The sequence below is a fragment of the Prochlorococcus marinus str. MIT 9401 genome (genome assembly GCF_000760095.1).
GTDB lineage: Bacteria > Cyanobacteriota > Cyanobacteriia > PCC-6307 > Cyanobiaceae > Prochlorococcus_A > Prochlorococcus_A marinus_I.
Map to the genome: position 1 here is coordinate 1 of NZ_JNAR01000016.1, position 114,122 is coordinate 114,122.

134 protein-coding genes and 3 tRNA genes (1 of these 137 running past the window's edge) are annotated in these 114,122 nt (G+C 29.2%); 54 read left to right on the top strand and 83 right to left on the bottom strand.

All coding sequences use genetic code 11. The features are described 5' to 3' along the window. Positions 1 to 52 precede the first annotated feature (52 nt). The gene (locus tag EV01_RS03320) at positions 53 to 520 is read left to right on the top strand and encodes a hypothetical protein (RefSeq protein ID WP_032523303.1); all 468 of its coding nucleotides are present in this window, start codon (positions 53 to 55) and stop codon (positions 518 to 520) included. 135 nt (positions 521 to 655) lie between these two features. Here the strand turns inward: EV01_RS03320 and EV01_RS03315 are convergent, their stop codons facing one another. Then, entirely contained in the window at positions 656 to 1,135 is a 480-nt protein-coding gene (locus tag EV01_RS03315) for a glutathione peroxidase (protein ID WP_032517221.1), read from the bottom strand. 145 nt (positions 1,136 to 1,280) lie between these two features. Here EV01_RS03315 and EV01_RS03310 point away from each other — a divergent pair, with 145 nt between their 5' ends. The 3 genes from EV01_RS03310 (at position 1,281) to EV01_RS03300 (ending at position 3,003) form a co-directional block, all read left to right on the top strand. Next, the gene (locus EV01_RS03310) at positions 1,281 to 1,520 is read left to right on the top strand and encodes a hypothetical protein (RefSeq protein WP_032517220.1); all 240 of its coding nucleotides are present in this window, start codon (positions 1,281 to 1,283) and stop codon (positions 1,518 to 1,520) included. Between the two features lie 11 nt (positions 1,521 to 1,531). Beyond that, a complete protein-coding gene (gene purT / locus EV01_RS03305; protein ID WP_032517219.1) occupies positions 1,532 to 2,707 on the top strand; it encodes a formate-dependent phosphoribosylglycinamide formyltransferase in 1,176 nt (391 codons plus the stop codon). 95 nt (positions 2,708 to 2,802) lie between these two features. After that, a complete protein-coding gene (locus tag EV01_RS03300) occupies positions 2,803 to 3,003 on the top strand; it encodes a hypothetical protein (RefSeq protein WP_032517218.1) in 201 nt (66 codons plus the stop codon). 14 nt (positions 3,004 to 3,017) lie between these two features. On the opposite strand, the gene EV01_RS03295 is transcribed toward EV01_RS03300, so the two are convergent. From EV01_RS03295 to EV01_RS03260, 7 genes are all read right to left on the bottom strand, one after another. After that, complete coding sequence (locus EV01_RS03295; RefSeq protein ID WP_032517217.1) at positions 3,018 to 3,179, bottom strand: hypothetical protein; 162 nt, start codon at positions 3,177 to 3,179, stop codon at positions 3,018 to 3,020. A 399-nt stretch (positions 3,180 to 3,578) separates the two neighbouring features. Continuing rightward, a complete protein-coding gene (gene pepN, locus EV01_RS03285; protein ID WP_032517215.1) occupies positions 3,579 to 6,185 on the bottom strand; it encodes an aminopeptidase N in 2,607 nt (868 codons plus the stop codon). 48 nt (positions 6,186 to 6,233) lie between these two features. Next, entirely contained in the window at positions 6,234 to 6,515 is a 282-nt protein-coding gene (locus EV01_RS03280) for a hypothetical protein (RefSeq protein WP_241433398.1), read from the bottom strand. A 149-nt stretch (positions 6,516 to 6,664) separates the two neighbouring features. Then, the gene (locus EV01_RS03275; protein ID WP_032517213.1) at positions 6,665 to 7,381 is read right to left on the bottom strand and encodes an MBL fold metallo-hydrolase; all 717 of its coding nucleotides are present in this window, start codon (positions 7,379 to 7,381) and stop codon (positions 6,665 to 6,667) included. 66 nt (positions 7,382 to 7,447) lie between these two features. Beyond that, the gene (locus EV01_RS03270; RefSeq protein ID WP_032517211.1) at positions 7,448 to 7,750 is read right to left on the bottom strand and encodes a hypothetical protein; all 303 of its coding nucleotides are present in this window, start codon (positions 7,748 to 7,750) and stop codon (positions 7,448 to 7,450) included. Between the two features lie 45 nt (positions 7,751 to 7,795). Then, positions 7,796 to 7,981 carry a hypothetical protein gene (locus EV01_RS03265; protein WP_011818521.1) on the bottom strand — a complete coding sequence of 62 codons (186 nt, stop codon included), beginning with the start codon at positions 7,979 to 7,981 and terminating at the stop codon, positions 7,796 to 7,798. Between the two features lie 107 nt (positions 7,982 to 8,088). Continuing rightward, positions 8,089 to 8,469 (bottom strand): DCC1-like thiol-disulfide oxidoreductase family protein, encoded by a 381-nt coding sequence (locus EV01_RS03260; protein WP_032517210.1) that lies wholly within the window; start codon positions 8,467 to 8,469, stop codon positions 8,089 to 8,091. A gap of 202 nt (positions 8,470 to 8,671) precedes the next feature. Here EV01_RS03260 and EV01_RS09835 point away from each other — a divergent pair, with 202 nt between their 5' ends. Both EV01_RS09835 and EV01_RS0109040 read left to right on the top strand, forming a co-directional pair. Next, entirely contained in the window at positions 8,672 to 8,809 is a 138-nt protein-coding gene (locus EV01_RS09835; protein ID WP_193741386.1) for a hypothetical protein, read from the top strand. A 104-nt stretch (positions 8,810 to 8,913) separates the two neighbouring features. Next, positions 8,914 to 9,183: a hypothetical protein gene (locus tag EV01_RS0109040; protein ID WP_032517209.1), complete on the top strand. Its 270-nt coding sequence runs from the start codon at positions 8,914 to 8,916 to the stop codon at positions 9,181 to 9,183. Between the two features lie 422 nt (positions 9,184 to 9,605). On the opposite strand, the gene EV01_RS03255 is transcribed toward EV01_RS0109040, so the two are convergent. From EV01_RS03255 to EV01_RS03245, 3 genes are all read right to left on the bottom strand, one after another. Next, entirely contained in the window at positions 9,606 to 9,923 is a 318-nt protein-coding gene (locus tag EV01_RS03255) for a DUF3303 domain-containing protein (RefSeq protein ID WP_032517236.1), read from the bottom strand. A 92-nt stretch (positions 9,924 to 10,015) separates the two neighbouring features. Then, positions 10,016 to 10,165, bottom strand: a complete 150-nt coding sequence (locus EV01_RS09840; RefSeq protein WP_193741385.1) for a hypothetical protein — start codon at positions 10,163 to 10,165, stop codon at positions 10,016 to 10,018. A gap of 444 nt (positions 10,166 to 10,609) precedes the next feature. After that, positions 10,610 to 11,080, bottom strand: coding sequence for a GNAT family N-acetyltransferase (locus tag EV01_RS03245; RefSeq protein WP_032517206.1), 471 nt, complete (start codon positions 11,078 to 11,080; stop codon positions 10,610 to 10,612). A gap of 20 nt (positions 11,081 to 11,100) precedes the next feature. Between EV01_RS03245 and EV01_RS03240 the strand changes: the two genes are divergently transcribed. Beyond that, positions 11,101 to 11,781: a peptidase E gene (locus EV01_RS03240; protein ID WP_032517205.1), complete on the top strand. Its 681-nt coding sequence runs from the start codon at positions 11,101 to 11,103 to the stop codon at positions 11,779 to 11,781. Between the two features lie 28 nt (positions 11,782 to 11,809). On the opposite strand, the gene EV01_RS03235 is transcribed toward EV01_RS03240, so the two are convergent. Further along, positions 11,810 to 12,214 (bottom strand): hypothetical protein, encoded by a 405-nt coding sequence (locus EV01_RS03235; protein ID WP_032517204.1) that lies wholly within the window; start codon positions 12,212 to 12,214, stop codon positions 11,810 to 11,812. Between the two features lie 167 nt (positions 12,215 to 12,381). Between EV01_RS03235 and EV01_RS03230 the strand changes: the two genes are divergently transcribed. The 3 genes from EV01_RS03230 to EV01_RS03220 are packed head-to-tail and all read left to right on the top strand — an operon-like array spanning position 12,382 to position 14,628. Then, positions 12,382 to 12,615 carry a hypothetical protein gene (locus tag EV01_RS03230; protein WP_032517203.1) on the top strand — a complete coding sequence of 78 codons (234 nt, stop codon included), beginning with the start codon at positions 12,382 to 12,384 and terminating at the stop codon, positions 12,613 to 12,615. A gap of 32 nt (positions 12,616 to 12,647) precedes the next feature. After that, positions 12,648 to 13,451, top strand: coding sequence for a hypothetical protein (locus EV01_RS03225; protein ID WP_032517202.1), 804 nt, complete (start codon positions 12,648 to 12,650; stop codon positions 13,449 to 13,451). Between the two features lie 19 nt (positions 13,452 to 13,470). Continuing rightward, positions 13,471 to 14,628 (top strand): NAD(P)-binding protein, encoded by a 1,158-nt coding sequence (locus EV01_RS03220; RefSeq protein ID WP_032518501.1) that lies wholly within the window; start codon positions 13,471 to 13,473, stop codon positions 14,626 to 14,628. On the opposite strand, the gene EV01_RS03215 is transcribed toward EV01_RS03220, so the two are convergent. After that, a complete protein-coding gene (locus EV01_RS03215; protein WP_032517200.1) occupies positions 14,625 to 15,221 on the bottom strand; it encodes a uridine kinase family protein in 597 nt (198 codons plus the stop codon). The two genes, EV01_RS03220 and EV01_RS03215, sit on opposite strands and share 4 nt — an antisense overlap. Positions 15,222 to 15,492: 271 nt before the next feature. Between EV01_RS03215 and EV01_RS03210 the strand changes: the two genes are divergently transcribed. Beyond that, entirely contained in the window at positions 15,493 to 15,825 is a 333-nt protein-coding gene (locus EV01_RS03210; protein ID WP_032517199.1) for a helix-hairpin-helix domain-containing protein, read from the top strand. 63 nt (positions 15,826 to 15,888) lie between these two features. Here EV01_RS03210 and rpsU read toward each other — a convergent pair whose 3' ends face one another. The 6 genes from rpsU to EV01_RS03190 form a co-directional block, all read right to left on the bottom strand. Next, entirely contained in the window at positions 15,889 to 16,065 is a 177-nt protein-coding gene (rpsU, locus tag EV01_RS0109050; protein WP_002806486.1) for a 30S ribosomal protein S21, read from the bottom strand. A gap of 89 nt (positions 16,066 to 16,154) precedes the next feature. Further along, a complete protein-coding gene (locus EV01_RS03205; protein ID WP_032517198.1) occupies positions 16,155 to 16,613 on the bottom strand; it encodes a nucleoside 2-deoxyribosyltransferase in 459 nt (152 codons plus the stop codon). Continuing rightward, entirely contained in the window at positions 16,610 to 17,005 is a 396-nt protein-coding gene (locus EV01_RS03200) for a phosphoribosyltransferase (RefSeq protein ID WP_080725733.1), read from the bottom strand. Before EV01_RS03200 ends, EV01_RS03205 begins: the two co-directional genes overlap by 4 nt. 1 nt (position 17,006) lies before the next feature. Further along, complete coding sequence (locus tag EV01_RS0109055) at positions 17,007 to 17,192, bottom strand: hypothetical protein (protein WP_032517197.1); 186 nt, start codon at positions 17,190 to 17,192, stop codon at positions 17,007 to 17,009. Positions 17,193 to 17,266: 74 nt separating this feature from the next. Continuing rightward, positions 17,267 to 17,770, bottom strand: coding sequence for a hypothetical protein (locus tag EV01_RS03195; protein WP_032517232.1), 504 nt, complete (start codon positions 17,768 to 17,770; stop codon positions 17,267 to 17,269). A 220-nt stretch (positions 17,771 to 17,990) separates the two neighbouring features. Continuing rightward, positions 17,991 to 18,215, bottom strand: a complete 225-nt coding sequence (locus EV01_RS03190; protein WP_032517196.1) for a hypothetical protein — start codon at positions 18,213 to 18,215, stop codon at positions 17,991 to 17,993. A gap of 421 nt (positions 18,216 to 18,636) precedes the next feature. Here EV01_RS03190 and EV01_RS03180 point away from each other — a divergent pair, with 421 nt between their 5' ends. Next, positions 18,637 to 19,038: a hypothetical protein gene (locus EV01_RS03180; protein ID WP_032517194.1), complete on the top strand. Its 402-nt coding sequence runs from the start codon at positions 18,637 to 18,639 to the stop codon at positions 19,036 to 19,038. Between the two features lie 9 nt (positions 19,039 to 19,047). Further along, complete coding sequence (locus tag EV01_RS03175) at positions 19,048 to 19,239, top strand: hypothetical protein (RefSeq protein ID WP_032517193.1); 192 nt, start codon at positions 19,048 to 19,050, stop codon at positions 19,237 to 19,239. 91 nt (positions 19,240 to 19,330) lie between these two features. On the opposite strand, the gene EV01_RS0109060 is transcribed toward EV01_RS03175, so the two are convergent. Further along, the gene (locus EV01_RS0109060; RefSeq protein ID WP_032517192.1) at positions 19,331 to 19,672 is read right to left on the bottom strand and encodes an HNH endonuclease; all 342 of its coding nucleotides are present in this window, start codon (positions 19,670 to 19,672) and stop codon (positions 19,331 to 19,333) included. A gap of 105 nt (positions 19,673 to 19,777) precedes the next feature. Between EV01_RS0109060 and EV01_RS03170 the strand changes: the two genes are divergently transcribed. The 3 genes from EV01_RS03170 to EV01_RS0109065 all read left to right on the top strand — a co-directional run bounded on the left by EV01_RS03170 (position 19,778) and on the right by EV01_RS0109065 (position 21,549). Next, complete coding sequence (locus tag EV01_RS03170; protein WP_032518500.1) at positions 19,778 to 20,590, top strand: sulfite exporter TauE/SafE family protein; 813 nt, start codon at positions 19,778 to 19,780, stop codon at positions 20,588 to 20,590. A 468-nt stretch (positions 20,591 to 21,058) separates the two neighbouring features. Beyond that, complete coding sequence (locus tag EV01_RS03165; protein WP_032517191.1) at positions 21,059 to 21,286, top strand: hypothetical protein; 228 nt, start codon at positions 21,059 to 21,061, stop codon at positions 21,284 to 21,286. Then, the gene (locus tag EV01_RS0109065) at positions 21,286 to 21,549 is read left to right on the top strand and encodes a hypothetical protein (RefSeq protein WP_032517190.1); all 264 of its coding nucleotides are present in this window, start codon (positions 21,286 to 21,288) and stop codon (positions 21,547 to 21,549) included. Before EV01_RS03165 ends, EV01_RS0109065 begins: the two co-directional genes overlap by 1 nt. 3 nt (positions 21,550 to 21,552) lie before the next feature. Here the strand turns inward: EV01_RS0109065 and EV01_RS03160 are convergent, their stop codons facing one another. The 10 genes from EV01_RS03160 to EV01_RS03125 form a co-directional block, all read right to left on the bottom strand. Continuing rightward, entirely contained in the window at positions 21,553 to 22,347 is a 795-nt protein-coding gene (locus EV01_RS03160) for an ABC transporter permease (RefSeq protein ID WP_032517189.1), read from the bottom strand. Further along, the gene (locus EV01_RS03155) at positions 22,344 to 23,138 is read right to left on the bottom strand and encodes an ABC transporter permease (RefSeq protein ID WP_032517188.1); all 795 of its coding nucleotides are present in this window, start codon (positions 23,136 to 23,138) and stop codon (positions 22,344 to 22,346) included. The genes EV01_RS03160 and EV01_RS03155 overlap by 4 nt, the downstream gene beginning before the upstream one ends. Continuing rightward, positions 23,128 to 24,123 (bottom strand): ABC transporter ATP-binding protein, encoded by a 996-nt coding sequence (locus EV01_RS03150; protein WP_032517187.1) that lies wholly within the window; start codon positions 24,121 to 24,123, stop codon positions 23,128 to 23,130. Before EV01_RS03150 ends, EV01_RS03155 begins: the two co-directional genes overlap by 11 nt. 71 nt (positions 24,124 to 24,194) lie before the next feature. Then, positions 24,195 to 24,584 (bottom strand): cytochrome b6-f complex subunit PetP, encoded by a 390-nt coding sequence (gene petP / locus EV01_RS03145; RefSeq protein WP_032518499.1) that lies wholly within the window; start codon positions 24,582 to 24,584, stop codon positions 24,195 to 24,197. Between the two features lie 70 nt (positions 24,585 to 24,654). Next, positions 24,655 to 24,801, bottom strand: a complete 147-nt coding sequence (locus tag EV01_RS09845; RefSeq protein WP_193741384.1) for a hypothetical protein — start codon at positions 24,799 to 24,801, stop codon at positions 24,655 to 24,657. A 370-nt stretch (positions 24,802 to 25,171) separates the two neighbouring features. After that, positions 25,172 to 25,248: transfer RNA gene (locus EV01_RS0109070), tRNA-Met, on the bottom strand. A 45-nt stretch (positions 25,249 to 25,293) separates the two neighbouring features. Next, the gene (locus EV01_RS03140) at positions 25,294 to 26,259 is read right to left on the bottom strand and encodes an asparaginase (RefSeq protein WP_032517185.1); all 966 of its coding nucleotides are present in this window, start codon (positions 26,257 to 26,259) and stop codon (positions 25,294 to 25,296) included. Beyond that, positions 26,260 to 26,751 carry a CGLD27 family protein gene (locus EV01_RS03135; RefSeq protein WP_032517184.1) on the bottom strand — a complete coding sequence of 164 codons (492 nt, stop codon included), beginning with the start codon at positions 26,749 to 26,751 and terminating at the stop codon, positions 26,260 to 26,262. Between the two features lie 10 nt (positions 26,752 to 26,761). Next, a complete protein-coding gene (rsfS, locus tag EV01_RS03130) occupies positions 26,762 to 27,106 on the bottom strand; it encodes a ribosome silencing factor (RefSeq protein ID WP_032517183.1) in 345 nt (114 codons plus the stop codon). Continuing rightward, entirely contained in the window at positions 27,096 to 27,734 is a 639-nt protein-coding gene (locus tag EV01_RS03125) for a DUF3318 domain-containing protein (protein ID WP_032517182.1), read from the bottom strand. The genes rsfS and EV01_RS03125 overlap by 11 nt, the downstream gene beginning before the upstream one ends. A 108-nt stretch (positions 27,735 to 27,842) precedes the next feature. Here EV01_RS03125 and carB point away from each other — a divergent pair, with 108 nt between their 5' ends. Further along, positions 27,843 to 31,139 (top strand): carbamoyl-phosphate synthase large subunit, encoded by a 3,297-nt coding sequence (gene carB, locus EV01_RS03120; protein ID WP_032518498.1) that lies wholly within the window; start codon positions 27,843 to 27,845, stop codon positions 31,137 to 31,139. 4 nt (positions 31,140 to 31,143) lie between these two features. On the opposite strand, the gene EV01_RS03115 is transcribed toward carB, so the two are convergent. Continuing rightward, positions 31,144 to 31,362, bottom strand: a complete 219-nt coding sequence (locus EV01_RS03115; RefSeq protein WP_032517180.1) for a DUF6447 family protein — start codon at positions 31,360 to 31,362, stop codon at positions 31,144 to 31,146. Positions 31,363 to 31,392: 30 nt separating this feature from the next. After that, positions 31,393 to 33,039 carry an ABC transporter ATP-binding protein gene (locus EV01_RS03110; RefSeq protein WP_050496419.1) on the bottom strand — a complete coding sequence of 549 codons (1,647 nt, stop codon included), beginning with the start codon at positions 33,037 to 33,039 and terminating at the stop codon, positions 31,393 to 31,395. 117 nt (positions 33,040 to 33,156) lie between these two features. Here EV01_RS03110 and EV01_RS03105 point away from each other — a divergent pair, with 117 nt between their 5' ends. The 3 genes from EV01_RS03105 to folP are packed head-to-tail and all read left to right on the top strand — an operon-like array spanning position 33,157 to position 34,943. Then, the gene (locus tag EV01_RS03105; RefSeq protein ID WP_032517177.1) at positions 33,157 to 33,333 is read left to right on the top strand and encodes an RNA-binding S4 domain-containing protein; all 177 of its coding nucleotides are present in this window, start codon (positions 33,157 to 33,159) and stop codon (positions 33,331 to 33,333) included. Positions 33,334 to 33,385: 52 nt separating this feature from the next. Continuing rightward, positions 33,386 to 34,111, top strand: coding sequence for a triose-phosphate isomerase (gene tpiA / locus EV01_RS03100; RefSeq protein ID WP_032517175.1), 726 nt, complete (start codon positions 33,386 to 33,388; stop codon positions 34,109 to 34,111). Continuing rightward, a complete protein-coding gene (gene folP, locus EV01_RS03095; RefSeq protein ID WP_032517231.1) occupies positions 34,095 to 34,943 on the top strand; it encodes a dihydropteroate synthase in 849 nt (282 codons plus the stop codon). The genes tpiA and folP overlap by 17 nt, the downstream gene beginning before the upstream one ends. A 5-nt stretch (positions 34,944 to 34,948) precedes the next feature. On the opposite strand, the gene EV01_RS03090 is transcribed toward folP, so the two are convergent. Continuing rightward, positions 34,949 to 38,959 (bottom strand): magnesium chelatase subunit H, encoded by a 4,011-nt coding sequence (locus tag EV01_RS03090; protein ID WP_032517174.1) that lies wholly within the window; start codon positions 38,957 to 38,959, stop codon positions 34,949 to 34,951. 102 nt (positions 38,960 to 39,061) lie between these two features. Here EV01_RS03090 and dapB point away from each other — a divergent pair, with 102 nt between their 5' ends. The 6 genes from dapB (at position 39,062) to EV01_RS0109080 (ending at position 43,084) form a co-directional block, all read left to right on the top strand. Continuing rightward, entirely contained in the window at positions 39,062 to 39,910 is an 849-nt protein-coding gene (gene dapB, locus EV01_RS03085; protein WP_032517173.1) for a 4-hydroxy-tetrahydrodipicolinate reductase, read from the top strand. A gap of 1 nt (position 39,911) precedes the next feature. Further along, on the top strand, positions 39,912 to 40,553 hold the full coding sequence (locus EV01_RS03080) for a hypothetical protein (protein ID WP_032517172.1): 642 nt from the start codon (positions 39,912 to 39,914) through the stop codon (positions 40,551 to 40,553). Between the two features lie 19 nt (positions 40,554 to 40,572). Beyond that, on the top strand, positions 40,573 to 41,727 hold the full coding sequence (locus EV01_RS03075; RefSeq protein ID WP_032517171.1) for a 2-octaprenyl-6-methoxyphenol 4-monooxygenase: 1,155 nt from the start codon (positions 40,573 to 40,575) through the stop codon (positions 41,725 to 41,727). 5 nt (positions 41,728 to 41,732) lie between these two features. Then, positions 41,733 to 41,930, top strand: coding sequence for a DUF2949 domain-containing protein (locus EV01_RS03070; RefSeq protein ID WP_032517170.1), 198 nt, complete (start codon positions 41,733 to 41,735; stop codon positions 41,928 to 41,930). 81 nt (positions 41,931 to 42,011) lie between these two features. Then, entirely contained in the window at positions 42,012 to 42,494 is a 483-nt protein-coding gene (locus tag EV01_RS09390) for a DUF3038 domain-containing protein (RefSeq protein ID WP_072013460.1), read from the top strand. A gap of 2 nt (positions 42,495 to 42,496) precedes the next feature. Then, entirely contained in the window at positions 42,497 to 43,084 is a 588-nt protein-coding gene (locus EV01_RS0109080; protein ID WP_413680940.1) for a DUF4335 domain-containing protein, read from the top strand. Between the two features lie 462 nt (positions 43,085 to 43,546). Here the strand turns inward: EV01_RS0109080 and EV01_RS09850 are convergent, their stop codons facing one another. Continuing rightward, positions 43,547 to 43,708, bottom strand: coding sequence for a hypothetical protein (locus EV01_RS09850; protein WP_193741444.1), 162 nt, complete (start codon positions 43,706 to 43,708; stop codon positions 43,547 to 43,549). Between the two features lie 71 nt (positions 43,709 to 43,779). Further along, entirely contained in the window at positions 43,780 to 47,289 is a 3,510-nt protein-coding gene (gene mfd / locus EV01_RS03060; RefSeq protein ID WP_032517167.1) for a transcription-repair coupling factor, read from the bottom strand. Positions 47,290 to 47,362: 73 nt separating this feature from the next. On the opposite strand from mfd, the gene EV01_RS0109085 reads away from it, so the two are divergent. Beyond that, the gene (locus EV01_RS0109085) at positions 47,363 to 48,073 is read left to right on the top strand and encodes a TerC family protein (RefSeq protein WP_032517166.1); all 711 of its coding nucleotides are present in this window, start codon (positions 47,363 to 47,365) and stop codon (positions 48,071 to 48,073) included. Here the strand turns inward: EV01_RS0109085 and fmt are convergent. From fmt to EV01_RS0109095, 10 genes are all read right to left on the bottom strand, one after another. Continuing rightward, entirely contained in the window at positions 48,070 to 49,056 is a 987-nt protein-coding gene (fmt, locus tag EV01_RS0109090; RefSeq protein ID WP_032517165.1) for a methionyl-tRNA formyltransferase, read from the bottom strand. The genes EV01_RS0109085 and fmt overlap by 4 nt on opposite strands. Continuing rightward, positions 49,053 to 50,405, bottom strand: a complete 1,353-nt coding sequence (locus EV01_RS03055) for a TldD/PmbA family protein (protein ID WP_032517164.1) — start codon at positions 50,403 to 50,405, stop codon at positions 49,053 to 49,055. The genes fmt and EV01_RS03055 overlap by 4 nt, the downstream gene beginning before the upstream one ends. A gap of 3 nt (positions 50,406 to 50,408) precedes the next feature. After that, complete coding sequence (locus EV01_RS03050; RefSeq protein ID WP_032517163.1) at positions 50,409 to 51,833, bottom strand: TldD/PmbA family protein; 1,425 nt, start codon at positions 51,831 to 51,833, stop codon at positions 50,409 to 50,411. 31 nt (positions 51,834 to 51,864) lie between these two features. Beyond that, a complete protein-coding gene (gene acsF, locus EV01_RS03045) occupies positions 51,865 to 53,037 on the bottom strand; it encodes a magnesium-protoporphyrin IX monomethyl ester (oxidative) cyclase (RefSeq protein ID WP_032517162.1) in 1,173 nt (390 codons plus the stop codon). Positions 53,038 to 53,117: 80 nt separating this feature from the next. After that, complete coding sequence (locus EV01_RS03040; RefSeq protein WP_032517227.1) at positions 53,118 to 53,684, bottom strand: DUF2996 domain-containing protein; 567 nt, start codon at positions 53,682 to 53,684, stop codon at positions 53,118 to 53,120. Positions 53,685 to 53,743: 59 nt separating this feature from the next. Continuing rightward, on the bottom strand, positions 53,744 to 54,187 hold the full coding sequence (locus EV01_RS03035; RefSeq protein ID WP_032517161.1) for a hypothetical protein: 444 nt from the start codon (positions 54,185 to 54,187) through the stop codon (positions 53,744 to 53,746). A gap of 67 nt (positions 54,188 to 54,254) precedes the next feature. Continuing rightward, positions 54,255 to 56,477, bottom strand: coding sequence for an RNB domain-containing ribonuclease (locus EV01_RS03030; RefSeq protein WP_032517160.1), 2,223 nt, complete (start codon positions 56,475 to 56,477; stop codon positions 54,255 to 54,257). 72 nt (positions 56,478 to 56,549) lie between these two features. After that, entirely contained in the window at positions 56,550 to 56,861 is a 312-nt protein-coding gene (locus EV01_RS03025; protein WP_032517159.1) for a TMEM165/GDT1 family protein, read from the bottom strand. Then, positions 56,862 to 57,188: a TMEM165/GDT1 family protein gene (locus EV01_RS03020; protein WP_032517158.1), complete on the bottom strand. Its 327-nt coding sequence runs from the start codon at positions 57,186 to 57,188 to the stop codon at positions 56,862 to 56,864. Further along, positions 57,185 to 57,532 carry a YkgJ family cysteine cluster protein gene (locus EV01_RS0109095; protein ID WP_032517157.1) on the bottom strand — a complete coding sequence of 116 codons (348 nt, stop codon included), beginning with the start codon at positions 57,530 to 57,532 and terminating at the stop codon, positions 57,185 to 57,187. The genes EV01_RS03020 and EV01_RS0109095 overlap by 4 nt, the downstream gene beginning before the upstream one ends. A gap of 82 nt (positions 57,533 to 57,614) precedes the next feature. On the opposite strand from EV01_RS0109095, the gene psb30 reads away from it, so the two are divergent. From psb30 to EV01_RS03010, 3 genes are read left to right on the top strand one after another with little or no spacing between them, the layout of a single operon-like run. After that, positions 57,615 to 57,692, top strand: a complete 78-nt coding sequence (psb30, locus tag EV01_RS10080; protein ID WP_144010216.1) for a photosystem II reaction center protein Ycf12/Psb30 — start codon at positions 57,615 to 57,617, stop codon at positions 57,690 to 57,692. Positions 57,693 to 57,707: 15 nt separating this feature from the next. Continuing rightward, a complete protein-coding gene (locus EV01_RS03015; protein ID WP_032517156.1) occupies positions 57,708 to 58,469 on the top strand; it encodes an HAD-IA family hydrolase in 762 nt (253 codons plus the stop codon). Further along, complete coding sequence (locus tag EV01_RS03010; RefSeq protein ID WP_032517155.1) at positions 58,456 to 58,782, top strand: DUF565 domain-containing protein; 327 nt, start codon at positions 58,456 to 58,458, stop codon at positions 58,780 to 58,782. Before EV01_RS03015 ends, EV01_RS03010 begins: the two co-directional genes overlap by 14 nt. 3 nt (positions 58,783 to 58,785) lie before the next feature. On the opposite strand, the gene rpmF is transcribed toward EV01_RS03010, so the two are convergent. Then, positions 58,786 to 58,956 (bottom strand): 50S ribosomal protein L32, encoded by a 171-nt coding sequence (gene rpmF, locus EV01_RS03005; RefSeq protein WP_002805281.1) that lies wholly within the window; start codon positions 58,954 to 58,956, stop codon positions 58,786 to 58,788. A 131-nt stretch (positions 58,957 to 59,087) separates the two neighbouring features. On the opposite strand from rpmF, the gene ftsH reads away from it, so the two are divergent. Continuing rightward, complete coding sequence (gene ftsH, locus EV01_RS03000) at positions 59,088 to 60,842, top strand: ATP-dependent zinc metalloprotease FtsH (protein ID WP_032517154.1); 1,755 nt, start codon at positions 59,088 to 59,090, stop codon at positions 60,840 to 60,842. 805 nt (positions 60,843 to 61,647) lie between these two features. Here ftsH and EV01_RS02990 read toward each other — a convergent pair. From EV01_RS02990 to EV01_RS09855, 3 genes are all read right to left on the bottom strand, one after another. Next, positions 61,648 to 62,232: a peroxiredoxin gene (locus EV01_RS02990; RefSeq protein WP_032517152.1), complete on the bottom strand. Its 585-nt coding sequence runs from the start codon at positions 62,230 to 62,232 to the stop codon at positions 61,648 to 61,650. 466 nt (positions 62,233 to 62,698) lie between these two features. Continuing rightward, positions 62,699 to 62,920, bottom strand: a complete 222-nt coding sequence (locus EV01_RS02985) for a hypothetical protein (RefSeq protein WP_032517151.1) — start codon at positions 62,918 to 62,920, stop codon at positions 62,699 to 62,701. A gap of 63 nt (positions 62,921 to 62,983) precedes the next feature. Further along, entirely contained in the window at positions 62,984 to 63,154 is a 171-nt protein-coding gene (locus EV01_RS09855; protein WP_193741445.1) for a hypothetical protein, read from the bottom strand. 200 nt (positions 63,155 to 63,354) lie between these two features. Between EV01_RS09855 and EV01_RS09860 the strand changes: the two genes are divergently transcribed. After that, positions 63,355 to 63,531 carry a hypothetical protein gene (locus EV01_RS09860; RefSeq protein WP_193741446.1) on the top strand — a complete coding sequence of 59 codons (177 nt, stop codon included), beginning with the start codon at positions 63,355 to 63,357 and terminating at the stop codon, positions 63,529 to 63,531. Between the two features lie 110 nt (positions 63,532 to 63,641). Here EV01_RS09860 and EV01_RS09865 read toward each other — a convergent pair whose 3' ends face one another. Then, positions 63,642 to 63,815, bottom strand: a complete 174-nt coding sequence (locus EV01_RS09865; RefSeq protein ID WP_193741447.1) for a hypothetical protein — start codon at positions 63,813 to 63,815, stop codon at positions 63,642 to 63,644. A gap of 164 nt (positions 63,816 to 63,979) precedes the next feature. Between EV01_RS09865 and EV01_RS02980 the strand changes: the two genes are divergently transcribed. Beyond that, positions 63,980 to 64,159 (top strand): hypothetical protein, encoded by a 180-nt coding sequence (locus tag EV01_RS02980; RefSeq protein WP_032518580.1) that lies wholly within the window; start codon positions 63,980 to 63,982, stop codon positions 64,157 to 64,159. Here EV01_RS02980 and EV01_RS09870 read toward each other — a convergent pair. Next, positions 64,156 to 64,308, bottom strand: coding sequence for a hypothetical protein (locus EV01_RS09870; protein WP_193741448.1), 153 nt, complete (start codon positions 64,306 to 64,308; stop codon positions 64,156 to 64,158). The two genes, EV01_RS02980 and EV01_RS09870, sit on opposite strands and share 4 nt — an antisense overlap. 76 nt (positions 64,309 to 64,384) lie before the next feature. On the opposite strand from EV01_RS09870, the gene EV01_RS02975 reads away from it, so the two are divergent. Beyond that, complete coding sequence (locus EV01_RS02975) at positions 64,385 to 64,747, top strand: hypothetical protein (protein WP_032517148.1); 363 nt, start codon at positions 64,385 to 64,387, stop codon at positions 64,745 to 64,747. 335 nt (positions 64,748 to 65,082) lie between these two features. Beyond that, positions 65,083 to 65,214, top strand: a complete 132-nt coding sequence (locus EV01_RS10040) for a hypothetical protein (RefSeq protein WP_275040841.1) — start codon at positions 65,083 to 65,085, stop codon at positions 65,212 to 65,214. On the opposite strand, the gene EV01_RS02970 is transcribed toward EV01_RS10040, so the two are convergent. The 6 genes from EV01_RS02970 to EV01_RS0109100 form a co-directional block, all read right to left on the bottom strand. Beyond that, positions 65,211 to 65,462, bottom strand: a complete 252-nt coding sequence (locus tag EV01_RS02970; protein WP_032517226.1) for a DUF1651 domain-containing protein — start codon at positions 65,460 to 65,462, stop codon at positions 65,211 to 65,213. The genes EV01_RS10040 and EV01_RS02970 overlap by 4 nt on opposite strands. Before the next feature lie 10 nt (positions 65,463 to 65,472). Beyond that, positions 65,473 to 65,760: an ATP-dependent Clp protease adapter ClpS gene (gene clpS, locus EV01_RS02965; RefSeq protein ID WP_032517147.1), complete on the bottom strand. Its 288-nt coding sequence runs from the start codon at positions 65,758 to 65,760 to the stop codon at positions 65,473 to 65,475. Positions 65,761 to 65,829: 69 nt separating this feature from the next. Continuing rightward, positions 65,830 to 65,903, bottom strand: a tRNA-Met gene (locus EV01_RS02960). Between the two features lie 41 nt (positions 65,904 to 65,944). Beyond that, on the bottom strand, positions 65,945 to 66,415 hold the full coding sequence (locus EV01_RS02955) for a tRNA (cytidine(34)-2'-O)-methyltransferase (RefSeq protein ID WP_032517146.1): 471 nt from the start codon (positions 66,413 to 66,415) through the stop codon (positions 65,945 to 65,947). Between the two features lie 2 nt (positions 66,416 to 66,417). Continuing rightward, positions 66,418 to 66,978 (bottom strand): bifunctional adenosylcobinamide kinase/adenosylcobinamide-phosphate guanylyltransferase, encoded by a 561-nt coding sequence (locus EV01_RS02950; RefSeq protein WP_032517145.1) that lies wholly within the window; start codon positions 66,976 to 66,978, stop codon positions 66,418 to 66,420. A gap of 10 nt (positions 66,979 to 66,988) precedes the next feature. After that, positions 66,989 to 67,297 (bottom strand): hypothetical protein, encoded by a 309-nt coding sequence (locus tag EV01_RS0109100; RefSeq protein ID WP_032517144.1) that lies wholly within the window; start codon positions 67,295 to 67,297, stop codon positions 66,989 to 66,991. A 111-nt stretch (positions 67,298 to 67,408) separates the two neighbouring features. Between EV01_RS0109100 and EV01_RS02945 the strand changes: the two genes are divergently transcribed. Next, a complete protein-coding gene (locus EV01_RS02945) occupies positions 67,409 to 68,035 on the top strand; it encodes a cofactor assembly of complex C subunit B (protein WP_032517142.1) in 627 nt (208 codons plus the stop codon). Here EV01_RS02945 and lptC read toward each other — a convergent pair. The 5 genes from lptC to rpmG form a co-directional block, all read right to left on the bottom strand. Beyond that, positions 68,032 to 68,655, bottom strand: coding sequence for an LPS export ABC transporter periplasmic protein LptC (gene lptC / locus EV01_RS02940; RefSeq protein ID WP_241433420.1), 624 nt, complete (start codon positions 68,653 to 68,655; stop codon positions 68,032 to 68,034). The two genes, EV01_RS02945 and lptC, sit on opposite strands and share 4 nt — an antisense overlap. Then, a complete protein-coding gene (gene metG / locus EV01_RS02935; RefSeq protein WP_032517141.1) occupies positions 68,639 to 70,183 on the bottom strand; it encodes a methionine--tRNA ligase in 1,545 nt (514 codons plus the stop codon). Before metG ends, lptC begins: the two co-directional genes overlap by 17 nt. A 71-nt stretch (positions 70,184 to 70,254) precedes the next feature. Next, positions 70,255 to 71,439: a ribonuclease catalytic domain-containing protein gene (locus EV01_RS02930; protein WP_032517140.1), complete on the bottom strand. Its 1,185-nt coding sequence runs from the start codon at positions 71,437 to 71,439 to the stop codon at positions 70,255 to 70,257. A 45-nt stretch (positions 71,440 to 71,484) separates the two neighbouring features. After that, positions 71,485 to 71,706, bottom strand: coding sequence for a 30S ribosomal protein S18 (rpsR, locus tag EV01_RS02925; RefSeq protein WP_032517139.1), 222 nt, complete (start codon positions 71,704 to 71,706; stop codon positions 71,485 to 71,487). A gap of 17 nt (positions 71,707 to 71,723) precedes the next feature. Then, positions 71,724 to 71,918: a 50S ribosomal protein L33 gene (gene rpmG, locus EV01_RS02920; protein ID WP_002805540.1), complete on the bottom strand. Its 195-nt coding sequence runs from the start codon at positions 71,916 to 71,918 to the stop codon at positions 71,724 to 71,726. 101 nt (positions 71,919 to 72,019) lie between these two features. Between rpmG and pheT the strand changes: the two genes are divergently transcribed. Further along, positions 72,020 to 74,464, top strand: coding sequence for a phenylalanine--tRNA ligase subunit beta (gene pheT / locus EV01_RS02915; RefSeq protein WP_032517138.1), 2,445 nt, complete (start codon positions 72,020 to 72,022; stop codon positions 74,462 to 74,464). A gap of 106 nt (positions 74,465 to 74,570) precedes the next feature. Continuing rightward, a complete protein-coding gene (locus EV01_RS02910; protein WP_032517137.1) occupies positions 74,571 to 74,819 on the top strand; it encodes a hypothetical protein in 249 nt (82 codons plus the stop codon). A 417-nt stretch (positions 74,820 to 75,236) separates the two neighbouring features. Here EV01_RS02910 and EV01_RS02905 read toward each other — a convergent pair whose 3' ends face one another. Then, positions 75,237 to 76,253, bottom strand: coding sequence for a molecular chaperone DnaJ (locus tag EV01_RS02905; RefSeq protein WP_032517136.1), 1,017 nt, complete (start codon positions 76,251 to 76,253; stop codon positions 75,237 to 75,239). Between the two features lie 100 nt (positions 76,254 to 76,353). On the opposite strand from EV01_RS02905, the gene EV01_RS0109105 reads away from it, so the two are divergent. Next, positions 76,354 to 76,575, top strand: a complete 222-nt coding sequence (locus tag EV01_RS0109105) for a hypothetical protein (protein WP_241433421.1) — start codon at positions 76,354 to 76,356, stop codon at positions 76,573 to 76,575. 2 nt (positions 76,576 to 76,577) lie between these two features. Here EV01_RS0109105 and EV01_RS02900 read toward each other — a convergent pair whose 3' ends face one another. Continuing rightward, positions 76,578 to 77,408 carry a DUF4922 domain-containing protein gene (locus EV01_RS02900; protein WP_032518581.1) on the bottom strand — a complete coding sequence of 277 codons (831 nt, stop codon included), beginning with the start codon at positions 77,406 to 77,408 and terminating at the stop codon, positions 76,578 to 76,580. Between the two features lie 48 nt (positions 77,409 to 77,456). Continuing rightward, positions 77,457 to 77,840, bottom strand: a complete 384-nt coding sequence (locus EV01_RS02895; RefSeq protein ID WP_032517112.1) for a DUF2237 family protein — start codon at positions 77,838 to 77,840, stop codon at positions 77,457 to 77,459. Positions 77,841 to 77,939: 99 nt separating this feature from the next. On the opposite strand from EV01_RS02895, the gene EV01_RS02890 reads away from it, so the two are divergent. Further along, positions 77,940 to 78,158, top strand: coding sequence for a hypothetical protein (locus tag EV01_RS02890; protein ID WP_032517111.1), 219 nt, complete (start codon positions 77,940 to 77,942; stop codon positions 78,156 to 78,158). Between the two features lie 9 nt (positions 78,159 to 78,167). On the opposite strand, the gene metH is transcribed toward EV01_RS02890, so the two are convergent. Both metH and EV01_RS02880 read right to left on the bottom strand, forming a co-directional pair. Beyond that, positions 78,168 to 81,734, bottom strand: coding sequence for a methionine synthase (metH, locus tag EV01_RS02885; protein WP_032517110.1), 3,567 nt, complete (start codon positions 81,732 to 81,734; stop codon positions 78,168 to 78,170). Between the two features lie 18 nt (positions 81,735 to 81,752). Next, positions 81,753 to 82,667, bottom strand: a complete 915-nt coding sequence (locus tag EV01_RS02880) for a branched-chain amino acid transaminase (RefSeq protein WP_032517109.1) — start codon at positions 82,665 to 82,667, stop codon at positions 81,753 to 81,755. 72 nt (positions 82,668 to 82,739) lie between these two features. On the opposite strand from EV01_RS02880, the gene cobN reads away from it, so the two are divergent. Next, positions 82,740 to 86,477, top strand: coding sequence for a cobaltochelatase subunit CobN (cobN, locus tag EV01_RS02875; protein ID WP_032517108.1), 3,738 nt, complete (start codon positions 82,740 to 82,742; stop codon positions 86,475 to 86,477). 1 nt (position 86,478) lies between these two features. On the opposite strand, the gene EV01_RS02870 is transcribed toward cobN, so the two are convergent. The 4 genes from EV01_RS02870 to EV01_RS02860 all read right to left on the bottom strand — a co-directional run bounded on the left by EV01_RS02870 (position 86,479) and on the right by EV01_RS02860 (position 90,230). Further along, positions 86,479 to 87,126, bottom strand: coding sequence for a PHP domain-containing protein (locus EV01_RS02870; RefSeq protein WP_032517107.1), 648 nt, complete (start codon positions 87,124 to 87,126; stop codon positions 86,479 to 86,481). Then, positions 87,119 to 87,685, bottom strand: a complete 567-nt coding sequence (gene hemJ, locus EV01_RS0109110; RefSeq protein ID WP_032517106.1) for a protoporphyrinogen oxidase HemJ — start codon at positions 87,683 to 87,685, stop codon at positions 87,119 to 87,121. Before hemJ ends, EV01_RS02870 begins: the two co-directional genes overlap by 8 nt. Positions 87,686 to 87,773: 88 nt before the next feature. Then, positions 87,774 to 89,732, bottom strand: coding sequence for an excinuclease ABC subunit UvrC (uvrC, locus tag EV01_RS02865; RefSeq protein WP_032518582.1), 1,959 nt, complete (start codon positions 89,730 to 89,732; stop codon positions 87,774 to 87,776). Positions 89,733 to 89,741: 9 nt separating this feature from the next. Continuing rightward, a complete protein-coding gene (locus EV01_RS02860; RefSeq protein ID WP_032517104.1) occupies positions 89,742 to 90,230 on the bottom strand; it encodes a flavin reductase family protein in 489 nt (162 codons plus the stop codon). A 59-nt stretch (positions 90,231 to 90,289) separates the two neighbouring features. Between EV01_RS02860 and coaD the strand changes: the two genes are divergently transcribed. Continuing rightward, positions 90,290 to 90,763 (top strand): pantetheine-phosphate adenylyltransferase, encoded by a 474-nt coding sequence (gene coaD, locus EV01_RS02855; RefSeq protein ID WP_032517103.1) that lies wholly within the window; start codon positions 90,290 to 90,292, stop codon positions 90,761 to 90,763. Positions 90,764 to 90,771: 8 nt separating this feature from the next. On the opposite strand, the gene EV01_RS02850 is transcribed toward coaD, so the two are convergent. From EV01_RS02850 to dapF, 4 genes are read right to left on the bottom strand one after another with little or no spacing between them, the layout of a single operon-like run. After that, complete coding sequence (locus EV01_RS02850) at positions 90,772 to 91,992, bottom strand: D-alanyl-D-alanine carboxypeptidase (RefSeq protein WP_032517123.1); 1,221 nt, start codon at positions 91,990 to 91,992, stop codon at positions 90,772 to 90,774. Between the two features lie 7 nt (positions 91,993 to 91,999). After that, on the bottom strand, positions 92,000 to 92,626 hold the full coding sequence (locus EV01_RS02845; protein WP_032517102.1) for a DUF1995 family protein: 627 nt from the start codon (positions 92,624 to 92,626) through the stop codon (positions 92,000 to 92,002). Then, positions 92,626 to 93,798 carry a cysteine desulfurase family protein gene (locus tag EV01_RS02840; protein ID WP_032518583.1) on the bottom strand — a complete coding sequence of 391 codons (1,173 nt, stop codon included), beginning with the start codon at positions 93,796 to 93,798 and terminating at the stop codon, positions 92,626 to 92,628. The genes EV01_RS02845 and EV01_RS02840 overlap by 1 nt, the downstream gene beginning before the upstream one ends. Continuing rightward, positions 93,798 to 94,658 (bottom strand): diaminopimelate epimerase, encoded by an 861-nt coding sequence (gene dapF, locus EV01_RS02835; RefSeq protein WP_032517100.1) that lies wholly within the window; start codon positions 94,656 to 94,658, stop codon positions 93,798 to 93,800. Before dapF ends, EV01_RS02840 begins: the two co-directional genes overlap by 1 nt. 107 nt (positions 94,659 to 94,765) lie before the next feature. On the opposite strand from dapF, the gene leuS reads away from it, so the two are divergent. After that, the gene (gene leuS, locus EV01_RS02830) at positions 94,766 to 97,336 is read left to right on the top strand and encodes a leucine--tRNA ligase (RefSeq protein ID WP_032517099.1); all 2,571 of its coding nucleotides are present in this window, start codon (positions 94,766 to 94,768) and stop codon (positions 97,334 to 97,336) included. Here the strand turns inward: leuS and EV01_RS02825 are convergent. Continuing rightward, positions 97,333 to 98,916, bottom strand: a complete 1,584-nt coding sequence (locus EV01_RS02825) for a glucose-6-phosphate isomerase (protein WP_032518584.1) — start codon at positions 98,914 to 98,916, stop codon at positions 97,333 to 97,335. The genes leuS and EV01_RS02825 overlap by 4 nt on opposite strands. 182 nt (positions 98,917 to 99,098) lie before the next feature. Here EV01_RS02825 and purN point away from each other — a divergent pair, with 182 nt between their 5' ends. Beyond that, a complete protein-coding gene (purN, locus tag EV01_RS02820) occupies positions 99,099 to 99,755 on the top strand; it encodes a phosphoribosylglycinamide formyltransferase (protein WP_032517097.1) in 657 nt (218 codons plus the stop codon). On the opposite strand, the gene argC is transcribed toward purN, so the two are convergent. Beyond that, on the bottom strand, positions 99,739 to 100,794 hold the full coding sequence (argC, locus tag EV01_RS02815) for an N-acetyl-gamma-glutamyl-phosphate reductase (RefSeq protein WP_032517096.1): 1,056 nt from the start codon (positions 100,792 to 100,794) through the stop codon (positions 99,739 to 99,741). The genes purN and argC overlap by 17 nt on opposite strands. An 88-nt stretch (positions 100,795 to 100,882) precedes the next feature. Here argC and ribBA point away from each other — a divergent pair, with 88 nt between their 5' ends. Beyond that, positions 100,883 to 102,607: a bifunctional 3,4-dihydroxy-2-butanone-4-phosphate synthase/GTP cyclohydrolase II gene (ribBA, locus tag EV01_RS02810; RefSeq protein WP_032523304.1), complete on the top strand. Its 1,725-nt coding sequence runs from the start codon at positions 100,883 to 100,885 to the stop codon at positions 102,605 to 102,607. A gap of 4 nt (positions 102,608 to 102,611) precedes the next feature. Here the strand turns inward: ribBA and EV01_RS02805 are convergent, their stop codons facing one another. The 5 genes from EV01_RS02805 to EV01_RS02785 form a co-directional block, all read right to left on the bottom strand. Further along, on the bottom strand, positions 102,612 to 103,049 hold the full coding sequence (locus EV01_RS02805) for a peptidylprolyl isomerase (RefSeq protein ID WP_032517094.1): 438 nt from the start codon (positions 103,047 to 103,049) through the stop codon (positions 102,612 to 102,614). A gap of 37 nt (positions 103,050 to 103,086) precedes the next feature. Beyond that, on the bottom strand, positions 103,087 to 103,467 hold the full coding sequence (locus tag EV01_RS02800; protein WP_032517093.1) for a DUF3110 domain-containing protein: 381 nt from the start codon (positions 103,465 to 103,467) through the stop codon (positions 103,087 to 103,089). Between the two features lie 33 nt (positions 103,468 to 103,500). Continuing rightward, complete coding sequence (locus EV01_RS02795) at positions 103,501 to 104,457, bottom strand: DnaJ C-terminal domain-containing protein (RefSeq protein WP_032517092.1); 957 nt, start codon at positions 104,455 to 104,457, stop codon at positions 103,501 to 103,503. Continuing rightward, positions 104,408 to 106,405: a molecular chaperone DnaK gene (gene dnaK, locus EV01_RS02790; RefSeq protein WP_032517091.1), complete on the bottom strand. Its 1,998-nt coding sequence runs from the start codon at positions 106,403 to 106,405 to the stop codon at positions 104,408 to 104,410. Before dnaK ends, EV01_RS02795 begins: the two co-directional genes overlap by 50 nt. A gap of 212 nt (positions 106,406 to 106,617) precedes the next feature. After that, positions 106,618 to 106,704: transfer RNA gene (locus tag EV01_RS02785), tRNA-Ser, on the bottom strand. Between the two features lie 49 nt (positions 106,705 to 106,753). Here EV01_RS02785 and EV01_RS02780 point away from each other — a divergent pair. The 9 genes from EV01_RS02780 to psaK all read left to right on the top strand — a co-directional run bounded on the left by EV01_RS02780 (position 106,754) and on the right by psaK (position 112,948). After that, positions 106,754 to 107,128 carry a 2Fe-2S iron-sulfur cluster-binding protein gene (locus EV01_RS02780; RefSeq protein WP_025890783.1) on the top strand — a complete coding sequence of 125 codons (375 nt, stop codon included), beginning with the start codon at positions 106,754 to 106,756 and terminating at the stop codon, positions 107,126 to 107,128. Between the two features lie 5 nt (positions 107,129 to 107,133). After that, positions 107,134 to 107,982, top strand: coding sequence for an inositol monophosphatase family protein (locus tag EV01_RS02775; RefSeq protein WP_032517090.1), 849 nt, complete (start codon positions 107,134 to 107,136; stop codon positions 107,980 to 107,982). Between the two features lie 18 nt (positions 107,983 to 108,000). Beyond that, complete coding sequence (locus EV01_RS0109115) at positions 108,001 to 109,152, top strand: ATP phosphoribosyltransferase regulatory subunit (RefSeq protein WP_032517089.1); 1,152 nt, start codon at positions 108,001 to 108,003, stop codon at positions 109,150 to 109,152. 118 nt (positions 109,153 to 109,270) lie between these two features. Beyond that, positions 109,271 to 111,175, top strand: a complete 1,905-nt coding sequence (htpG, locus tag EV01_RS02770) for a molecular chaperone HtpG (protein ID WP_032523305.1) — start codon at positions 109,271 to 109,273, stop codon at positions 111,173 to 111,175. A gap of 36 nt (positions 111,176 to 111,211) precedes the next feature. Continuing rightward, the gene (rpmB, locus tag EV01_RS02765; RefSeq protein WP_011376452.1) at positions 111,212 to 111,448 is read left to right on the top strand and encodes a 50S ribosomal protein L28; all 237 of its coding nucleotides are present in this window, start codon (positions 111,212 to 111,214) and stop codon (positions 111,446 to 111,448) included. A gap of 5 nt (positions 111,449 to 111,453) precedes the next feature. Beyond that, on the top strand, positions 111,454 to 111,987 hold the full coding sequence (locus EV01_RS02760; RefSeq protein ID WP_032517087.1) for a peroxiredoxin: 534 nt from the start codon (positions 111,454 to 111,456) through the stop codon (positions 111,985 to 111,987). 3 nt (positions 111,988 to 111,990) lie between these two features. Then, on the top strand, positions 111,991 to 112,293 hold the full coding sequence (locus EV01_RS0109120) for a DUF2499 domain-containing protein (protein WP_032517086.1): 303 nt from the start codon (positions 111,991 to 111,993) through the stop codon (positions 112,291 to 112,293). After that, positions 112,286 to 112,621, top strand: coding sequence for a DUF3593 domain-containing protein (locus EV01_RS02755; RefSeq protein WP_032517085.1), 336 nt, complete (start codon positions 112,286 to 112,288; stop codon positions 112,619 to 112,621). Before EV01_RS0109120 ends, EV01_RS02755 begins: the two co-directional genes overlap by 8 nt. A 66-nt stretch (positions 112,622 to 112,687) precedes the next feature. Continuing rightward, entirely contained in the window at positions 112,688 to 112,948 is a 261-nt protein-coding gene (gene psaK / locus EV01_RS02750; RefSeq protein ID WP_032517084.1) for a photosystem I reaction center subunit PsaK, read from the top strand. Between the two features lie 34 nt (positions 112,949 to 112,982). Here psaK and dxs read toward each other — a convergent pair whose 3' ends face one another. Further along, positions 112,983 to 114,122, bottom strand: partial view of a 1-deoxy-D-xylulose-5-phosphate synthase gene (dxs, locus tag EV01_RS02745; protein WP_032523306.1) — the 3' portion only. Its footprint extends 750 nt past the window's final position; the window shows 1,140 of its 1,890 coding nt (coding positions 751–1,890); its start codon lies off the right edge, out of view; it ends in the stop codon at positions 112,983 to 112,985.

Below are 114,122 nucleotides of genomic sequence, written 5' to 3' on the forward strand. Positions count from 1 at the left end.
ATTAGATTAAATTTTTAGCATGTACTAAAATATAAATAGAATAAGATATTTTATGAAAATATTAGGTTTAAATTCACCTGAAATATTCATAATTTTAGTAGTTTTGCTTTCAATTTTAGGTCCAAAAAGAATTGAAAAAGGTTTCTCGTTATTCAAAAAACTATTAAAATTCCTTTTAGGTAAAAATGAAGATCAAAGCTTATCAAATTCAGAAGTAAAGGCAGAGGAAGCAGAAGAAACTGAAGTTAAAGAAGAAATAGTAGAGTCAGAAGTAAAGGCAGAGGAAGCAGAAGAAACTGAAGTTAAAGAAGAAATAGTAGAGTCAGAAGTAAAGGCAGAGGAAGCAGAAGAAACTGAAGTTAAAGAAGAAATAGTAGAGTCAGAAGTAAAGGCAGAGGAAGCAGAAGAAACTGAAGTTAAAGAAGAAATAGTAGAGCCAGAGGTAAATTCAATTAAACCTAAAAAAGGAGCTGTTAAAGATGAAATAATAGACGTAGAAGTTGATTCTGATATTCAGTAGGATATTAAATTAAATTATCTATTAATAGATAGGCTTGAATACTAAAATAGAATTTTTAGATTAATTTGGTTATTTTTTAATTAAATATAGAGAGTCTTTATTCTTAATATTTCAATTTGAATTACAAAAAGGTAGTTATGAATCTAAAGCTACTTCGATAGCTGCTATTAAGTTTTCGTCAAACGGTTTAACACCTGGCTTGAATCTTGCAATTACTTTACTATCTTTCCCTATCAGAAACTTCTCGAAATTCCATTCAACATCTCCTTCAGGTTCAACTTTGTTAAGGGTTGTGTATGGTTCTGTGGTGTTACCTTTTGCATGAACTTTTTCATAGATTTCAAATTTAACTCCATATTTTGTTGAGCAAAAATCTTTTATTTCTGAAAGCGAGTCGGGTTCTTGTTTTCCGAAATCATTACATGGGAATGCAAGTATTCTTAGGCCTTTTCTAGAATATAAATCATGTAGCTTTTGGAGATCCTCATACTGAGCAGTATTTCCGCAATAACTAGCTACATTAACAATTAAGATTACTTCCCCTGAATATTCACCTAGTTTTATGGGTGATCCGTCTGAGGAAACAACAGTAGTATTTTGTACGTCAACTTGCATGTCAAAAAAAAATCACCCTTTGAAGATAGCATTGTATAGGATTTATTGTGTTTAATTTATATGGTAGTTTTGGTTATTTCTTTTACAAGTTTTAATTTTTCATTTATTTAACCCTTTATAATTAATATTATTAATCAGTTTAAATTTGGACCCTTTAGACCCACTCACTGAAATTATTAATTCAGGTCAAGGTTTTTCACCTGCAATTGCTTTAGAAAGAATTATTTGGGCAATGATTGGAATCTTTTTTTTAGGAGCAATTTCAAGATCAATAACTAATAGCATGCGAAGTCAAAATTGGTTTGGTAGATATTTTTTATTTGGTTATTCTAAAGATAAAAAAATTACAGATAATACATCTTCATCTTCTGGTGATGACGAATAGGTTTTATATATATGAAAGAATCAATTTTTTCTAAAAAAAGAATTTTATTGCTTGGTAGTGGAGAGCTTGGAAAAGAATTAGTAATAGAATCCAAAAGATTAGGATTAGAAGTTATTGCAATTGATCGATATGAAAATGCACCTGCAATGCAAGTTGCTGATTATTCAAGAGCAATTGATATGGGAGATAAAAATATTTTAAAAAATGTCATAAAAGAATTTAAGCCTGACTATGTTGTCCCAGAAATAGAGGCACTTTCAATTGAAGCCCTAAAAGAACTTGAGGATGAAGGATTCAATATTGTTCCCAACGCCAGAACTGTAGAAATTACAATGAATAGAGATAAAATTAGAGACTTAGCTTCTAGAGATTTAAAAATTAAAACTGCAAAGTTTGATTATATTTTTGAATTTGATGATTTAGAAAAAAAAGCAGATGAAATTGGATTTCCACTTTTACTTAAGCCTTTAATGAGCTCTTCAGGAAAAGGGCAGAGTTTGGTTGAAACAAAAAATGATTTAAAAAATGCTTGGAAACAAGCACAAGCAAATTCAAGAGGAAAGGTTAAAGGTGTAATTATTGAAGAATTTATTAATTTTGATTTTGAGTTTACACTTCTAACTGTAAGAAAAGAGAATGGTGAAAATATTTTTTGTTTACCAATTGGACATCTTCAATCTAATGGAGACTATCAATGTAGCTGGCAACCTTTAGAGATCAAGGAGTCCTTAATTATTGAAGCTAAGAAAATGACAAGTAGAATATTAAATAACCTTAATGGAGCTGGATTATACGGGGTAGAGTTTTTCATAAGAGGAAGTGAAGTTATATTTTCAGAATTATCTCCAAGACCACACGACACTGGTATGGTTACATTAGTCAGTCAAAATATTAATGAATTTGAATTACATTTAAGGGCTTTTTTAAATTTACCAATACCGGATATAAATCTAATAGAACCCTCTGCAACCAGAGTTATACTTTCGAATCAAGAGTATCTAAATCCTATTTATGAGGGTCTCAATGAAGCATTAAAATTTCAAAAGACTAAAGTGCTAATATTTGGCAAACCAGTTTCCAGAAAAGGCAGAAGAATGGGTATTGTTCTCTCATCAAATTCTGACATTAATTTGGCTAGAAAAAATGCAGATGAAGCTGCTCGTAAAATAAGAGTCAGTACTAAATAAACAGTAAATAAAAATAACGAAAAAAAAATACTTATTTCCTTTGTTTTTGTTCTAGGTCTTTCTGAGTATTATTTGAGTATGTTCTTTATTTTACAATGATAGAAAATTATAAAGGTTGGGACATAACTTTAAATTGGGAAAATAAAGATTATCTAGGGAGGGAAACTACTAAAAGTAAATTTTTTAATCAAAATGAAAAATGGATTGGTATTCACTTAAATGGTGAAAAAATCTATGGTTCTTCTCTAAAAGAAATTAGGCATATTATTGATTATCCTAGTTTGCATTCAAAGTAGGTTAAAAGATTTTCTTAATTATCCTGATTATTTTCATTATCTTCAATTAATTCATTAGCAAGTTTTCTTAAATCTCCCTTGATCGAGACCCATGTAAAGGCGATTATAAAAATTGAAGAAGATATTGCAACGGTGATTGTTTCGAAAGGGGACATTCCAAGTGCAATAGCAAACATTTTAAACCAAAAACTAATTTTTTATTATATTAACTTTTTTTAAATAGTTAGAGTCAAATTTTTTTTTGCAATGATATTTAATTATTCAAAATTTAAAAAATAAAATCTAAATTACTTTTTTATTTATTGTTTCTAAATTCAATTTTATTCAGTAAGATTAAATTATGGAAAAAAAAAAGTGCCCCCAATGTAAAAATTTAATTTTAAAAACTTCCCCAACATGTTTATATTGTGGCAGACCTAATAAATTTATAACAAAGGAATACGTAAATAAAAAGTGGTATAAAGATAATAATAAAAGTGTATTTGATTATATTTTTATTAATAAGTATCTTGTATTTATTTTATTTTTAATATTTACAACTGTTATTGTTATTTTATTTAAATAACATCAATTAATCACTCTATTATTGCATCTAATACTTCTTTAGTATTTGTTGATAGTTTATTTTTTTTTATTTGTTTTATTGCCTCTACCATATTACTTTTGTAAGGGTCTAAATAATAATTGTATCTACTAAATACCTTTACAAAACGAGAAATTACGATGGGATTTAATTTATCAAAGTCAATTATTTTTTTTGCAATATATTTATAACCAGAACCATCAATCGCATGAAAAGTACTATTTCTAGTTACGAAAGTATTTAATATAGCCCTTAAAGTGTTTGGTGATTTTGAATCAAAAAACTTATTATCAAATAATTTTTCAATGTTGTTTGTTTTTTTATCAATTTCTATAGATGCATTGAATGAGAACCAACTATCCAAAACGACACTATTATTTTTCCATTTGTTGAAGAATATATTTGAAATAATTTTTCTTTCAGGACAATTAATTCTACTGAAAGAATTCAATGCAGCTTTTGCTAGCGTCATCGAATTACTATCTACATAATTAATTATTTTGCATTTAATTTCCTCATCATTACTGTGCAAGAGTAGTTTCCAAATAGTTTCGATTAGTTTTCTTTCATTTTTTCCTTCTGGCCAAACTTTATTAATATTTTTCTCTATTTCTTGGAGCTTAAAATATAATTCTTTCTTTAATTTGGTGCCGAATAAATGATTTAATTCGTCAACAGTTTTATATATCTTTAGAGGGTCTATATTTTCCATCTCTGATTCAATTTCAGCAAATGTCGGAATACTTAATAATTCTGATAAAAGAGACAAATTTATATCTTTATTTTTTATAAATGATAATAATGTGCTTATTAATTTATTTTCAACTTTGTGATCTGGCTTTTCATTTAATCTGCTTAAAATGATTTTTTTAAATAATTCTCTTACAGTATTAGATAGTGTAAAAAAATCTTTTTCATATTTTAAGATTAAAAATTTTTCATCCAAGGTAGTGTCAGATTCCCACTCAACTGGTGAAGAGAATTCGCGAAAATAAGTTACAAAAGGGATTTGGAGGTCAGATCTAACATTCCTAAAATTAAATTCCTGTTTTTTTGTTTTTAAAACAACTGTTTTTTCTATTGATTTATTGTCTCCGACAAATATAGAAAGATTTATAGGAATTATTAGAGGCAACTCATTAAATGGGTTCTTCTTTATTGGATTACTTTGAGAGGCTTGAATTATGAGTTTTTCGTCTTTTTGATCCCAGATTCTCTTAAATTTAACTTTTGGAGTGCCATTTTGCTTGTACCAGACTTTAAATTCTTCAGGATCGATTTCCTTATTATGCTCTAAAATTTTATCGACAAATTGGTCTATTGTTGCTGCCTTCCCATCATATGTTGTGATGTAATTACTAAATCCTTTAAAGAAATTTTCATCTTTTACAAGCTTTTTAAGCATTCTAATTATTTCTGATCCTTTTTCGTATATCGTGGTCGTGTAGAAATTGTCTATTTCTTGGTACCTCTCTGGCATTACAGGATGCGATGTTGGACCAGAATCCTCTCTAAATTGATATCTTCTAAGAAATTTTGAATCCTCAAGTCTTTTGATTTCATGATTATGAAGGTCTGCTGTGAATTCTTGATCTCTGAATACTGTTAAACCCTCTTTAAGAGATAATTGAAACCAATCCCTACAGGTCACTCTATTACCCGTCCAATTATGGAAGTATTCATGGGCGATCACACCCTCTATTCTCTCTAATTCCTCATCAGTTGTTGTTTCAGAATTAGCGAGAATTAGTTTTGAGTTGAAAATATTGAGACTTTTATTTTCCATTGCTCCCATATTAAAGTGCCTAATTGCAACTATATTGAACAATGATAAATCGTATTCAAGGTTATATTTATCTTCGTCCCATCTCATAGATTTCTTTAAAGAACTTATTGCATGTTGGACATATTTTTCATCGCCATACTCAACATAAATATTTATTTTTACTTTTTTATTCGATTTTGTTATGAAATTATCTTTTACACAATTAAGTTTACCCGCTACCAATGCAAATAGATATGAGGGTTTTGGATATGGGTCTTCCCAAATTATTTCATGTCGATTATTTGTAAGATCATTCTCTTTTACGATGTTACCATTTGAGAGTAAAACAGGATAATCATTCTTGTCGGCCTCAATTCTAACAGTGTATTTGCTTAGAATATCAGGCCTATCAGAGTGAAAACTTATTCTTCTAAATCCCTCTGCCTCACATTGCGTAGTAATAATTCCATTACTTTCATACATTCCTAAAAGGGATGTATTTTCCTTTGGTTTAATTATTCCTTTTATTTTTAATAAAAAATTATCTTTATTTATATTTTTAATTTTTAAGTTATTTTTTTGCTGTTTGTAGTTTTCCTCTTCTAGTAGTGAGTCATCTATAAAAATTTTTTTTATTAATATTTCCGAACCATCAAGAATTAGATTTCTGGTATTCTTATTTTTTTTTACCAATTTTAGTTTCGTTGTAACATCTACAGCATTTTTCTTAATTACGAAGTCCAAAAAGATTTCTGGAATTTCATAATCAAAAACTTCGTAATCTTTAAGTTTTACATATCTTGAAATACTTTTTTGGTTTATTGGAATGTTCATCTTTACAAAAAGTCAGAAGTTAAGAAATCTGGAATATTTATTTTGAAATTATAAGTTAGATCTTTTATCTTCTGATTGACAGAAATGTGCTTTAACTTTTCCTGAAGGAAGTAATTCGTATAAAGAAGGATTATTAATATCAGGCGACCCGTCCTTATTAAATTGGTATCTCCAGTCCCATTTTTTATCTGTAAAGGAAATATAATCTTTTCTTAGCGAATATGGAAGCATAAGCTTTTTTTTCTTCCAATTAATATTTATAAATGCTCCTGGCTTTAACTCCGAAATCTTTTCTACTATGGAAAAGTCACCATTAAAATTATTTCTCATCACAAGATTAAGCTTAGAATTTTCACAAACATAGCTAATATTTAAAGTTAATAAAAGTATTGAAGTAATAAAAAATGAATGAATTTTTTGAGCTCCTTTAAAGTAGATTTGCTTTCAAGCTAAATGACTTAATTAAAGATCTTTTTAGATCAAATCATAATAGATTGCATACTCTTTAGAGCGACAAGATTACAATTTAATTCCTCGTCATAATCTTGAACTGAAATAAAATTATTTAGAAAACCTGAATATTTCGCATCTCCGCCTATGGTGCTTGAAAGTATATATTTTGGATTGAATTTGTTAATCAATTTAGGGATTACATCAGCACCTTTTACAAAAGAACCTACTAAGGGTAATTCTAAATTTTTTGTAGGAGTAATAACGGCATCAAGACTTTGCTTGTTTAAATTTTCATCAAGATATCCATGGGGTTCTATATAAAACCCATTATCTTGATCGTCTTTAACAATATATCCGTTTTCTATTTGTGGAACTGGAGCACCAGCAGTGGCTTCAAAACTTAAATTTAAATGATTTGTCTTTTGAGTTGGCTTAAGCACTTTAATTGAACTAAAACCAATTTTTTTTAATGTTTCAAAAGCACTTTTAGGGCAAATTATAGGAATATCACTTCTGAACATTTCTAATGTTGGAACATGACAGTGGTCAGGTAATCCTTGGGTTAACAAGATAATATCAATTTTTTTATCTATTGAAATTTCTTCTTCTAATGATCCTTTAAAAAACCACTCACCTGGAGGAAATATTAAATCCCCTTTGAGCCAAGGATCAATGATTAAATTAGTTTTTTTAAATTTTATAAGCCAACCATTTGAACCAAGGTAGGTAGCTTCAAAAGTCATTATCAATTAATTGCTTTATTAGACTATAAGGTAATTTTTGCTTTATCGAGATATTACAAATTTAAATTAGTTCGCTTCATTTAAGATTTGAAATGACTTTCTTTTCAGATTAAATATTAAAACTTGTTTATCTTTATAATTAATCTCAAGGTTTTCTTTTTCTAGCATTTGTATTGGTATTAGAGCTAATCCACCTGTTCCTGAAAATATGATTGGCATGGTGCTATTTTTAGCCCCATACATTTTTTGTAAGTCAATTGCTTGAGAAACTATTTTTCTGGCCTTATCAAATCCGTAGTCTTCTATTAATTCAGGCCATAAAAAATTAACTAATTCATATTTCGAAAACTCAATTTGTACTGTTTTCATTAAAAATTAATAGATATATAGTGATTAATTAATTACGATATTTACTTAATTGCTATTTTTAAACCTATCCATTACTAGTTGCAACATATCCACTACATCACCATCAGTTAAATTTAAATCCTTCTTTAAATCATTGCAAGTTAAATTCATTTCAAGTGCCGCTTCAGCCATATGATTAACTTTTTGGTTATCACCGCCCAATGAAATAAAGGGATTGAAGTTTTCTATCATTTAATACTTGTTGTTACCACTTAGTTCTAGCTAAGAAATAATTAATTATCATTTATTGATACAGAAGCTTATAAATATGTTATTTAATATTTAGAAAGTTTTTATTTTTAAACTAGTGATGTTGATATACCTTTTGATATCAATGCGAATCTTCTGGCTCTGACTAGTAAAGGAAATATCAAATTTGTTCGTTTATTTGATTTAAACACTCTTGAAAGTAACAAAAGTAAACTACTTGAGGGATTATTTATCTGTTTGCAAATAGTATTGATTGCATCTGCCCCATGAAAGATATCTTCATCTTTCAGTAGAATAGCTCCTTTATCTAAGTCATAACCTCTATCAAGGAGGGATTTAATTAGAGTTAAATTTTTACGACCATCAATAATTTTAATATTATTTATCTTGCTTTTAATCTCAAGTAGCTCAGCAAAATGATTGCAGAATGGGCATTTCCCATCATAAATAAAGATATAGTTGGAAGTCATTAGAAAAAAACAGTTTTGATGGTCTTAATAAAGTGCGCCAACAAAATAATAATTCATCGATAATAGAATAAATAATTTAATTTTTGTGGATTTCTCATATAGGGGATAGTTAAACGATTCCAACAATTACGAAGAAATGTCTCAATATAGGTATATTTTTCATAAAAATCTGTATGCTAACTCGGAGATATTGTTTTAAATCATGTATTTATTAGCTTCTTTTGCTTTAGGTGGTTTCAATCCATGGGCAGCAGGCTTTGGAATTGGTTCTTTAGTCCTTTTTGGCCTTGTAGGTCTTGTAGCAGGTCCAAACCTAAAGAATTTTGACCCTGATGCATAAATCATCATATTTAATATTGATTTAAAAGACTCATTTGAGTCTTTTTTTATGCGGTTTTTTAAATTTATTTTTAGAATAAATTCAAATAAAATCTCGCCAAAGAAATGTTGTTAAATCCTTTTTATCCATTTGCTTTTTTGAAAATCTCTTCTCTTAAAGCCACTATTGTTTTTTTATCAATACTTTTAATCAAATCAAATTTGCTTAGGTTAAAAGGGGGCCTAATAGGTGGTCTTTTTGCCTTGATACTCATATCGGGGATTTTTGCCTCTAGTACCATAGCTATAGGATCTTTATTTTATGCCTATCGATTAAAGAAGAAATCTAATTCTGATGATAATCAAATACAGGATTTAGAAACTGTTAATGTTTAAGATGTTTTGTGAATCAAACTCAGTTTGATAACTTAAAATGGAGTTCCCGGTACAAAGTGTAAAACTAAAAATCCAAAACCGGCAGCAAAAACTATTGATACTGCGATTATTAAAAGGCCCGATGCCATCCCCCCTTCGTTAAACGCCATTTAGTTAGTTATTTTTAAATTAATAATAAAACATATTTGTTCCCAGGTAATAGTTCTAATTACTCATTTATCACCCAAATTTATTATTAATGGTGAATAAAAGTAAAAAAATGGAAGTTAATGAGATGATAAAACCAAATACTATTAATGGTTTAGATTTGACGTTTTCCTCCTTCTCAAGCTTATTTTTTGAAGAAGGAAAATTATTATCTTTTTTTTTATAAATAAGATTGGGAAAAGGTTTAATCACGATAAATTTTAGATTTAAGTTAGTTACCCTAAAGTTTTGAACAAATCTTTATGGTAATCAACAATATTTTGACAACTTATTACAGGTGTAAATTCCATATGAATTCCAAATTTGGCTCTCCATGGAGCAAAATGGTCGAAAATTTCTTTATCACTCTCTGCCTTACATAGACAAACTACTCTACCCTCCCCTGGAGCATGAACTCTAAATAACATCTCAAATTTATCTGTTTTATCTGATTTTGCAATTTCACCGTTTTCCCAAGCTTCTACAAATAGTTGATAAGCTTTCACTTGATTCTCAATATCTGGGAATTGGCAGTCAGCAAGAAATAATTGCATTGGAATAATCTTAAGATTTAACTCATTATCCCTCAAATACTTATTTATTAATGGGACTGTTTGAATTTGAAGATCAGAAAAATAATATTTTCCTAAATAAAATGAGAAGAGAGAGTCTCAAGGAATTTTCCAATATCTTTTTTATATAAACTATCTGTGATTTTTAAAGAGAATAATTCATAATCATTTATTTTTTTTTCTTTATCAAAATTAATATTTCCCTTTAATGAAATATTTTTCATGATTTTATTGTGCACTATTTAAAATTTAAACAAATATGAGTAAAAGACAAATTTATTTACATTATGTTTTTTATGAGAGAAATTTTTAAGGCTATTAGATAATAAATAATTTATTTAAGAGTTAATTAATTTTCCTAGGATATATAAGAAAGAATTAGTTAAAGAAAAAATTACAGTCAATAGAGATGCAATAACGGGTAATAAATTGAACCACAATTCCGAAGTTGTCATTTTTGAATGAATAGGCAGAAAATTAGTTCTTTTTTTAATTCTTATTTGTAACCAAAAAATAGATAGTGGATAAATAATTCTTGAGAAATTAATTATCAATGAAGGCAAAATACTTTGTTTTGAATAAAGTATAAATCCTGAAAAAAAATATAACGCCCAAATTAGAACCCTTTGAATCAGAATTAATCCCTTGCTTTTGCCAGACATTATAAATTAATTAATTTTTATAGTTTTAGCCATTTTATATCTTTCAAAATAAATGTTATTTATAATAACTATTTCTTTACGAAAAATTTTCCATTGATTTTTTAGGAATAATTCATAACTTATTAAGCTCGCTTCAGTATAAAGAGAATCTAAACCTTCTTTCTTTGCTTCATCTTCTAATTTATGAAGTAACTTAGATCCGTAACCTTTTCTTTGGAATTTACCTCTACAGTAAAATAGCGCAATTCTATCGTTGGGATATCTTGTAGCAAAAGCAATAATAATTCCTTGTTTACTTATAAGCCATCCTTTTCCTTTAATTATTGATTTTTCAAAATTTGGGTTGTTCCAAGCTTGGCTTGACCAGGCTCTCTTTTGTTCTTGACTATATATTTTTTCATCTAAGTATTGAATTGAATCAAAATAAACCTTCTTTAATTCCAGTTGATCTTTAATGGTAATTTGTCTTAAATTCATATACAAATCTTTTATTTAATATGCCTACTAAAAATATAGTCGCAATTGGGGGAGGAGGGTTTGGACGTTCATTAGGCTCTCTTGAAATTGAAAAATATATAGTTTCTTTAAGTAATAAAAAAAGACCTAAAATTTGCTTTATTCCAACGGCTTCTGGAGATAGTAGTTTGTACAAACTAAATTTTTATAGAGCATTTTCTAAACTTGATTGTATAACAAGCCATATTGATTTCTTCTCTAGAACAGAAAATTTAGAAGATAAAGTTTTGACACAAGACATTATTTATGTTGGCGGAGGAAATACAAAAAGTATGTTAGCTGTTTGGAAAGAATGGAATTTACATAAAATTTTGCGAAATGCTTATGAAAAAGGAATTATAATGAGTGGTGTAAGTGCTGGGGCTATTTGTTGGTTTGATAAAGGTATAACTGATTCTTATGCTAAAGAGTTAGCCATAATTGATTGTTTAGGCATAGTTGAAGGTATTGCCTGCCCTCATTTCGATGAAGAGAAAGATAGGGAACCTTACGTTTATGATGTTATTCAGAGGGAAATTATTGAATCTTGTATATGTATAGAGGGCAATTGTGCCTTACATATTAAAAATGATTTTGACTATTCCTCAATTGATTTTGGTGATGGTAGAAACTGCTTTAGAGTCACAAGTGAAAATAATCTTGTAAAGAAAGAAATTCTTTGAAAAGTAGATATTTTTATATACTTTAACTTTAGATCTCATCATTCTTAGAGATAGAAGTAAATTCAATACCTTTGTATTTCACGAAAGATGCAGTCCATACTTCTTTTGAGAGATTGCCTAGATATTTTAGAAACTGTTGTGTATCTCCATCTCTTATCCATTCAGATTTAATGAATGGAAGTTCTTTCTGCATTCTTTTAGGATGCATATGAACAAGGAGCAAGGCTTTTTCTTCAGAAGCCCTTTTTAAAGCACCTTCATCACTCCTTTGAAACACTCTCATTAGAAGATTTAAAATTACCTCTTCTCCAAGTTTCTTGAAATTTTCTGATTCCTCTAAATTATCTTTAATTTCTTTACCTCCAAGAGGCATTGCTCTAACTAGGTTTTGCTCTATTAAAGCTATTGCAATTAGATAATCTTGGCTAGCCATATTCTAAAATAATACTTTTTTGTTATTCTAACCTCTCGAGTTCGTGAAAATCTTTTATGGACTAAATATATGCGATAAGAAGAGAGGAAATAATTTATTAATTCTTTTCCAATACAATTGAACTATTGTTTTTTTATTTAATTAATAAAATTAAAAATTTATTTGTTATGAGGTTTTTTTTATTTTTATTTTTAGGGATTTTTGCAGGTCTTTATTTATCATGGCCCGGTTTTGTAATACCAGGAAATTGGAAATGTTTTAATCAAATTATTACAAAATCCGCAGAAGATAAAATTTCTTTAAAAGCTGTATTAGAGATTTCCCCCAGTTATTTTCTAAAGGCTAAGAATAAAAAGACGACTTCCAAAATAAGAATCGTAGCAGACGCGTGTTTTCGTTAATATGTTGAGTGATTAAATATGACTACTAAATAATGAACAATAATATAAGATTTGAATTATCATTTAAAAATTTTTCTCAGTTAGACAATAAACTTAATTTCTGCAAATTAAATAATATAAAAAATATCAATATTCCATGTAAAGGACTTATAAAGAAGGATTTGTTTAATTCAACTATTAAACATATATCTAAAGAATATAATGAATTTAATGTTACCTATCACTATAGTCTTTATCATCAATATTCAAAAAACAAAGAAAAATCGTACAAGGATTTTTTAGATTTTGTTAAAAGTTCTCAGACTAATAAAAACTATGAAATTCTCCTTGTATCAGGATCAAATAAGAAAAAAAACTTTGACTCAGTTGATGTATTAGCTTATTTAAAAAAAGAAAAAAATTTAAAAGTTAAATTGGGTATAGCTTACAATCCATATTTGAAAAAATACTATAATATTTCTTCAGAAAGAGAAAGGTTCGAAAGAAAAATTTCGACTGGATTAATAAATTCAATTTGGTTGCAATATGGTACAGATATTAAAGTTCTTCAGAGTGAGGTGACTTATCTTAAAAACTTAGCAAAAGAAGAAAAATTAAATTTATATGGAAGTTTATTTATTCCTTCTAAACAATTTATAGCACGGTTTAAATTTCGTCCTTGGAAAGAGGTGTATATCTCTAAAAAGTGCTTATATGCCTTGGAGAATTTTTTTGATTTCACAAACGATTTAGTTAGTTTTTATAAAAAAAATAATATTACACCTTTAATTGAGTCTGATTTTTCATCATCAGAGAAACTTGATTCTGTTTATGGTTTTTTAGAAAATGAAAGATAATTTTTGTCAATAGGTAATTATGAAAAGTGCTTTTACATATGACTTAGTAATAATAGGTGGAGGAATATCAGCGTGTGTCTTTGCCTCAAGGTATCTGAAAAATAATATTACAAAAAAAATTGCATTAATTGAAATTGGTCGCGGACTTGGAGGGAGATCAAGTACAAGAATAAGCAAAAGATTTAAAGGATGGAAACTAAACCACGGGGCTCCTAATTTTAATATATCTAACAGTAAAAATAATCTTCTATTAAAAAGTTATATTGATGAATTATTGGAAAATAAATTTATTAAAATTGACGACTCTGATACATTTTTTCTAAATAAAGATTTAAATTCAGAAACACAAAAAATATCTAAATTTTCTTGCGGAATTAATTATCTATCTTTAGATTCTATGAGTCAATTATCTCAAAAAATAATTAAGTCTAATAATTTAAAGGGAAAAATTGATTTTTACTTTGAAACTTTAATAGTTGATTTGAAGTTTGATGATAATGAATGGGTAATAACATCAAAAAATGGTGACACATTTAAATCTAATTATCTTATTTGTTCAACCAATTTGTTATTGCATAAAAGGTCATTAAAAATATTGGATACAAATCAAATTCCATTAAGAAAAGCTATTCCTATAAATAATGACAAAAAAATAGATTCACTATTAAATTTTTTAGAAGAACAATCATTTATTCCTAGGTTAACTTTCTTAATTTATACAAATGAAAATTATAGTTTTAAAGATTTTTATTCTAAAAAACAAAGGTATTTTTATTTAAGAAAAAATTTAGAAAATAAATATAAATTTGAACGAATTATTTTTCAACTGCAAGATAACAACAAATTAGGAATCGTAGTACATTCCAAAGATATAGATTTTATAAATTCTTATATAAATTCAAAAGATGAAGAAGTTTTTAAACAAAAAATAATTACAAATTTCAATAAACTGTTTGAAGAGAATTCTGTAATAAATAAATTATCTTTAGATGTAAAAATCTCTATTATGAAATGGAGAGCTTCACAGCCTTCTGGCATGGCTGTTCCATTATCCTTGCAATTTAGCAGGAAATATAGAATTGGATTTTGTGGAGATTGGTTTGCGGGAGATGGATTTGGTAGGATCGAAGGTTCAATTTTTAGTGCTTTAATGTTAGAGAAAAAAATAAATATTTAATTAAATATTTTTTTCAAAATTTCATCTGTGTCACTATTTTTTCTAATAATGAATTTATTTGTATTATTATTTATGCTATTTGGGTAGAATTTTTCGTAATAAATGTCCCAAGATGTTAAAAAATCATTTTTAGCTTGCTTTTTATCCTTCCCTCTTTCTTTTAAATCTCTTTGTAAAACTCTTTTCAAACACTCATTTTTTTTAGTTTTTATTTCTATAAAATAATAATTTTGATTATTTAATTTCTTCGAGATTTCTTTGGCAAAAATACCTTCAACAATTAAAAAACTAATATTATTTGTTTCGTTAAAGACATTTTGGATTGTTTTTTTTTCAAAATTATAATATCTATCATGCATTGAAATTCGATTCTGATAAACAAAATCAAAATCTTTTTTGAATAATTTGTAATTAAAACTTATCCTTTTATCAAAAAAACCCCTTACTAATTTTGATAGAAATTTACTTATTAGCCCTGTTTTATAGTAATTATCTGTACTTAAAACAAAACCATTTTTATTTTTTTTTATTATTTGATTTGATAATGTTGTTTTACCGCTTCCAGAAGGACCACTTATAAATATAAGCTTCATTTTTATAATCTGCTTTTTATTAAGCCTATAACTTTACTATTAATAAATAATCTTACTTTCTTGAAGTACATTTTTTCTTTTCTTTCATTTTTAGACTAATGTTAGATACCTTGCAATGGCTTGTAAGCTTGCATAAATATTAAATATGTGTCTTTATATAATTGTAAATAAATTATTTCTATTCAATCATCTATTTTTTTTATTATTTATTCCCCATTGGAATTCATAATATATTAAATTAAAGAAATAATTTTATTACTTATATATTGATATGATTTCTAAATTTCTAAGTAAGCTAAAATCAATTCTATTTAAAAGTGAAGTATCCCCCGAAACTCCTTTAAAGAAAGAAAAAAAAGCAACTAAATCAGCCAAAACTTCAAAAACAAAAACAAAAACAAAAACAAAAACAAAAACAGCTAATACTAAGAAAAATATTGAAACTTTAACATCACTTCCAGGCGTTGGAGCAAAAAGTGCAAAAGCTTTATATGAGGCAGGATTTAAAACAACAAAAGCTGTAATTGCTGCTGATGAAAAAGATCTTCTTGCTGTCTCAGGAGTTGGAGTGAACCTTGTCAAAAAGCTTAAAAAGCTTAAATAATTCCTTTCTAATATAAAAATTCAAAATTATATAAATTTGTTCTAACTTCAAAAGATTAGTTGATTATCTTCTTCTTGCTTTTCTCCTCTGTTGCAACTTTCTCTTGTATTTTTCAATGGGTGTTTCATGATGCCTAAGCCTTTTTAAATCTGCAAAAATTCCTGATTTAGAAACTTGTCTTTTAAATCTTCTAAGGGCTGATTCAATTCCCTCGTTCTCTCCAACTGTAACTTGTGTCAAAACTTTCTAAATAAAATATATTCTAGCACTTCGATAGAAAAATTTAAAACTTAAACTCAAGGATTGATGGTTTATTTAGTTTAATTGCATTATTCTTTTGTCCATTCAACAAATCTTTTTTTATTACTTTTTATATCTTGTAATGATTCAAAATAATATTTTTTCCAATTATCTTTTGGCAGTCCTAGAAAAAGCATAAGATTCAATGGGTATTGGCTGCTATCAGAACAATTTCTAAAATCATCTCTGAATAAAAAAATATCCTTTTTTAATGCAATTGCAATGCCTAATTCAATCATTACACCTTCATCAGGTGGAGTTCCATTAACAATCGCAAAAATGCAATCACATTTTTTTAAATCATTAAAATTACTTCTAGCCAGGTCATATGCCCAATTACCTCCATTTTGTAATATGTTTTTAGTTCTCTCAAATGGTTCGTAAACTTCTATATTTAAATCATTAAAAATATTAATAAATTCATCTAAGAGTTTTTTTGTTTGTTTTGAAAATCCATATGGATTTGCCAAATATAATTTCTTTTTCAACTTAAACCTCTTTTGTTGAAGTACTCGTTGCGATCAATCTCTAAATTTAAAGTGTTTTCCCAAGGGAAGACTATCCATTTGTTTTTATCAGATATAAATACACTATTCCACCATGTTGGTTTTATTTTACTGAATAATACAAAAAACATAGCGCCCTCGATATTTTTGAAGTTGTTTAATGTAATACCAGTTTCATAAACATCATCTACTATTAGTGAATTCTTCGTTGGTTCGTTAATCAAATTTATTTGTAATTTGTGGCTTAGTGCTACAGCAAGACATAACCCACCACGAGGAACTCCATATATGCCAGAAAATTCATAAAACTTACATTTATTAGCTATGTGTTCTACACTCTTATCAAATTCGCTCCAAGTAAAATAATTTATCATCTTAATTTTTATTTTTTTCAGTTGGAGTTGCGAAATTTGATGCGATTACACTTAAAAGTGCTACTACCTGCTCATTTGGGCAATTAGTATTTTTTTTTAAATTTTCACATTCTTTTATTATGTTGGCATAAGTATCCTCGACAATTCCGTTCATTTGTTCACTACTAAAAGAATATGGCTTATTCATATTTAAATATTAAATAATTTTATTTTTACCTAAATAACCTATTAAGTAAATATATTGACTAATCAAAATTATAATTATTTCCACATAGGGTCATTTATCTTTCCAATCATAAGTGAATTAGGTAAATAAGTATGCAAAGTTTCAACTTTTATAGCCCATTTTTTAGAGTTGCCTTTTAAACTATCACTCTCAATAAGATTTGTTAGAGAAATTCTTTTTCTAACTTTAAGAAGTCCCAGACAAGTTTCCCAGTCTTCTTTATTTTTATAAATATCTAACCAAAAATCAAAAATATTTTCCAAAATATCTAATGGAATATCAAATGAAACTCCTAATGAAGGTCTTTCAATTAAATATTTTTTATTTCTTAGTTCATTTACTAAATTATTTATGTTTAAGTTAATAGCGAAAAGAATATCTTTAGCTGGTTCAGTACCTATTATTTCTTTTCTATGGCAATCTAAAAGGTTTCTATCATCAAGAATATTTGTATCACAATCTTTGACTCCCACCATCCAAAACCCTTCTCCATTCTTAACTCCACTAGCAAGAAATAGATATTGGGTAGAAGTCTCCAAAATTTTAAATCTTTTCTTTATTTTTAACATTTTTTACTAGTTATGAAAATATTATTGCCATAAAATCAATAATTATTTCTCGCAAAAAATATTTATTTGATAAGGTATAGATTTATAATAATGTTCGAATTAAATGAGTTATCAGTGATGTTTTTGGACCCTACTGATTTGATAATCAACAATATAAATAGATTGCTTAGTAGAAATAAAATAATTAAGTTTATTTTTTCTTAGGAAATAATTTTCCTATTTTCTCTTTTTGCAAAATCTCCTTTTTTGTTCTTATTTTTTTATCTTCTAGTGACTCTTTATTAGTGCTTACAGCATAAATGATATAAAAAATCATAGCAGTAAATATTAATCCTAAAAAAAGGATCAATATACCTAATGGTTCATTAGGGCTAAAAATTTTGAGATCTAAAGCTTTATTTAGGGAAATTATCATCAATTAAGTAATTCCTTAAAGAACTTTTTTTAAAATCTAGTTGATTTCTTCGTAGCCAAAGAATGTAGTATTATCTGAATTTTTATACCCATTAGCTGCTTCCTGTGGATTTTGACTGTCAATTTTTCTTGCCTTAGCATGTATCATGTTAAACGGGAAAATAATAGCTCCTATGAAAAAATGAAGTAGTAAAAAGTCTGAAGGAAGTCCGTTTGTCCAGTCAGGGAAAAATAGTAATGTCATCAATGATTCGTACATATAAGTAGTCAGATAAACCTCTGACTATTATTACTGAACTTATTGCAATACTATTAATTTTTAATAAATTGAAATTTATTTTATGCTCAAAATTAATAGGTTTTAATTGAAAAGTTAACTAAAAAAAACTATTATATTATAAATAATTATTGATTTATAACTATTGCTAAAGTTTTTTTTGAGTTTAATTTTTTTTATAATTTATCTATCAAATCCAACAATAGGTTTGGCATTTGATACTTCAGACCCTAGCGTTAGTTTGCTCCAAAATAGGATCTCTAATAATTTCTCAAGAAAATATTGCAAAGCTATTCAAAATGGTTTTTCTAAAGATGAAGCAATGAAATCAGCCATAGTAAAAACAGAGAATATTATATCTTTTTCTTATAATCCACAAAAAAAATGGATTGAGAAAGATGACTTAGCAAATCAAATTTCATTGCAAGTTATAAATGATTGTGGATGGGCCTTTGGATTAATTGGAAATGAGGGAGTTGAATATTTCAAATCTTATTTTCTAGAAATGTACAAAAAAATAACACCTGACAAAAATTTTTCAAGATAGATAAAACTAATGAATAATATTTCAGATAAATTAGTAATGATCATAATATTAATTACTGTTCTTTTTGTATTCGCTTTAATTTTTTCAGTCAAATCTCCTGAGAGGAAGGTTATAGATTCGCCAATAATGTGGAAAGATGATTATTCTAATATTTCTATTTCTAATGCTCTTAAAATAAATCCTGAAGGTAAAATAATATAAATTAAATTGAATATTATTGCTAAAAAGAAGAATGTATTGAAAATTTATACAAAGTATTTTTAATCATTTAATCAACTAATAATTTTATTTCTCAATTTAAGTAGTTCAAAAGAACTGATGCTAGTTTTAAATCATCATTAATCCATGCTCGTATTGCCATAGCCCTTCTGGGATCATAAAAATTTTGCTTTCTGTACCAACTAAGAACTTCCGAATCTGATTTTTTACCATTACACGATAGGCAACATGGTACGCAATTATTTGTGCTGCTAATCCCCCCTTTTGACATTGGATGAAGGTGATCTAAGGATTCTGATGGACAACCGCAATAAATGCATTTATGTTTTGTTAAATTATGAAGTGACTCTCTCCAGTTTTTATTACTTATCTTGGGACATAGCTGATCAAGATAAATAGCATCTTGTCTATGCATAGTAGAGTTAATTTATTTTATGATAACAGTTTTTATTAAAGTATGATTGAAAAAGAAATGATGAGACTTGTATTAGTCATATGCTTATTAGAATATTAAAATTAAATGCTCCACTTATCAGCAATACTAGCAAAAAGCTTTGATTTATCTTTTTATAAAAATATTTTCATATTTTTTATATCATTTTTCTCTAATACCTTTTCAGCAGTTTCTGGAGGAGGGGCAGGTTTACTCCAATTGCCAGCTTTGATTTTATTTGGTGTTCCTTATCATCAGGCTTTGGCTAGTCATAAATTAGCAACAGTAGCATTAGGTTTAGGCGGCTCATTAAGAAATTACAAATACCTTAAAAATGATATTTATATTGCTTGGCAAATTTTAATTTTTGGATTGCCTGGAGTTGTCTTTGGAGCTTCAATCGTTGAATTTATATCAGAACAATATTTATATTTATTTTTAGGAATGATTTCTATATTACTAGCATTTTACTCATATTTTAAATCAGATTTAGGGTTGTCATCTGGGAATAATAAACTTAATTTAATTCATAAAATTAAATTTATAATTTACATTTTCCTTATAGGTTTTTTGAATGGTTCAATTTCTTCAGGAACTGGATTGCTAGTAACAATACTTTTAATAAAAACTTATAAAATTGATTTTCTTCGTGCTATTGGTCTGACATTCTTTACAGTTGGAATTTTTTGGAATTTTACAGGTGCAATATTTTTGAGCAAAATAGGGTCTGTCCCTCCCAATATATTAGTTTTATTAATATTTGGTTCTTTTACAGGTGGATACTTCGGAGCTTATTTATCAAGATTAAAAGGTAATGTATTGATTAAAAAAACTTTTACGATAGTATGTCTTTTGGTTGGTACGAGTTTATTGATTAAGGCAATAATGAGTTTTTTATAGATTAGTTGATTGTTAATATTAACAAGGTTGTTGTCAAAAAAAGACCAAAGACAGCTGTAACAGTTAATAAAGATAAATTCATTGCTATTTTATTTTTATCTTAAATTTCATTGAATTGCTCGTTGGTATTAAATATTACTGTTAGTTTAAACTTTATTTATAGAAGAAGAAAAAAAAAAGGCCTCACATTTGTGGGGCCGGGTGATGGGGAACCTTATTTTTAAACCAATTTCTAAAAAATTGCAACCCCCTACTTGTAGCGCACGGGGGCGTCTATTCGCACACTATAGGTAGTGCTTTATTAAAAAATAGTATATTTTCGTGTTGCAATCCTAAAATATTTTTTAAGCATTAAATATTATCAGTAAATTACCCGTTTCAAGATTTCATTTGTTTTTGGTAATTAAACTTGTTTAAAAATTTATGCATTGTATTATTCGTAAGAAGTTTGCTAAATAAAAAGCCTTAATGATTGAATTAACATTATTAACCCTCTTAAACTATGTAGGAGATAATTTTTGCAAGTATAGAGATTTAGGTCATGATAATTATAAATCTTTACTTCTTTCCTACAGTGATGCAAGCTATAAATTTGGACCATTAGAGGTTAAAGAAGTTATTGAGAAGTCAGAACAATTTAAAGTTACCGCTGTTGCTATTGCTGCAATTAAATGTCCTCAGCATATAGTTAAATAATGAAACTTGAATTAAAAACTGATAATGGTTCTTTAAACTCATTCTCACGTTTTTTTAAAGCTATTTCTATTCTCGCTCTAATAATAATCTTTTGTGATGTTGCAATCAAATTAGGAATTATTTCAAGGCATTATCAAATTCTTTACAACTGTAGAGTTTTATCTGTAACTAAATCTAAATCTAACCAAAAGAAATTATCTAAGATTATCAATATAAAAAGTAAGCAAAGAATTTCGGAATTTTGTAGGGTAGTCGTTAAATAATTTTTAGCTGGAAGCTGATGAATAGAATTTTAATGCAAATAACCAAAATTTTCTAGAAGTAAAAAGAAACACCATAGCAACTAAAAATTCAAGTAATATTTTCCATGAATGAGAGAGACCTAGGAAGATTTCAGAAGGTATTGTAGTTATAAATGCAATAGGAATAAACACACTAAAAAATATTCTTAGGGAAAATGAAAAAGAATTCAAAGGAAATCTTCCAATATAGAGGAAAGATCTTAATACTTCTGTGGCATTCCATGTCTTAACAAACCAAATGGTAGTTGTAGAAATAAAAAACCATAAGCTGTATAAAATACAAATTGAGCAGATTATTGTGATTGAAGATAAAGTTATAAAACTCAAATTCACATTAATTTGATTTATTTTTATGCAGTATGACAATAAGCAAAATCCAAGCATTATTTCTAATAACCCAGATGGGGTTATTTTTTTTAAAGAAATAAAAAATTGACTATCAATAGGTTTTAAAAGAACAAAATCCAAAGTACCTTCTCTTATGTGTTTAACTATTTCTGTAAGATTTGGATTGAACCATGTATTAGTTATTCCATTTAGAATAGTATAAATTCCTTGAATTATTAGTGCCTGTTTAAATTCCCAGCCTCCAATATTTTCATTGTTTTGAAAGAAAATAGATAATAAAAAAATACTACCTATTAAACTAAAAATTGCAGTAATTAAATCAATTAATAAATTTGTCTTGTATTCCAATTCAGAAGCAAATGAAGTATGTAAAAATTTTTTATAAACTTTAAGATATTTTCTTAGATTCATGACCCCATAGCAGTATATTTTTTCGTTCCTTCAGACCAGATTTTTTTAAATAATGGGAAAAGTAAAAAAATCCATAGAATTTGCATACTTAAGCCTCCACTAATATTTGTTTCATTACCTGATAGTAAGTTCGCTGGGAAATCAATTAGGTATGGAAAAGGAGTTAAATAAATCCAAGATTTAACATATTCTGGAAATGAAACTACCGGAGCTAAAAGACCAGAGAGAAATAAAGTTGGAATAAATAACAATCTTTCTATAGATGATGCTTTCTCAGTCCAAAAACATAGACATGCAACAATTGATTGAATTAAAAATTGTATTAGGAAAGATAAGAAAGTCGATATTATCGAGAAGAATAAAATACCCAAATTTGGAATCCATATACTTTCTGGATTTAATATAAAAAAGAAAAATGCGATTATTAGTGCGAAGGGAAATCTTGTTATTTGTTCAGCCAGATGTTGTGCAAAATATCTGAAAAATGGATTTATAGGTTGGATTAAATACGGAGATACTTTCCCCAAAAGAGAATCCTCTTCAAAGCTAAATACAACCCAAACTACAGAAAACTGTCTAACAAAAAAAGCACATAAAAAATACCTTGAAAGTAAAACATCACTTATGTTTATGGATTCATTTAAATTATTATTTGTCCAAATGTTTAACATGAAGAAAGGAATAATCCCTGATATCGCCCATAATGCAATTTCTACTCTATATTCCAACATGTTTGAATATTGGACTTTTAATAAGGTGAATAATTTACGGTTAATCAAATTAGATATCATAATCTTTTTTTATTAATACTCTCCCAATAATTTCATCTATAGGTGGTTCATTTATAAAAAGGTCTTCAATATCAAAATTATTTAGGATTGTTTTTAGTGAAGAGGTAATAGATTTATTTTCAACTTTTATAGTGATTTCATTCTTTATTTTATTTTTGACAGTAAAACCTGAATTTTCTAATTTAATTGCATCCTCTTCTGAGCGACAAACTATTAATATCTCTTTGACAGGGGATAGTTTTTTTAATAATAGTTCAAGTTTCCCATCATATGATATTGCCCCTTCATGAACACATATAACTCTTTTGCATAGCGATGTAATATCTTTCATATAATGACTAGTTAGGCATATGGTTGCATTAGTTTCCTTATTATATTTTTGAAGGAATTTTCTTAAATTTCTTTGTGCATTAATATCCAATCCAAGAGTAGGCTCGTCTAAAAATAGAATATTTGGTTCATGTATCAAAGCTGCTAGTAATTCTGACTTCATACGCTGACCTAATGAAAGTTTCCTAACAGGTATGAATAGCTCTTCATCAATTTCAAGCATTTCTGAAAGTTTCTTTATTCTCTTTTTAGCTTCGAACTTATCCAAGTCATAAATTGATGCATTTAAATAAAATGATTCAATTGGCGGAAGATCCCAAATTAGTTGTTGTTTTTGTCCCATTATTAAGGTGATATTCTTTAAGAAGTTTTCTTTTCTTCTAAAAGGTAAGTCGCCTGAAACCAGAATCGAACCTTCACTTGGATAAATTAAGCCACAAAGCATTTTTAAAATTGTTGTTTTCCCGGCTCCATTAGCACCTAGAAAACCTACTATTTCTCCTTCTTTAATTTCAAAACTTATATTTTTTATAACTTTTATACTCTTTGTTTGTCTCCTAATAAAATGTTTGATTGTTCCTTTTAATCCTGATTCTTTTGAAGAGATATCAAATGATTTAGATAAATTCCTTACATCTATAATGTTATGTGCCATTTTATTTTTAATTTCTGAAACTATAAAATTTAAGTAATTTTATTTTTTATTTTAGAAAAATTTTTAACGAATTAAAAAATATCTTTAAACGATACAATCAGCCACAGAAAAAAGTTTATAGGATTAATTAACTCGCTTACCTTATTTTTATTTTCATATTTTAATCCTCTAAAAATATCAAATATAAAATTGCTATTCTTTTTTTTATCAATAATTTTTTTAATTACATCACCATTTTTGTCGAGAAGGTCAATTTCATTTTCAAAAAACCAATGTTCTTTCCCAGTAGATAATTGCAATATAACTCCAATGCCTTTCCCGTCAGTTATTCTGAAATCACTAATCCTAGCCACTGAAGAAATATTTATAGAATCAACAATTTCTTTAGAAAGCCTATCCTTTGAAAGTTCTAAATTTATTTGAACAAAATCACCAATTTTGGCCTTGTCTAAAATTGACATTTTTAGGTTATTATACCTATGCTTATTAAAAATATGTGGTTAATAATAAATAATTGATCTATTTTTATAATTAAGATTTTTTAAATACAACTTCAAGGATTCTTTTTATTGAGATTGTTAATATTCTCAAGAAGACAAAAAACAAACCTAACCATCCTAAAATGACAGCTATTGATAGCAAGCTTGAACCTAGATCACCCTGTATAAAATTTTGCATGAATTTCTATACTAATAGACTTAACTATATATTAATAATTTAGTTAAACTGCAGGAAAGAGAAAAACATTTAGAAGTTTTTGAATTTATTTTTATGAAACTTTTTTTATAAAAATAATATATGAGGTAACATTTTAAAAAGATACTTAATTAAATAGTTTGGAGTTTTCTTTGATCTCTTACATTGGAATGTTACTTATCATTATTGGTCTAATAGTGAGATTTGATTTTAAATTTTCCATGCAAAAGGATCTCTAATAATTTTTATCAGATCTTTAGAATAATCTAGAATTATGATGACTCTTAATATCTATATTTGATAATGAAACTATTTGCAAATACAAAAAAAGCAGCATAAAGCTGCTTTTGAATGGTGGCGGGGGGGAGATTTGAACTTCCGACCTTCGGGTTATGAGCCCGACGAGCTACCAGACTGCTCTACCCCGCGTCATATACATAGCATACATCTGAAAGTGTTATTTTTTTTATTTTTTTAGGATTCTTGGAATTTTAATTGACCTTTTACTTCAATACTTACTCCTTCAGAAAAATCAAAGACCTTTTCTTGAATGTCTTGAATTCTTAAATCAGATATCCATTCCAACTGTTTTAGTAAGTGAAGACTAACAGCATGCTTAGCTCTTTTTGAACCATCTTCAACTTTTAAAGCCAGTCCTATCCCTTCATTTACTTTGCATATACACTGTATGCCCTCAGCTCCACCTTTACCTATAACTTGTCCATGAGATGCTTTGATTATTTCTGTATCAAAATTATTGTTATCACTAACCATTATTGGGTTAGTTGTCATGGCTCTACTGATTTGCTCTAATTCAGCATTTTCAGAACTGCTTAGAAGGGAATATAGTTTGGACATTTCTATTAATTTTAAATAAAGAGTTGGGGCCCCACAATCATCACGTTCTGCATTTATTTCAGATATGGGGATTTCAAGTAATTCAGCAACAATTCTGAAAATCTCGATTTGGAGTGGATGATCCCCTTTTAAGTAACTCTCTAATGGCCAATTCATTTTTTTACATGTAGCTAAAAAAGCAGCATGTTTGCCAGAACAATTATGTTCTAAAGGACTTGTCTTTGATTTGGGACATTTCAGATTATTGATGTCGATATCGTATTCCCATAAAATTTTGAAAGCTTCCCTCGAATGAATTCTTGATCCACTATGTGAACCACATGCTAAAGCAATTGATTTTGAATCATTATTAATTTTTGATGAGGCTCCACTGCTAACAAAAGGTATTGCTTGAAATGGTTTTAATGCTGACCTTATGAAAGTTTTATATTCTGGGTTTCCTGCGCACATTAAAACCCTACCCTTTTTATCGCTAATAACTGCATGAATTTTATGGATTGACTCAATGTTTGATCCTCTCATTAAGGTTGCTTGTAAAGGAGGATTATTTGATGTATAAAGGTTTTTGAAATTCGAAGTCATTTAGAAATTATATTGAAAAAGCAAAATCCCTGATAAAGCTAAGACTGAGATAATAGAAAAAATTTGAATTAAATTTTTTAAAATGGGCTTTACCTCAATTGAGGCTATAAGTGATTCTTTCTCTTTTAAAACTAATGGCTTTATCCATACTTGACCGTCATACCAACCGGATTCTTCGTACTCAACTCTTTCAGATGTCAATCTCTTAAATACATGATTCCAACCAAGATATAACCTTATAGAAATTAAGAGAGGTATTGATAAGCTGCTAAAAAGACTTAAAAGAACATATTTTAAAAGGGATGTTCTGAAATATATACTTCCTGAAGAAATTATAAGAAATATAATAAAAGCACCCAACCAAAATTTTAAAAGTGCAAGAATCAGAGATTTTTTTGTTTTTGGCCAAGAAAAAATGACAGATTTTGATAATTCAATGAACTCATTTGTAGGTTGTTGATCTCTTGGGACAGGGCACTTTGATTCTTTCATGTATCGATAATTATGGAAATGCGAGATTATCTCCATTACTCCAAAATGATTCAAGGTCATAAAATTTTCTAATTTCCGGTTGAAATATATTTATAATCAAATCACCATAATCAAGTAAAGCCCATTTCGCCTCGTTAACACCTTCTTTTCTTATTGGTTCAATTTTAGCTCTTTCTCTCAATTCTCCCTCAACAGAGTTAGTTATTGATCTAACTTGTACATCAGATAATCCTTCTGCAATTAATATCCATTCACTTAAGAACGAGACTTTGTCAATTTTTATAAGTTTTATATCTTTAGCTTTTTTTTCATCACAAGCCTTAGCTGCAATTAAAACCAAACTTTTATTGTCCATAAACATTTTCGCTTGAGACTGATTTCTCTGAACCTTCTTGCTGAGACAATTCTGATCTTGCTTTTTCTGCGCTTTTTCTTAAGGCATCTAATCTATCCTCAAAGAAACTTCTTTTTTTCTTTTTTCGAGTTTTCTCAATTAACTCCTTTAATGCTCCTCCAAGACTTTTATAAGCATTTGGGATACTGTATCCGAATCTACAAGCAAGATCTATGGCTCTTTCATCTGCAAGGATAGCATCTTGAAGTTTCTTTTCAGAATTGTTTTTTATGTATAGTCTATAACCTGCAAAACTTGATAAACCAAGAGCAAGTAATAGAAGTAGACCATCTTGCACCCATAGCTCTCCAATTGCCCCTCCGAGCCCAATAGCAAGAGCAGCCATTTCCCATCCATCTCTGGGAATTGCATCATTTTGAATTTTCCCTACTTCGTGCCAAAATAATAAATTTCTATGGTCAATTGCAAAATTATCCCATTCCTCTAAATCTATTTGGATCTCTACTTCATCACGACCAATTTCCTCAAGTGTTATTAAAGGTGGATCTATAGCAGCAGCAGCTTCAATAAATACCCAACTTTCATTCTCTGGAGGCAACAAACTTTTAAGTCGCTGAAGTTCGCTCATAAAAAATTATTTTCTTTCAATACTATAGAAACAAATGTTGCTTTTCAAGTAACTTGATTAACATCTGATGATTTATAAGTAGCATGAAATAAATGCAGGTTTTAAATTATGCCTCAAAGAGGTGATCTAAAAAAAATACTTATTCTTGGTTCGGGACCAATTGTTATAGGACAAGCTTGTGAATTTGATTACTCTGGTACTCAAGCTTGCAAAGCTTTAAGAAAAGCTGGTTATGAAATTATCTTGATAAATTCAAATCCCGCATCGATAATGACTGATCCTGATATTGCAAGCAAAACATATATTGAACCATTGACCCCTGAAATTGTTTCTCAAATTATTTTAAAAGAAAAGCCTGATGCAATTCTTCCAACAATGGGAGGGCAAACAGCTCTGAATCTTGCGGTTAAATTATCAGAATCAGATTTTTTAAAAAAAAATAATGTGGAATTAATTGGTGCTAATTTAAGGGCTATTAATAAAGCCGAAGATAGAAAGTTGTTTAAAGAATCGATGGAAAAAATAAATGTAAATGTATGCCCATCTGGAATAGCATCTGATCTTTTGGAAGCTAAAGAGGTATCAAAAAAGATTAATTCTTATCCTCTTATAATTAGGCCTGCATTTACTTTAGGTGGGGTAGGAGGTGGAATTGCTTATAACCTTGAAGAATTTGTTGAATTGTGCCATTCGGGTTTAGAAGAAAGTCCAAGTAATCAAATACTGATAGAAAAATCACTTATTGGATGGAAGGAGTTTGAATTGGAGGTTATGAGGGATACCGCAGATAACGTTGTGATAGTTTGCAGTATTGAAAATTTAGATCCAATGGGAGTACACACTGGTGATTCGATTACTGTAGCTCCAGCACAAACCTTGACAGATAAAGAGTATCAGAGACTGAGGGACTTATCATTAAAAATAATTAGAGAAGTAGGAGTTGAAACTGGAGGGAGTAATATTCAATTTGCTATAAATCCAACTAATGGAGAAGTAATTGTTATAGAAATGAATCCTCGGGTGAGTAGATCCTCTGCTTTGGCAAGTAAAGCGACTGGATTTCCCATAGCCAAGATTGCAGCTTTATTATCTGTTGGATATACACTTGATGAGATCATTAATGATATTACAAAAAAAACACCTGCATGTTTTGAGCCCTCAATTGATTATGTTGTTACCAAAGTCCCTAGGTTTGCCTTTGAAAAGTTTAAAGGCTCTTCAAAGACCTTAAGTACTGCAATGAAATCTGTAGGTGAGTCTATGGCTATAGGTAGATCTTTCGAAGAATCATTTCAGAAAGCATTAAGGTCTCTAGAAGTGGGTATTTGCGGATGGGAATGTGATTCACTAGATGAACCTAAGAACGAGAATGACTTGAAAAATAGTTTAAGAAATCCTACATCTGAGAGAATTCTCATTATTAAAAAAGCTATGCAGCTTGGGAAAACCAATTCTTATATTGAAGAAGTTACAAATATAGATTCATGGTTTATAGAAAAATTGCGGAATATCTTTAATTTTGAATGTGATTATTTGAAAGATAAAAATCTTGATGAGATAGATAGGGATTTGATGCTACATGCGAAACAATTAGGTTTTTCAGATCAACAGATAGCAAAGTTAACTAAATCTGAGTTTTTTGAAGTAAGAAGATACAGAAAAGATTTAAATATTATTCCAATTTATAAAAATGTTGATACTTGTTCAGCGGAGTTCTCATCTTCAACACCCTACCATTATTCAACTTACGAAGAGTCTTTTCTTAATTTAAATTCTCAAATTTTTGATAGCGAGATTTCTGAAAATAATAAATCACAAAAAATTATGATTCTTGGAGGAGGTCCAAACAGAATTGGGCAGGGAATAGAATTTGATTACTGTTGTTGTCATGCTTCATATCAAGCCTCTACAAGTGGTTATAAAACAATAATGGTTAATAGTAACCCTGAAACAGTATCAACAGATTACGATACTAGTGATATTTTATATTTTGAGCCCGTAACATTAGAAGACGTTCTAAACATAATAGAGGCTGAAAATCCTCATGGTTTGATTGTCCAATTCGGAGGACAAACTCCGCTGAAATTATCATTGCCTTTATTTGAATGGCTCAAATCTACGGATGGTATCAGAACTGGATCAAAGATTCTTGGGACTTCTCCAATCTCAATTGATTTAGCAGAAGATAGAGAAGAATTTGCAAAAATTCTTGAGGAATTAAATATTAGGCAACCTTCAAACGGGATTGCTCGTAATCAAAATGAGGCTCAGACCGTAGCAAAAAATATTGGATTCCCATTGGTTGTCAGACCTTCTTATGTTTTAGGAGGTAGGGCAATGGAAATTGTTAAAGATGAGAATGAATTATCGAGATACATCTCTGAGGCAGTTAAGGTATCCCCAGATCATCCAATTCTTCTTGATCAATATTTGAATAATGCCATTGAGATAGATGTTGACGCTTTATGTGATTCAGAAGGCTCGGTTGTAATTGCTGGTCTAATGGAACATGTAGAACCTGCAGGAATCCATTCTGGAGATTCAGCTTGTTGTTTACCGTCAATTTCTCTTTCAAGATCCACTCTAGATATTGTTAAGAGTTGGACTAAATTAATTGCAAAAAGATTAAATGTTGTTGGCTTAATAAATTTGCAATTTGCTGTAACTAATTTTGATAATGAAGAAAATAAATTATTTATTCTTGAGGCAAATCCAAGAGCTTCTAGAACAGTCCCCTTTGTTTCAAAGGCTATAGGTAAACCAGTAGCAAAATTAGCAACCCAGTTGATGCAAGGCTCTAAATTAGAAGATATTAATTTTACCAAAGAATTATCTCCAAAATATCAGGCAGTTAAGGAGGCAGTTTTGCCTTTTAAAAGATTTCCTGGATCTGACACACTTCTTGGTCCTGAAATGAAATCTACTGGAGAAGTGATGGGTCTAGCTAAAGATTTTGGAATTGCTTATGCAAAGTCAGAATTAGCTGCAGGAAATGGTGTCCCTTCTGAGGGTGTAGCTTTTTTATCTACTAATGATTCAGATAAAAAAAATCTTGAAGAAATTGCCAGAGAATTGATGATTTTAGGATTCGAATTAATTGCAACAAAAGGTACAGCGGCATATTTGGTAGATTTAGGCATTCAAGTTGAAGAGGTGTTTAAAGTACATGAAGGTAGACCAAATATAGAGGATCTAATCCGTTCAGGACTTGTTCAATTAATAATTAATACTCCAATAGGATCTCAGGCTCTTCATGACGATGCTTATTTAAGACGTGCTGCTTTAGAATATAATATTCCAACTTTTACAACCATTCCTGGAGCCAAGGCAGCCATTAAGGCGATAAAAGCTTTGCAATGTAATAGGATTAATACTTATTCTCTACAAGAAATACATAATTTTTAAAATATTACTCTAAGTTTTTTAGTTTTTCTCTAAGTTGATCTACTAAAGAGCTTCTACTAATTGAAAGTAATTTCAGGGTATCTTGGTACATTTTTAGTTGAGTTTCAGCTATTTGCAACCCTTTTATAGATTCTTTTATATCCTTAGAAAGTTCATTTATCATATACTTCTTCCCTTCAAAGGTTAAAACTGGATTACCAGAATCATTTGTGTTTTCGCTCATGAGTTTTACTTTTTAATCATTAAAATAGAATTAAAATTTTTTAATCAATTGTTTTTCACATAATTCTTTATAAATCCCTCCATTATTAAGTAAATCAATATGTTTCCCAACTTCTATAATTTCACCCTTATCGAAAACAACTATTTTATCAGCCTCTTGAGTAGTGGCTAGTCTATGAGCAATTACAATAACAGTTCTATTTTTCATGGCTCTATTAAGTCCTTCTTGCACTTCTGACTCTGATTCTGCATCTAATGCACTTGTAGCCTCATCTAAAAGAAGAATGGATGGGTTCCCTAGTATCGCGCGGGCAATTGCTATCCTCTGGATCTGACCACCTGAAAAATTTGACCCCCTTTCAGTTATCCAAGTTTCATAGTTATCAGGAAGCATTTGAATGAATTGGTGAGCATTAGCTTTTTTAGATGATTCAATAACTTCTTCTTTGGTATGATTTCTTCCCATTCTTATTACATCAATAATTTTTCCAGAAAATAAAAAAGGCTGTTGTTGAACCAGTGCAATATTTTTTCGTAAATCTTTTGTATTTATTAATTTTAGATTTTTATCATCAATAAAAATCTCTCCATCATTTGGATTTATAAATTTTAATATCAATGCCATCATTGTACTTTTACCAGCCCCTGAAGCTCCTACAAATGCTGTTACTTCACCTTTATTAATTTCTAAATTTATATTTGTAAGAACAGGGCTATCTTTTTTGTATTCAAAATTTACTTTCTTAAAACTTATTTTGCCTTCAATATTCGATATTCTTGTTAAAGATTGTCTATCTTCTTCTATGGGGCCTAGATTAATGTTATTTAACCTTTTGATTGATGCTTCTGCCTGTTTATAGTCATTAAAATTTGTGCTTACATGGCTTATGGGATCAATAAGCATTAATATTGCCGCAAAAAAACTACTAAATTCTTCACTTGTTAGAAGCCCTAAGTTAATTCTAGCGGCTCCTAAACCTAGTATTGCTAGTATGCCAAATGCTTCTACAAATCCTACAACTGGATGCTGAAATGCGAGTAATTTTAATGTTTTAAATTTTGCTTTTTTATTAGCATTTAGTCTTTTATAAAATCTATTTTCAATCCAGTTTTCGGCAGCAAAAGCTCTTATAGTTGTCATTCCATTTATGGATTCACCTATTAAAGCTGCTAGGTTACTTGTTGATTCTTGACTTTTTTCAGAAGCTAGTAAAACTCTTCTTCCAAAATTATTAACTGAAAGAATAATTAATGGTGCTAAAACAAAAGTTGATAATGTGAGTGACCAATCTAAATAGAACATATATGCTATAACTGCCAATAATTGTAAGGTACACGGAATAGTATCCTGAGCTGTTTTATAAATAACTTCGCTTACTCTGTCTGCATCTTCTGTAAGTCTATATGTGATATCTCCGGCTGAAATCTTTTCAAAAGAATTTAAATTTATTTTTTGAATTTTGCTAAATAAATTTCCCCTCATTACTTCACTTATTTCTAAAGATGGTTTTGCTATAAAAACATCTTGTCCAAATTGAGCTATTTTTTGAATTAAAAATACTAATAAGGATTTTAATATTATGCTGGAAACTTTTGAAAGATCACCAGATCCAATAGCTGGGATCAAGTTTCCAGCTAAAAATGCTAATAATGGCCAACACGCTACATAAATAAGCATGCATATAAAACCTTTTATAAATTTATTTGCGTATGGTCTGAATGGAGGTATTAATCTCAAGATATTCTATATTTTATTCATTATCCTACTTTATCAATATCTTGGGAATATAAAACAATGAAATTAGATCAATTCTTAAAATGGAAAAATTTGGTTTCTTCTGGTGGAGAAGCAAAAATTATTATTAAATCTGGTTCTGTTAAAGTTAATGGTGTTACGGAAACTAGGAGAGGAAGAAAATTAAATAAGGGAGATAAAGTTATATTTCTAAAAAATGAATTAATTTTTGAATAGTTGGCGTATTAAGCTCAATTTATATTAATATGATTTTCTTGGAGATAGTATTTTGAGAAAATCTGTTGTTGCTGGTAATTGGAAAATGCACATGAATTGTGCTGAAGCTAAGGCTTATTTAAAAGAGTTTATTCCGTTAATAAAAAATATAAAGGATGATCGTAAAGTTATTATTGCCCCACCTTTTACTGCTATTTCTACCTTTGCTAATCATTCTGATTTTGATTATTTAGGTATTTCTAGTCAAAATATTCATTGGGAAGAGGAAGGTGCCTTTACTGCTGAAATTTCTCCAAGAATGCTTCTTGAACATGGAGTCTCATATGCGATAGTTGGGCATAGTGAACCAAGAAAATACTTTAGTGAAAGTGATGAACAGATAAATAAAAGAGCTGTTTTTGCGCAATCAAGGGGACTTACTCCAATAGTCTGCGTTGGAGAAACATTAGAACAAAGAGAGAGAGGAGAAGCAGAGAGAGTTATCTCTAGACAAGTTGAACAAGGACTAGAAAATGCAGATCCATCAAATCTTATAGTTGCCTATGAACCAATTTGGGCAATTGGGACAGGTAAAACATGTCAAGCTGAAGATGCTAATAAAATATGTTCTTTGATTCGAAAATTAATAGGTTTTGATGATGTAATTATTCAATATGGAGGATCAGTTAAACCTAATAATATTGACGAAATAATGTCAATGAGTGATATAGATGGAGTCTTAGTTGGAGGGGCTTCATTAGATCCTCACAGTTTTGCAAGAATTGCAAACTATCAATAAGAAAAACCCATGGCCAAAAGGCTGGGGACAAAAAACATCAATTATGGGGGTTATTAATTTAACTCCTGATTCATTTAGTGATGGTGGAGATTTAAATTCTCCAAAAAAAGTTCTAGAACAAGTCAATAATTTTTTGCGTAATGGTGTTGATATTGTTGATCTTGGAGCTCAAAGTACAAGGCCCGGAGCTGAAGAGGTTGGATCTAATATTGAAATAAAAAGGTTGATTCCTTATTTGAAATTAATAAAAGATAAATATCCAGAGATCTTAATTTCTGTTGATACGTTTAATTCTGATGTTGCTCACGAAGCTCTTTTGAATGGCGCTGATTGGATAAATGATGTTACCGGGGGAAGAAGGGATAAGGAAATATTTAATGTTGCTTCAAAATTCAACTGTCCAATCGTCTTGACTCATAGTCGTGGAAATAGTCAAAATATGAATGATCTTTCTAAATATGTGAATATAGTAAGTGAAGTAAAATCTTCTCTTGAGAATTTAGTAAAAAATGCTTTAGAGGAAAATATATCTCTAAGAAATATAATTGTTGATCCTGGTATTGGTTTTTCAAAGGATTTAAATCAAAATCTGCAAATTTTAAAAAACTTGGATGTATTTAAAAATTTAAAATTACCAATCTTAATTGGTGCATCAAGAAAAAGATTTATAGGGGAAATTTTAAATGAAATAAATCCTAAAGAAAGAGATATAGGAACACTTGCAGTAACTTGTCTATGTTCACAATTACATATTGATATAGTGAGGGTTCACAATGTAAAAATGAATTATCAAATTCTTAAAGTTGCCGATAGAATTTATAGAAAATATTAAAGATATTATTCTTTTACACCTTCTATTTTATCCTCAACCTCTTGATAAAGTTCCTTCAACTGCTCAATATTTTCATCTGATGTTTCCCAATATCCTCTTCCATTAACTTCTAATAAAGTCCCTACTATTCTTCTAAAACTATTAGGATTTAGATCCATTAATCTTTTTCTCATCTCTTCATCATTTATAAATGTTTCATTAGTTTCTTCATAAACAAAATTATCTACTTGACCACTTGTCGCACTCCAACCAAGAGTGTAATTAAGTCTGTTAGAAAGCTCTCTAACTCCTTCATATCCAGATTTGAGCATACCTTCATACCACTTAGGATTTAATAGTTTTGTCCTTGAGTCTAATCTGATGGTTTCTCCAAGTGTTCTAACTTGAGCATTGGAAGTGGTTGTGTCTGCTATGTAGCTACTTGGTTCTTTTCCATCATCTCTTAGTGTCTTAATCAATTTTGTTGGATCTGAATCAAAATAATGACTTACATCTGTTAATGAAATCTCTGAGGAATCAAGGTTTTGAAATGTAACATCTGCTGTTTTCATTACTGACTCAAATACCTCTCTTTTTTGATTCATCTCACCTGGATTATCGGCATTAAAAGCATATGTTTTACGTGATAAATACATTTCTTGTAATTCATTTTCTTCTTCCCATGTTGAATTTTCTACGGCTAAATTAACATTTGAACTATAACTTCCACTCGCATTAGAGAATACTCTCGCTGAAGCTTCTCTAATAGAGGTGCCTTCTTTTTCTGCTTGTTCTAGTGAATGTTTCCTTACAAAATTAGATTCTAATGGTTCATCAGCTTCAGCAGCTAATTTGACTGCCTGATCAATTAATGCCATTTGATTGATAAATAAATCTCTAAATACTCCTGAACAATTAACAACTACATCTATTCTTGGCCTACCTAATTCTTCTAAAGGGATTAATTCTAGTTTGTTAATTCTTCCAACAGAATCTGGTTTTGGTTTTACTCCAACAAACCATAAGATTTGTGCTAATGATTCTCCGTAGGTTTTGATGTTATCAGTACCCCATAAAACACAAGCTATTGTTTCAGGCCAGGTACCTTGTTCTTCCTTTTGTCTTTCAATTAATTTGTCAACAACAGACTTGGCTGCAGCTACTGCTGCTGTAGTTGGTATTGATTGAGGATCAAGTGCATGGATATTTTTACCACTTGGCAAAACACCTGGATTTCTTATGGGATCTCCTCCTGGTCCAGGTAAAACATAATTTCCATCTAGTGCTTTAATGAGGCTATCCATTTCTTTGTCTGCGCAGACCTGTTCCAGACAGAAAAGTAAATAATCAAATAGTCTATTTAATTCCTTTTGATTAACTGCATTAAATCCATTTAATCTACAGACTCTTAACCAAGGGGTAGGTAGATTTATACCTAAAACTTTAAGTAAGTCGAAAAGTTTGGAAAGAAGTGATTTTTCTAAATAAACTCTGCCATCAACAATTTTTAAAGAGTTGACCATCGCAAAAATCGACTCTCTTGCCGTCTTTATGATTTTTTCATTTAACTCTACAAATTTAAGTTCACCTTTATTATTTCCATCATAAATTTCATCAATAGTTAGACTTATGGACTCTGCAAGTAATCCAGGAAGCGATCTTAATCCCTCTTGCTCTCTCTCTAAAGAGGCAATATTTACAAGTGTTGCTACAGCTTCTTCTGCTGTTGGAGCTTCTCCAATAGTATGAAGACCGCAAGGAAGCAATCTACTTTCAATTTCCATCAACTGTTTATAAACATTACCAACAAATAAATCTCTTTCATCTATTGAAAGCTCTTCTACGTCTTTTGAAGGGAGCTCTACATCTTTGTCAAGGTTACATTGTTTAGAAGTCTCAACTATTGCGTTAACAATTTGAATACCCCTACTATTTTCTCTTAATTGTTGATATGAACCAACGAGTTCACTTAGTTCTTTAAGTCCTTTGTAAAGTCCTGCATTTTCCGCTGGCGGAGTCAGATAGCTAATAGTTGAAGCGTACCCTCTTCTCTTTGCAATTGTTGCTTCAGATGGATTATTCGCTGCATAGTAATACAAATTAGGCAATGATCCAATGAGAGAATCCGGATAGCAAGTTTCACTCATACCCATCTGTTTCCCAGGCATAAATTCAAGTGAGCCGTGAGTTCCAAAATGAAGAACAGCGTCAGCCCCCCAGATTTTTTCTACATAAGTGTAGTAAGCAGCAAAACCATGATGAGGACTAGCACTTCTTGAATAGAGTAATCTCATAGGATCACCTTCGTAACCAAATGTAGGTTGAACTCCTATAAAAACATTTCCAAAATGTTTTCCGTAGATAAGAAGGTTTTGTCCGTCACTATTTAGGTTCCCAGGAGGTTTACCCCAATTTTCTTCAAGTCTTTGTGAATATGGTGTAAATTCTTCGTATTCTTTTACTGACATCTTATGAGCAATATTTAACTCTGGAGAGCCATCCATAGCTTCAGGGTTGTTAATTACTTTTTCCATTAATTCTTTTGAATTACTTGGAAGTTCATCTATTTGATATCCTTTCGATTTCATTTCAAGAAGTACTCTATAAATTGAACCAAAAACATTCAAATATGCTGCAGTACCAACATTTCCTTTGTCTGGTGGAAAACTAAATACTGTAATAGCTAATTTTTTGTCCTTTCTTTGCTTAACCCTTAAAGATGACCATTTTATTGCTCTTTCTGCTATTACATCAACTCTATCCTGAAGTGTATGAGCTTTGCCTGTAGCATCATCACGACCTGAGAGAATAATAGGTTCAATAGCACCATCAAGCTCTGGGATTGCAATTTGAAGTGCCACCTGAACTGGGTGTAAACCAAGATCACTATCTTCCCATTCTTGAGTAGTTTGGAAGACTAATGGAAGTGCAACCATATATGGTCTGTTTAGCCTTTTAAGAGCTTCAATAGCTCTAGGATGATCCTGTCTTGCTGGTCCACCAACCAGTGCAAATCCGGTTAAAGATACAACTCCGTCTACTATTGGCTGATCTTTATTTATTGAATCATAATAAAATTCATTAACTGGTTTAGAAAAATCAAGACCCCCACAGAAGATAGGAAGAACTCTCGCACCTCTATATTCCAATTCTTGAATTACGGCAACGTAATGAGCATCATCTCCTGTAACTATATGACTCCTTTGAAGAACTAAACCTATCGTTGGAGTTTTGTCATCCTTAGGATTTATATCTTTTCTATTATTCTCCCAATTTTGATATTCTTTAAGACTTTCAAACATGCAAGGTGCAAGAGGATGCCAAATACCTAAATCCGGGAATGTTTCAGGGTCTTGAATTTTGAATTCTTCTATTTGATCTTTTATATTCTCTGAAACTGCGTACTTTTCAGATATCATTAATAAGAAGTTTTTTAAGTTTTCTGTAGTTCCACCTAACCAGTACTGAAAACTTAAAATGAATGTCCTTGCATCTTGAGCTTTCTCTACCGGTAGATATTTAAGAATTGAAGGCAGTGTATTTAGTAACTTCAACATTGAATCTTGGAAGCTTGCTCCATCAGATTCTTTTTTCTTTTTTATTAAATCTCCAATAATGCTTTTAGATTGACCAAGTTGGGCCATACTAAATGAACCTAACTTATTCAATCTCATTACCTCTGGCATTGAGGGGAAAATAATTGAGGCTTTAAGCTTATCTTTATATGGAGAAACTGCATCAACAACTTTTTGAGCTAGATCTTCAATGAAAATTAGAGAAGCGATAAATATATCTGCATTAGCTATATCTTCTTTAAAATCTAAAAAATTACTTTCATTTCTAAGTTCTTCGATAAGATAGCCGCTAAGGTCTATACCTATTGGCCCATTCATCTTGTTTATTGAATTTGCAGCTTCCGTTAAGGAATTTTGGTATTGTGGCTCAAGGACAACATAAACTGCTTTTATTACAACTTTGTGTTTGTTATCCTCAACAGGAGATACTCTGCGGTTTGCTGAGCGGACCTGCGTAAACATTGATTTTCTTTAAGTATTTCTACCAGCCTACGAATGAAAAGACGTTATTGTGTGCAATATAAATAGCGTGTAACAACCTTTAAAAAAAAATTTTTTACAAAAATGATTGAAAATTCTCAAAAACCTATTCCAGTACTAGTATCCGGAGCTTTAGGCAGAATGGGTAGCGAAGTTGTGAATACAGTATTAAATTCTACAGATTGTGAACTTGTTGCAGCAATTGACATAAATGAAAAGAACAATGGCTCAAATATTTCTGAATTATTGAAGGTAAAAAATTGTGATGTTTTTGTTTCTACCGATTTTGAAGGAACTTTATGTTCTGTTAGTCAAAATTATAGAAATGAAAATATCAAACCAGTTCTGGTTGATTTTACTCATCCTGAGTCTGTATATGAAAATACCAGATCAGCTATTGCATACGGTATTTCACCTGTGGTAGGAACTACAGGACTTTCTTCTTCTCAAATAAAAGAATTGTCTGATTTTGCTCAGAAGGCATCTGTTGGTTGTGCAATAATTCCTAATTTTTCAGTAGGAATGGTTCTTCTTCAGCAGGCAGCATCTGTAGCCGCAAGGTTTTATGACAATATTGAATTAATTGAGATGCATCATAATCAAAAAGCTGATGCTCCTAGTGGGACTTGTATAAAAACTGCAGAAATGATTGAAGAATATCCAAAGAAATTTAATCAGAGTTTAGTGAATGAGTCTGAGTCATTGAAAGGTGTGCGTGGAGGGGTCAGAGATTCAGGTATCAATATACATTCTGTACGATTACCAGGATTACTAGCACATCAGTTAGTAATTATGGGATCTCCGGGTGAAACTTATACAATTAAGCATGACACTATTGATCGAAAGGCATATATGCCAGGTGTTTTACAGGCTATTAAAAAAATAGGTAATTATGAAACTTTGGTTTACGGACTTGAAAAATTGATTTTTTAAAATGCTTATTCCAATTAATTCAAATCAAATTTCAAAACTTATTCCTGCGGTGGGTACTGGAGGTCAATTTAAGTATACTTTGGGAAATCCAAGAAAAATTCTTCAAAGAGTAATAGTTTCTTCAATTGGTGGATTTATCTCATTAATCATTAGTTCGACAGGAGATCAAACAAATAATTTCTGGTTATTGCTTTGCGTCGCTTTCTTTTTGTATGTCATCTGGGGCCCAATTCTTGAATCAAGTAGAAAAAATTTGCAATTAAGAAAATATAAATTTTTTTCTATATTTGATGGTTATGTATCAGATATCTATAAAACAGAAAAGATAGAAAGTTCAAGGGAACAATCAAATAGGCAAGGTCGATTAGAAGTTATCGAAAATAAAAGGACTTGGCTAGTACTTGAATTAGAAGATGAAGATGGGTATTTGGAAAAAATAAGTTTTCCCATGGAAAATAAGCACAGTCAAATTAGAGTTGGTTCGAGTATTAGATGTTTATTAACATCTGATAATCGTAATTTTGACAGAGATTTTTATTTGTCCGATGCTTGGCTTCCTGAAATTAACTTATGGGTTGGTGAGTACCCTTATTTATTAAGACCAGCATTTGAAGAAATTTGTTATATTTATTTGAACGGATAGTTGATATTTATATTATCTGATGAAAAATAAATTCAATTTTAAAATTGTTGGATCTGGTCCCACAGGTTTATTGCTTTCAATTGCACTCTCAAAATTTGATTGCAATATTTTTTTAACTGATTTATTAACAAAAGATAGATTAATTGATAAAGATAAAACTTATGCAATTACTCACTCAACAAAAAAAATCTTATCTAAATTCAGACTTTGGGAAAAATTAGAACCATTTTTATTTGGCTTTGATACTCTTTCGATTTCAGATAGCGTAACTTCTTCTTTGACCAACTTATCAACTTCTGACTTAGATGATGATATAAGTTCTGCTGAAAATATTGGCTGGGTAGTAAAACATTCAGATCTTATGAACGTATTTTTTCAGGAAGTTGGTAATTATGAAAATATTTTTTTTATGACGCCACAGAGATTGTTAAGTAAAAATATATTATTTGATTATCAATTCCTTTCTACAGGAGCAAACTCAATTGATAAAAAATTGTTGAATTTTGTAGATATAAAAAAATCTTATAGCCAGTCTTGTTTAACTTTTAAAGTTTCTCTTAGAGGTCATTGTGAAAATCGTGCTTATGAAATTTTTAGGAAAGAGGGTCCACTTGCATTATTACCTTTAGAAAAAAACTTATATCAGGTAATTTGGACTTCCAGTACATTAAAGGCTATTGATAGGTTAAATTCTGATAAGAATTTTTTAATGGATAATTTATCAACTATCTTGCCTGATGAATTTAAGTTGGATGAAATAATTGGTGAATGTAATATTTTTCCTGTTACATTATCTTTGAATTTACCAGTTTTAAATTTTAAAAAATCAGTTTTTGTAGGAGATGCATTTCATACATTCCATCCTGTTGGTGGTCAGGGCCTAAATAGTTGTTGGAGAGACGTTAATACTATTTTTGATATTTTTAATGAAAATAATGCTATTACTAAAATGCAATTGTTTTTGTTTAAATTTAAATATGTATCAAGCAGAATTTTAGATATTATCGTCACTATTTTTATTACTGACTCATTGATATCAATTTTCGCTAATAAAAACCTTTTTTTATTTCCAATGAGGAAATTTTCATTTTTACTTTTAAATAATTTTCTTTTTATAAGAAAACTAGTCCTTAATCAAATGACTAAATCTCTAATTTACTCAAGTATTAAATAGAACTCATGAATAATTATGTATCAAGTGAAATGATAATTTATTTATTTAATGTAGTAGGTTTAGATGAGTCCTCTATTGAACTTGGTATAAAATTATCGATAAAAAATAACACTCCATTACCAATATTATTATGGAGTTATGGAATGCTAACTATTGAAGAACTGGATAGGTTATATTCATTTTTATTTCAAAAAATGGATTAATAATTCTGTTATAATAAGTACATATTTTAATAAAGAACAATTACAGTTTTCACAAGCGGAAATCAGGTATCAAGAAAATCTATAGAGAAACTTGATTTATTATTATTAATTTTAGAAACTATCGACTTAAATGGCATACAATCCTTTTATGCATTATCAAATAAACTTAATTTAAATAATGCAATACCAAATAAAGTTACTATTTGGAAATTAAGAAACAATAATCCATTGAGAAAATCTTTTGTTGGTAACAACATTAAACATAGCGAATTCGATGCCTTAACTAGAATTACAGTTGAAATGTCTAAATATTTATATCCCTACATTAGAGAGATACTGAAATCTAGAGAAGATTTTAAGGAGAATTCAGTTGTTTGGAATGATTTTAATGGGAGATTTATTGAGTTAATTAAAGAGAGATTTAATATGGATAGTATGAAAGTGAAAAAGCTTTTAAATCAAGCTGAAAATGATGAAATCATAATAAAATCCTTGCTTACTTTATCATTTTGCATTTCAAATCAGGGTTATCAAAAGTTAAAGAATTTTTTACATTATTTTTAAATATGATGCAAAATAAATTGTCATTCCATCAATCTTCTGTAAGTCTAGAAATAATCGGATTACCAGATTATTCTAATAATGAAAATAAAGATCAAATATCTATAATTTCTCAATGGAAATTAACCATAATTGATAAACCTCTTATTGAAGGTAAAGTTGAGCATTTGGGACCTATTATGAATGCTTTTTATATTTATTCTAATCTTTTAATAAAAAACGAAATACCTCTATTTGAGTCTAAATTAATTGATATAAAAGCTGACAATCTTCACATACATAATATTGTTCTCAAGAGCTCTAAACCAAATGTAAAGCCTTTAATTTTAAAGATTGGTAATTCATTGCTCTCAGATACCATAAATTGTTTTGATCAGTTAAATGAATCTCCAAAAGTAAGAATAAAAAAAACTGATATTCCTAATAACACTCCTCAAAAATTAGGATTTGGATCAAATAAAAAAGTTAAATTCTTAAATTTCTTTATGCCACCATTTATTGCAATTTGCTCTTTAATTCTTTTCTCTTCTTCTTTTATTTATTTTGCTAATCCTTTTGAAAAGATAGAAAAAAAAGAACTAATCAATCCATAAAAAGGAGTCATTAGCATCTTGGATACAAGCACGATACTATAGGTTTATTTCTTTTCAGAGTAATTTAAATTTATTCTTTGAACTTTGATGTATGGCAGATTTAAACATCCCAAATTTAAATATTAAATCTGAAAAATATATTTTTAAAAAAAAATTAAACTTAAGAAGAAAATCCAAAAGAAGGCTTTTTACTGAATCTTTCCTTTTGTTTAATTTGGGTGTTTTTTTAGTTTATATAAATTATTTAATTCCTAATAAAAATTTGCTGCTACAAAATTTACCTTCGACATTTAATAAGTCTTTTTTATTATTAATTGATCTCTTTTCATATCTATACGAGATATTTTTGGTGATTTTTATTTTTGCCTCTTACTTTACTGCAGTTATATTACTGTTTGGTTCTTTTTATAGGTTATTTAGAATCTCAAAGAGAAAGTCTAAAAAAATTATTTATAAATAGTTTCAAATAGGTTGCATTAGGCCTCCACTTCCTGAGTCAGAATCATCATCATCATTTTCTGTTTCTTCGCCAAATAATGCAAATATGCCTAATAAAATGGATGAAAGAATTATTGATAAGGGTAAAATCGAAGATTGGATTCCGACGTCTATGTATTCACCCATAAAATAAAAAATTTCTACAAACCTAACCGAAATCAAACTGTTTCGCGGATTTTAAATAATTATTTAATAATTTATACTCTTTTAATAAGTTCTTTATCGAAATTCTTTATTTCTCTTTCAAAAGATCCGAACCACAAAATTAGTTGATCAATTTGATTTTGAATTTCAGTTGCACCTAAACCCCTTATCGTGATGATTGATAATTGTTCGCCTTCATCAAAATTAAATTTATTTTGAACACTACTCGCCAAAGAATCTTTGAGAATTTTAAATGTAGAATTTTTTAATTTTGTCTCAATCACGATGTTTGGCTTTTTGAGCTTGATCTTATTAAAACCGCATTTTTTAGCTAGTAATTTTAGTCTCATTAACATAATTAAAGACTCAACAGGTTTGGGTAAGTTTCCATATCTATTCACCCAGTCTGTAGCTAATTCAGTTAATTCATCATTATTTGAACATTCAGTAGCAGATTTGTATGCCTCAAGCTTCTCTTCTCTGTTTAATATCCATGTTGCAGGTATAAATGCATTTATTGGTAGATCAATTTGAGTGTCGTTAACTTCAGGTATTTCTTGCCCACTGATTTCTGAAATAGCCTCATGGAGCATTTCAATATATAAATCATATCCAATAGCATTAACCTTTCCACTTTGTTCTTCTCCTAGTAAACTACCAACACCTCTTATTTCCATATCTTTCATTGCTAGTTGGTATCCACTTCCTAGTTCTGAAAAATCTTTTATAGCTTTCAATCTTTGTTTTGCAGCATCATTAATTTTATTTATATTTGGATAAAATAACCAAGCATGGGCTTGTACACCGCTTCTACCAACTCTTCCTCTAAGTTGATAAAGTTGTGAAAGGCCAAATTTGTGAGAATCTTCAATAATAATTGTATTTACTTTAGGAATGTCTAATCCACTTTCAATTATCGTTGTGCATATCATTAGATCTACTTCTCCATTATTAAAAGCAATCATTGCATTTTCAAGCTCTGTTTCGTTCATTTGCCCATGAGCAACAATAAATTTTAAGCTTGGAAACATATTTTTTAATTTGTTTACAGCTTGATCAATATCAGAAATTCTTGGAAGAACATAAAAAATTTGACCTCCCCTATCAAGTTCTTGATTAATGGCTGTTCTTATAACATCCATATCTATTTCAGATAAATATGTTTTTATTGATCTTCTTGATGGAGGAGGAGTATTTAGTAAGCTCATTTGTCTTAGTCCAGATAAGCTCATATAAAGAGTCCTTGGGATTGGAGTTGCCGATAGAGTTAAAACGTCTATGTTGGTCTTGATTTTTTTAATTTTCTCCTTTTGCCTTACTCCAAATCTTTGTTCTTCATCAATAACAAGTAATCCTAAGTTTTTAATATCTATTTCTTTTCCTAAAATTTGGTGCGTTGCTACAACTAAATCAATTTTATTATTTTTCAAGCCTGCATAGATTTCCTTTCTTTCATTAACGGTTTTGAATCTATTGAGTAATGATACTTTTATTGGGTAAGGAGAAAATCTATTGTTTATTGTTCTCCAATGTTGCTGAGCTAGTATTGTTGTTGGCGCTAATAATATTACCTGTTTTCCTGATGTTATAGCCTTAAAAATAGCCCTAACAGCTACTTCTGTTTTGCCAAATCCTACATCTCCACAAACTAGCCTGTCCATTGGCTTATCGCTTTCCATATCAGATTTTATTTCTTCTACAGCAGTAATTTGATCAGGAGTTGGTTGATAAGGGAATGATTCCTCTAATTCATTTTGCCAAGGACCATCTTCTGGGTAAATGTGCCCCTTTAATTTTTCTCTCTTTGCATAAAGTTTTAAAATATCGACAGCAACTTTTTTGATTTGTTTCTTATTTTTATCTTTTATTCTTTCCCATTCTGTCCCTCCTAATTTATTTATTTTTGGCTTTATTTTTCCGCTTGATCTATATCTGTTGATACTACCAAGTTGATCAGCGGCAACACTTATCTTCCCATCCTGATACTGAATGACTAAATAATCTCTTGAATCTCCAGTTATATTTATTTTTTCTATTTTTAAAAATTTTCCTATTCCATGATTTTTATGAACTATAAAATCACCGGGACTAATCTTATTTACATTTATATTTGAATTGACACTTCTTTTTTTTCTTCTTATGAATACATTATTAAAGAGAGATTGTTGTGAAAATAGTTCCTTATCTGTTATCAGGACAACTTTCCATATCGGAAGATAAAATCCCTCGATTTCATAATTGTTCTTATTTTTTAAAATTAAAGGAGTTGAATTATTAATTGACTTAGATGCTTCATCAATATCATTTGGATTGTTTAAGAAATTTGTATTACATTCGTGCTCAAAAAGTAAAGTCCTAGTTCTTAATGGTTGTGCTGATAATATCCATACTTTCTCATTATTTTTTGTGTTTTTATTTATATCATTGGATAATTTTCCTATATTTTTAGAGTATGAATTTAATCTTTTATCGTTTAACAAAAACCTATTATCAACATTGACTTTCGATTCAAATTCATAAAATTTTATTAAATTAAAATTTCCTATTGAATTTAATATTTCGTCAAACTTTAAATGCAAATTGTTTTTGGCCTCTAAATTAATGCCATTATTTTTAAGGTTCTCATTTAATTCATTAACAGAATTATCAAAATTACTTTCTGAATCTAGATACCAATTATTTGCAAATTTTTTACAATCTTCTAATTCATCAATTACAACAATTGTCTCCCTATTTATAAAATCTATTATATTTGAGGGTTTTTTTTCAATTATACCTAAATAACGATCAAGATTATTTTTATTTGTATCTTCTGAATTAAAAATACCTTCCTTAGATAAATTATTTAACTTATCTTTTATTAGCAAATCAAATCCAGCCTGTATTATTTCAATATTATTGATACTTTCTAATGTTTTCTGTGTCTGGGGATCATATTCTCTTATTTTCTCAATTACATTATCAAAAAATTCCAACCTTATAGGAAACTCATTATTGACAGGATAAATATCTATTATTTCCCCTCTCCTACTCCAGAATCCTTCTGTTGAAGTTACATTGTCCTTCGTATAACCAAGCAACGAAAGTTTATTTGCTAATTCTTGAATCTCGATTTGAAATCCTTTTTGCAAATATAACTTGTTTTCAATTAACAAGTTTTTATTTATTAGATGAGGTTGTAGTGATCTCTCTGTTGATATAACAATATTAAATTCATTTTTCTCTTTTTTTATTAATTTGGATAAAACAGTAAGCTGACTAAATTCAATCTCTTTGGATTTATTAATTGAAGCGTATGGTAGATGCTCTGTTGGAGGATAATATAAAACTTCTTTATCATCTATACTTTCAAAATAACCAATCCATTTGTATGCAATTTCTACATTAGGGCAAATTAATAATATATTTTTTTCTTCTTTTTTTGCCATGCTATCTATGATTATTGATTTTGCATATCTACTTGAACCAACAATATTTAGTTCATTATTTTTTGAAATTCTTTTTATTAATTCAGAAGTAATCTGTGAGTTTGAAATATAATCAACTAAAGTATTTAAACTCATTTATATTATCAATCTTGATTACAAATATCCGATACATTATATTAGATTTTATACTGATTGTGAATAATATTTGATGGATTCAGCCGCAATAAATTCTTTTATACCCACACTAGATCAGGTAGACAGTTGGTACGAAATCTTTACACTTTTACCAATATTAATTGCTCTAGAATTACTATTATCGGCAGATAATGCGGTCGCACTAGCTTCTCTTACTAAATCCCTAGACAGTACAGAATTAAGGTCAAGAGCCTTAAATATTGGTATAACAATATCTTTATTATTTAGAATTATTCTCATCATATTATCTAATGTTCTTCTAAAGTTTATTTTTATTAGAGTTTTTGCAGGTTTTTATTTAATATACTTATTCTTCTCTAATGTTTTTTTTAATTCAGATATAGAAAACGCTGAAAATGGGACAGATAATAATAAAAATAATTTTAGGTTCTTGCGGGTTGTAGCGCTTCTTTCAATTACTGATTTTGCATTTTCCATAGACAGTATCACTACTGCAGTGGCTATCAGCGATCAATATATTTTAATTATATTTGGAGCAGTGATTGGAGTATTAGCCTTAAGATTTACATCTGGGATTTTTCTAAAACTTCTGGATATATTTTCTAGATTAGAAACAGCTGGTTACGTAGCAATTTTAATAGTGGGGATTAAGCTTTTACTAAATACGTTAATTAAAGAATCTATTCTTCCAGACTATTATTTTTATATTTTGATTCTTTTTGCTTTCATTTGGGGATTCTCTAAAAAAGAATCTAAAACTTAATCTGAGAGATATTCACCTACTGATGGCTTTAACTGTTGTATCAATTGCTTTTTGCTAGAAATGTTTTTGCCTTCAAGCTTTGCTTCTAACAAAATAATTGGATCAGTTTTAGTTGAAATTATTATTCCTTCATTTTCTATTACAGCAAGAATAATACCTGGTCTTGAATTATTGCTCATTAAAAGGTATTTTTCATTTTTAATTTCATTACTAATCAAAACTTTGATTTTAAGTATTTTTAGGTTCTTACCTCTAAAAGTTGTATTTACTCGTGGATATAAGGCTTTTATTTTTTGAGAAATTTTAATTGCATCAATACCCCAATCAACTTTAAAGTCTGATTTTTCAATCATTCTTGCGTAAGTAATTTCTCTAACAAGAGTATCTTGTTTTGTTAATTGAAAATTAGTATTTTTTCTTATATTTTCTTCGATTAGTGATGTAGCATTTAAAAATAATTTTGCAGATAATATACTGAGTTTTTCCGATAGTGTATTTAAATTATCTTCATTATCAATTTTAATTTTTTCTTCTAATAATAAGTCGCCAGTATCTAGTCCCTCATTCATTTTCATAATTCCTACACCAGTAAATTCATCGCCTTTTAATAGTGACCATTGGATTGGAGCAGCGCCACGCCATCTTGGAAGTAATGATGCATGTGCGTTCCAACAACCAAATTTTGGGATTTCCAATATCTCTTTGGGTAAAATTTTCCCGTAAGCTATAACAATAAATAAATCGCAAGATAGTGATTTAAGTTCATTTATGAAATGTGTATTGTCCCTGATTTTTGCAGGAGTATAAATTTTTATGGATTCTTGCTCGGCAAAGCTTTTAACGGGAGAGGATATTAATTTATTTCCCCTAGATCTTTTCTTGTCCGGTTGGCTAACTACTGCAATTACCTCGTGCTTAGATTTAATAAAAATATTAAGGCTCGCAATTGAATATTCAGGTGTTCCCCAGAATACAATTCTCACGCGTCACCGGTTATTGATAATTCATCTACCCATATATGTGGAGAAATTCCACTTATTGTTACCTCTTGGCTTGATTCAATATTTACTATATTTTTCAAAAGATATTTAATATCCCCTGCTACAGTGGCAGATTCTATTGAGATTTTTTTACCGTTTTTATAGAGCCATCCATCAAATGGAAGAGAGAATGAACCTTGACTTGCTCTGACACCTGCATGGATTGCATTTAATTCTTCGATATAAACAAATTCTCCCTCATAGGTAGAGTGATCTAATGATGTTTTCAGATCTGAGTTTTCCTCTGATTTCTCAACTACAATCCAATCAGGAGATACTGAGACTTTTGATCCTAGTCCAGCGTGGCCTGTAGGGATTGTTTTAAATATTCTTGCAGTTGATTCTGAATGTATAAAATTTTCAATTCTCCCTTTGTTAATTAAACATAGTTTTTTGGTAGGAGTTCCCTCTCCATCAAATGGTGATGAAGAAATATTCTTTTCATGCAGACCATCATCATAAATATTAAGTGCTTTAGTAGAAAGCTTCTCTCCAATAGAATTTTTATTAGATAAGCTGACTCCATCTAAAATGCTTCTAGCATTGAACATTGAACTAAAGGCATTAATGATCGTTAAAAAAGACTGTGGGGAAAAACATATTAAATATTTATCAGTTTTAATGGATGAGTAATTTAAATGGGAAATTGTTTTATTACATGCGTCTTTAATACACGACTCTATATCTATATCTTCAACTCCATATCCAAGTTTTACAGAACCTGAACTACGAGGTTTCTTATTTTTCTCTTCTGCTCTTGCATATAAATAAAGTGCAGCTTGGCTTTTTGTATAACTCCGAAAGGCACCATCACTATTTGCATAAACTCTCTCATAAAAACTCTCAGAAAGACCATTATAAGGAACAGATTTTATGGATTCATGGCTTTTTAATAGTTTTACTTCTGCTTCTCTTAAGAGTGTAAGTAATTTTTTAATTCCAACAGGATTTCTTTTTTCTGCGTTATTAACTTCAATATGATCCTTGGCTAGTGGTGAGAATTCTGTTCTCTCATTCTTGTTGCCAAAATCAGATGCAATATTCGCTTGATTTAGTGCCTTTTTAATACCAGATTCACTGATATCACTTGTTGTTGTAATACCAACTAAATTAGATTCGTTCCAAACTCTTAAAGTTAAAATTTGCTTTTGTGATGCCTTAAGTTGTTTAGCCTCACCTTTATCTACTTGCACAGAATAATCATTAGAAAAGCTCGCGCCATAGTCCCACTTTTTAAGATTAAGGAAATCTGCAGCTTTTGAGATTTGAGTTGTAATTTCTCTTGAATTCATATTCTATCTCCCGCCAACAGTGATTGAATCAACCTTAATATGAGGTTGGCCAACAGTTACGTTGACACTTCCACTAATGGATCCACAGAATCCAGGAGCCAATTCGAGGTCATTTCCACACATTGATATTTTTGGCATAACTTCTTTAGCCTCACCAATCAAAGTTGCTCCCTTTACTGGATTAGTTAAATTTCCATTTTTAATAAGATATCCTTCTTCTACCGCAAAATTAAATTGTCCTGTAGCACCTACACTGCCGCCACCCATTGATTTGCAGTAAAGACCATCACTAATACTATTGATTAAATCCTCTTTCGAGTGCTTACCTTGAGCGATATAAGTATTTCTCATTCTTGAGGCTGCAGCAAAAGAATAATTTTGTCTTCTTCCACTTCCTGTTCTTTTATGGCCAGTTCTTAATTCACCAGCCCTGTCAGATATGAATTTTTTTAAAATTCCATTTTTTATAAGAACCGATTTTTCGGGTTCCATACCTTCATCATCTACTGATAATGAACCAAAGGATCCTTCTGATATCCCTTCATCTATTGCTGTTACAGATTCATGTGCAATCTTTTCATTCAATTTATTCTCAAATGGTGTTGTTCCTCTCTCTATTTGAGTAGTTTCAAGTAAATGACCGCAGGCTTCGTGGAAAATAACGCCACCAAATTTATTAGCTAATACAACAGGCATTTGACCCGCATCAACATAATCGGCATACAACATATTCATTGAACTTTCAAACACTTCATTAGCTGCTTGTTCGTGATCCCACAATCTAAATTCATTAGGCATTCCTGATGATCCAAATCTTCTGCTGCCACTAGATCTATATTGGGCATCACTTGCAATTACATTAAGTCCTACTGTTTGATGCAACCTGATATCAGAGGCATAGGTTCCGTCGCTGGAGGCTATAATTACCTCTTGCAGATTTCTTGAGTAACTGCCTTTTCTAGTTATTATTTTATTATTTTTTTTTAAAGACTTAGTGCTAAGCAATAGTTTTTCACTAATCTCATGAATCGATGGTACTTCAGATATCCATTTTTTCTTGGATAAACTATAGTCCCTGAATTTATCTAAACCGTTAAATACTTCTTTTCTTTTATAGTCTGTTATGTCTAACATCTCAATAGCTTGAGATACCGATCTCATCAAGCCATGCTTTGTTAAGTCATTTGTACTTACAAATCCGTCCTTTTTGCCTTTGAAGATTCTAATACCGGCACCCTTTCCAAATGATGGACTTACACTTGTGATGAAATCCTCTTCAGCTAGCACACTCGAATTATCAGTATTCTCAATAAATATTTCTACAAAATCGGCACCAAGCTCCATTCCATAGAAAATAATTTCTTCTAATAATTCTTTATTGCAACTACCAAAAACTAGTTCATTTGATTTGATTTGTGACGAAAGCATATGAGTTTATAAATCTTCTCTTTATAAAAGATTATCTAATCGAAGGTTGGAAATCTTTGCTATCAAGAGGTTTTAATAAGTATAGTCTTAATAACTGGTAACCGTTTGATAAATATTTAGGTAATTTTTTAAAAGTTTTAGATACTTTATTTCCATCGCTGTTTGCTATATCAGAAAGAACCTTATTATTCTCTACTATTTTATCTAATCTTCCATAAAAAGATTTATCATAAACGTCCATTACTACTGGGAAAACTCTAGCTGCAGTTTCATTTGTTTTATTAATAACAAACTGGTCGTAATCTCTGGCATCTAAACCTAAAGAACTGTAGAAATCTTTTTTAATTCCCAAATCTCTTGCATACATAGTTGCAAATACAGCTAATAGAAAGAACCTAGACCATAACTTGGATGTTAATGGGAGATTATTCAAAAAATATCTAAACCTGTGGAAGTAATCAAATAATGGGTGTGTAAAAGTAGAGCCGCCAATGGTAATTTTATGGCTTAACGATTTAACAGTACGTGGCTGTGCTTTCATTAATGCGTCAAAGAAATCTCCATGTCTATTTTCATCTTGACACCAATTTTCAAAGTAATTAAATAGTGGAAAAATTTTGCTATCAGGGTTCTTTTCGAGATGCCTATAAATTGCTATGTATCTCCAATAACCTATTTTTTCAGATAAATAAGTAGCGTAAAAAATACTTCTTGGTGGGAAATAAGTGTAATCTTTATTGGCTGTTAAAAAACCCAAATCTAACTGAAGTCCAAAGTCGCTCATTGATTTATTTAAAAAACCTGCATGTCTTGCTTCATCTCTGGCCATATGAGCAAAGCACTCAGCAAGTAGAGGGTTTTTGACTTTAATTCTTTTACTGAGTTCCTTATAAAGTAAAAAACCTGAAAATTCTGAAGTACAACTTCCTTCGAGAAAATCAACAAAAAGCTCTCTTGTCTCAGGATCTAATTTTTCTGCAGCGCCTTCAAATTCACTATTTCTTACAAAATGATGCCTATTGTAATCTTTCCTAAATTCCTCACATATAGCTTCCAATTCCTCCTCGTTTATTGATAAATCCATATTTTCCATAGCCTCAAAGTCTGTTGTATAGAATCTTGGGGACAAAATTGTTTCTTTTGCTGGTATCTTCCCATTATTAATATCTTTTTTATTTTTTGATTCAACAGTTGATTGAGCCATTTTTTATTCGGTTGATTAATACTATTATTTACTATGATTTGTATTTTCGAGGGAAAAGTTAACTTGGTGTTATTGTTTTTCTAATTAACTCCAATTAACTTTTGCCCATTCAATCTTTGAAGTACTCTTGAAATAATTAATTTTAGGGTAATCCTTTTTTCGTCAATAAGAAAAGATTCAATAATACTTGGTTTTTGATTAGGTTTTGATATGGAGATACTTTTTAATGAACTAATGTCATCCTTTTCAAAGGATAACCAAAAGTTGCATGTATCTTTAATTTCACAATTTATTACCCAACATTTATCTCCAGCAATAGGTCTGTTTGTATTTGTGAGGTTAATATTATTTATTTCTAATCCTCTTTGATTAATTTCTTTAGTAAGTGAAGGAATTAGGTGTATGTTAATAAATTCTTGGAAAGGCTTTTTCTCTACTGGGAGTTCTTTTTTGGGTTTGGTTATAGGTTTTTCGGGAGTATTAATTTTATTTTTATTAAGAACCTTAGTAGCAGAATCATCATTACTTATGTCCATATTGATAACTTTTTCTGATTTTGGTCCTTTTATTTCCTCAGAGTTTGATTTAGTAGTGTTGTCAGATATTTCTTTATTTACTTCATTATTTTTGTCTAAATTTTCTTCCATAAAAAAAACTATTTTTCCCATTATAAATTAAAAAAACATTTTTTAATTAATTTATTTTTCTACCAATCATTATCTGCATTATCCCAGTCATCTTCAGGATCTTGACTTGAATAACTTTGATTTTTTTTTGCATTATTATCATTCATATTTTTGACTACTCTGTAATTAACCGAAATTGTTGGTTGAGTTTCTCTGATATCCCTTTGTGGCGGCATCTCAACGTTTGGTTCAATTTCTTCATCATTATTATTAAATTCAAAATCATCTTCCACATTTTCGAGAGTTTTTTTTCTGAAATTAGTACTAGTAATTGTTGTATTCAATAAAGTGCTTACAAATAAACCAGAAAAAAACGAAATACTGATTAACTTACCTATACTTACATCCTGGAGAGTCCATTTAAAGTATCTAAATGAAGTCTTCTGATTATTACTTGTATATAGTAAAATTTGAAAAATAATTATTAATAAATAAGTTAAAAGTAAATATTTTTTCTTAAACATAATTATAAAAAGTTATCTTAAATATTTTTGGTTAATATTTCCATAATATATTTTGTAAAAAATTTATTTAAGTTAATTCTAAATCAATTTGATATTTGAGAATATCGACTTTTATTATTTTTACTTCTATTGAATCTCCCACTTTATATGATTTTTTAGATTTTCTTCCAATCAATAAATTTTGCCTTGATCTATATTCATACCAATCATTATTAAGAGTACTGACGTGTACTAAACCCTCTACATTTAGTTCTGATATCTCAACAAAGAAACCGTATGTTTGCACTGATAATATAAACCCACTATATGTATTACCTAGTAATTTTTCTGCTTTTCTTACTTTTTTTATATTAATTATATTAGATTTGTATTGGTTAACTTTGTACTTGGAATCATTAAGTTTATCTATTACAAAGTTGTTAAATAATATTTCTAGATTCTTTAATATTGGTGAATTAAATATATCCCAATTTACTAAGTCTAATGACTTTCTTTCAGATATATTAATTGCATTTATATTATTTTTCTTTGATTTCTTACCATTAATTATCATATTAAAAATACTGTACTGGTTTATAAGATTTGTAAAGTCAAATCCAGGAATTGTCCATGGAGAAATAAATAATTTTTCTGATTCATCATTATCAGGATTTTTAGATATCAACCTTATTTCATTGTCGTTAAATTCATTAATTAGAAGTTTATGTAAAATTCTTTTTTTATTATCATCACCACATAATTTAATTACTTGACTAAATGTCAAATTGCCATCTTCATTAAGCTCTATATCATTATCAATAAATTCTGAATATTTGATGATTTCATTTGCATTAATGTAATCTATTCCATTTGAGATGTATCCTGCACTTTTTAAACCATATTGATTTGAATGTTTGAACCATATTAAATTAGCTTCATATAGTATTGGTGAAAGGTAAGTTTGGCAATCTTCTTTATTTAATGATTCAAAATATCCTTTTGAATATTCAGCTGGGTTGTGAATAAAAAATTCTTCTAGTCCTTCAATTTTATTAACTGGCGCAGGAATTTCAACCTTACCCTCCAATAGATGTTTTTGTCTTAATGAACATGAAATTTCAAGTATTTTATCTAAATCATCGATATATTCCTTTATAGGTTTTAGTACACGAGAGGTTATCCTTGATTTACTTTTTCTAGATAAAAGCGCTTCAGTATGATCACTTCCAACAATAAGAGTGCATTTAACTAAAGTAAGATGGAATGACCAATCAATTATTTCATTATCAATATTTAAATGCACACAGAGGCTTATTGCTTCATTCTTTTCACCAACTTTAAATTCAGAATCATTTCTTATGGCTTCACTAAGGTAGTTTTGCCAATCATTTAATAAGGGTAATGATTCAAAGCCTTTAAATAATATTTCTAGAGATTTTTTACTATTTAGGTCTACTCTTTCTGCAAGATTATTTGTATGTATCCATAATTTAGTACTTTCATTTTTTCCCTGCTCTATTTGAATCATTGGGAGCATTGGAGAATTATTAGAATTCCAACTTGAGAATAAATATGAGTTTTTATCTGTAAGATCTATCCTCTCTCTTTGTTCTATTTTTTTTGATTCAATATGATTTAAATTGTATGATTTAACAATATTGCTTTTAGATAAAACAAAGTCTGTATCATATTTCTCATTATTGTTTAGATTTAGTTCTTGTATCACATGACCTAATCCTTCTTCTTGACCGATAGGAAATCTATCAATTTCAACTTTTACTATATTCTTATTGTCTGGGTTGAAAGTGAATTTTTTATTCTCTTTAGGAAGTTTAATTTTAGAAAGGATCCTATCGTCTATTGGGATTGCATATACATCATTGTTTATAATTTCAACTTTAGAAAGAAGTATTTGATTTGATCTTTCTAGAATACAATCAACTATTCCCTCAGGCGATCTTCTTCTATAACCCTCTTTTATTATTCTTACTAAAACTTTATCTCCATTCCATGCGTAGTTAAGTAGATTTTCTCTAATGTAGATATCTTCTTTGTCTTTTCCTCTTACAGCAAAGCAATACCCTTTGCTACTACATCTTATTTTGGCGACAAAATGATCATTATCTTTTATGCAGGTATATTCATCATCTTTATTTTTATTAATTATTTCAAGTTTTTCTAGAGCTGTTAAAGCAATATCTAGTTTCTCCTTATCAGATTTCTTGGTGATTTTTAATAGTCTGCATAATTTTTTATATTCTAACCCTTCTGACTGATTAATATTATCAATTATTGAAGATGATGAGAACATGATCTTAATGAAATTATAAATTAATTTAGGTGTATACACTTTATTATTACACCTTATTCTCCAAGCTTAAAACTAATTATTTTCTTTCTCTTCTTTTTCTTCTTTTTCGATGGTGAAAGAGTTGATAAAAAGCTTAATACCAATGATAAAAAATGTAATGGAAGCTATTGACTTAAGAACCACTTCTGGTAAAAAACTTGAAATTGAACCACCTGTTAAAGCTCCTAATAAACTTGCAAAAACAAGTGCGGAAGAGGATCCTAGAAAAACTGCTAATGGTTTATTTGAAGTGCCGCTTATAGTTAAAGTAGCTAATTGAGTTTTGTCACCTAATTCAGCTATGAAAACGGTTAGAAATGTTGATAGTAATAAACTTAAAACCATTTATAAATAATTTTTGAGAGTTTCATAAGCTAAAAATATACTTATCAATATCATTAAAGCACCAGTAGATAAAGCGAATTTGTTTGGAGATATTTTTTTTGATACCCATTTACCAATAAGAACTCCTACTATGCTAGAGCTTATTAATGCTAGAGAACTTCCAAGAAAAACAATTATTGGTTTGCCTGATTCAGCAGAAAGCATTAATGTGGCTATCTGAGTTTTATCGCCAAGTTCAGCAATAAAAATTGTTGTAAAAGTCGTTATAAATATTGAAAAAAAACTTTTTTCTAAATTGTTTTCTTTTTTCTCTAATTTACTATTCATTTTCCTGAAACAGCAATTCTAAAAGTTTTCATCTCTTTACTTTGGGGCCCATAATTTGATGAAATGTGTTGTTTGCAGCAATCTATTAAAAATTTATCACCAGATTTCAAATATCCTTTAAATGCAGTTGAAAATTCATTTACCCGGCAAAAATGTGGTCTGGTTTCATAAATTAAGCATTTTTTATTTTCTCTGTCCAGGTTTTTGCACCAACCGTCTTTAGCTGTCATCGAATTTATCAAAGCTATATCTTCTTTTTTAAGCTTGTCTGACAAATCGCTTCTTTCGATCAAGTCGAATTTACAACAAGCCCCGCAATTTTCTATACATGTCCATGATTTCATAATTTAATTCAATCTTGTAACGTATCAGTACAGTTTCAACATTTATTTGTAAAAATAGTATCACAAAACATATTAATTAATCATGGCGACCCTTATTCCTTTGGCTGTAGTTGCGTTAGCAGGACCAGCAATAATTGCTCTTGTGTTTTACCGTAAATAAAAGAAATTCTTTTTTGTGACACATCTGGAGGGTGTTTATTGGGATTTAGATGGTACCATCGCAAATACTGAATTAGAGGCCCATTTACCTGCTTTTAATAATGCTTTCAATGACCTTGGTATTAATTGGAATTGGGATACTAATAAATATATAAAACTCTTGAAGATAAATGGGGGTAAAAATAGAATTGCTTATTACGCTAGATCGAATAATGAAGATTTCTCGGAAGATTTAATAGGCAAAATTCACGAAACAAAACAGTTTCATTATTTAGAAATAATAAAAAAAAATTACGTTAATTTAAAAATTGGTGTCTTTAGATTAATCAATGAATTACATAGAAAAAAAGTAAGACAATTTATTGTTACTTCAAGTTCAAGAAATCAAGTTGACTTACTTGTTGAATATCTTTTTAATGGCTTCAACCCTTTTGAGTTCATTATTTCAAGTGAAGACGTTGAATTAAAGAAACCAAATCCATTGCCATATTTAAAGGCAATCCAATTAAGTGGTATAAACAAAAACAACTCAATTGTTTTTGAAGACTCAAATCCAGGATTGAAATCTTCCTTGGCTGCTAACTTGCCAACAATTTTTATTCCTTCAAATATCCCAATTGTTCTTGAGGAAAATATTAAATTAGATTGTATTTTAGATAGTCTTGGTGATGAGAATAATGTGGCAAATGTAATTAAAGGCCCTAAACTAAAAAAATCATATGTTGACTACAGCTTTCTAAGTGATTATTTAATGTCTTTTAGTAATGCAAAAAACTAATTTTTCAAGAATTACCTACCAGTTAAATAATATATTATTTGGTTTCCTTAGTAATACTTGGAAGACAAAATCTATTGCGCTAATTTCTGTTTTGACAGGTTATTTTTTGTTCGCAAATTTTCTCACAAAATTTATATCTGAAGGTAAAAATGAGTTGATAATGGTCCCAATAATTATTGTTTTTATTGAAATAATTATAAGAATTAAACCTGCCGAAAGTTCAAAAATTTATTATCTGTGGACCATAGTTGATAAATTAAGAATTGGTGCAATTTATGCCGTAATACTTGAGGCATTTAAATTAGGTTCTTAAAAGCTATTCTTCTTCTTCTTCTTCAATAGGATAAACAAATCCTTGAGCTTTCCCAGTTAATACTGATTTACCTAAAGATATAGCTTTTTGAGCTGCAATCGCTGCTTTCCCTTTCCAAACAGCGTGCCTTTGGTTCCTTTTGCTCTTTGATTTTTTCTTCTTTGGTACAGCCATTCTGTTTCTTTATTTCCATATAATAATATAACCTTTAACTGGTTATCTCCAAAACTTTTTAGTATATTTTGTTTATACACGTCAATTTTATAAATAAGCATATATGCTTTAATAATCACTTATAAAGATTAGTGTTTAGATCAAAATTCTCATATTCAGATTCTAAATCAAGTTATTCGGATCTTCTAGAAGATATAGAGACAGGGAAAATAGAATCAATGTTTTTCTATCCAAGGCAGAGAGAAATTGATGTTCTGTATAAAAATGGCGATAAATTTAAAATACCTATCCTTTACAACGATCAATTAATTCTTGAAAAGGCTACTGCAAATAAGGTAGAACTCACTATCAATAATAGTAGAAAAGAGGCCTCAGCTGCTAATTCATTTGCTTCAATAAGCCTTTTCCTGATTTTCATATTAGCAATAGTTTTAATCTTGAGAAGCACTTCAAAATTGGCTTCCAGAGCTTTTGGTTTTACCAAAAATCAAGCTAAATTTGTAACTATTGATGATGTAGAAACGAGATTCGATGATGTAGCTGGTGTCCCTGAAGCCGCTGAGGAATTAAAAGAGGTAATAACATTTTTAAAAGAACCAAAGAAATTTGAAAATCTTGGAGCAAAAGTTCCTAAGGGAGTCCTTCTAATAGGGCCACCAGGTACAGGTAAAACATTATTGGCTAAAGCAATTGCTGGTGAATCAGGTGTACCTTTTCTCTCAATATCAGCATCAGAGTTCGTAGAACTTTTTGTTGGTGTTGGTGCAAGCCGAGTTCGAGATCTATTTTCTAAGGCTAAGGAAAAATCTCCTTGTATAATTTTTATTGATGAAATTGATTCTATTGGTAGGCAAAGAGGGTCAGGGATCGGAGGTGGAAATGATGAAAGAGAACAAACTCTCAATCAGCTTCTAACCGAATTAGATGGTTTTGCTGATAATTCCGGGATCATTGTTTTAGCCGCCACTAATAGACCAGATATTTTGGATGCAGCATTATTAAGACCAGGTAGATTTGATAGGAAAATTGAAGTAATGCTTCCAGATTTAGATGGAAGAAAAAAAATTCTTTCAGTCCACTCACTTTCTAAACCACTTTCAAGTGAAGTTGACTTGGGATATTGGGCTTCGAGAACAGTTGGATTTTCGGGAGCAGATCTTGCAAATTTGATGAATGAGAGTGCTATTCACTGTGCAAGAGATGAATCTAAATTAATCAGTGACCTTCATATAGAAAATGCTCTCGATAAGATTACCATTGGCCTGAGAAGTTCATTAATAACTTCTCCAAATATGAAAAAAATTATTGCTTATAACGAAGTGGGGAGAGCGATTGTATCTGCTGTGAGAAATGGAATTGAATCAGTTGATAAGATTACAATTTTACCTAGATCTGGATCTTTAGGAGGATATACAAAAATATGCCCTGACGAAGATGTAATTTCCAGCGGCCTGATTTCAAAAAAATTATTATTTTCAAAAATTGAAATTGCTCTAGCTGGTAGAGCAGCAGAAACAATAGTTTTTGGTGAAAGTGAAATTACACAATGCTCCTTAAATGATATCTCCTATGCGACAAACATCGTAAGGGAAATGGTTACGAAATATGGATTTTCAATTATTGGTCCAATTTCAATGGATACTGATAATAATGAAATGTTTTTAGGAGATGGACTATTTAGAAGAAAGCCTCTCATAGCAGAAAATACTAGTTCTAAAATAGATAATGAAATCATAAATATTTCTAAAATTTCATTAAATAATTCAATAAAAATATTGAAAAAAAATAGAGTCTTACTTGATAAATTAGTTGAAATACTTTTAAGTCAAGAAACTATAGATAAAAAAGTTTTTAAACTAAATACTTCTAAATTGTTGAAAGTTTGATTTAATTGTTTTAAATTAAAAAAAATTTAATATTTTCTTGATAATTAAAAACAATACAAAGAATTTATTTATTACACTTTCATTATTACTTATTCTGCCATTAGTACAAAAACAATGGTTTAATTTGTATTCATTTAATATTAATGATATTTCCTTTTATTCAATCCTTTACTATTTGAGCGGTACAATATGTCCATCTTTAGTGTGTTTAAACTCTTTAAAAAACTATACATACTATAATTTTAATAAGAACAATATTCAAAATAAAAATATAATATATGGAAAGATATTATTATTCTTAGTAGTAACAAATTTAATATTTCTCTCTTACTTTATAGCTGATTATTTATATATAAATTTTGATCTTATGTGTAATTTATTCCTCGAAGGAATTAATTTACCAAAACCGGATATTTTACAGTTAAGTTTTTTTATATTTTTAAGTTCTATTTTATTAATTTTTAAGAAATCTAGGTTTTTATTAAAAAAATTAATATTGATAAATTTTATTTTAATTTCTCTTTATCTTTGGCATCTTCAAATTAATAATATTAATGTTGATGATCAATTACATATTTATAGATATTTTGGTTTGAATGACTTAAATTTAATTAATATTTTTATCTTAATCGTTATAGAAATTTCTTTTTTTACTTGGTCTTTTTTATCATATAAAACTAATTTAAGCGATTGGATCGTACAAAAACCTCAAAAAGGGGATATTACTCCCATTTTGAATATGTTATTTTTTTATTTTTTTATAATTATTTACTACACAATACTTACTTAAAAGTTCCTAATTCTACTAGAGCGCAGAAAAATATTCCTTACTACCTTTGGGGTCCTCTAACATTGTTTTCTCCCCGGGAGTCCAGTTTGCTGGACATACCTCATCTGGGTTTGCAGCAACGTATTGATAACCTTGAAGTATTCTTAGTGTCTCATCAACATTTCTGCCTACAGGAGCCTTGTTAACAGTAGTATGCATAACTACTCCTTCGGGATTGATAAGAAATAAACCTCTATCTGCCTCTCCATCATCATTAAGAACATTATAAGCTTGGCAAATTTCTCTTTTTAAGTCAGAAACTAATGGATAGTTGATATCGCCTATTCCACCTTCATTTCTTGGAGTTTGTATCCAAGCCAAATGACAGTGTTTGCTGTCAACTGATACTCCAAGTATTTCAGTATTAAGTGCTGCGAAATCTTGATGCCTATCACTAAATGCAGTGATTTCTGTTGGACATACAAATGTAAAATCTAGGGGGTAAAAGAATAAAACAACCCATTTACCTCTTAGATCTGAAAGTGTAATATCCTTAAACTCTTGATCATATACTGCTGTAGCACTAAAGTCTGGTGCTTCTTGGCCAACTCTTAAGCTCATGAAAAAATTTGTCCTTTTTTAAATTATTTATGGTCTGAATGACCGTAATTAGTATTATAATTTTATTGACAAAGAATTAGCAAGTTTTTTTTTAATTCAATGAAATGGCATTATTCCTTTACTAGGAAATTTACAATTTTAAATCATAATAAACTTTTAAAAAATCTCAAAAAGGAGTTAATTAAATATCCCATTAATAGGCTTGATAATAAAAATTCTAATTAAAGAAATTTTATTTTATTTAAGATTCCTTTAAATTCAACTCACTATAATTGAAAATATTCTTTTTTAATATTTTTAATTATGGCTAAATATATTGAAAGACTAAAGGATAAAGTTAAAATAAAAAAATTAGATTCTAATCAGCCAATTGGAGCTTGGATTTTCGTTATCATATTAAATATAATTGGATTTGCGGGTTATTTTTATTTGAAGGTAAATCATATACAACTAGGTAGTTAAATACTTATCTTATTTCCTTTTTAATTGAGCGACAAAAATTTTTTAGTCTTTCATCTCTCGTTAAGTCAGGTAAAGTCCACACAGATTCTGTTTCAGGTAATGAATCTTTGCTCCATTCTCTGAATTCTTCCATTATTGAATCACTATTTAATTTTGATGTAAACTTTTTGCGTTTTTTTAAATATTTTCTTATGACTGTAAGATTTGCCCCAATATATTCCCTCATAAAAGATACTTAAGCTTTTATTAATTTATCATCTAGCAAGTTCTGCTTTTAAGAAAAGATTAATTAGACATTTTGTACTGCTTGAAAAAGTCCAAAAGAATACCCTCCTATTAGGATCCAGCCAAGCACGCTTGATATTATTGTAGATCTTCTATTGTGTCTCCTTAAGGCTGATTCAATCATTTCATTAACTTCATCTCTATTAAGGTATTCCTTCTTTGATTTTTTTTTCATTTTTTTTTCTTTTTACAATAGTCGAATTTATATGAAAGTGAGCCTATGATTATTTCTTAATAAGTAAGAGTTTTAGATTTGATGAATTTATAAATATTTTTCATATTTAGCATTAAATATATTATGAAATCTTAAGAGTAATTTACAAAATTATTAGATAAAGTATTTAAATTGAGGGACTATAATTTTTTGTACAAAAAATGAATATTAATGATAAATCTGTATTAGAAATGCTTAATAAACTTATTGTTATTAATAGACTAAATAAAACTCAAATTCTTCAAATGGTGAATTTAGCTGCTATTTCAAATGATATCAATGATTTAAGGTGTAATTTGAAATGGGAATGTTCTAAATCATCTAATAAAAATACTTAAATATATAATCTAAATTTCAGTTAAATATTAATAATTGAAATTTAAATAAGATATATAAAATAGCTAAGTTAATTAATTTATAGTTTTAATAAATAACTTATATAATTTCTTCAAATAAATTTTTGATAAAAATCTTTCTTATAAGGTAATTCCTCTTGATTAATATAGTTAAGGGTTGTTTTCTTTTCCTTGCCAAGTGATTTAATTAATATTGTAGAAGTGATGATTATTATTAAAATGATAAGTAAATCTCCAACAGTAATCCCTCTCTCCTTAAGATTCATAGTTAAGTTTATATTTTCTTTAAATATAGCCTTTTTTTTCTAAATAATTTAGTGTTTTTAACAAACATGCTAAAAATCTATATTAAGTAAATATAAAAAGAATCTAAAAATATTAAGACTATAGCCTTATGAGTCATATAAAAAAAATAGGCTGAATTATATATATGGAAATCAAAAAAAAAATTGGTAGTCCCAATACACTTGATTTTTTTTCTGAAGAGATGATTATCACGAAAAAATCTCTTAACGAAAATCAACTCAAATTTACTTATCAAAAACAGTTAATCTCAGATCTAGATTATAAGCACAAGGAATGGTCAAAATCTATTGACAGTAAGTTTTAACAGCTTTCGTTAATTATATTTATAAGTTTATTTCTCTTATTTGTATTTTTCTCTTCCCAATAGAGTGTAGCTTCATCATTATTTATAGGTTTTGCTTCATAAGCTAAATACCAAAGAATAAATCCAGCAGGGAATACTAAAATATGCATGACAAAAATTTGTTGACTTAAATCAAATATAGTGCAACACTTTAAATGCGCAAGTGTGACACTAAGAAATTTTATTATGCCTTCTCCGAGGAAAAGAATTGGTTTTTTGCCAACAGAAGAAGTTCATGACATCATTGAAAAATTGTGCATAGCTAATGAATTTAGTCAGTCAAAGGTTACAGGTTTATTGGTTGAAGAAGCATTAAGGTCTCGAGGGGTTTTAAACGAATCTTCTGCTTCAAAGATAAAAATTAATGGAAGTTTTACAAATACTATTTTTGAACAAGAACAATTATCTAATAATAAATACTCTGGTAATGGGAACGACTATAAAATTAATAAAAAAGTATTATCTGATGATATCAAAATGATGCAGGAATTTATTGAGTTTAAGTATTTTAAGAAAGTTATGAAGGAAAATAATGATATTTTTGAATAAATAGTGTCACACTTCCGTCGTTCATAATAGATTCCTTTTAAATGGAATTTAGAAATTAAGCAATAAGGAATATTTTTGAATATTTCTAAAAAACTTTTTAAAGAGGGATTTAAAATAAATTGAATCTTTAAAAATTCAGCGGACTAAATTCTCGTGGAGATATGAACCTTAGCCCGCTTTAAAAAAATAGCAATAATAAAATATAAATACAATTATTATTTAAATTTACTTTTGATTTAAAATTCTAATAAAAAAATTCTTATATACCCTCCTTTCTGCATTTTTATTTTGTATTTGACAGTCTTTTTATAATTAAGATAAGAATGTTCTTTTTTATGGAAGATAAAGGGTTTAATGTCACTCAGGGAATGGCTTTGCTACTTCTGAAGCCTTTGAATTTACCCTCTAATTACGTCCTAAATCTAATAATTTACATAACTAACCCTAGCAATAATATAGGTTATTAAGATTCTTCCCAAACTGGTTTGGTTCTCCGCCAACCATGAGCGATTAACTTTTTCCATTCATCTCTAGCTTGTTCAACTTTAAGTTCTTCTCTTGTTGTCATAAGAGGTGGTTCTTTTCCTAAAACACCAATAATTCTTCCAGAGTCAATAAATATATATTCAAAAAATTTATCTTTATTTTGCTTATTCTTTGAAAATCTTTTAACCCTTGAACGATTTGAATTTATAAGCCAAAAATCTTCTATCAATTTGATTATTTTATGTTTTTTCAATCGGAGCCATTGTTAATCCTTTGCTGAAGAGTTGTTCATGATATAGCTCTGCCTGTTCAAGATTACCTCTCCATACTTCCGCCGATCCTGTCTTGTCAACTTTGATAGTTAGATCCCATGCCCTTTTTTCACTCATGTCTGGGATTATTGTCAGAAGACAATTAGCTACATGTTGAAAAGTATTAAAACTATCATCAAGGACTATTACTCTCGCTTCTGGATATTTTTCTTTAGCTTTCTTTTGATCTAAGACTGTATTAAGTGAATTAAACATTTTTATCTGTAATTAGTTTAAGTCAATTAAAAATTTCATCTAAGTTCTTTAAAAGAAAAGTATTGAACATGTCTCGAGCGTGACTTGAACACGCGACCTGCGGGCTATGAATCCGCCGCTCTAACCAGCTGAGCTACCGAGACATGGAAATATTGTAAGGCATTGGTTGTACTTAATTACCTTTTTAACAATTTATTTGTTTATTGGCCTCATATATAGCGATACCGCATGCTACTGAAAGATTTAGACTCCTAACACCTTTTTGATCATTTTTTCCCTTTTGTAAATTCGGCATAAAAATTGATATTAAAAAATCACTTTTATCAATAATGCAATCTGGCAATCCTGAATCTTCTCTCCCAAACAGCAAAATATCATCTTGCTGAAATTTAAAATCCTTTAAATATATACCATTTTTTTTACTAAAAGAAATTATTCTTTTTGAAGCTTTTGACGTCAAAAATTTATCAAAATTCTCATACTTATTAACGGTAACTAGTGGCCAATAGTCTAATCCTGCTCTTTTTAAATATTTATCTTCTATCTTAAAACCTAAGGGCTCTATAAGATTTAAAGGCGTATTAAATGCAGCACATGATCTGGCGATATTACCAGTATTTTGAGGGATTCTAGGTTCGAAAAGAGCGACTTCCAAATTTAAGTAGGTATATCTATACTTATCTGATCTATTTTGATTGCTCTTCCGTTTATTGCCAACCAATTATCTTTTGATATTTTGGTTATTCTCTTTTGAAGCTCGCCGATTCTTTCTATATAAGTATTACCAATTTTATATTCAGAGACAAGACTCCAACCTACTTGTTCTCCAACAATAAATGTTATGCTTTTTCTTTTCATTAAAAGACTTATAAGTAAATTCATCTTCGTTGACCATTCATTATGTTCTTTTTTAATACTTTCCATAACAAATCCCCCAATCGAATCTATTAATAATGGACCTTCTTCCTTAGTTAACGTATTTAAAAGATCTGTCGTTTCTATTAATTTCCAATCATTTGGCCTTCTTTTTCGATGTAAATTAATTTTTTCTTGCCATTCTTTATCATTAATATTCTTTTCAGATAAGGCGACATAAGATATTTTTTTTACATCCTTTGCTAAGTATTCTGCAAATTCACTTTTACCGCTCTTTGTTCCTCCTGTAATAAAAATAATGTGAGATATACGATTCCTAATAGTAAGATTCTTAGGTTTCATAAATTCTCTATTATTTAGAGAAATACCACCATGTTGCTAAGGGAATAATTGTGGCAGCAATTAACAAACCAATAACTATATAAGTAGCAGTTGAACTGTCAGCGTCTTTTGATCTCATAGCGTTAAAATTAGGATCCACCACAGGGTTGTCAATAGATGAAGGTTGGCTTTTTTCGTAATTCATAGTTTTCTGGTTGGAAATACCAAAAATTTTATTTATGCTACTAATTTCTGTTGCGTATGTAGCCGAGGGGATAAGAATAAATATTAAGCCAGTAACTATAAGTGAAAGTATATATTTATTGATGTTTAGGTTCATTTTGAAATCTTTTGGTTAATTATATATTAAAAACCATATGTTTGAGTAATTTTAAATGTACTAAACAATATAATGTTTGCATAATTTAAATAGAATTAACATATTTAATATATGGGATTCAATGGGAAATCATTAATATTAATCGGTTTAATACTCTTTATCTTTCAGATAGCAAATTTCATTTCAATAGAAACAATTACTCCTGAGCTTGAAAGAGCACAAGTATTAGCTGCAATAGCTTCATTAATTATTATTTTGATAGGTTTTTTATTTAAACAATTTGAACCTATCGCTGGTGAGAAAGCTGATTTAAAAGGGGAAAATAAGTTTCTGTACGATAGAAACATGCCGGTTGAAGTGATTGATGAACTCGCATGGGGTTCTGAAGCGATATTAACTTCTACAGCAGCAGCAGCAATATTAATCCACAATGATGGTGCAAATATTTTGAGAAGAGGAATCACTTCAAGTAATGAGTTTAAACCTGGTGAAACTTGTCTGAGATCTATAAAAGATATGAAATTAATATCTTTAGCAAATACTAAATTTTATCCTGGAAGAGATGAATTTTTTAATTTTTGTGCCGATATCCCATCAATCTTAGTTGTTCCTATAAATAATAAGGCTTTTATATTGATAGGAGGCTGGAGTGCAAAATGTTTTACTAAGTCTGATGAAAAATGGATAAATAACTGGTCGAAAAAAATTAATAATATTTTTTCAAGAAATAAGATTTAAAAATAAATTATAGATTTTACTCTTTTATCTTCAGCTTTAAAACTTACTGATTCAGTATCTAAATTATAGTAAGCGTTTTCTGAATTTATTTCATATTTGTTGTCATTATTTTCATCTTTTATTATATATTTTACTGGATTAAAAAATTCAATTACATTATCCGAACCCAATTTGGCTTTTCCTGAATTTAAGATGATATTTTTATTTTCAAATTTTATGTTACCTTCTAACGTATAGTCAGTATTTTCTATATTCCAAATAAAATTATCAGCATATAAAATATCCTCATCTTTTCTAAGAGTTTTTAATTTAACATTCCCTCTCAATTTTAGGAGCTTATTGTTTTCTGATAATGTAGATTCTTCTGAACTAATAATATATTTAGTTTTTTCCCCATTGAAAATATTTATAATAGGTTTTTTTAATTCGAATTTTAATTCAATGTTGTTATAACTTGAGTTTGGACTGGTAATTGAATATATCTTATCTCCTCTTTTAGAGTAAATTTCCATATCTAAACTGTCTATTTTTTGTAGTACTTTATTTTCATCAATTACATTTGGGGCACAACCAAGAATAAAAAATGGAAAGATAATTATTAATCTATAAATGTTTCTCATACTCCAGCTTATTTATTATTGGAGAAGGTTTAGGAAGACTTGAGTTGCTAATTAATAATCCCCATCTTAATTGTTTTTTCCAGGGAATTTCTTCTTTGTAGATAGAACCAAGTTGTTCATTAATTTTTGTAGATAATTCTGGCAATAAAGGGAGCAATAATAATCCTATTATTCGGGTACTTTCTAATACGTTATAAATAATTTCCTTAACTAGAGGTAAATTATCTTTATCTTTTATTAACATCCATGGCTGATTATCATTCAAATACAAATTTGTATTAATTGCTAGGCTAAGTACTTCATTAGCTGCAAGATCTAATTTGTAGATGTCAAAGTTATGAATATATTTTTCAACTGCAATTTTGGCATAATTCTCTAATTTGTTTTCACTTAAAAATTTTTCATTATATGGCACTTTATTATCAAACCATTTTCTAGACATAGATGATGTTCTATTTAGTAAATTACCAATTGTATTAGCCAAGTCATTATTGATAATGTCAACAAATCTTTTATGTTGAAAATCTCCATCATTTCCTAGTGATATGTCTTTAATGAGGTACCACCTTACAGGATCATTTCCATATTTTGAGAGCAATAAGTCAGGGTCGAGTACATTTCCCAAACTTTTACCCATTTTTTGCCCCTCTCTTGTAAGAAATCCATGTCCAAAAACTTTTTTAGGAACTTTCATCCCTGCAGAAATGAGCATTGCAGGCCAATACACAGCATGGAACCTCAGTATATCTTTACCAATTAAATGAACATCAGCTGGCCATCCACCATTTATTGATTTTTCCAATGAATAATCTGTCGAATCAGAACTAATTGCACTTACATATCCAAGTAAAGCATCAAACCATACATAAAAGGTATGGTTATCGTAACCAGGAACAGGAATTCCCCATGAGACATTTGTTCTTGAAATTGAAAAATCCTTTAAACCTCTAGAAACAAAATTTATAATTTCATTCTTTCTTTCTATTGGCTCTATAAAAGAAGGTTCGTTGATTATTTTCTCAATTTCCTTTTGATACTTCGAAAGCCTAAAAAAGAGATTCTCTTCATTTTTCCATTCTAAATTTTTTTGATGTATTGGGCACTTGTATGTTGAAGAGTTTTCTGGATTATCTTTAAATTCTTCACAACCGACACAATACCAACCTTTTTGAACTCCCATATAGATATCATCAGATGCTTTTACTCTTTCATAAAATTCATTTACTATAAATTCATGCTTTTTTGAGCTTGTTCTTATAAATTTATTAAATGATATATTCCAATTTTTCCAATTAATATTAAAAATTTCTGAGATTTCATCACAATGTAATTTTGGTTCAATACCCTTTTTATTAGCCGTTCTTTGTATTTTTAAACCATGTTCATCAACACCTGTAATGAAAATAACATTTTCACCTACAAGCCTTTTATACCTAGCTATTGAGTCACAAATTATTGTTGTATATACACTTCCTAGATGAGGTTTATCATTAACATAGTATAAGGGGGTAGTAATGACAAAAGTCATAAAGCTTTTTTTTATTAATACTAACAGATATTATTTTAAACTTATAACAACCTATTATATTTATTTTATAGTTAATAAATAAACTCTAAAAGATTACTATCATTAATATTATATTTAACTTTATATATTTTATTACTATATATTTCTATCGATATAAATAGAGTAATAAGTATTTCTAGCGAGTAATCTGGAAAATAAACCAATGCAATATTTCTTTTATGATTAATCCACTTAACAAATATTATTTTATAAAAGGATTTTTTTTCAGTTTTAAAAAATAAAGATAAATAATTAAATTTATCATTTTTATAAATATTATTATTCTCTGCTTGTCTATTCTTTGAATAATCTATAATCGCAGAAACTGAATTTAAACTTAGTGTTTCGTAATTATTAATTTTATTATATACTTGTCTTTGTATAATTAAATCAAGATATCTTCTTAGTGGGGAAGTACATTGTACATACATTTTAAGACCTAGTGACTCATGTTTTCCAGCCTTAGTTGTTATATAGCTTTTTCCCATATATTGTTTTAATATTATAAATTTAATTTCACTATCGTTGTATCTATTAAGTATTTCAGATGGATTACAGTTTATTTTCTGAATCCTAAATGCAGCTGCTAAATTATTTTTATATAAAAATAAACTTGTTACATAACACATTAATATCATTGATTCTGCAACTATAATTTGTGATAATGTTTTCTCTAATTTATTTAGTGTAACTTTATTCTTATAAAATTTAATTTTACAATTAGGACTTTCAAAAATTATTGCTCCTTGTTTCTTTCTGAATTTAATACTTTTTTCTAATAAATTTTTAATTTCAATTAATTCTATTTCTTCTTTAGGTTCTAATTCTAATATTTCATTTGCATCTTCATATGTTAATTGATATTTTGGTTTTATTATTGCTTCAGTTATTTCATAATTATTTATTGATCCATCTTTATTGAATTCTATTGCTGCACTAATAGTTTCTGAAATTTTATTATGTGCTAGATTTGCTTTAGCAAGAATATCTTTTGGTAGCATTGGGACATATTGATCAATTAAATATAAACTGTTATTTCTCCTTCTTGCTTCTAAATCAACATTAGAATCATGCAAAAAGAGTTTGCATGGGTTACTAATATGTATCCATAAAATTTTTATATTTCCTTCTTTTCTTTCAAAAGAAATAGCGTCATCCACCTCATGCGGATCATCAGAGTCAATAATATATGTTTTTAGATTTGTTAAATCTTTCAAATATTTGAGATATTAATTATGGTGCCTACTATATCCAGTATAAGATTATCCTTCAGGATTTATGAAGGGTAAAAGAGCTACAATTCTGGCTCTTTTTACCGCTAATGTAAGATCTCTTTGTTGTTTTGAGGTTAAACCAGTCATCCTTCTAGGTAGGATTTTACCCCTCTCAGTTATGAATTTTTTTAGTAGTTCTACATCCTTATAGTCAATAGGATCTCCAGGCTTGATAGGAGATAATTGTTTTTTAAAAATTGAATTAGCCATGATTTAATTTAATTTGATTACTTTATTTCTTTGTGAATTGTCATTCTGTTTAAATGAGGATTGAACTTTTTTAATTCCAATCTTTCAGTTGTATTCCTTCGATTTTTTTCAGTAGTATATCTTGAAACACCATTTGATCTCTTAGGATCTGTGCTTGTTCTAGCTTCAGTACATTCCAGGGTCACTACAACTCTTGTCCCTTTTTTAGCCATTTTAATTGATACTTTATTGTATAATTTTCTATTGTACATCTTCAACAAACTTTTTTGAAGATAAACTCATTTCTTTTATCGTCATTGATTAAAAAATATATATGAAAGTTTCTCAAAATTGGCTGAATAATTTAGTAGAAATTACCTCTACTCCTGAAGAACTCTCTGAGAAATTGTCAATTGGTGGATTTGAGGTTGAATCATTAGAGGATTGTTCAGAAAATGTAAATGGTGTTGTTTTAGGTAAGGTCTTATCAGTTTTAAAGCACGAAGGATCTGACAAACTTTCAATTTGCCAAGTTGATATTGGTAGTTCAAATAATTTACAAATTATCTGTGGTGCGCCCAATATTAAATCAAATATTTATGTTTATGTTGCTACTATCGGCGCGAAATTAAACGCAGTTAATTTAACTATTAAAAGAAGTGAAATCAGAGGTGTCATGAGTGAAGGAATGATATGTTCACTGCAGGAACTAGGTTTAGAGGGCTCAAGCGAAGGGATAGAGATTATTGATGAGGATTTAGCCTTAAAACATGAATTGGGTACTCCAGCATCAAATTTACTTCAATTAAATGATTTTATATATGATTTAGCAATTACAGCTAATAGACCAGACGGAATGTCGGTTATAGGTATAGCACGCGAAATTTCTGCTCTTTTAGAATCAAAATTAAAATTTCCAGAATTAAGCCGCAAATATAATATTGATTTGCTTAAAGGAATTCAACTTTGCCCAGTGGCTATAACATCTGATTGTATTTATACCTTAAGCTGTATTGATGGAGTAAATGGGGAAAAATTATCGCCACAATGGCTAAAAAACCGTATAGAAAAATCTGGTATAAAATCTATTAATCTTCTAGTTGATTTAACAAACTATATTCTTTTAGAGCAAGGTCAACCTTTGCATGCTTTTGATAAAGATAAATTGTCAAACTTAATTGGCAAGGAAGTTTATCCAGAAGATTTCTCTGTAAGAAAAGGAAAGGATCACGAAAGCCTTATATGCTTGGATGGTAAAGAATATGACTTAAATGAAAATATCACAGTTGTTACTTGTTGTGATATACCGGTTGCTATTGCTGGGGTGATAGGCGGTTTAGAGACTTCTGTGACTAATACTACCTCATCTATTTACCTTGAAGGCGCTGTTTTTAATCCAGTTACTATAAGAAAATCATCGAAGGCGGTTGGAATAAGAACAGAATCTAGCAGCAGATATGAAAAAGGTATTTCATCTAAAAATACAATAGATGCTGTTACCAGGGCGATTAATCTTTTAGAAGAAAATTTTACAATTAATTTGCCAACCATCAATATTTCTAATTTAATAAAAAATGAAGATATTTTTATCAAATTAAGGAGAAATCGAATACATAAAATTCTTGGCCCATTAATAATTAACGATCAATTTGAAAAAAGAAATTTATCTGATAATGAAATAGTTGATAAATTAACTCTCATAGGTTGTAAATTAATGAATAAAGAATATGGCTGGGATGTAGCAGTAATTCCTAATAGATCACAAGATTTAATAAGAGAAATAGATTTAATTGAAGAAATTGCGAGATTAATTGGGTATGACAGATTTGACTTAAAACTTCCTAATCCAATTAAGCCTGGAAAATTATCATCAGAGCAATTGGCATTGAGAAAAGTAAAAAATGGTTTTATAGAAAATGGTTTTAACGAGGTACTTAGCTACTCGCTTGTCCCAGAAGACAAAGAAAACCTTGTAAAGATTTCTAATCCTTTGTTATTAGAAACAAGCTGCCTTAGAGATAATATTTGGAGGGAACATTTGGAGATTGTAAACCGTAATATCAAAGCTGGACAAACAAGTTGTTATATATTTGAAATTGGAAATGTTTTTAATAAGAATACTGAGAACATTCAAGAAGAAGTACTAAATGGTGTAATTTTTGGTAATAAAAAATTTGGTAAATGGGCAAATTCTGGCAAGGATAACGATCTTAATTATTACCAGGCCAGAGGAAAGTTAAAGGAAGCTTTATCATGTCTGAATATAAAAATTGATGATAAACCTTTTGACTCAATTGATTTTCTTCATCCAGGAAGAACAGCCAAATTATTTATTGAGGGAAAAGATGCCGGTTATTTTGGTGAAATCCATCCCAAACTTCTATTAGAGAAGAAGTCTTTAAAAAAAGTTTTTTTATTTAGCATAAATGTTGCTGACCTCTTGGGAGCTAGTACAAGAAAAAATAAATGGATTCCAATATTTAAGAAATACCCAATAGTTCCGAAAATAGAAAGGGATATAAATTTTGTTTTCTGTAAGAAATTTTTAATTAGCGATATAACTTCACAAATAAGAAGAACAGGAAAAAATCTTTTAGAGGATGTACAATTAATCGATGTTTTTGAAGATATTAAACTTGGGGAGAATAATATAAGTTATACATTTAGATTATCTTATAGAGATAAAGATAAAACATTATTAGATTCAGATATTAAATCAATACACTCAAGCATAATCTCTAAAATTGAAAAAAGTTTTAACACAAAGCTGCGAGATTAATTGTCTAGAATTTCTCATTTAAGACTTGATATTAGTCTATAAATAATTCTTAAACAAGAAAAGTAATAATCCTATAAAACTGATTAATGTTGTATTATATTTTATTATGATCAATTTTTTATCCCTACTTCTATCTTCAGTGCTGTGGGTACAAGTTCCGCAATGGTCAGATGATTGGTCAAAATGTTCTGTTGACGTACCTGACGCTTCGTGCCATTGGTACATAACTGCTCCTGATAATACTTTTGGGAAGGGGTTCGATTGGGCTAGTGCCCCTTGGTTTGACGCTAACGGTTTAAGTGATGTTCCTAGCATAGACAAGCAAACTGCTATACAAAAGCTTCAGGCTAAGTAGTACTGTCTTTAAGGCAGTACGAGATTAGATATAAGCCTTTAATAGCAGGACTTTCTAGTCCTTATTAATTTCTTGGACATTGAAAGGACATAGTTTTTCGATTTTTATTTAATTTTTTATTTTTTTTAGGCAATAAATAGTTTGGGTATGATTCGTCCAAAATAATAAATTTATATATTGCCTTTCTATTTTGAGACTATAAAATAGACTTATAATAAGTCTCATATAAGAAGTACTATACAAAGAAAATTTATTTATTTAAAAGTAAATTTTATTTAAATTTCATTTATAAATAATTATTGTTTTCATAAGTTCGAATAACATAATTGATGAAATTTAGAAATTGTTAACTTAACATTTATCTCATATGAGACTATAGATTAGACTTATTAGTAGTCTTATTTGAGAATTAGTATACTAATTTCTATATAGATTTTTTAGCAATTGATACGCTTCATTTAATTTTCTCATTTGATCTGTTGATCCTCCAGCATCTGGATGCGTCTCTAAGGCTATTGATTTATAGGCCTCCCTAATTTTACGGAACGTATGAGCGGATCCTGCGGATGTTGATAAATTCAATAATTTAAGTGCTCCATGTACTGTCATTGTTGAGTCCAAAGTTTCAAATGAATTTGATCTATTATTTCGCTTAAATCTACTTACAAACCTTCTCATAAGTGTTGGTATTCTTTTTATCAGATCTGATGTAGCAAAAGGGTCTTCTAAAACGCCAATCATTAATAAAACAATTTCAAGGGATGGATTTTTCTTTATCCAAAATGGGCATAATTCTGACATTAATTTATTGGCTGTACTCCACGTAAAGGGTAGATTTTCAGTTCCATCAAGATTTGGCCATATATCCCTTTCAAACCAATCCAGCGAAGCTTTTACTACATGATCATTAGGAACTGATCCATACAAGGTTTTCCAATGACTAATTAACTCAATTCGACATTTTATTAATTCAGTTTCTTTAATTGAATTAATTTGAATATCATTAATATTCTCCTTTAATTTTTCACTATTAATACTTCTTCTTAGATTCTTTACTTTTTTATCAACAAAATCTGGAAGGTTTATATTTGAGTTGGCTTTTTCTTTATTTTGATTTTTATTTGTAAATCTTTTATTCAAAGATATCTCATTAACTTCTTTTTTTTCGTCTGATTTAATTAATACCAATGCAGTATCTTCATCAATATTTAAATTTTCATTATTATTATTATTATTCTCGTTAAAGTCTATTTCTTGCTGTTGGTTCTTAGGTAGTAAATCATCTTCTTGCAGAAGTTCTTTAAGTATCTTTTCTATTACAGGTCCTCTTGCTCTAAATCCCCACTCTTTTCGTAATTGATCAAACCTGTAAATTAGTTCCTCAGGTAAATCAATCGAAATTCTTTTTGTATTTGAATTTTCAGGAATATTCAATAATAATTTCTTGAATAGTATGGAATTTATTTAATTTTATTCAAAAAAAATTTAAAGTCCATAAGGATTATTGTTTTCAAATTAAAACCAATTTATTTTTATGTCACAAGTCAATAAAGTATTTTTTTATAATAATTCAAAAATGTTTAATTGTTATTTCAAGTCTTCTAAAGAAAAAAAGAGTTTTTATCAACATAAGAAATTAGAAATGCTCAATTATTTTAAGGATTCACTTGAACGTAAAATTGCCTCTGTAACAGCATCTATAGAAGTTCTAGAAAGCCAAATAAGCAGGAATAAGGACGTTGAAGGAACTAACTAGTTTCAAACAAAACTTTCTAGAAGTTTTTCAGGGCCAAATTTCTTTAAATAATTAATATTTGAATTTTCAGTTACTAATAGATAACCTGCAAATCCTAAACCGTTAATACTAAAACCATGAATATGATCACTTTTTCTCTTTATAATAGCGATCCATTTATTAGTTATTAAAATGTTGTAAGGATATAGCGGTTTCTTATCACTAATAGGATCACCAAGTCCTAATTTCTTACATAATTCTAAGTAAAATTCAAAAAGACATGATGGATTTTCTAAAAAATTAAATTTGGATACAATAATATTTTTTTTAAGCTTACTATCTAGATCTTGATATAAGTTCATCTCTATAAACCACTTTTCTCTAGGGCATGATATCTCACCTTTAGATCTACGCAGAAGTTGAAAATGCCTGTGAGGTTGACTTGCTCCCGCAATTGGAGAACTATTGAAAAACCATAATCCACTAGTATCTTTATTAACCTGTTGGATCGCTCTCCAATCTTTAATATCTAACCATCCATTTTGAGGTTTCCATTCATTTGTAATAAGTAAAATATGCCCTTTTTGCACAGGGTACTTATTTAATATTAGTTGATGATTATCACCAATTTTATCAATTTCTAGTATCTTTTCCCAAGGACAAAATGGATTTTGTTTAGGACCATAAATTTTTTTTTTATTAAATTTTGAAGTATCTAGTTTCCTAATTATGAAGTCGTCTTTTTCGTATAAATCTCTTGTAATAATATCAGTTTTGAGAGGATATAATGATTCATCATCAATTGATAATCGAGTTTGTTCAAGTGCTTTTTTCCAATATATTTCTGAACTCATTTAAAAAAATTTATCATTATCATTTTAAAAAAAAAAATAAACTTGTAATTACTTTTTATTAAATTGATATTCTTTCAATTTCTCTAGAGGTACTGATTCTAAGACTACAATATTCGTTGATTCTAATATGACTTTTGGTGCAAGACCGTCTAATAATGCTTGCTTCCACCTATCAAGACAAATACACCAATGATCACCATCCTTTAGTCCAGGGAAGGAATAAATAGGCATGGGAGTTATTAAATCATTACCTTGTGATTTACTATATTTAAGGAAATTATCATCCATTACACAACATATGGAATGATTCCCTCCATCATTTTTGTCATACTTACAAAATCCATCCCTGTACCACCCTGTCATAGGTGCGCAACTACAAATCTCAATTTCTTCTCCAAGGACATTTAACTGATTTTGATTTTTTATAGTCATAGATTTTTTTAATAATAATAAAACACCAACATTTCTTTAAAAAAGGTTGACGAGTATGGGGGGTAAGGAGGTAATAATTCTAATAAGGTTTTTTTCATTATGGATTGGGACTTTACTGAAAACATAGCATTTAAAGCTCTTTATGAAGCTTTTAAAGATAGTGATGAAACTTCCGCATTAGAATTTTTATCTAGTGATGGTGCTTCATATTATCTTGAGTTAACACAGGATGCCGCGGGTGAGGGACTTGATCTGGGTGATAATGAAATGATGGAAGAACTACAGGAAGAAATTATTGAATATTTAGAAAACAACTAAAAATTTAGCTTAAGCGCTGAAATATTTAGCTTTTGAGTGTAATGAGATGATAGCTGTAGTACTTTGTTCTGGATGAAGTTGTTCAGATTCATCCATTGTTAAGTTTATTCTTTTTGCATCCAACAGTGATAATTGTATGTTTGAATCAGATACTTTTGGACATGCAGGATAACCAAAAGAATATCTAGCTCCTCTATATTTTTGAGCTAGTATTTCTCTATTTTTGTCTGGTTCTTGAGAGCTAAAACCACATTCAATACGAATTAATGCATGGACATACTCAGCTAGAGCTTCTGCTAATTGCACTGTAAGTCCATGGAATAATAAATAATCGCTATATTTATCTTCTTTAAATAATTTTTGAGAATATTCACTAGCAATATCGCCCATGGTTACTGCCTGCATAGGAAATATATCTATCGGCTTATCATTTTTCAAATCACAATAAAAATCAGCTATGCATAAATTATTTCCAGATTTTTGTCGTGGAAAATTAAATTGGGAAATTTTGTTTAATGATTTCTCATCAAATAAGAAAATACTATTATCTTTTCTCCCGCATCTGAAATATCCATAAACTGCTTTGGGTGATATAAGTTTTTTCTCTATAATTATCTCTAACCATTTATCTAACAATGGTTTAGCATATGAATCCAAATAGTTATTATATTCATCTACGCTTTGGTTTTTAGCTTTTTTTATTTGCCATTGCCCACTAAATAGAGCTTTTGTATCTAGATAAAATATTAACTTATTTATATCTATATCAACATCGTTCAAGACTTTCGTTCCCAAGAAAGGGGCTTGAATTGGATCTTCTTCATTAATAAATTTTGATCTTATAAAATTGTCTTTTAAATTTAATTTGGAGGTCTCGGTATGTATGGATATTGTTTTTTTAACAGCTTGAGAGTTGGATTTTGATGAGGCTAAATTAATATTTATACCCTCATTGTTAATGAACCCCTCTGTATTTGACCAATTACCCTTTTTCTTATTATCCATATATTCATTCATGAATTTAAGATCAGTGAACGCATCTTTTCCGTACAATATTTTCCCTTTATATATTTTGCTGCAGTCCTCATTTACAAATTTTGGGGTTAAGGCTGCGCCTCCTAATATTACTGGTACACTAATATTTTCATTGTTAAAAGCCTCTAAATTATCTTTCATAAAAGCAGTTGATTTAACAAGTAATCCGCTCATAGCAATGCAATCTGCATTGTGCTTTTTTTGTGCATCTATAATTGCTGAAACATCTTGCTTTATTCCTAGATTTATTACGTCATAACCATTATTTGTAAGTATTATATCTACCAAATTTTTTCCAATATCATGTACATCTCCTTTGACAGTTGCAATTAAGAGTTTTCCATTTGATATGTTTTCATCTACAGTTTCCATATATGGTTCTAAAATTGAAACAGCAAATTTCATTGTTTCAGCGGATTGGAGTACAAATGGCAATTGCATTTGACCTGAGCCAAATAAATCTCCTACTACTTTCATCCCATCTAGTAAAAAGGTATTAATTATTTCAAGAGGTTTATATTTTTTTAAGGCTTTATTTAATTGATCCTCTAATCCTATTTTTTCTCCATCAATAATATGATTTTTCAGACTCTCTTCAAGAGTTAAGTTTTTATTTGCTGAAGATGCTTTTTTGAAATCTTGAATAGATAAATCTTGAAAAGCCTTTGTTAATTCTACTAATGGATCATAAATACAAATATCATCTTCAAATTCTCTTTTATCATAAATCAAATCTAAGCAAAGCTTTTTAGTTTCTTCAGATATTTTTGATAATGGCAAAATTTTATTTGGTGCGATGATAGCAGAATCTAATCCTGCTTTAATGCATTCATCTAAAAATATTGAATTTAGATTAATTCTTGATAATGGTGAAAGACCAAAACTAATGTTTGATATTCCAAGTATGATATGAATATCTGGGAAATTTTCACGAATTTTTAATATAGCACTAATAGTTTCTTTAGCGTTCAATCTATCTTCTTCAATCCCTGTAGATATTGGCAGAGCTAATGGATCAAAAAATAGCTCATAATCTGACAAACCACATTCTCTTGTTCTATTAATCGCTCGTTTGACAATCTTATATTTTTTTTCTGAATTCCTTGCCATTCCATCTTCATCAATTGTTCCGACAACAAGACCTGAACCATAGCCTAAGGCTAAATTTAGAACTTGATCAAACCTTTCATTGCCATCTTCGTAATTGGTTGAATTTATAATACATTTACCACCAGCTGACTTTAATCCACTTTCCATTTTGTCAGCATCTGTAGAGTCAATCATTAATGGTAAATTTACATTGGTAACAAGTCTTGAAGTTATTTCTTTCATATCTTTAACTCCGTCTCTTCCTACATAATCGACATTTACATCAAGAACGTGAGCATTTTCTTTTTGTTGTTGCTTGGCAATTGCAACTAAACCATCCCAATCGTCGTTATTTAATAACTCCCTTACCTTTTTCGATCCACTTGCATTTAATCTTTCTCCTACTATTAAAATTGAATTGTCTTGTTTATACGGCACAGAGTTATATATTGATGAGGCAGATGGAATAAAACCGCTTGAATCTTTCTTACCATTGTTGTTAGTCTTTTCATTATCAATAATTTCATCGATTATTGAAGACAGGTATTTTATATGTTCAGGTGTTGTCCCACAACATCCACCTATTAATTGAACATTAAAGTCATATATAAAATTCATTAACTGCATCTTTAATTCTATTGGCTTTAATCTATAGTGAGCGACACCTCCAATATTTTCAGGAAGACCTGCATTGGGAATACAGCTTATAGCGAAGGGTGAATTTTCAGACAAATATTTAATATGTTCCTTCATTTGCTCTGGACCAGTTGCACAATTAAGTCCAAGGATATCTATATTGAATGGCTCTAATATTGTTAATGCAGATGCAATATCAGATCCAACAAGCATAGTGCCTGTTGTTTCCATTGTTATAGATACCATTAAAGGTATATCAATATTTTTACTTTCAAGAATTTCTTTTGATGCTAATAAGGCAGATTTAATTTGTAAAACATCCTGACAAGTTTCAATCAAAAGAAGATCAACTCCTCCATCTATAAGACCATAAATTTGTTCTTTATATGATTGCTTTAATTCATCAAAATCTATATGTCCTAAGGTGGGTAATTTAGTTGTTGGCCCAATTGAACCTGCTACAAACCTTGGTTTATCAACTGATGAGTATTTGGCAGCAGCCTTTTTTGCTATAAATGCCGCATTTTTATTTATCTCATAAGCCTTATCCGCAATATCATATTCATCAAGAACTATTGATGATGCTCCAAATGTATTAGTTTCTATAACATGACAACCTGCTTCTAAAAATGAATTATGAACCTTCTCAACTATCTCTGGCGATGATAAAACAAGGTTTTCATTACATCCCTCTAAATCTTTTCCTCCAAAGTCATCTGCAGTAAGATTTAAGTTCTGAAAAGATGTTCCAGTACCTCCGTCAAAAATAATTAATGGTTTTTCATTTCTATTTAGATAGGTTCTGAAAGATTCCATTTTTAGGTAAAAATTAATTTATTTTAGTGAAATTCTTGTTACCCAATCATCATAGTCTTGAGAACGACCTTCTGTTATTTCTATAAGCTTACTTTTTAATTTATTCATTATTGGTCTTTCAACATTTAATTCAGTTGATTCAATTTTTTTAACTGGTGTAATTTTTGCTGCTGTACCAGTTAGAAAAACTTCATCTGCTATAAATAATTCTGTTTTATCAACAGGCCTCTCAATTACATTTATTCCAAATGATTTTGCTAATTCAATTACACTAGCTCTAGTAATCCCTTCAAGGATATCTTGATCAACACCAGGAGTGATTAAGTCCCCATTCCTTACAATAAATAAATTCATACCACTAGCTTCGCTTACCTTACCACTTGAATTTAATAGCAGGGCTTCATCAAAACCAGATAAACTAGCTTCTGTTTTAGCTAATGAACTAGTAATATATGCTCCACTTATTTTTCCTCTTAAGGGGAGAGATCTATCTTCTTGTCTTGTCCAACTACTCATTCTACAAGAAACACCATCTGGAGATAGATAATCTCCTAGTTCAATACAATAAATAAAGAAATCTGTTTCAATATTGTGTAACCTTGGAGCTATACCTAAATCGCTTGTATATACAAATGGTCTTATATAAATAGGTTTTTCTGGCTTGTTTCTTTTTATAACTTCTTCTAAAGCTTTAAAAATATATTCTTCAGAAATTTCAGTTAATAGTAATTTTGCACTTTGAGATAATCTTTTTATATGTTTATCTGTTCTAAACAATAGGAATTCTTCTTTGTTTGTTGGGTTAGGTATCGCTCGCATTCCTCCAAATGCAGCAGTACCGTAATGTAGAGCATGAGTAGCTATTGATATTTTTGCTTCTTTAAATGGAATACATTTACCTTCGAACCAGGCGTATGGAAGAAATTCATGCATATTTAATTTATTTAATTAAGGTAAACTTGTTTTATCCTACTTATATATTCTAAACCTAATTTATATTTAAAAATGCACAGGATATTAAATATTGCAGGAAATGAAAAGAATAAGGATGATTTAATTGAGCAACCAGCTGCAGATTTTATTTTTATAACAAGTGTCAAGGCTGATTTAAATCTTATATCAAACTTATTGTTAGAAAAAGAATTTGCTTCATTAAAAAATAATATAAGAGCTTTAGAAATTTCTAATTTAAATTCCTCAGCTCAAATAGATAATTATTTATTAAAAACAATTAATTATGCAAAAGTTGTCGTACTTAGAATATTTGGAGATAAAGGTACATGGAACTATGGAATTGAACAACTTTTAAATTGGCAAGCAGTTAATAAAAAAAGGAAGTTAGTAATCCTATCAGGTACCATTGATCAGGAAATTTCCTTATGTGAAATAAGTAGTATAGATAAAAATATTGCATTAAATATTTCTAGATTACTGAGATCTGGAGGACTGGAAAATTATAGAAAGTTTCTTAATTGTTTAAATTATTTAGTTGTAGATGAAAAATTAATTCCTGATGAGTTTTTGAATATTACTTTTTATGCAGATCCCTATTTACATGATTGGAAATATGAAAAAGGCGAAAAGATAGGAATAATATCCTATAAATCTCTTTTTTTGGCTAATGAAATTGAAGTAAACGAAAAACTTAACTTGCAATTAAGAAAATGCGGACTATCTCCTAAAACATTTTTTATTTCAACACTAAAAGATCATATTATTCAGAAAAAATTAATAGACATTTTTAAAAAAGAAGATATTAAACTAATAATTACCACTACTTCATTTTCTTCATCTCAAATCAAAAATAACGATTTAATTGAAAATTCAACAAATATTTTTACTTCTCTTAAAATTCCAATTTTACAGCTTCTTTCTTCTAATAGATCAAGAAAAAAGTGGTTAAATTCATCTATTGGAATGAATTCATCTGATTTATTAATGCAAATAATTATTCCCGAATTTGATGGAAGAATTACTACCTGTCCTTCAGCATTTAAAGAAATAATTTCTAAGAAAAATACACTATATAGTGAAATAACTAGTTACAAAGCTGATCAAATAGGTATTCAATGGATTTCAAAATTTGCATCAAATTATGTGAAACTTCAAAAACTTAATAATTTTGATAAAAGAATTTGTTTAGTAATAAGTAATTATCCAGTAAAGAACGGAAGAATCGGTAATGGCGTCGGTCTAAATACACCATCTTCAATAATAAATATTCTTAATTGGTTAAAAGAAGAAGGTTATGACCTTGGATCTTGTAATTATCCTCAAGATTCTTCGGAATTAATGTCAATGCTTATAAAAACTAGAACTAATGATATTGAATCTCAAAATAATAAACCATTAGATTACTTACCACTTAGTGAATATTTAAAATATTGGAATTATTTAGAACTTGATCCCAAAAATATTATTGTTAATCGTTGGGGCAAACCATCTGATGCGATCGATCTAGATAATAAAGGCTTTTCAATAAATGGTCTTAGATTTGGAAAAATAACATTATTGATTCAACCTCAACGAGGTTATGACGCTTTCACTGATAGAGATATTCATTCTCCCGATCTTCCACCTCCCCATAGATATTTAGCACAATATTTTTGGATTGAAAAAGTTTTTAATGCAAATGCTATGTGCCATATTGGTAAACATGGAACTGTTGAATGGTTACCAGGCAAATCTATAGGTCTCAGCAATAAATGTTTTCCAAATATTATTTGTCCAGCAATACCAAACATATATCCCTTTATAGTAAATGATCCTGGAGAAGGGTCCCAAGCTAAAAGAAGAACTGCAGCAACAATTATTGATCATCTAACCCCTCCTTTGGATAGGTCAGAATTATATGGAAAATATTCAATATTAGAAAATTATTTAGACGAATATTTTGAAGCAAAATTATTAAATTCTAATCGGATTGAAATAATAGAAAAATCCATTTTTGAATTAATTAAAAAAGATTTTAGAGAAATTACTTTAATGAATACAAATAATCAAATAGAAGAAATTGATTCCTTTCTTTGTAGAATTAAAGAATCTCAAATTAGGACAGGATTGCATATTTTTGGTAATAGGCAGAATGTCATTAATGAAATAAATTTATTCTTGTGTATAGCTAGAGTTCCAAATGCCAACCGAATTGGTGTTATTCAATATATAGCAAAACATTTAAAACTAGATTTGAATCCTTGGACAAATCAATATGATCAAATGTTAAGTGAAAAGGATAAAAAAATATTATTGACTTTTTCCAACAAAAACATTTTAAACTTTAGAATGGCTATTGATTTTTTGGAACAACAAGCAAAGTATTTAATATATTTGTTTTTTTACAAAAAGAATACGAAAATAAAAAATCTAGAAATATATAAAAATCAGAAAATAATAGACTATTTCTTTAATGCAAAAAAACATAATCAGTATTTTTTATTATTAAAAAAAGAGATTCTATATCCAATCATTAATTCTTCATTTAACGAGAAATTATCATTTATTAATTCGTTAAATGGACAATATGTAAAAAGTGGTCCATCTGGAGCCCCTACGAGAGGTAAAACTGAAGCTTTACCCACTGGTAAAAATTTTTTTTCAGTTGATTCGAGAGGACTGCCAACTGAATCAGCATGGAGTGTTGGTTGTCAATCCGCTTCACAAATACTTGATTTATACAAACAAGATAATGGAGAAGATTTAAAAAATATAGCAATATCCGTATGGGCAACATCCACAATGAGAAATGGTGGTGAAGACATTTGTCAAATACTATATTTATTAGGAGTACATCCTATTTGGGATGGACCTTCAAGAAGAGTAGTAGATTTAGAAATCATTCCTTTATCTATTCTCCAAAGACCAAGGGTTGATGTTACTTTAAGGATTTCGGGAATGTTTAGAGATGCATTTCCACAGTTAGTTAAATTAACTTCTAATGCAATTAATCTTGTTTCTAATCTTAATGAGGATGATAAATTTAACCCTCTAGCTGAGGCATCAAGGGATGGTGATTCAATTAATCGTATATTTGGTTCAGCGCCAGGTTCATATGGAGCTGGTCTGCAAGAACTAATTTCAAATTCTAATTGGGAAAATATTGATGATTTTGGAGAATCTTTTCTTAATTGGAGTAAGTGGATTTACGGTGATAATCTTGAACCTATAGAGGATAAAAAATCATTAGAAAATGCTCTTAAAAATGTGCAGTTAGTTCTTCATAACCAAGATAATAGGGAACATGATATTTTAGATTCTGATGATTATTATCAGTTTCAGGGTGGATTATCTTCAGCAGTAAAAAAATTGAGCGGTAAATTACCTGAAATGTATCATGGTGATTTATCAAAATTTGGATTATCTAAAATTTCAAAATTACAAGTCGAAATCAATAAGGTTGTCATATCAAGAATACTTAACCCTAAATGGATAAATGGAATGAAGGATAATGGTTATAAAGGAGCGTTTGAATTTTCAGCTACACTAGATTACTTATATGCTTTTGATGCATCTACTGAAGTAGTCTCAGATTGGTGTTATGAGGAAGTTTATAAATCATGGTTATGTGATCTTAATCTTAGGAATTTCTTTCTAGAGAACAATCCATGGGCTTTAAGAGATATTGCACAAAGATTTCTTGAAATTGTCAATAGAAAAATGTGGAATAATTGTTCATCAGATGTCATTGAAAATTTAAAGAACATAATTATTAATACTGATTCAATAATTGAAAAAAACGAATTCTGAATTATCTACCTAATAGCGAAAGTCCATGACTATCTGTTCCGCATGTTTTTAGCATTGAATATTTATCTGCTAATTTATCTATTTCTGAACATACAAATAAACTAGGATTCCATACTTCATTAAGTTCATAATCGTACCAAACCTCTATTCCATCAATACCTTGTGTTTTGGCCTCTGGAATTAATTTATAAAAGGGAATCCTATATCTCGCTGGATGAGCAAGAAATGATAAACCACCAGCTAAATTTATTGCTTTGATAACTGATTTAATATTTAAATCATTACCTATTGGAGACTCTCCAAGGATATAGGGATTTAGGTATTTACTTTTTATATCTATTCCCAATCCAATTACATGTACTAAACATCCAAGAATTAAACAATTAATTTCTATTCCGGAAATTAACGTAAAAGAATCTTTAGGATAATTTTTGAGTATATTATTTTTTTTTATATATTCATGAGCTTTAATTGTATGATGATCGGTTATTGATAAAAATTTCAAGTTATTTTTATAAGCTTGTTCTAAAAGTTCATATGGTTCTAGACTTCCATCACTAAATTTTGTATGACAGTGAAAATTAATATTTTTAGGACAACTATTTTTATTAATATTGGAAGTTAATTTTACTAAGTCCTCCTTATTCATTACTTAAAGTATTCTCATTTTTCTTTCTAATCTTTGCATATAATTGTATTGAAGCCAACATGAAAAAAATTAGTCCAACTACGCTCCAAGTAGCAACACTAGTTGGAAAATTATTTTTAAAAATAACTAAAAGTACAATTATAAATAATAATAATGTAGGCAATTCATTTAATAATCTAAGGTTTTTTGCTGAAATGGTTGAAGTCCCATTTTGTAATGAATACATTATTTTGTAACAATAAGAATGATAAATTACTAATCCTAAAACAAAAGAAATTTTAATTTGCAACCACTTCTCACTTAACCAACTTGGTTGCATAATAATCATGCATATAGCCATACTTAAAGCTAATATCATCCCAGGTGTTGTGATTATATTCGCCAGCCTTTTTTCCATTAAGGTGTATTGTTTATTAAAGGCAATTTTTAATTCATTACCCATATTTTTAGATTCTTCATGATATATAAAAAGTCTTACTAAATAAAAAAGTCCTGCAAACCAAACGATTACACCAATAATGTGAAGTGATTTAAACCAGAGGTATGCTTCAGCTGCCAAATTACTAGATTAATTTAAAATTATATATTTTTAATATAGTTATATTTAACAATATCAAGAAATCTATTTTTCAAAAATTAATTAATATTTATAACTCGTTAAAATATTCATATATATCATTTACTGAATTTTTTCCAAGTCCTTTAACTTTTGATAAATCCTCTTTACTAGCTATTCTTATCGCGTCTATTGATTTAAAATGCTCAAGCAATTCTCTTATTCTTGATGGTCCTAATCCACTGATTTGGGATAATTGAGATCTATTCATTCTCTTAGATCTTTTGTCTCTATGAAAAGATAATGCAAATCTATGCGCTTCATCTCTTACCCTTCTTAAAAGAAGAACTCCTTTTTGATTTTCATCAGTATCAAGAGACTTAGTAAAGCCTGGAATAAATATTTCTTCATTTTTTTTTGCTAATGAACATATAGTTACTTCTTCCTCAAGATTTAATTCTTTTAATGCTTTAATAGCTGCATTTAACTGTCCTTTTCCTCCATCAATCATTATTAAATTAGGCCAATCTGATAGAAGTTCATTGTCTAATTTACTATTCGTTTTATCATTTAATATTGAAAAATCCCCTCCGTTTTTTTTAAATCTTGACCATTTTTTAAACCTTCTATGTATTACTTCATATATAGAAGCAAAATCATCACTATGTCCTACAAAAACGTTTGGATCTTTAATTTTATATTTCCTATAATGCTGTTTAGAAGGAATTCCATCAATAAAAACGACTTGTGATGCTACAGGATCACTACCTTGAATATGGCTTATATCATAACCTTCAATTCTTTTAGGTTGTTCGCTTAATTCAAGTATTTGGGCAAGATCCTCAATAGACGATTCATTATCTTGTATCCCATTTAATATTCTATCTAATTCCAATTTTGCATTTTTTAAAACCATTTCTACAGTTTCATGTTTTTTATTTCTTTTTGGGATTATGATTTTTACTTTCTTTTTTCTTAGCTCCGTTAACCAATCCTCTATGGTTGCTTGTTTTGGAAGGTTATATTGAATAAGAATTTCTGATGGTATTTCTACAGCTTCAACGTTCATATAATGCTCTTCTAATATCTTTTGTAGGATAAGATTTTCATCTTCATTATTTAATTTTTGACTATAGCCAATTCTCCCAATGAGCTTACCAGATCTCATTTGGAAAATTTGTATACTAGCTACATTTTTTTCTGAAACTATTCCAAAGATATCTCTATTAATTGAAGAATCTGGTACTGATATTTTTTGTGATTCCGTTAATAATTTTAAACCTGAAATTTGGTCTCTTATTTTTGCTGCATTCTCATAATCTAAATCATTTGAAAATTGCAACATTTTTTTTTGTAAAAATATTTCTAAGTCATCATTTCTTCCCTGAAATATCATAGATACTTGTTTCATTATTTTTTTATAATCGTCAGATGATATAACTTCTTGGCAAACACCTGGGCATCTTCCTATTGAGTAATTCAAACAAGTTCTATCTTTATATACTGGCCTTGGTCTTTGTCTAAGTGGAAATATTTTTTTTATCGTAAATAATGTTCTCCTTAATAATCCGACATCAACATATGGTCCATAATATCTATCTAAATTATTTCTATTTCTTCTTCTTCTCGTAATAAATATGCGAGGATATTTTTCACTCCAGGTTATACAAAGATATGGATATTTCTTATCATCCTTTAAAAGAATATTAAAGTATGGTTTATTTGTTTTAATTAAATTTGACTCTAAATTTAATGCTTCATATTCGCTATCTGTGACTATTATTTCTATTTCTGTTATTTGACGAACCATCAAACTTAATCGGGGAGTTAAATCTGAATAATTATTGAAATAACTACTTACTCTACTACGTAGTTTTTTAGATTTACCGATATAAAGTAAGTTATTATCAATATCTTTAAAAAGATAACAACCAGATGACTTTGGAATTTCAGATAATCTTGATTTTAATAACTCTTTATTATTAATTAATTTATATTCAATTTTAAAATTATATTTATTATCTATTTTTTCTATAGAGGAATTACTCATTTATAGTGGTTACCCTCCATAATTCCAGCCAGTTGAAGATAAATTTAGTGAGTCAACATCATTATTCAGATAAGCAGATATAACTTCTCCTACAAAAACGGTATGGTCTCCATGCATAACACTTCCAACAACATTACATTCAACTCCTCCAACACTATCAACTAAAATAGGCAATCCAAGTTCACCAAAATTAAATTCAACAGATTCAAATCTACCTCCTAATGCTTTTTGGGGTTTAAAGAAAACAGCTGCTAGATCCTTTTGATCACTTTTTAGGACATTTAATGAGAACTTATTGGTGGACTTTATTATTTCATGACTAGAACCCTCTGCTCTAACCGCCATTACAACTAATGGTGGCGTGAAGGAACCTTGAGTTACCCAACTTGCAGTAAATCCATTTACTTCATTTTTATCCTCGTCTCTAACACCACAAATAAATAATCCGTGAGGTATTTTTCTTAATAAGATTTTTTTTGCTTCCAGATTTAATGTCATAATTGATTTATCTAATAATCTTATTTTAACTAAATTTCTTATTCGATCATAATAAATTCATGAAAATTCTTTATCCAGGTACATTTGATCCTTTAACAAACGGTCATCTTGATTTAATAGAAAGGGCTGAAAAAATATTTGGAAATCTAGTAGTTGCTGTTTTAGAAAATACTTCTAAAACACCAACATTTAATCTTGAAAGAAGAATAATACAAATAAAAAATTCTCTTTCACATTTACCTAATATTGAAATTATTTCTTATTCTGGTCTAACTGTTGATTGTGCAAATGATCTAAAAGCTAATCTTATTCTTAGAGGCTTAAGAGCAATGAGTGATTTTGAGTATGAACTCCAGATTGCTCATACAAATAAATCTCTTAATAATGATATTGAAACTATATTTTTATCGACAAATACAAACTATAGTTTTCTAAGTAGTTCTTTAGTAAAAGAAGTTGCAAAATTTGGTGGTGAAATTAATCACATGGTACCACCCTCTGTTGAAAGGGATTTAAAAGAATACTTTAAATAATATTTTTATTAACAAGATTTCAAGTAATAAAGATCACTTAATAATTTAAAAGCTTTTTCTTTATCAATTTGTTTAGAATTTTGGATTATGCTTATGATTATTGGCTTTTCATTTTTATATAAAAAGCCAGATAATGCAAATACATTTGAAAGAGTACCAGTTTTGCCAAAAAACTTTCCAGATATCTCACTATTTACAAATCTTTTAGCTAACGTTCCTCTTACTCCAGTAATTGAAAGTGTAGATTGATAAGCTTTAAAATCATTAAAATATCTCATTTTATCTAAAAATAATACAACTAACTTTGTTGTAATTTTATTTTTTCTAGACAATCCACTAGCATCTGCAAAGTATGCATTAGTTACGGGGAGGCCTTTATTTTCAAGCCATCTTTTCAATTTTATATAGTCATTATCGTTCCATGTATTTGAGGCATTTTTAAAGAGAGATTCAGCTGTAAAATTATGGCTTTCAGAATTTGTTAGAGTTAATAATGAAAGAATTGGAGTTGAATATATTTTTTTTATCTCTTTAATATTTTTTAAATAAAATGTTTTTTCTGAATCAAAAAAATTTATATATATTTTTGAATTTGGAAATTTATTTTTTAAATAATTTTTAATAAAATTTTTTAATGCATAAATATCATCATATTTATTGTTATTACTTTCTATTGCAAGAGATGTAATTGGAGAGCCATATTCGTATAGTTTATCAGTATTTGTCCAACCATTAGGCCAATATAATTTTGAATCAATTTCTACAATATTAAAGTTAATAATTTTATTTTCTTCAACGTTTGAAATTAGTTCGATTATATGTGCATAATTCAGATCTGGATCACCTTGACCGTGCAAATAATAATAGTTTTTATTTTTTTTTAATAAGGATGTTTTTAAATTATTATTTAATTTATATTTACTTAAGACATAAGCTGATGAGAATAATTTTTGATTAGATGCTGGCAACCTTGGAACATCTTCATTGTATGAACTTATTATTTCCCCTTTATTATTAATAATTGATACACTAAAAGAATCATCAAGCGTTTGATTCAATAAAGCATCATAGGTAGGACATCTTTTGTTTTTAGTAATTATTCCTGGGAAATTAAAATAAATACTATTTAAAAAGGTTATTTTCTGATTTGCTAGTAAATATCTTATTAAGAAAGGAGATGTTACTAGTACAAGAACAACAAAGAAAAATGAATAAATTTTTTTTATCACATTCAATCTATAAATTTACAAAAATAGATTCATTGTCGGGTTTAATTTCAAATTCTTTTTTAAAAAAATATCTTTTATTTTCTTCTTTGAAAAGCAACCAGTTATTTGGATAAATATGCATTAGTGCACCTTTATTTAAAGGCTGAAGAAAATAAATATTTTTCCAGGTTTTGACAAAGTTTTTACGTCGCTCTCTAATAACACTTCCTATACCAATATTGGCATCTTCAAATTTTGGATTTAATGAATAATGCGTTCCTTGATAATTATCAGACATTGGTTCAAATGAATCGAAATCATATGGCTGAGGTAGTATCGATATCATTGCACTATCAAAATTATTTATATTATTTGATTCATTAAATGATTTAAAAGTAAAAATTTTATCTTTGATATCTGGATAGTCTCTTTGAGCCAATGCTACAGCACCTTGATCAGCAAATGTTATAAATACATTATTATTTTTAGACAATATTTTGTAGATAGTTATTCCAATTCTGTTAAACTTCAATCCTTCAAAATTAAATTCTATAGTAAATCTTTTATTTGAATCTAATAAACTTGGAATAATTGCATCCTCCATATTTTTAAGAGATTCATTTAAATCTTTAGGTAATCTGTAATTGGTTGCCATTAAAATTTGTCAATACATATTTGAATAAGTTCTAAAAATTTATCTATTTCTGACTTATTGTTTATTGATCCTAAAGTAACACGAATATTTGAATATAGTTCATCATCTTTTAAACCCATATTTTTAAGTGTTGAGCTAGGTTTCCCAGATAAGCTTGAACAAGCACTTCCGCTACTTATGGCTATTCTATTTTCTGACATGAAATTAACAATCTTATAGGCCTTTATGGGCTCAAAAAGTTTATTTAATAGTAGAAAAGAAATATGATTGGGAAGCCTATGGTATACACTTCCAGTAATCTTTATGTGATTATTATCCTTAATTTTTTGAAAAAAATAATTTTTAAGTTCATTTATATTATTAGAAGGAAATTCTGTAATGTAATCATATAATTTTATTTTTCCTTTAATATTTTTTAATGATTCATACATTCCAGCGATTAATGGCAAAGCTTGTGTACCTTGTCTAATTGAAAATTCCTGACTAAGTGATATGTCATTATTTTTTAAAATATGTTTAGACTTTTCTTTTGTTAAAAGTATACCGATACCTTTTGGACCTCCAAATTTATGAGCAGATAAACTTAAAAAATCACATTTAAGATCCTTCCAACTGAATATTCCATTACTTAATATTTGAGTTCCATCTAAATGAAACATTATATTTAATTCTTCACATTTGGAACCGATAAATTGAACAGGTTGTATTGATCCAATTTCACTTTGTCCCCAAATAATTGATACTAGTTTAGTTTCATTAGTTAAAATTTTATCGATATTAGCAATATTTAAAATCCCATCATTTTTTACCGCCCATTCGTAAATATCCCAATTTTGTTTTCTAAGTTTATTAGCACAAATATTTGTTGCTTGATGTTCAACATTTGAAATAACAACTCTACCATTTTTAAAGTTTTCATAAATATTATTAAATACAATATTTGTTGATTCCGATGAACCAGATGTAAAAATTATATTCTCTGGTTCTGCTTCAAATATATAAGCAATTTTAGATCTAATTTTTTCAAGATATGTAGAACATTTTATCCCTAGCTCATATGTAGATGAAGGGTTATGCCAATAATTCTTATAAGTTGAATTTATTATATTTAAAACATTCTCAGATAATGGAGTTGTGGATGCATTATCTAAATATATAAAATTATTTTCCATTAAATTACTAACATTGATCCTGAGAAAACCTTTTTAGCATTACCGGTCATTATGACTTCACAATCGTCTTTTGACCAATCTATTTTAAGATTACCTCCTGGTAAAGTTACAATAGTTTGCGAATTACATAGACCTAATTTATAAGCTGCTACATGAATAGCACAGGCGCCTGTTCCACAGGCTAAGGTTGGTCCTGCTCCTCTTTCCCATACTTTTACTTTTATATTATCTCTATTTAGAATTTGACAAAAATGCACATTAGTTTTTTCTGGAAATAATTCATTTTTTTCAAATATAGGCCCAAGTCTGGAAAGAACAATTGACTCTATATCTTGTATAAAGAATATTAAATGAGGATTTCCCATTCCTACGGCATAACCTATATTATTAAAATTTTTCTCAATAAATTCATGTGAAGGAATTAAATTTATTTTTTTTTCAATTGTTGTTGGTATATTTTTACTTTCAAAAATCGGAACTCCCATTTTTACTGTAATTTCATTATTTATATATTTTGCAATTTTTAAACCTGCTTTAGTCTCAATTTTATATTCTATATTTTTATTATTCTTTGAATCATTTACATGGAGATACTCAACTAAACACCTAATTCCGTTTCCACACATTTGTGCTTCAGAACCATCAGAATTAAAGATTATCATTTTTGCATAATTATCTTTATTAGGTTCTTCTATGAAAATCACACCATCTGCTCCAATCCCAAATTGCCTATTGCAAATATTTTTTATATCAATTATTTTATTTGTCTTGTAATTTTGATATAAATCATTTCCTCTAGAATCAATCAGTATGAAATCATTACCATTACCTTGATATTTTTCAAAAGTTATTTTTTGCATTTGTAGATAATATATTTTAAATTTTAATTATAAATTATTCCTTTTAACAATCTATTTCTATTTTATACAATGGATATTAAAATAATAATTTAATAAATAAAAATTAAGTGATTTCTCCCGATAAACAATATGTGGCTGATACCAATTTATATAATCCTTCTGAAATAGAAAAAAAATGGCAGTCAATTTGGACAGAAAACAATTTATACAAAACCGATGAATTAACTGAGAATAGCGATAAATTTTATGCCTTATCAATGTTTCCCTACCCTTCAGGTAATCTTCATATGGGACATGTTAGGAATTATGTTATTACAGACTTAATAGCTCGGTTCCAGAGGTTTAAGGGCAAATCGGTTTTACATCCAATGGGTTGGGATGCTTTTGGTTTGCCTGCTGAGAATGCAGCAATTGAGAGAGGTATTAGTCCAAGTGTCTGGACAAAAAAAAATATTTCTCATATGAAGTCACAATTAAAACTTTTGGGACTATCAGTTGATTGGGATAGAGAATTTGCAACTTGTGATGAAAATTATTATATTTGGACTCAATATCTATTTTTAGAGTTATACAAGGCAGGTCTTGTATATCAAAAGGAATCAGAAGTTAATTGGGATCCTATAGATAATACAGTCTTAGCGAATGAACAAGTTGACTCAGAGGGTAAATCTTGGAGATCTGGGGCAGTAGTTGAAAAAAAATTATTAAAGCAATGGTTTTTAAGGATTACTAATTATGCGGATGAGTTATTGAAGGATTTAGAAAAATTAGATAACTGGCCAGAAAGAGTAAAAATAATGCAAGATAATTGGATTGGTAAGTCAATTGGTACAAATATTAATTTCAATATTAATACCAATCCAGAAAAGAAAATAACTGTATTTACAACAAGACCAGATACTTTATTTGGTGTTACTTATTTAGCAATTTCTGTTAATCACTCATTAATTAAAAATATTTCTGATCAAGAAACCATACAAGATATAGAAAATCTTAAACAATATTTGAAAAATAATAAAGATAATGAACTTGAAAAAATTGGAATAAAAACTAGCTTAATAGCAATTAATCCAGTTAATTCTGAACCTATTCCTATTTGGGTGGCAAGTTATGTTCTTGACGAATACGGAACAGGAGCTGTTATGGGAGTGCCTGCTCATGATCAAAGAGATTTTGATTTTGCCAAAAAAAATAATATTGATATTAAACAAGTCATAATAAAGGATAAAAGTGTACAAACTAAAGAACTTGATGAAGCTTATGTGGAAAATGGATATCTTATTAATTCAAATCAATACAATGGTATAGCAAATACTATTGCCAAATTAAAAATTTCAGAGGTGGGTGTAAATAATGGATGGGCCGAAAATAAGATTCAATATCGTTTAAGAGATTGGTTAATATCTAGACAAAGATATTGGGGATGTCCGATTCCCATCGTTAATTGTAAAAAATGTGGGTCTGTTCCATTAAACCAATCTGAATTACCTGTTGAATTACCAAAAGATATAGATATCTCGGCTAACAAGATTAATGCTTTAGGTGATAATAATAATTGGATAAATACAATATGTCCAAAATGTGGCATATTGGCAAAAAAAGAAACTGATACTATGGATACTTTTATGTGTTCATCATGGTATTTTTTAAGATATCCATCTTCAAAATGTTCAAGTAAGCCATTTGAAAAGACTGAAATTAATAAATGGTTACCTGTAGATCAATATGTTGGAGGAGTAGAACATGCAATATTGCATTTGTTATATGCAAGATTTTTCACTAAAGCTTTGCGGGATAATGAGCTATTTGAAATTGATGAACCATTTAAAAAACTATTAACACAAGGAATGGTTCAGTCTGCAGCCTATAAAAACAATAAAACAGGTAAATATGTTTCGCCTTCCGATATTACTGACTTATCAAATCCTACAGATCCAATTGACAATACCAAACTCGAAGTTCTTTTCGAGAAGATGTCTAAGTCAAAATATAATGGAATAGACCCTGAATCAGTAATTAAAAAATATGGAGCAGATACAGCAAGAATGTTTATATTATTTAAAGCACCGCCAGAAAAAGATTTGGAATGGGGAGATACAGATGTTGAAGGTCAATTTAGATTTTTAAGCAGGATTTGGAAGCTTTATATAAATTGTGCAAAAGATACTAATAGTAAATCTAATTCCTTTCCAGATGAAGAAAAAAGCTTAATAAAGTCAATGAATATTGCTATAAAAGAAATTTCAAATGACATATTAAATAATCAGTTTAATACTGCGATTTCAGAACTAATGAAGTTTTATAATTCATTATCAAATTCCATTAATGACGTAAACAATAATTTAAAAATTGAAGCTTTAAAAACATTTATTATTTTATTAGCACCATTTGCGCCTCATATTGCAGAAGAAATATGGCATGTTATGGGATTTAAAAAATCTGTGCATTTAGAACACTGGCCTTCCTTTAATCCCGAGGCACTAAAGGAAGATTCATATGAACTAGTAATACAAGTGAATGGAAAAGTTAGAGACAAAGTAAATATTAATAATGATATGAGTGAAGATCAAATTAAAAAATTGACTCTTAAAAGACCTAACATATTAAAATGGACTCAAGATAAGGAAATAAGAAAAATAATTATTGTTAAAGGAAAAATTATGAATATTGTTGTTTAAGAATTTATTTTTTGAATAACTAAAGATTTTGGATTTGACCAATCCCCCTTTACTTTATAAGAATCATTACCGAAACACATTTCACGGAGTATGAAAAATATAGATTCACTCACTGAATTATCAAATAATGATGTAATGTCACTTATAGAGTATTCTCCACCTTCATCTAATAAATTACTTACTTTTTGTTGATACTCAATAATATTTGCGGCTGCTTTCTTTCCAGCTTCAACTCCAGGTTGATCATATGCATTTATATTTACCAATTCAGCGTAGAAGGATACAGCCCTCTCAAATAAGGCAATTAAAGCACCTAGTGAAAAACAATTTAACTTTTCTAACGTAATAGTTATACTTTGTCTGTTTTCACTAGAGAGTGCAGATCTGGTTCCTTGCAAAAAACCAGAGAGATATTCTTTAGGATTCTCTTTTTCATTAAAAATATTAGTAGATGGAGAATCTAATAATTCAATAAAAATACAAAAGAAATTATCAATACCATCTCTCAGTTGCTGAACATAAGCATGTTGATCTGTAGATCCTTTATTACCAAAAACGGAAATACCTTGATTAACTACTTCGCCATTCCTATTAAATTTCTTTCCTAATGATTCCATTACTAATTGCTGGAGATATTTACTAAATACCTGTAACCTATCTCTATAAGGTAATACGACCATATCTCTCTTTCCCATACCATCCCCAGTTAAATACCATGCGGATGATAATAGTGCTGCTGGATTATTTTTAAAATCACTTATACGTGTGGCTTCATCCATTAATGATGCCCCTCTAATAAATTCAAATATATTTTCATTAATAAGAGCTAATGGAAGTAATCCTACAGAGCTTGTAATACTAGTTCTTCCTCCAACCCAATCTTGCAAATTAAATATTTTTAACCAATTTTCAGTAGTAGCTTTTTTAAATAACTTACTATCTTTCATAGTTATAGCTATAGCATTAGAATTCCATTCAAGAGAATTATTTTCGCAGTGACTTTTAATAATTTCCATCGCAATTCTAGGTTCAGGCGTACCACCTGATTTACTTACTACTACAAATAGTGTTGTTGATAATTTTTCAGATAACTCTTCTAACTTTTCGCTAATTAAAAAAGGATCAACATTATCGATATAAGAAAAATTTAAACCTCTAGAACTTTTCTGCAGTGCCTCTGTAATAAGTAATGGTCCCAACCCACTTCCGCCAATTCCTATCCAAAGAACATCAGTATACTGCTGATTATTCTTATTTTTAATATCTCCATTTAAAATTTGTTTTCCAAATTCAGAGATTGCATTAATATCTGCTCTAATTTCCTCTCCTATTTTTGAAGAGGGTGAAATTGATGGATTTCTAAGCCAATAATGTCCAACTTGTCTATTTTCATCAATATTTGAGATAGCACCATTTTCTAATTCTTTTATTGATGAAAAAACATCTATAAATTTATCTTCTAAATTTTTTATCTCTTTACTTGTGAAATTAATTTTGCTTATGTCTAACCAAATATTTAATTTTTTATCAAACCAAAGATAATTACAAAATTTATCCCAAGAGTTTAAATATCCATTCATTTTATATATTTGTTTCTTTTATTTATTATTCAATTATATCTATACGAATAGTACATAGATTTAAATCATTTAAATTTGTTTAAATAATTATCTTCAAATAAATATGTTTTTGAATATAAACAATTAAAATTGAGGGTTTTTTTTATTTCATATGAATTTATCATTGGATAAAATTAAAAACTTTGGAAAGATCATTTAATTACATAATTTCGCCTGAGATATCTGAATTTAGAAGATTTTCCCCAAAATTAAAAATAGGTGTACTAGCTTCTGGGAAAGGAACAAACTTTCAGGAATTAATTAATCTTTCAGAAAAAGGAGAATTAGATATAGATATAAAGGTTCTAATAACTAACAAAGATGATGCAGGTTGTATAAAGAGAGCTGAAAGTAAAAAAATACCTTACAAAATTATAAGAGGCAAAGACTTTCTGCAAAAAGAGGAATTTGAATTAGAAATTGTAAATACTTTAATTCATTACGATGTTGAACTCGTGGTCATGGCAGGATGGATGAAAATTGTTACTCCATTTTTTATTAATAAATTTAAGAATAAGATAATAAATATTCACCCTTCATTACTTCCAGCATATAAAGGTGGTTCTGCGATAGAGGACTCTATATTAAATGGTTCAAAAATAACTGGTTGTTCCGTACATTATGTTGAAGAGGAGGTAGATAGTGGATCATTAATAATGCAAGCTGCATTGTCAATTAGAAATGACGATGATATTGAATCACTTTCTAAAAGAATACAAATTCTTGAGCATAAAATTTTACCTCACTCAATCTCTCTTGCTGGTTTTTTGATAAGAAGTAATTTTATGGAAAATTATTAGTTAAATCAAGACCTTCATCCATTGAAAATCCACTCATAATATTTAAATTTTGAATTGCTTGCCCAGTCTGACCTTTTAACAAATTATCAATTACAGACAATATAATTATTCTTCCATTTCGATTATCAACTTTAACTGAAAGGAAAATTTGGTTTGTATTTTTAACCCATTTTGTCGATGGGTATGTATCTACAGGTAAGACTTTAATATTATTGAAATTTCTATAATAATTATCTAAAAGAATTCTGCAATCATCAGAAGTTAATCCTGGATCTCTTAATCTCCCATATATAGTCGAATGCATACCTCTTGAAATTGGAATCAAATGTGGTGTAAAAAGTAGTTCAATTTTATTACCAGAAATTAATGAAGCTACTTGCTCAATCTCTGAGGCATGTCTATGGTTTATCAATCCATATGCTGATAGACCTTCTCCGCATTCTGATAAGAGTAGCTTTTGGTTCGGTTCTCGACCACCTCCAGAGGTTCCACTTTTAGAATCAATTACTATACCTTCATTATCAATAATTCCTTGCGAAAGATAAGGAGCTAGTGGAATAAGCGAAGATGTTGGATAACACCCCGGACATGCAATTAATCTTCCTTTTGAAATGGCTTCTTTATTTATTTCAGGAAGACCGTAGACTGCCTCTTTACATAAATCATCATCATTCCTTTTATAAATAGCAGCCTCTTTGGAATATACTTTTTCCCATTCATCTAAGGACTTATATCTGTAATCAGCAGATAAATCAATAACTTTAACTCCTCTATCTAATAATTTCCTTGTCAATGTAGAAGATAGACCATTTGGTAAGCAAAGCAAAGCAACATCTGAATTGTTTGAAATATTATCTACTGATATGTCTTCTATATAAGGATCATTATCTAGATAAACAAAAGGGAAATTATCATTCCATTTTGATCCAGATGTTTTGTTACCTCCTAAAAATGAAATTTTGTAGTTTTTATTGCTCTTTAAAAGATTTACCGCTTGAATACCACCGTAACCAGTAGCACCTACAATTGCAACATTCATATCTTTGAATTGGCAGACTTTGAGATAGGATTATAAAGTGTTGAATTCAAGGTAACTAAAACACTATTTTTCTATATTGATAGGAATAATGAAAGAAACAAGTCCCAAATCAAATAATGGAACAATTTTGGATATAAATGATTCTTTTAAAATTGAATTTGATCCTATAAGTGTCGCGTTAGCTGCGATAAGGAATGGTGAATGCATAATTGTGGTAGATGATGAAAGAAGAGAAAATGAAGGAGATTTAATTTGTGCGGCTCAGTTTGCTACTCCTCAGCAAATTAATTTTATGGCTACTGAGGGACGTGGTCTTATATGCCTGGCTATGCAAGGTGAAAAACTTGACTCTTTAGATTTACCATTAATGGTAGACAGAAATACAGATGAAAATCAAACAGCATTTACTATATCAATTGATGCTGGACCTGAAAATAATGTTTCTACTGGAATTTCTGCTGAAGACAGAGCTAAGACAATTCAAGTTGCTATTAATCCAAATACAAAACCAGAAGATTTAAGAAGACCAGGACATATATTTCCATTAAGAGCTAAAAAAGGTGGAGTTTTAAAAAGAGCAGGTCATACAGAAGCAGCAGTAGATATTGCCTCAATGTCAGGTTTATATCCAGCTGGAGTGATTTGTGAAATACAAAATCCTGACGGTTCCATGTCACGACTTCCCCAACTTAAAGAGTATGCAAAACAATGGGGAATGAAATTAATATCCATAGCTGATCTAATAAGTTATCGGTTTCAAACTGAAAGATTTGTGTTCAGAAAATCCGATTCTTTTCTTCCTAGTATTTTTGGGAATTTCAAAGCTTATGGATATATTAATGAACTTGATGGTTCAGAGCACGTAGCATTAGTTAAACAAAAAACATCAAAATTAAGCGAACCTGTGCTAGTAAGAATGCATTCAGAGTGCTTGACTGGCGATGCTTTTGGATCATTACGTTGCGATTGTAGACCTCAGTTAGAGGCTGCTTTATCAAGGATAGAAAGGGAAGAAGAGGGAGTTGTTGTTTACTTGAGACAAGAAGGTAGAGGTATTGGTCTAATAAACAAATTAAAAGCTTACAGTTTACAAGATGGTGGATTAGACACTGTAGAAGCTAATGAAAAATTAGGTTTTCCTGCAGATCTAAGAAATTATGGAGTTGGAGCGCAAATATTAACTGATTTAGGGATAAATAAATTAAAATTACTTACTAACAATCCTAGAAAAATTGCAGGATTAGGTGGTTATGGAATAGAAGTTATTGAAAGAGTTCCATTAGTGATTTGTCCAAACGATAATAATGCAGAATATTTGAGTGTTAAAAAAACAAAGCTAGGCCACATGATTGATGAAGATATTTCTAATTCGAGAAATATCGATCCATTTATATCAATTTTTCTTGATGGTAAATATAAGTCTATTGATCTAGTACCAATAAAAAATAAAGTAATTAAATTCTGTAGTCAAAAAAACATTAATATTAAACTGGAAAGTAGTCCAAGATTATTAGCTTTTTGGAATCGTCCAAAATTAGTATGGCGAATTTTACATGATCGGAATAGAACCAATACCAATATTACTGATGAGGAAATAAAGAATATAGAATTATTTATTGAGTTTTTATCGAAATATGAAAATAGTACAAAGATAGGAATTATTGTTTCTAGAAATATTGAACAAGCATTACACCCAACAAGTAGCATCAAATTAATTAATACTAAATTTACTATTAATAATGAAATCCTATATTCCTCTACAAGAAAATTTAATCTAGATAAAGAGACATTCAGTATTGTTTTTGATGAATAAATTACTACTTTAATATTGCTTTAATAATTTTTGACCCATTAGCAAGCTTTAGGACTACATCCATATCATCTGTCTTTCCAAAAACAGTATGAACACCATCGAGATGAGGTTGTGGTTCATAAACGATGAAAAACTGACTACCACCCGTATCCTTTCCTGCATGCGCCATAGAAAGAGATCCTTTTAGGTGTTTATTGGAATTGATTTCACATTTAATAGTATATCCAGGTCCTCCAGTTCCAGGCATGCCATATGCTCCATCACGAGTGTTTGGGCAGCCGCCCTGAGCCATAAAACCAGGAATAACTCTGTGAAAAGATAGACCATCATAAAAACCCTCACTAACTAACTTTGTGAAGTTTTTAACTGTGTTAGGTGCGTCTTCAGAGAAGAATTCAATATTAATGTTTCCAACTTCTGTTTCAAATAATGCGGTTGTCATGTTTTATTTGTTTAATAAATTAATAATACTTTAATAGCTAAAGTAACTTTTCAAGGTTTTCCTTAATGGTATTTATATCAATATTTTGTTGATTATTCTTCTCTCCCTCCCAATCATCAACTTCTAGGTTTTTCTGGGGTGGTGATATTAATAATCTATCTTCAGCTGATTTAGGTATAAAATTTTTTTCAACTAATTTGCATTCATAATCTAATTTAATGCAGAAATCCTTTATTTCCTCTATGTCTATCATTTCAACAGTCGGTAAAGGAAAATCTTGAGCTTCAAGTAGACCGCAATATCTTGTTGCATCGTCCTTGTCCTCAAACATTAAAACAATTGTCTTTCCTTTAAGTTCGATTGAATGAATTCCCTCCTTATCTGTTCCTGAATTATATAAAAGAACAAATATGTTCATAATCGTCGCTATCTCTATAAATATAATATTTGATTAAGAATCAGAAAGTGATAATTCTTGTAATCTTGTATATAAAGCAATTTCTTCATCATTAATATCAGCAGGTATCACTACCAATATTTCAACGTATTGATCACCTACATTATCTTCGAACGTTAAACCTCTACCCTTCAAACGTAACATTCTTCCGGTGGATGATTTTGGTGGCACTTGAAGTGTGACATTTCCATCAAGAGTAGGAACCTCTACAGCACAACCAAGAAGTGCATCATGAGGAAATAACTCTAATTTATAAAGGACTCTTAAACCATCAATTCTTAGACCACTTTCAGTTTGAACTTTTAACTGAAGATAATGATCTTTTCCTCCTCTAGCAATATTTTCAAGTCTCAATCGCCATCCATCTCCAGCGAAAGGAGGAGTATCGACTTCTACTACAGTTTCATCTTCAAGCTCTATTAAAATTGAAGCTCCATTTAAGGCCTCATCTGGAGTTAATTCAATAATAGTTTCAATATCTTGGTGGAGTTTAACTGGAGGCGGTTCTTCTGGAGAGGTTGCAGGGTAGCCATAATTATGAAATTCATCATTATCTAAATTTAAAGATTCATCCTCAATTGGATCATCATTATATTCGTCGTAATTCTTTGGTGAGTATTCATATCCAAATAATGAATCAAGATAATCTTGAAAATCAGGAAAGCCTGTCTGGAAATTATTATTTTCATAATCTTCCTGAATATTTCCATCAGCACTATTTTTTCTATTAGGGTCACGAAGATATTCGTATGCTTCGTTAATTAATTTAAATCTTTCTTCTGCATTAAGATCATTTTTATTTAAATCTGGATGCCATTTTCTTGCTTCTCTTCGAAAAGCCTTTTTAAGTTCCTTATAATCAAAATTAGGGGATAAACCCAAAATCGACAAATAATCTTTTTTAGAGGAAGTAGTCATTGTCCCATGGATCATCGTCCCTAGAATTACCATACCTCGAATTTCTATAATTTCTATTCATTTGATTATCCCAAGGATCATCATCCCAATAATCATCTGAAAAAAGTTCATCCTTTAATGATCCAAATGTATTTTTAATACTTTGCAATGGATTATTATCAGTTTTCCTTTCTGTTGCAAATTTTCTGTTTAAACCGAATAATGCCTCCTGGAGAGCACTTACTGAAATTTCTAACTCTTGAGATTCATCATCATCTATATATTCTTCAACATCTTGAATGGCTAATTCAACAGCTCGTTGCTGTCTTTCAGCTCCATATGGGCCAAATTCTATGGAAGCATCCCTAAGCCTTCTCTCAGCTTGAGCAATAAGGGTTAAAGCACTATTTTTTCTGTCAATGACTGATCTTTTCTTTCTATCTTCATTAGCTTTTGATTTAGCTTCTTCAATAATCGATTTAATTTCTTGTTCATTTAAATTAGAACCTCCAGAAATTGTAACTGTTTGCTTCCTTCCAGTTGTTCTATCAGTTGCGCTTACTTCTAAAAGACCATTAGCATCAATATCAAATGCTACCTGGACTTGAGGTATTCCTCTAGGAGCTGGAGGTATTCCTGATAATCTAAATTTACCAAGGGATTTATTTTCAGCGGCTAAAGGCCTTTCACCTTGCCTTACTTGAACAACAACTGAAGATTGATTTGCTTCTGAGGTACTAAAAACATCAGATTGTCTTACTGGTATTGGTGTATTACGAGGAATAAGTACCTTCATAAGGCCGCCAATAGTTTCTAAGCCTAAAGAAAGAGGTGTAACATCATTTAGTAATAAATCTTGTAAATCACCACTTATTATTCCAGATTGTATTGCTGCACCAATTGCTACTACTTCATCTGGATTAACAGATTGACAAGGTTCATTAGGAACAAGAGTCTTAACTAATTGTTGAACCATTGGAATTCTGGTACTTCCACCGACAAGAACTACCTCATCAATATCTTCTGCATTCCATCCTGAGTCATCTAATGCTATTTGCACAGGTTCTAATAATCTATCTAATAGATCTTGCGATAATGATTCAAATATTTTTCTATCTAATGTCTCTTCAATATGTAATGGCCCCTCTTTACTAGTGGTGATAAAAGGTAAGGATATTTTTGTTTTTTGCAATCCAGATAATTCACATTTTGCTTTTTCGGCAGCTTCAGTTAATCTCTGCAAAGCTTGTCTATCTCTTCTTAGATCAATTTCATATTCATCAAGAAATTTTTCAGCAAGCCAATCTACAATTTTTGAGTCAAAATTGTTCCCCCCTAGTTGGGTATCTCCACATGTGGCTTTAACATCAAAGACACCATTAGAAATTTTTAACAATGATACATCAAATGTTCCTCCACCTAAATCAAAAACTAAAACATTATTAGAAGAACTTTTTTCAAAGCCATATGCTAATGCTGCTGCAGTAGGTTCATTTAGGATTCTGTCAACTTTTATACCAGCCAATATTGCAGAATCCTTTGTAGCTTGCCTTTGAGATTCATTGAAATATGCAGGGACAGTTATAACGGCAGAATCAACAGTGTCTCCAAGATATGTTTCAGCATCATTAATTAATTTTCTGATTAATGAGCTGACTAATTCTTCAGGAGCATACTCTCTTTCGGTATTTGGACTAAGAACCCTAACACTTCCAATATTATTTGCTTTGACATTATAAGGAACAGAAATACTTGTATCATCTAATTCGTCCCAATCGCTACCAATAAATCGTTTTAGATTATAAAAGGTATTCTTTGGATTTAAAACAAGTTGTCTTCTAGCTTGGTCACCTATTACTATTTCTTTGTCCTTTGTAAAACCAACTATTGAAGGTGTAGTTCTAGACCCTTCAGAATTCGCTATAACAATTGGACGACCAGCCTCTATAACTCCAACAACAGAGTTAGTAGTTCCTAAATCGATTCCAACTATTTGCCCCATGTTTTTAGTTCGCTAAATTAAAGCAAAATTTACTAATAATTAAATTAATTTTTATCTTAGATATTTATATATAATAGTAAAAATCAAATATTTTCAACTTAATTTAAATAAATCAGATTATATATGACTGTTCAAATCAATTACTATCTATTCTTAAAATCATCTACATACATAGTTGTTGATGTAGTTAACCTAAATAAACTAATATAAAACGGAGAGAGAGGGATTCGAACCCTCGATAAAGTTGCCTCTATACAGCATTTCCAGTGCTGCGCCTTCAACCACTCGGCCACCTCTCCCAAGATAACTATTTTAACCCTTTATCATCCCATTTTTGAGGAAAGTTATTTGAAAAAGACTTTCACAGTTACGATTAAAAACAAGGAAACCGGAAAGGTCTACCAAGAGCAGGTTAATAGTGATGATTACATTCTTAAGGAATTTGAAAAAAAAGGTTTCAAACTTGCATTTTCATGTAGAAATGGTTGCTGTACAAGTTGCGCAGTTAAAATAAAATCCGGTACTTTGCAACAACCTGAAGCAATGGGTGTATCTCAAGCCTTAAAAGACAAGGGTTATGCACTACTTTGTGTAGCTAAAGCAACTTCAGATCTTGAGGTGGAAACTACATATGAAGATGAAGTTTATGATTTACAATTTGGACAATATTTTGGGAGAGGAAATACAAGAGTTGCGCCACCATGGGAATTTGAGGAAGATTAATTATCATGTTTGAATTTAGTCAAATCGAGGAACTTGCAAATCAAATAAACTTATCCAGTTTGTATGAAATAGCTAAGAACTCAGCTCAAATTGGTAATGAAATTCTAAAAAGTAATTACAATAAAATTCAAAAAATATCATCAAAGGGTAGGAAGGGCGATCTAGTAACAAATGTAGATTTGGAAGTTGAAAATAAAATAAAAGAATATTTATTAGATGAGACACCAAAAATATCCATTAATGCAGAGGAATCGGGCAAATTAAATAAATCCTCTGATTTAACATGGTGTATAGACCCATTAGACGGTACAACAAATTATTCCCATGGATATCCTTTTTTTGGAACTTCAATTGGCCTTGTTTATAAAAACAATCCAATTTTAGGGGCTATATCAGTACCTTATTTAGATGAATTATATTCAGCTTGTATCGGTTTAGGTTCATTTTGCAATGATAGAGAGCTTAAAGTATCGAGTCCATCTAAGCTCTCTGATAGTTTACTTGTAACAGGTTTCTCTTACGACAGATTTGAGACAGAGGATAACAATTATGCCGAATTTTGTTACTTGACACATAAAACTAGAGGAGTGAGAAGAGGAGGAGCAGCTGCAGTAGATCTTGCATTTGTTGCTGCAGGTAAGGTAGATGGATACTGGGAAAGGGGATTGGAGGTATGGGACCTAGCGGCCGGTGCTATTATTGTTAAAGAAGCTGGTGGCATTATTTCTGATTATCCATCTGGCGAATTTAATTTAAGTTCTGGGAGAATACTTGCGTGCTCGCCCAGCCTTGAGAATGAATTAAAAAATGAACTAGATAAAGTTTCTCCATTTAAAAAAAATCTCTATACTTAAAATTCGTTAAATATTAAAATGACAGATATAAAGGAAATTAAATTAATCGATGTAAAAAACAACTCTAATATAATAAATAACTTAAATAGTATCTACAAACTATGGGGTTACGAAGAGGTTTCACCCTCATTTATAAATACTTTAGAGACTATAAAAGGTCGAGGCGTTATTGAAGAAAACCAGGTTGTGGGAATAGTAAGTAATAATTCATTATGTCTTAGGCCAGAAATGACAACATCTATTGTAAAGTTGTCTTCTACTAGATTAATAAATAAGAAAAGACCTATAAGATTATTTACTAATGGCATGGTCTTTGATAAAAAACAAAATAATAAGAATTCATTTAAGTTACAAGAGAAACTCCAGAGTGGAATTGAATTAATTGGATATGATACAAAATACCCAGAAATTGAAGTTATTAATATTTTGTTTGATGCAATAGATAATATCAATTTGAAGCATGGTTGTAATTTATTTCTACTTGTGAGCACAACAAAAATAATGGATTTAATCTTAAATAAATATAAGAATAATAATTTCGAAGAAATTAAGAAAAGTTTGGTTAATTTTGATCAAGATAATTTATCTAAATTAGGAATTGATGAAGATGATAAATATATTCTTAAAGATCTCTTATTCACAAGAGGAGAACCAACCGCAATATTGCAAAAATTAAAAAATACATACGGCTCTAGTCAAACTTTAGATGACTTAAATTTTTTATTTGAAACATTGTCAAAAATATCAAACAAATATGATGTTAAATTACAACTTGATCCTACATTTCAACCTCACTTGAATTTATATGAAGGAATAGTTTTTCAACTAATAGGGGATGACGGTAAAAATAAATGCGTGATAGCAAAAGGCGGAAGATATGATGAGTTAGTAAGGTACTTTAGTCCTAACGAGAAAATTTTGAATGGTATTGGATTTACAATTTCAATAGATATTTTAAGAAATTTAATTAGGGAAGAAAAGGCAGATAAATCTAAGATTTTATTATTGTTTAAAGATTCTTATTTGTTGGAAAAAGCTATGAATGAACAAAAAGTACTACAAAAAAGTGGAAATATTGCCGTCTTACATTTAAATCCATGTGATGACTTAGCTAAAGCCAATCAAATAATGAAAGAAAATAATTGCAATGAGATTTTATGGGTTAAATAATACCTTTTATTAGTTTATTTAAGTTTTAAAATTCATACATTGTTCGGACAATACTCCTAATTAAACTTGATTAACTAGTTTTTAAGAAATAAGATTTAATATGTTTGATTTTTTTTAAATGGAAAAAGGCCAAATTCGTATTAATACCGAAAATATTTTCCCAATTATCAAGAAGGCAGTATGTTCTGACCATGAAATATTTTTAAGAGAGCTTGTAAGTAACGGTGTTGACGCAATAAGTAAACGAAGGATGGCCTCTATGGCTGGCGATTGCGAAAATACTGAAGAAGCTCAAGTAAAAATATCTATTGACCGTGAGAAAAATACACTAACAATTTCTGATAATGGAATTGGGATGAATGATGAAGAAATTAAAAAGTACATAAACCAAGTAGCATTCTCGAGCGCAGAAGAATTCCTTACAAAATACAAAAAAGATAATGATGAATTTATAGGTCATTTTGGACTTGGTTTTTATTCAAGTTTTATGGTGGCAGAAAGAGTTGATATATTAACTAAATCAGCAATTGGAGAATCAAAATCCTTCAAATGGTCTTGTGATGGATCACCTAATTTCACTCTAGAAGAATCAGAAAGAGAGACTATTGGTACAGATGTTATACTCCACCTACTTGAAGAAGAAAAAGAGTTTATTGAACCTGAAAGGATTAAATCACTAATTAAAAAATATTGTGATTTTATGCCAATAGATGTCTTATTAGAAGGTGAGATAATAAATAAAAAAAATCCACCTTGGAGAAAACAACCTAGTGAATTAAAAGATGAAGATTATATTGAGTTATATAAATATCTATATCCATTTCAGGGGGATCCTCTGTTATGGATTCATCTAAATACTGATTATCCATATGATATACAAGGGATATTATATTTTCCAAAGCTTTTGGGTAGAGCTGATTGGGAAAAGGGAGAAATTAAACTATTTTGTAATCAAGTATTTGTAAGTGATTCAATTAAAGAGATAGTACCAAAATACCTATTACCTTTAAGAGGAGTTATTGATTCTACAGATATACCTCTAAATGTTAGTAGAAGTGCATTACAAACAGATAGAAAAGTAAGATCTATATCATCATTTATCTCAAAAAAAATTGCTAATAAACTGAAGGATTTGATAAAAAATACTCCAGAATTTTATGCAGAAATTTGGGATTCTATCTCTGCTTTTATTAAAATCGGTGCTATCGAAGATGAAAAATTTGCTGATTTAGTAGATAACAGTATTATTTTTGAAACAATCATAAATTCTGAGAAAGACGTAACTAAAGATATTGAAAATAAGTCTCTTATCAAATCCAATGATAAATATTTCACGACTCTTGCAAATTACAAAGAAAGAAATAAGATAATTGATTCTAAAAAAATAATTTACTGTTCAGATTCGATTGCTCAGTCAAGCGCATTAAATATCTGCTTATCTGATAACAAAGAAGTTATTAAATCAGATCCTTTAATTGATGCACAATTTCTTCCTTGGTTAGAAAGTAAAAACGAAGATTATCAGTTCCAAAGAGTTGATTCAGAAATAAATGAATTAGAAGATAAAGAATCTAAAGAAATTGTAGATAAAGATGGCAAATCAAATACAGAAAATCTTAGAGATACGATTATAAAAGCTCTTAATAATGAGAAAGTAACAGTTAAAGTTCAGTCACTTTCAAGTAAAGGTGCACCACCTGCAATGATCTTGCTTCCAGAGCAAATGAGAAGAATTAATGATATGGGTGCATACATGGAGCAAAAGATGCCTGGATTACCTGAATATCATGTGCTTTTAATTAATAAGGAACATCCTCTTATTGTTGGTCTTAATAAAATTACAAGCAATAAAATAATTATTGATAAACAAGATCCTATAGAAAATCCATTGGCATCTAAAATTGCAAATCATGTTTACGATATGGCTAAACTGTCTGTTGGTGGATTAGATCAAGAACAGATTATTAATTTACAAAATAATAACGCCGAATTAATTTCAGAATTGCTTAATTCAACAAATTGAGTCGTGTGTTAAAATTTTTACAGATATAAAAAAATTATGTCAAGAGTTTGCGAACTAACTGGAGCTAAAGCTAATAATGGGATGGCAGTAAGTCACTCACATATTCGTACAAAAAAATTGCAACAAGTAAACCTCCAAAAAAGGAGACTTTGGTGGGAAGAAGGAAAAAAATGGGTAAATATAAAAATTAGTACCAAAGCACTAAAATCTGTACAAAAAGTTGGATTAGACAAATTTGCTAAATCAAATGGAGTTGATTTGAAGAAATTCTAAATTTGATGAGAAATATAGTAGTAAGTATATTAATACCATTCATTGTTTTATTAAATTGTAATTCCGCTATAGCCTTTGACTTTGCACCTGAAGTTGGGGATATGGCTCCAAACTTTCAATTAACAGGTTTTAATAAAAACATAAAATCAAAAAAAATATGGGATTTAAATGATTTTCAAGGTAAGTGGCTTGTTATGTATTTTTATCCAAAGGACTTTACAGCAGGTTGCACTCTTGAGGCTAAAGGTTTTTCTGAATTAAAAAAAGATTTTTCAAAATATAATGCCGAAATTGTTGGGGTTAGCGCTGATAATAAAGATTCTCATGAAAATTTTTGCAGTGAGAAATCCATAAATTACACTTTATTGTCTGATCCTGAAGGAATTATTAGCGATAAATATGGTTCTTGGATTCCTCCATTTTCAGATAGAAATACTTTTTTGATTTCTCCAGAAGGGGAAATTTCTTATAGATGGATAAGTGTTTTACCTATAAATCATGCAAAGGAAGTACTTAATGTACTAAAGAAAAAAATATAAATTTTGCACGAACTTTCATTTGGAACTTGGTTGATTCATATCTCATCAGTAATAGAATGGATTTTTATCATCTTTGTCATATACAAAATCTCTACATATAAAAAATATAATTTATTTTTTTGGTTAAGCCTCGCTATGGTTCCAAACTTAATAGGTGCTATGTGTGCGATCACCTGGCATATCTATGACAACCAAGAAAATCTTTACGGTTTAGTATCACTTCAAGGAATATTTACATTTATAGGTAATTCAACATTAGCCTTAGCTGCATTAATAATTTTTAAAGGAAAAGAGACTTATGAATGATTTATTTTTTAAATTTATAGAAAAATTAGGTTCAATTGATAACACATTATTGTTCGCTGTATCAATAATTCCATATGCAATATTTTTGTTTTACTTATATAAAATCAAATCTGTTAATATTTTTGTTAAAACAGGATTTTCCTTAACTGTTTTATTTGTATTCATAACTATATTAGTATCTATCTTCACACTAACTTACTATGATAAAACCCTTGTTGAAGTTGACTTCCTTCATGGCTTTGCAGAGTCTTTCCTAACACTAAGTGATTTTGTTATTTTGTTTGGCTTCATAAAGATTTTAAATAAATTAGAAGTAAACAACTCTTAAGACCTTTTACAATTTTGTGTTTTTTCGGTAAAAGTATTAGAGAATAAATAAAAATAACCAATTTTTATGCTTACTACATTATTTGCAGCTGCAGATCCCGCGACTTTTTCATGGTCTCCAAAATGTGCATTGATAATGATTACTTGTAATGTTATTGCTTATGCAATTGCTAGAGCAAATATTCAAAAACCCAACGAAGGCTTTGAAATACCTAATTCAAAATTTTTCGGTGGTTTAAGTCACGCATCAGTTGTAGGTGCTAATTGCCTAGGTCATATTTTCGGAATTGGAGCAATCTTAGGATTGGCCTCACGAGGTGTTTTATAAATATTTATTCATTAAATATTTATTTATTAAATTTTTAATTAACTAACTTAAATTTCTTAACAATTCTATCTGCCATCTGATCAGGCATAAGTCCTAGTTTTTCTTTACTCTGATCAGGTGAAGCATGATCAACTAAAACATCAGGTATACCTATTCTGTAAACTGGAATGTTTATTTCATTATCGTTAAATAATTCAACTATTGCGGAGCCAAATCCACCTATTAAGGTCCCTTCTTCCATTGTTACAACTTTTTGAATCCTACTTGCTAAAGGCATAATAAGATTTTTATCGAGAGGTTTAACAAATCTTGCATTAACAATAGATGAATTAATGTTCATATTTTTTAAGATCTTTGCTGTTTCGATAGCTGATGCGACCATTGAACCATAAGCAATAATTAAAATATCTTCTCCTTCTTCAAGTATTTCAGCTTCGCCTATATTTAATGGTTCCCAACCCTCATCCATTACAGCCACTCCTAATCCAGAACCTCTTGGTATTCTTAGAGCTGTAGGACCATTATGGTTTATTGAAGTTATTAACATTCTCTGTAATTCAGACTCATCCTTTGGAGCCATCAATACAAAATTAGGTATTGATCTCATATAACTGATATCGTATTGACCTTGGTGAGTGGGACCGTCAGCTCCAACTATCCCAGCTCTATCAAGTACGAATGATACAGGTAAATTTTGTATCCCTACATCATGAATTAATTGGTCGAAAGCACGTTGAAGAAAAGTACTATAAATAGCTACAACAGGTTTAAGACCATCGCAAGACATTCCTGCCGCGAGAGTAACTGCATGTTGTTCTGCTATTCCTACATCGATATATTGATCAGGGATATTTTTTTGCAATATATCTAAACCAGTACCTGTAGCCATTGCAGCTGTAATACCAACGACTTTGCTATCTTGCTCACATATTTTTAATAAGGTTTGACCGAATATTTTACTATAACTAACAGGTTTAGGTTTCTTAGATGGAATAGATTTCCCAGTTGTAAGATCAAATGCAGACTGCGCATGATATCCAACCTGATCGGCTTCTGCGTATGAGTAACCCTTTCCTTTTGTTGTAACAACATGTACAAGTACAGGTCTTTTAAGTTTATGGGCAGCGTTAAATGTCTTAACTAAGTTACCAATATCATGACCATCAATTGGACC

Excerpts from the sequence above, each read along its gene's own strand:
- EV01_RS0109095 (WP_032517157.1), bottom strand. The coding sequence starts at position 57,532 with ATGAAATCATGGACATGTATAGAAAATTGCGGGGCTTGTTGTAAATTC.
- EV01_RS03200 (WP_080725733.1), bottom strand. The coding sequence starts at position 17,005 with ATGATAAATTATTTTACTTGGAGCGAATTTGATAAGAGTGTAGAACAC.
- EV01_RS03040 (WP_032517227.1), bottom strand. The coding sequence starts at position 53,684 with ATGGAAGAAAATTTAGACAAAAATAATGAAGTAAATAAAGAAATATCT.
- rpmF (WP_002805281.1), bottom strand. The coding sequence starts at position 58,956 with ATGGCTGTACCAAAGAAGAAAAAATCAAAGAGCAAAAGGAACCAAAGG.
- EV01_RS03080 (WP_032517172.1), top strand. The coding sequence starts at position 39,912 with ATGCTTATTCCAATTAATTCAAATCAAATTTCAAAACTTATTCCTGCG.
- EV01_RS02950 (WP_032517145.1), bottom strand. The coding sequence starts at position 66,978 with ATGAAACCTAAGAATCTTACTATTAGGAATCGTATATCTCACATTATT.
- EV01_RS03320 (WP_032523303.1), top strand. The coding sequence starts at position 53 with ATGAAAATATTAGGTTTAAATTCACCTGAAATATTCATAATTTTAGTA.
- EV01_RS02760 (WP_032517087.1), top strand. The coding sequence starts at position 111,454 with ATGAGAAATATAGTAGTAAGTATATTAATACCATTCATTGTTTTATTA.
- EV01_RS02945 (WP_032517142.1), top strand. The coding sequence starts at position 67,409 with ATGGGATTCAATGGGAAATCATTAATATTAATCGGTTTAATACTCTTT.
- clpS (WP_032517147.1), bottom strand. The coding sequence starts at position 65,760 with ATGTTTAATTCACTTAATACAGTCTTAGATCAAAAGAAAGCTAAAGAA.
- EV01_RS0109055 (WP_032517197.1), bottom strand. The coding sequence starts at position 17,192 with ATGAATAAGCCATATTCTTTTAGTAGTGAACAAATGAACGGAATTGTC.
- EV01_RS03135 (WP_032517184.1), bottom strand. The coding sequence starts at position 26,751 with ATGAAAGAATCAAAGTGCCCTGTCCCAAGAGATCAACAACCTACAAAT.
- EV01_RS02845 (WP_032517102.1), bottom strand. The coding sequence starts at position 92,626 with ATGGCAACCAATTACAGATTACCTAAAGATTTAAATGAATCTCTTAAA.
- EV01_RS0109100 (WP_032517144.1), bottom strand. The coding sequence starts at position 67,297 with ATGAACCTAAACATCAATAAATATATACTTTCACTTATAGTTACTGGC.
- EV01_RS0109080 (WP_413680940.1), top strand. The coding sequence starts at position 42,497 with ATGATGCAAAATAAATTGTCATTCCATCAATCTTCTGTAAGTCTAGAA.
- EV01_RS03275 (WP_032517213.1), bottom strand. The coding sequence starts at position 7,381 with ATGACTTTTGAAGCTACCTACCTTGGTTCAAATGGTTGGCTTATAAAA.
- EV01_RS03025 (WP_032517159.1), bottom strand. The coding sequence starts at position 56,861 with ATGGTTTTAAGTTTATTACTATCAACATTTCTAACCGTTTTCATAGCT.
- EV01_RS09850 (WP_193741444.1), bottom strand. The coding sequence starts at position 43,708 with ATGGGTGAATACATAGACGTCGGAATCCAATCTTCGATTTTACCCTTA.
- EV01_RS03215 (WP_032517200.1), bottom strand. The coding sequence starts at position 15,221 with ATGAAGCTTATATTTATAAGTGGTCCTTCTGGAAGCGGTAAAACAACA.
- acsF (WP_032517162.1), bottom strand. The coding sequence starts at position 53,037 with ATGGCTCAATCAACTGTTGAATCAAAAAATAAAAAAGATATTAATAAT.
- EV01_RS02890 (WP_032517111.1), top strand. The coding sequence starts at position 77,940 with ATGGATTGGGACTTTACTGAAAACATAGCATTTAAAGCTCTTTATGAA.
- ribBA (WP_032523304.1), top strand. The coding sequence starts at position 100,883 with ATGAAAGAAACAAGTCCCAAATCAAATAATGGAACAATTTTGGATATA.
- EV01_RS03155 (WP_032517188.1), bottom strand. The coding sequence starts at position 23,138 with ATGATATCTAATTTGATTAACCGTAAATTATTCACCTTATTAAAAGTC.
- pheT (WP_032517138.1), top strand. The coding sequence starts at position 72,020 with ATGAAAGTTTCTCAAAATTGGCTGAATAATTTAGTAGAAATTACCTCT.
- EV01_RS02975 (WP_032517148.1), top strand. The coding sequence starts at position 64,385 with ATGCCTTCTCCGAGGAAAAGAATTGGTTTTTTGCCAACAGAAGAAGTT.
- EV01_RS02805 (WP_032517094.1), bottom strand. The coding sequence starts at position 103,049 with ATGACAACCGCATTATTTGAAACAGAAGTTGGAAACATTAATATTGAA.
- purT (WP_032517219.1), top strand. The coding sequence starts at position 1,532 with ATGAAAGAATCAATTTTTTCTAAAAAAAGAATTTTATTGCTTGGTAGT.
- EV01_RS03075 (WP_032517171.1), top strand. The coding sequence starts at position 40,573 with ATGAAAAATAAATTCAATTTTAAAATTGTTGGATCTGGTCCCACAGGT.
- rsfS (WP_032517183.1), bottom strand. The coding sequence starts at position 27,106 with ATGGACAATAAAAGTTTGGTTTTAATTGCAGCTAAGGCTTGTGATGAA.
- metH (WP_032517110.1), bottom strand. The coding sequence starts at position 81,734 with ATGGAATCTTTCAGAACCTATCTAAATAGAAATGAAAAACCATTAATT.
- EV01_RS03150 (WP_032517187.1), bottom strand. The coding sequence starts at position 24,123 with ATGGCACATAACATTATAGATGTAAGGAATTTATCTAAATCATTTGAT.
- carB (WP_032518498.1), top strand. The coding sequence starts at position 27,843 with ATGCCTCAAAGAGGTGATCTAAAAAAAATACTTATTCTTGGTTCGGGA.
- EV01_RS0109085 (WP_032517166.1), top strand. The coding sequence starts at position 47,363 with ATGGATTCAGCCGCAATAAATTCTTTTATACCCACACTAGATCAGGTA.
- argC (WP_032517096.1), bottom strand. The coding sequence starts at position 100,794 with ATGAATGTTGCAATTGTAGGTGCTACTGGTTACGGTGGTATTCAAGCG.
- EV01_RS03110 (WP_050496419.1), bottom strand. The coding sequence starts at position 33,039 with ATGCTTATTTATGTAGCGTGTTGGCCATTATTAGCATTTTTAGCTGGA.
- EV01_RS03070 (WP_032517170.1), top strand. The coding sequence starts at position 41,733 with ATGAATAATTATGTATCAAGTGAAATGATAATTTATTTATTTAATGTA.
- lptC (WP_241433420.1), bottom strand. The coding sequence starts at position 68,655 with ATGAGAAACATTTATAGATTAATAATTATCTTTCCATTTTTTATTCTT.
- uvrC (WP_032518582.1), bottom strand. The coding sequence starts at position 89,732 with ATGAGTAATTCCTCTATAGAAAAAATAGATAATAAATATAATTTTAAA.
- psb30 (WP_144010216.1), top strand. The coding sequence starts at position 57,615 with ATGGCGACCCTTATTCCTTTGGCTGTAGTTGCGTTAGCAGGACCAGCA.
- EV01_RS03265 (WP_011818521.1), bottom strand. The coding sequence starts at position 7,981 with ATGATAGAAAACTTCAATCCCTTTATTTCATTGGGCGGTGATAACCAA.
- dnaK (WP_032517091.1), bottom strand. The coding sequence starts at position 106,405 with ATGGGGCAAATAGTTGGAATCGATTTAGGAACTACTAACTCTGTTGTT.
- EV01_RS03160 (WP_032517189.1), bottom strand. The coding sequence starts at position 22,347 with ATGAATCTAAGAAAATATCTTAAAGTTTATAAAAAATTTTTACATACT.
- EV01_RS02795 (WP_032517092.1), bottom strand. The coding sequence starts at position 104,457 with ATGGTAATTCTAGGGACGATGATCCATGGGACAATGACTACTTCCTCT.
- EV01_RS03295 (WP_032517217.1), bottom strand. The coding sequence starts at position 3,179 with ATGTTTGCTATTGCACTTGGAATGTCCCCTTTCGAAACAATCACCGTT.
- EV01_RS0109060 (WP_032517192.1), bottom strand. The coding sequence starts at position 19,672 with ATGCATAGACAAGATGCTATTTATCTTGATCAGCTATGTCCCAAGATA.
- EV01_RS03165 (WP_032517191.1), top strand. The coding sequence starts at position 21,059 with ATGATTGAATTAACATTATTAACCCTCTTAAACTATGTAGGAGATAAT.
- mfd (WP_032517167.1), bottom strand. The coding sequence starts at position 47,289 with ATGAGTTTAAATACTTTAGTTGATTATATTTCAAACTCACAGATTACT.
- metG (WP_032517141.1), bottom strand. The coding sequence starts at position 70,183 with ATGACTTTTGTCATTACTACCCCCTTATACTATGTTAATGATAAACCT.
- EV01_RS03260 (WP_032517210.1), bottom strand. The coding sequence starts at position 8,469 with ATGACTTCCAACTATATCTTTATTTATGATGGGAAATGCCCATTCTGC.
- EV01_RS09860 (WP_193741446.1), top strand. The coding sequence starts at position 63,355 with ATGAATATTAATGATAAATCTGTATTAGAAATGCTTAATAAACTTATT.
- EV01_RS03225 (WP_032517202.1), top strand. The coding sequence starts at position 12,648 with ATGAACAATAATATAAGATTTGAATTATCATTTAAAAATTTTTCTCAG.
- EV01_RS02775 (WP_032517090.1), top strand. The coding sequence starts at position 107,134 with ATGTTTGAATTTAGTCAAATCGAGGAACTTGCAAATCAAATAAACTTA.
- EV01_RS09870 (WP_193741448.1), bottom strand. The coding sequence starts at position 64,308 with ATGCATATTTTAGTATTCCCTGCTGGATTTATTCTTTGGTATTTAGCT.
- rpsR (WP_032517139.1), bottom strand. The coding sequence starts at position 71,706 with ATGGCTAATTCAATTTTTAAAAAACAATTATCTCCTATCAAGCCTGGA.
- EV01_RS0109105 (WP_241433421.1), top strand. The coding sequence starts at position 76,354 with ATGTCACAAGTCAATAAAGTATTTTTTTATAATAATTCAAAAATGTTT.
- rpmB (WP_011376452.1), top strand. The coding sequence starts at position 111,212 with ATGTCAAGAGTTTGCGAACTAACTGGAGCTAAAGCTAATAATGGGATG.
- EV01_RS02900 (WP_032518581.1), bottom strand. The coding sequence starts at position 77,408 with ATGAGTTCAGAAATATATTGGAAAAAAGCACTTGAACAAACTCGATTA.
- EV01_RS03220 (WP_032518501.1), top strand. The coding sequence starts at position 13,471 with ATGAAAAGTGCTTTTACATATGACTTAGTAATAATAGGTGGAGGAATA.
- psaK (WP_032517084.1), top strand. The coding sequence starts at position 112,688 with ATGCTTACTACATTATTTGCAGCTGCAGATCCCGCGACTTTTTCATGG.
- EV01_RS09855 (WP_193741445.1), bottom strand. The coding sequence starts at position 63,154 with ATGAAAAAAAAATCAAAGAAGGAATACCTTAATAGAGATGAAGTTAAT.
- EV01_RS02800 (WP_032517093.1), bottom strand. The coding sequence starts at position 103,467 with ATGAACATATTTGTTCTTTTATATAATTCAGGAACAGATAAGGAGGGA.
- EV01_RS03035 (WP_032517161.1), bottom strand. The coding sequence starts at position 54,187 with ATGTTTAAGAAAAAATATTTACTTTTAACTTATTTATTAATAATTATT.
- EV01_RS03090 (WP_032517174.1), bottom strand. The coding sequence starts at position 38,959 with ATGTTTACGCAGGTCCGCTCAGCAAACCGCAGAGTATCTCCTGTTGAG.
- EV01_RS03170 (WP_032518500.1), top strand. The coding sequence starts at position 19,778 with ATGCTCCACTTATCAGCAATACTAGCAAAAAGCTTTGATTTATCTTTT.
- EV01_RS03270 (WP_032517211.1), bottom strand. The coding sequence starts at position 7,750 with ATGAAAACAGTACAAATTGAGTTTTCGAAATATGAATTAGTTAATTTT.
- EV01_RS09835 (WP_193741386.1), top strand. The coding sequence starts at position 8,672 with ATGTATTTATTAGCTTCTTTTGCTTTAGGTGGTTTCAATCCATGGGCA.
- EV01_RS02755 (WP_032517085.1), top strand. The coding sequence starts at position 112,286 with ATGAATGATTTATTTTTTAAATTTATAGAAAAATTAGGTTCAATTGAT.
- EV01_RS03175 (WP_032517193.1), top strand. The coding sequence starts at position 19,048 with ATGAATAATATTTCAGATAAATTAGTAATGATCATAATATTAATTACT.
- EV01_RS02825 (WP_032518584.1), bottom strand. The coding sequence starts at position 98,916 with ATGAATGGATATTTAAACTCTTGGGATAAATTTTGTAATTATCTTTGG.
- EV01_RS03315 (WP_032517221.1), bottom strand. The coding sequence starts at position 1,135 with ATGCAAGTTGACGTACAAAATACTACTGTTGTTTCCTCAGACGGATCA.
- EV01_RS03280 (WP_241433398.1), bottom strand. The coding sequence starts at position 6,515 with ATGAGAAATAATTTTAATGGTGACTTTTCCATAGTAGAAAAGATTTCG.
- EV01_RS03140 (WP_032517185.1), bottom strand. The coding sequence starts at position 26,259 with ATGACTTCGAATTTCAAAAACCTTTATACATCAAATAATCCTCCTTTA.
- EV01_RS03050 (WP_032517163.1), bottom strand. The coding sequence starts at position 51,833 with ATGCTTTCGTCACAAATCAAATCAAATGAACTAGTTTTTGGTAGTTGC.
- petP (WP_032518499.1), bottom strand. The coding sequence starts at position 24,584 with ATGTCAATTTTAGACAAGGCCAAAATTGGTGATTTTGTTCAAATAAAT.
- EV01_RS09845 (WP_193741384.1), bottom strand. The coding sequence starts at position 24,801 with ATGCAAAATTTTATACAGGGTGATCTAGGTTCAAGCTTGCTATCAATA.
- EV01_RS0109040 (WP_032517209.1), top strand. The coding sequence starts at position 8,914 with ATGTTGTTAAATCCTTTTTATCCATTTGCTTTTTTGAAAATCTCTTCT.
- EV01_RS03240 (WP_032517205.1), top strand. The coding sequence starts at position 11,101 with ATGCCTACTAAAAATATAGTCGCAATTGGGGGAGGAGGGTTTGGACGT.
- EV01_RS02895 (WP_032517112.1), bottom strand. The coding sequence starts at position 77,840 with ATGACTATAAAAAATCAAAATCAGTTAAATGTCCTTGGAGAAGAAATT.
- EV01_RS09840 (WP_193741385.1), bottom strand. The coding sequence starts at position 10,165 with ATGAAAAATATTTCATTAAAGGGAAATATTAATTTTGATAAAGAAAAA.
- EV01_RS03300 (WP_032517218.1), top strand. The coding sequence starts at position 2,803 with ATGATAGAAAATTATAAAGGTTGGGACATAACTTTAAATTGGGAAAAT.
- EV01_RS02870 (WP_032517107.1), bottom strand. The coding sequence starts at position 87,126 with ATGAATAAGGAGGACTTAGTAAAATTAACTTCCAATATTAATAAAAAT.
- EV01_RS02985 (WP_032517151.1), bottom strand. The coding sequence starts at position 62,920 with ATGAGGGAATATATTGGGGCAAATCTTACAGTCATAAGAAAATATTTA.
- dapB (WP_032517173.1), top strand. The coding sequence starts at position 39,062 with ATGATTGAAAATTCTCAAAAACCTATTCCAGTACTAGTATCCGGAGCT.
- EV01_RS03255 (WP_032517236.1), bottom strand. The coding sequence starts at position 9,923 with ATGCAATTATTTCTTGCTGACTGCCAATTCCCAGATATTGAGAATCAA.
- EV01_RS09865 (WP_193741447.1), bottom strand. The coding sequence starts at position 63,815 with ATGAATCTTAAGGAGAGAGGGATTACTGTTGGAGATTTACTTATCATT.
- EV01_RS03115 (WP_032517180.1), bottom strand. The coding sequence starts at position 31,362 with ATGAGCGAAAACACAAATGATTCTGGTAATCCAGTTTTAACCTTTGAA.
- EV01_RS03245 (WP_032517206.1), bottom strand. The coding sequence starts at position 11,080 with ATGAATTTAAGACAAATTACCATTAAAGATCAACTGGAATTAAAGAAG.
- cobN (WP_032517108.1), top strand. The coding sequence starts at position 82,740 with ATGCACAGGATATTAAATATTGCAGGAAATGAAAAGAATAAGGATGAT.
- EV01_RS02860 (WP_032517104.1), bottom strand. The coding sequence starts at position 90,230 with ATGACATTAAATCTGGAAGCAAAAAAAATCTTATTAAGAAAAATACCT.
- EV01_RS02880 (WP_032517109.1), bottom strand. The coding sequence starts at position 82,667 with ATGCATGAATTTCTTCCATACGCCTGGTTCGAAGGTAAATGTATTCCA.
- EV01_RS03105 (WP_032517177.1), top strand. The coding sequence starts at position 33,157 with ATGAAATTAGATCAATTCTTAAAATGGAAAAATTTGGTTTCTTCTGGT.
- EV01_RS02840 (WP_032518583.1), bottom strand. The coding sequence starts at position 93,798 with ATGGAAAATAATTTTATATATTTAGATAATGCATCCACAACTCCATTA.
- EV01_RS0109065 (WP_032517190.1), top strand. The coding sequence starts at position 21,286 with ATGAAACTTGAATTAAAAACTGATAATGGTTCTTTAAACTCATTCTCA.
- EV01_RS03010 (WP_032517155.1), top strand. The coding sequence starts at position 58,456 with ATGCAAAAAACTAATTTTTCAAGAATTACCTACCAGTTAAATAATATA.
- EV01_RS03235 (WP_032517204.1), bottom strand. The coding sequence starts at position 12,214 with ATGGCTAGCCAAGATTATCTAATTGCAATAGCTTTAATAGAGCAAAAC.
- EV01_RS03055 (WP_032517164.1), bottom strand. The coding sequence starts at position 50,405 with ATGAATTCAAGAGAAATTACAACTCAAATCTCAAAAGCTGCAGATTTC.
- EV01_RS02910 (WP_032517137.1), top strand. The coding sequence starts at position 74,571 with ATGATCAATTTTTTATCCCTACTTCTATCTTCAGTGCTGTGGGTACAA.
- EV01_RS0109115 (WP_032517089.1), top strand. The coding sequence starts at position 108,001 with ATGACAGATATAAAGGAAATTAAATTAATCGATGTAAAAAACAACTCT.
- EV01_RS03210 (WP_032517199.1), top strand. The coding sequence starts at position 15,493 with ATGATTTCTAAATTTCTAAGTAAGCTAAAATCAATTCTATTTAAAAGT.
- pepN (WP_032517215.1), bottom strand. The coding sequence starts at position 6,185 with ATGAACATTCCAATAAACCAAAAAAGTATTTCAAGATATGTAAAACTT.
- EV01_RS03030 (WP_032517160.1), bottom strand. The coding sequence starts at position 56,477 with ATGTTCTCATCATCTTCAATAATTGATAATATTAATCAGTCAGAAGGG.
- EV01_RS03020 (WP_032517158.1), bottom strand. The coding sequence starts at position 57,188 with ATGAATAGTAAATTAGAGAAAAAAGAAAACAATTTAGAAAAAAGTTTT.
- htpG (WP_032523305.1), top strand. The coding sequence starts at position 109,271 with ATGGAAAAAGGCCAAATTCGTATTAATACCGAAAATATTTTCCCAATT.
- coaD (WP_032517103.1), top strand. The coding sequence starts at position 90,290 with ATGAAAATTCTTTATCCAGGTACATTTGATCCTTTAACAAACGGTCAT.
- rpmG (WP_002805540.1), bottom strand. The coding sequence starts at position 71,918 with ATGGCTAAAAAAGGGACAAGAGTTGTAGTGACCCTGGAATGTACTGAA.
- EV01_RS03125 (WP_032517182.1), bottom strand. The coding sequence starts at position 27,734 with ATGAGCGAACTTCAGCGACTTAAAAGTTTGTTGCCTCCAGAGAATGAA.
- EV01_RS02980 (WP_032518580.1), top strand. The coding sequence starts at position 63,980 with ATGGAAATCAAAAAAAAAATTGGTAGTCCCAATACACTTGATTTTTTT.
- dapF (WP_032517100.1), bottom strand. The coding sequence starts at position 94,658 with ATGCAAAAAATAACTTTTGAAAAATATCAAGGTAATGGTAATGATTTC.
- EV01_RS02990 (WP_032517152.1), bottom strand. The coding sequence starts at position 62,232 with ATGAGCTTAAGAGTTGGCCAAGAAGCACCAGACTTTAGTGCTACAGCA.
- EV01_RS03190 (WP_032517196.1), bottom strand. The coding sequence starts at position 18,215 with ATGATAATTTCCCTAAATAAAGCTTTAGATCTCAAAATTTTTAGCCCT.
- EV01_RS03230 (WP_032517203.1), top strand. The coding sequence starts at position 12,382 with ATGAGGTTTTTTTTATTTTTATTTTTAGGGATTTTTGCAGGTCTTTAT.
- EV01_RS10040 (WP_275040841.1), top strand. The coding sequence starts at position 65,083 with ATGGAAGATAAAGGGTTTAATGTCACTCAGGGAATGGCTTTGCTACTT.